The 113168-nt window shown below is 56.1% G+C and carries 114 protein-coding genes, 1 tRNA gene and 2 pseudogenes (2 of these 117 only partly in view); 53 read left to right on the forward strand and 64 right to left on the reverse strand.

What is annotated here, in order from left to right; genetic code table 11:
- Both proB and ACFIO0_RS07265 read left to right on the forward strand, forming a co-directional pair.
- On the forward strand, positions 1-268 hold the end of the coding sequence (gene proB / locus ACFIO0_RS07260; RefSeq protein ID WP_390914684.1) for a glutamate 5-kinase. 839 nt of this gene lie to the left of the window's left edge; only the last 268 of its 1107 coding nucleotides appear in the window; the start codon falls outside the window, past its left edge; its stop codon occupies positions 266-268.
- A gap of 32 nt (positions 269-300) precedes the next feature.
- Entirely contained in the window at positions 301-1566 is a 1266-nt protein-coding gene (locus ACFIO0_RS07265) for a glutamate-5-semialdehyde dehydrogenase (RefSeq protein ID WP_390914685.1), read from the forward strand.
- Here the strand turns inward: ACFIO0_RS07265 and ACFIO0_RS07270 are convergent.
- Positions 1563-2162, reverse strand: coding sequence for a histidine phosphotransferase family protein (locus ACFIO0_RS07270; protein ID WP_390914686.1), 600 nt, complete (start codon positions 2160-2162; stop codon positions 1563-1565). The two genes, ACFIO0_RS07265 and ACFIO0_RS07270, sit on opposite strands and share 4 nt — an antisense overlap.
- A gap of 35 nt (positions 2163-2197) precedes the next feature.
- Here ACFIO0_RS07270 and ACFIO0_RS07275 point away from each other — a divergent pair, with 35 nt between their 5' ends.
- The 7 genes from ACFIO0_RS07275 to ACFIO0_RS07305 all read left to right on the forward strand — a co-directional run bounded on the left by ACFIO0_RS07275 (position 2198) and on the right by ACFIO0_RS07305 (position 8158).
- Entirely contained in the window at positions 2198-2386 is a 189-nt protein-coding gene (locus ACFIO0_RS07275) for a DUF3553 domain-containing protein (protein ID WP_390914687.1), read from the forward strand.
- A gap of 116 nt (positions 2387-2502) precedes the next feature.
- Complete coding sequence (locus tag ACFIO0_RS07280; RefSeq protein WP_390914688.1) at positions 2503-3282, forward strand: GNAT family N-acyltransferase; 780 nt, start codon at positions 2503-2505, stop codon at positions 3280-3282.
- Entirely contained in the window at positions 3279-4106 is an 828-nt protein-coding gene (locus tag ACFIO0_RS07285) for a 1-acyl-sn-glycerol-3-phosphate acyltransferase (RefSeq protein ID WP_390914689.1), read from the forward strand. Before ACFIO0_RS07280 ends, ACFIO0_RS07285 begins: the two co-directional genes overlap by 4 nt.
- A gap of 153 nt (positions 4107-4259) precedes the next feature.
- A complete protein-coding gene (rpsB, locus tag ACFIO0_RS07290) occupies positions 4260-5054 on the forward strand; it encodes a 30S ribosomal protein S2 (protein WP_390914690.1) in 795 nt (264 codons plus the stop codon).
- Between the two features lie 77 nt (positions 5055-5131).
- Complete coding sequence (gene tsf, locus ACFIO0_RS07295; protein ID WP_390914691.1) at positions 5132-6007, forward strand: translation elongation factor Ts; 876 nt, start codon at positions 5132-5134, stop codon at positions 6005-6007.
- A gap of 169 nt (positions 6008-6176) precedes the next feature.
- The gene (locus ACFIO0_RS07300) at positions 6177-6938 is read left to right on the forward strand and encodes an MBL fold metallo-hydrolase (RefSeq protein ID WP_390914692.1); all 762 of its coding nucleotides are present in this window, start codon (positions 6177-6179) and stop codon (positions 6936-6938) included.
- Between the two features lie 392 nt (positions 6939-7330).
- Positions 7331-8158 carry a class II aldolase/adducin family protein gene (locus ACFIO0_RS07305; RefSeq protein ID WP_390914693.1) on the forward strand — a complete coding sequence of 276 codons (828 nt, stop codon included), beginning with the start codon at positions 7331-7333 and terminating at the stop codon, positions 8156-8158.
- Here the strand turns inward: ACFIO0_RS07305 and ACFIO0_RS07310 are convergent.
- The 5 genes from ACFIO0_RS07310 to ACFIO0_RS07330 all read right to left on the reverse strand — a co-directional run bounded on the left by ACFIO0_RS07310 (position 8152) and on the right by ACFIO0_RS07330 (position 11828).
- Positions 8152-9033: an EamA family transporter gene (locus ACFIO0_RS07310; RefSeq protein WP_390914694.1), complete on the reverse strand. Its 882-nt coding sequence runs from the start codon at positions 9031-9033 to the stop codon at positions 8152-8154. The genes ACFIO0_RS07305 and ACFIO0_RS07310 overlap by 7 nt on opposite strands.
- Before the next feature lie 24 nt (positions 9034-9057).
- Positions 9058-9816 carry an autoinducer binding domain-containing protein gene (locus ACFIO0_RS07315; RefSeq protein WP_390914695.1) on the reverse strand — a complete coding sequence of 253 codons (759 nt, stop codon included), beginning with the start codon at positions 9814-9816 and terminating at the stop codon, positions 9058-9060.
- Entirely contained in the window at positions 9813-10256 is a 444-nt protein-coding gene (aroQ, locus tag ACFIO0_RS07320; RefSeq protein ID WP_390914696.1) for a type II 3-dehydroquinate dehydratase, read from the reverse strand. The genes ACFIO0_RS07315 and aroQ overlap by 4 nt, the downstream gene beginning before the upstream one ends.
- 72 nt (positions 10257-10328) lie before the next feature.
- Positions 10329-10811, reverse strand: a complete 483-nt coding sequence (locus ACFIO0_RS07325; RefSeq protein WP_390914697.1) for a MaoC/PaaZ C-terminal domain-containing protein — start codon at positions 10809-10811, stop codon at positions 10329-10331.
- A 12-nt stretch (positions 10812-10823) separates the two neighbouring features.
- The gene (locus tag ACFIO0_RS07330; protein WP_390914698.1) at positions 10824-11828 is read right to left on the reverse strand and encodes a zinc-binding dehydrogenase; all 1005 of its coding nucleotides are present in this window, start codon (positions 11826-11828) and stop codon (positions 10824-10826) included.
- Between the two features lie 44 nt (positions 11829-11872).
- Here ACFIO0_RS07330 and ACFIO0_RS07335 point away from each other — a divergent pair, with 44 nt between their 5' ends.
- The gene (locus tag ACFIO0_RS07335) at positions 11873-12535 is read left to right on the forward strand and encodes a histidine phosphatase family protein (RefSeq protein ID WP_390914699.1); all 663 of its coding nucleotides are present in this window, start codon (positions 11873-11875) and stop codon (positions 12533-12535) included.
- Here the strand turns inward: ACFIO0_RS07335 and ACFIO0_RS07340 are convergent.
- The gene (locus ACFIO0_RS07340; protein ID WP_390914700.1) at positions 12532-13524 is read right to left on the reverse strand and encodes a zinc-binding dehydrogenase; all 993 of its coding nucleotides are present in this window, start codon (positions 13522-13524) and stop codon (positions 12532-12534) included. The two genes, ACFIO0_RS07335 and ACFIO0_RS07340, sit on opposite strands and share 4 nt — an antisense overlap.
- 168 nt (positions 13525-13692) lie before the next feature.
- Here ACFIO0_RS07340 and ACFIO0_RS07345 point away from each other — a divergent pair, with 168 nt between their 5' ends.
- The 14 genes from ACFIO0_RS07345 (at position 13693) to ACFIO0_RS07410 (ending at position 28078) form a co-directional block, all read left to right on the forward strand.
- Positions 13693-14856 carry an acyl-CoA dehydrogenase family protein gene (locus ACFIO0_RS07345; protein ID WP_390914701.1) on the forward strand — a complete coding sequence of 388 codons (1164 nt, stop codon included), beginning with the start codon at positions 13693-13695 and terminating at the stop codon, positions 14854-14856.
- 15 nt (positions 14857-14871) lie between these two features.
- Positions 14872-15987, forward strand: a complete 1116-nt coding sequence (locus tag ACFIO0_RS07350; RefSeq protein ID WP_390914702.1) for an acyl-CoA dehydrogenase family protein — start codon at positions 14872-14874, stop codon at positions 15985-15987.
- Between the two features lie 14 nt (positions 15988-16001).
- Positions 16002-16826: an SDR family NAD(P)-dependent oxidoreductase gene (locus tag ACFIO0_RS07355; protein WP_390914703.1), complete on the forward strand. Its 825-nt coding sequence runs from the start codon at positions 16002-16004 to the stop codon at positions 16824-16826.
- 3 nt (positions 16827-16829) lie between these two features.
- On the forward strand, positions 16830-17747 hold the full coding sequence (locus tag ACFIO0_RS07360; protein WP_390914704.1) for an SDR family NAD(P)-dependent oxidoreductase: 918 nt from the start codon (positions 16830-16832) through the stop codon (positions 17745-17747).
- A gap of 41 nt (positions 17748-17788) precedes the next feature.
- Entirely contained in the window at positions 17789-18985 is a 1197-nt protein-coding gene (locus tag ACFIO0_RS07365) for an acetyl-CoA C-acyltransferase (protein WP_390914705.1), read from the forward strand.
- A gap of 72 nt (positions 18986-19057) precedes the next feature.
- Positions 19058-20050 carry a nitronate monooxygenase gene (locus ACFIO0_RS07370; protein ID WP_390914706.1) on the forward strand — a complete coding sequence of 331 codons (993 nt, stop codon included), beginning with the start codon at positions 19058-19060 and terminating at the stop codon, positions 20048-20050.
- On the forward strand, positions 20050-20700 hold the full coding sequence (locus tag ACFIO0_RS07375) for a histidine phosphatase family protein (protein ID WP_390914707.1): 651 nt from the start codon (positions 20050-20052) through the stop codon (positions 20698-20700). Before ACFIO0_RS07370 ends, ACFIO0_RS07375 begins: the two co-directional genes overlap by 1 nt.
- 12 nt (positions 20701-20712) lie before the next feature.
- Positions 20713-21741, forward strand: a complete 1029-nt coding sequence (locus tag ACFIO0_RS07380) for a phosphotransferase (RefSeq protein WP_390914708.1) — start codon at positions 20713-20715, stop codon at positions 21739-21741.
- Positions 21742-21744: 3 nt separating this feature from the next.
- On the forward strand, positions 21745-22545 hold the full coding sequence (locus ACFIO0_RS07385) for an IclR family transcriptional regulator C-terminal domain-containing protein (protein ID WP_390914709.1): 801 nt from the start codon (positions 21745-21747) through the stop codon (positions 22543-22545).
- Positions 22546-23039: 494 nt separating this feature from the next.
- Positions 23040-24284 (forward strand): ABC transporter substrate-binding protein, encoded by a 1245-nt coding sequence (locus ACFIO0_RS07390; RefSeq protein ID WP_390914710.1) that lies wholly within the window; start codon positions 23040-23042, stop codon positions 24282-24284.
- Positions 24285-24373: 89 nt separating this feature from the next.
- Positions 24374-25330 carry a branched-chain amino acid ABC transporter permease gene (locus tag ACFIO0_RS07395; protein ID WP_390914711.1) on the forward strand — a complete coding sequence of 319 codons (957 nt, stop codon included), beginning with the start codon at positions 24374-24376 and terminating at the stop codon, positions 25328-25330.
- Positions 25327-26622, forward strand: coding sequence for a branched-chain amino acid ABC transporter permease (locus ACFIO0_RS07400; RefSeq protein ID WP_390914712.1), 1296 nt, complete (start codon positions 25327-25329; stop codon positions 26620-26622). The genes ACFIO0_RS07395 and ACFIO0_RS07400 overlap by 4 nt, the downstream gene beginning before the upstream one ends.
- The gene (locus tag ACFIO0_RS07405; protein WP_390914713.1) at positions 26619-27377 is read left to right on the forward strand and encodes an ATP-binding cassette domain-containing protein; all 759 of its coding nucleotides are present in this window, start codon (positions 26619-26621) and stop codon (positions 27375-27377) included. Before ACFIO0_RS07400 ends, ACFIO0_RS07405 begins: the two co-directional genes overlap by 4 nt.
- Positions 27374-28078, forward strand: coding sequence for an ATP-binding cassette domain-containing protein (locus ACFIO0_RS07410; protein ID WP_390915299.1), 705 nt, complete (start codon positions 27374-27376; stop codon positions 28076-28078). The genes ACFIO0_RS07405 and ACFIO0_RS07410 overlap by 4 nt, the downstream gene beginning before the upstream one ends.
- A gap of 15 nt (positions 28079-28093) precedes the next feature.
- On the opposite strand, the gene ACFIO0_RS07415 is transcribed toward ACFIO0_RS07410, so the two are convergent.
- Genes ACFIO0_RS07415 through ACFIO0_RS07425 form a run of 3 tightly spaced genes read right to left on the reverse strand, consistent with a single transcriptional unit; the run spans position 28094 to position 30018 of the window.
- Entirely contained in the window at positions 28094-28690 is a 597-nt protein-coding gene (locus ACFIO0_RS07415) for a DsbA family protein (protein ID WP_390914714.1), read from the reverse strand.
- Positions 28691-29413: an SDR family NAD(P)-dependent oxidoreductase gene (locus ACFIO0_RS07420; RefSeq protein ID WP_390914715.1), complete on the reverse strand. Its 723-nt coding sequence runs from the start codon at positions 29411-29413 to the stop codon at positions 28691-28693.
- Positions 29410-30018 (reverse strand): glutathione S-transferase N-terminal domain-containing protein, encoded by a 609-nt coding sequence (locus ACFIO0_RS07425; protein WP_390914716.1) that lies wholly within the window; start codon positions 30016-30018, stop codon positions 29410-29412. The genes ACFIO0_RS07420 and ACFIO0_RS07425 overlap by 4 nt, the downstream gene beginning before the upstream one ends.
- Before the next feature lie 135 nt (positions 30019-30153).
- On the opposite strand from ACFIO0_RS07425, the gene ACFIO0_RS07430 reads away from it, so the two are divergent.
- From ACFIO0_RS07430 to ACFIO0_RS07445, 4 genes are read left to right on the forward strand one after another with little or no spacing between them, the layout of a single operon-like run.
- Positions 30154-30897 (forward strand): enoyl-CoA hydratase-related protein, encoded by a 744-nt coding sequence (locus tag ACFIO0_RS07430; protein ID WP_390914717.1) that lies wholly within the window; start codon positions 30154-30156, stop codon positions 30895-30897.
- Positions 30898-30901: 4 nt separating this feature from the next.
- Positions 30902-32119: a serine hydrolase gene (locus ACFIO0_RS07435; protein WP_390914718.1), complete on the forward strand. Its 1218-nt coding sequence runs from the start codon at positions 30902-30904 to the stop codon at positions 32117-32119.
- Complete coding sequence (locus ACFIO0_RS07440) at positions 32116-34059, forward strand: acetoacetate--CoA ligase (RefSeq protein ID WP_390914719.1); 1944 nt, start codon at positions 32116-32118, stop codon at positions 34057-34059. Before ACFIO0_RS07435 ends, ACFIO0_RS07440 begins: the two co-directional genes overlap by 4 nt.
- Positions 34056-34925: an acyl-CoA thioesterase domain-containing protein gene (locus ACFIO0_RS07445; RefSeq protein WP_390914720.1), complete on the forward strand. Its 870-nt coding sequence runs from the start codon at positions 34056-34058 to the stop codon at positions 34923-34925. Before ACFIO0_RS07440 ends, ACFIO0_RS07445 begins: the two co-directional genes overlap by 4 nt.
- Here the strand turns inward: ACFIO0_RS07445 and ACFIO0_RS07450 are convergent.
- From ACFIO0_RS07450 to ACFIO0_RS07475, 6 genes are read right to left on the reverse strand one after another with little or no spacing between them, the layout of a single operon-like run.
- Positions 34922-35695: an SDR family NAD(P)-dependent oxidoreductase gene (locus ACFIO0_RS07450; RefSeq protein ID WP_390914721.1), complete on the reverse strand. Its 774-nt coding sequence runs from the start codon at positions 35693-35695 to the stop codon at positions 34922-34924. The genes ACFIO0_RS07445 and ACFIO0_RS07450 overlap by 4 nt on opposite strands.
- Positions 35696-35698: 3 nt before the next feature.
- Complete coding sequence (locus tag ACFIO0_RS07455) at positions 35699-36469, reverse strand: glucose 1-dehydrogenase (protein ID WP_390914722.1); 771 nt, start codon at positions 36467-36469, stop codon at positions 35699-35701.
- Complete coding sequence (locus ACFIO0_RS07460; RefSeq protein ID WP_390915300.1) at positions 36466-37755, reverse strand: acyl-CoA dehydrogenase family protein; 1290 nt, start codon at positions 37753-37755, stop codon at positions 36466-36468. Before ACFIO0_RS07460 ends, ACFIO0_RS07455 begins: the two co-directional genes overlap by 4 nt.
- A 57-nt stretch (positions 37756-37812) precedes the next feature.
- On the reverse strand, positions 37813-38589 hold the full coding sequence (locus ACFIO0_RS07465) for an enoyl-CoA hydratase-related protein (RefSeq protein WP_390914723.1): 777 nt from the start codon (positions 38587-38589) through the stop codon (positions 37813-37815).
- Between the two features lie 3 nt (positions 38590-38592).
- Positions 38593-39894, reverse strand: a complete 1302-nt coding sequence (locus ACFIO0_RS07470) for a 3-hydroxyacyl-CoA dehydrogenase NAD-binding domain-containing protein (RefSeq protein ID WP_390914724.1) — start codon at positions 39892-39894, stop codon at positions 38593-38595.
- A gap of 24 nt (positions 39895-39918) precedes the next feature.
- Entirely contained in the window at positions 39919-41619 is a 1701-nt protein-coding gene (locus ACFIO0_RS07475; RefSeq protein ID WP_390914725.1) for an AMP-binding protein, read from the reverse strand.
- A 529-nt stretch (positions 41620-42148) separates the two neighbouring features.
- On the opposite strand from ACFIO0_RS07475, the gene ACFIO0_RS07480 reads away from it, so the two are divergent.
- Genes ACFIO0_RS07480 through ACFIO0_RS07500 form a run of 5 tightly spaced genes read left to right on the forward strand, consistent with a single transcriptional unit; the run spans position 42149 to position 45741 of the window.
- Complete coding sequence (locus tag ACFIO0_RS07480; RefSeq protein WP_390914726.1) at positions 42149-42754, forward strand: DUF2796 domain-containing protein; 606 nt, start codon at positions 42149-42151, stop codon at positions 42752-42754.
- A gap of 14 nt (positions 42755-42768) precedes the next feature.
- On the forward strand, positions 42769-43470 hold the full coding sequence (locus ACFIO0_RS07485) for an ATP-binding cassette domain-containing protein (protein ID WP_390914727.1): 702 nt from the start codon (positions 42769-42771) through the stop codon (positions 43468-43470).
- The gene (locus tag ACFIO0_RS07490) at positions 43467-44717 is read left to right on the forward strand and encodes an ABC transporter permease (RefSeq protein ID WP_390914728.1); all 1251 of its coding nucleotides are present in this window, start codon (positions 43467-43469) and stop codon (positions 44715-44717) included. The genes ACFIO0_RS07485 and ACFIO0_RS07490 overlap by 4 nt, the downstream gene beginning before the upstream one ends.
- Positions 44718-44734: 17 nt before the next feature.
- Positions 44735-45238 carry a DUF3299 domain-containing protein gene (locus ACFIO0_RS07495; RefSeq protein WP_390914729.1) on the forward strand — a complete coding sequence of 168 codons (504 nt, stop codon included), beginning with the start codon at positions 44735-44737 and terminating at the stop codon, positions 45236-45238.
- Positions 45235-45741 carry a DUF3299 domain-containing protein gene (locus ACFIO0_RS07500; protein ID WP_390914730.1) on the forward strand — a complete coding sequence of 169 codons (507 nt, stop codon included), beginning with the start codon at positions 45235-45237 and terminating at the stop codon, positions 45739-45741. The genes ACFIO0_RS07495 and ACFIO0_RS07500 overlap by 4 nt, the downstream gene beginning before the upstream one ends.
- 649 nt (positions 45742-46390) lie before the next feature.
- Here ACFIO0_RS07500 and ACFIO0_RS07505 read toward each other — a convergent pair.
- Entirely contained in the window at positions 46391-47137 is a 747-nt protein-coding gene (locus ACFIO0_RS07505; protein ID WP_390914731.1) for a VOC family protein, read from the reverse strand.
- A gap of 89 nt (positions 47138-47226) precedes the next feature.
- Positions 47227-47454: a hypothetical protein gene (locus ACFIO0_RS07510; RefSeq protein WP_390914732.1), complete on the reverse strand. Its 228-nt coding sequence runs from the start codon at positions 47452-47454 to the stop codon at positions 47227-47229.
- Between the two features lie 81 nt (positions 47455-47535).
- Between ACFIO0_RS07510 and ACFIO0_RS07515 the strand changes: the two are divergent.
- The 3 genes and pseudogenes from ACFIO0_RS07515 to ACFIO0_RS07525 form a co-directional block, all read left to right on the forward strand.
- Positions 47536-47649: pseudogene (locus ACFIO0_RS07515) on the forward strand (GntR family transcriptional regulator); the annotation flags it as partial.
- A 58-nt stretch (positions 47650-47707) separates the two neighbouring features.
- On the forward strand, positions 47708-47896 hold the full coding sequence (locus ACFIO0_RS07520; protein WP_390915385.1) for a hypothetical protein: 189 nt from the start codon (positions 47708-47710) through the stop codon (positions 47894-47896).
- Between the two features lie 9 nt (positions 47897-47905).
- A complete protein-coding gene (locus tag ACFIO0_RS07525; RefSeq protein WP_390915301.1) occupies positions 47906-48133 on the forward strand; it encodes an FCD domain-containing protein in 228 nt (75 codons plus the stop codon).
- Positions 48134-48252: 119 nt separating this feature from the next.
- Here ACFIO0_RS07525 and ACFIO0_RS07530 read toward each other — a convergent pair whose 3' ends face one another.
- The 4 genes from ACFIO0_RS07530 to ACFIO0_RS07545 are packed head-to-tail and all read right to left on the reverse strand — an operon-like array spanning position 48253 to position 52469.
- Positions 48253-48810, reverse strand: a complete 558-nt coding sequence (locus tag ACFIO0_RS07530; RefSeq protein WP_390914733.1) for an ABC-type transport auxiliary lipoprotein family protein — start codon at positions 48808-48810, stop codon at positions 48253-48255.
- A 1-nt stretch (position 48811) separates the two neighbouring features.
- Positions 48812-51241 (reverse strand): MlaD family protein, encoded by a 2430-nt coding sequence (locus ACFIO0_RS07535; RefSeq protein ID WP_390914734.1) that lies wholly within the window; start codon positions 51239-51241, stop codon positions 48812-48814.
- Positions 51238-51885, reverse strand: coding sequence for a paraquat-inducible protein A (locus ACFIO0_RS07540; RefSeq protein ID WP_390914735.1), 648 nt, complete (start codon positions 51883-51885; stop codon positions 51238-51240). The genes ACFIO0_RS07535 and ACFIO0_RS07540 overlap by 4 nt, the downstream gene beginning before the upstream one ends.
- The gene (locus tag ACFIO0_RS07545; RefSeq protein WP_390914736.1) at positions 51828-52469 is read right to left on the reverse strand and encodes a paraquat-inducible protein A; all 642 of its coding nucleotides are present in this window, start codon (positions 52467-52469) and stop codon (positions 51828-51830) included. Before ACFIO0_RS07545 ends, ACFIO0_RS07540 begins: the two co-directional genes overlap by 58 nt.
- A gap of 211 nt (positions 52470-52680) precedes the next feature.
- Between ACFIO0_RS07545 and ACFIO0_RS07550 the strand changes: the two genes are divergently transcribed.
- Positions 52681-54474 (forward strand): BamA/TamA family outer membrane protein, encoded by a 1794-nt coding sequence (locus ACFIO0_RS07550; RefSeq protein ID WP_390914737.1) that lies wholly within the window; start codon positions 52681-52683, stop codon positions 54472-54474.
- The gene (locus ACFIO0_RS07555) at positions 54471-58409 is read left to right on the forward strand and encodes a translocation/assembly module TamB domain-containing protein (RefSeq protein ID WP_390914738.1); all 3939 of its coding nucleotides are present in this window, start codon (positions 54471-54473) and stop codon (positions 58407-58409) included. The genes ACFIO0_RS07550 and ACFIO0_RS07555 overlap by 4 nt, the downstream gene beginning before the upstream one ends.
- A gap of 10 nt (positions 58410-58419) precedes the next feature.
- Here ACFIO0_RS07555 and phoB read toward each other — a convergent pair whose 3' ends face one another.
- The 11 genes from phoB to ACFIO0_RS07610 form a co-directional block, all read right to left on the reverse strand.
- Positions 58420-59109: a phosphate regulon transcriptional regulator PhoB gene (gene phoB, locus ACFIO0_RS07560; protein WP_390914739.1), complete on the reverse strand. Its 690-nt coding sequence runs from the start codon at positions 59107-59109 to the stop codon at positions 58420-58422.
- A 12-nt stretch (positions 59110-59121) separates the two neighbouring features.
- Positions 59122-59823, reverse strand: a complete 702-nt coding sequence (phoU, locus tag ACFIO0_RS07565; RefSeq protein ID WP_390914740.1) for a phosphate signaling complex protein PhoU — start codon at positions 59821-59823, stop codon at positions 59122-59124.
- A gap of 10 nt (positions 59824-59833) precedes the next feature.
- Positions 59834-60631 carry a phosphate ABC transporter ATP-binding protein PstB gene (pstB, locus tag ACFIO0_RS07570; RefSeq protein WP_390914741.1) on the reverse strand — a complete coding sequence of 266 codons (798 nt, stop codon included), beginning with the start codon at positions 60629-60631 and terminating at the stop codon, positions 59834-59836.
- Between the two features lie 10 nt (positions 60632-60641).
- A complete protein-coding gene (pstA, locus tag ACFIO0_RS07575; protein ID WP_390914742.1) occupies positions 60642-61961 on the reverse strand; it encodes a phosphate ABC transporter permease PstA in 1320 nt (439 codons plus the stop codon).
- An 8-nt stretch (positions 61962-61969) separates the two neighbouring features.
- Positions 61970-63451: a phosphate ABC transporter permease subunit PstC gene (gene pstC, locus ACFIO0_RS07580; RefSeq protein WP_390914743.1), complete on the reverse strand. Its 1482-nt coding sequence runs from the start codon at positions 63449-63451 to the stop codon at positions 61970-61972.
- 83 nt (positions 63452-63534) lie between these two features.
- On the reverse strand, positions 63535-64572 hold the full coding sequence (locus tag ACFIO0_RS07585) for a substrate-binding domain-containing protein (RefSeq protein ID WP_390914744.1): 1038 nt from the start codon (positions 64570-64572) through the stop codon (positions 63535-63537).
- Positions 64573-64709: 137 nt separating this feature from the next.
- The gene (locus ACFIO0_RS07590; RefSeq protein WP_390914745.1) at positions 64710-65753 is read right to left on the reverse strand and encodes an ATP-binding protein; all 1044 of its coding nucleotides are present in this window, start codon (positions 65751-65753) and stop codon (positions 64710-64712) included.
- A gap of 4 nt (positions 65754-65757) precedes the next feature.
- Positions 65758-66942: an aminotransferase class I/II-fold pyridoxal phosphate-dependent enzyme gene (locus tag ACFIO0_RS07595; protein ID WP_390914746.1), complete on the reverse strand. Its 1185-nt coding sequence runs from the start codon at positions 66940-66942 to the stop codon at positions 65758-65760.
- Positions 66943-67467: a DapH/DapD/GlmU-related protein gene (locus tag ACFIO0_RS07600; RefSeq protein WP_390914747.1), complete on the reverse strand. Its 525-nt coding sequence runs from the start codon at positions 67465-67467 to the stop codon at positions 66943-66945. It lies immediately after the preceding gene.
- Entirely contained in the window at positions 67464-68108 is a 645-nt protein-coding gene (gene gmk, locus ACFIO0_RS07605; RefSeq protein WP_390914748.1) for a guanylate kinase, read from the reverse strand. Before gmk ends, ACFIO0_RS07600 begins: the two co-directional genes overlap by 4 nt.
- A 6-nt stretch (positions 68109-68114) precedes the next feature.
- Positions 68115-69005 carry a YicC/YloC family endoribonuclease gene (locus ACFIO0_RS07610; protein ID WP_390914749.1) on the reverse strand — a complete coding sequence of 297 codons (891 nt, stop codon included), beginning with the start codon at positions 69003-69005 and terminating at the stop codon, positions 68115-68117.
- A 265-nt stretch (positions 69006-69270) separates the two neighbouring features.
- Here ACFIO0_RS07610 and ACFIO0_RS07615 point away from each other — a divergent pair, with 265 nt between their 5' ends.
- A complete protein-coding gene (locus tag ACFIO0_RS07615) occupies positions 69271-69951 on the forward strand; it encodes a PAS domain-containing protein (protein WP_390914750.1) in 681 nt (226 codons plus the stop codon).
- 107 nt (positions 69952-70058) lie between these two features.
- On the opposite strand, the gene ACFIO0_RS07620 is transcribed toward ACFIO0_RS07615, so the two are convergent.
- Positions 70059-71426 carry a class II 3-deoxy-7-phosphoheptulonate synthase gene (locus tag ACFIO0_RS07620; protein ID WP_390914751.1) on the reverse strand — a complete coding sequence of 456 codons (1368 nt, stop codon included), beginning with the start codon at positions 71424-71426 and terminating at the stop codon, positions 70059-70061.
- A 232-nt stretch (positions 71427-71658) separates the two neighbouring features.
- On the opposite strand from ACFIO0_RS07620, the gene ACFIO0_RS07625 reads away from it, so the two are divergent.
- The gene (locus tag ACFIO0_RS07625) at positions 71659-72696 is read left to right on the forward strand and encodes a helix-turn-helix domain-containing protein (RefSeq protein ID WP_390914752.1); all 1038 of its coding nucleotides are present in this window, start codon (positions 71659-71661) and stop codon (positions 72694-72696) included.
- Between the two features lie 13 nt (positions 72697-72709).
- On the opposite strand, the gene ACFIO0_RS07630 is transcribed toward ACFIO0_RS07625, so the two are convergent.
- Positions 72710-73810, reverse strand: coding sequence for a PQQ-dependent sugar dehydrogenase (locus ACFIO0_RS07630; RefSeq protein ID WP_390914753.1), 1101 nt, complete (start codon positions 73808-73810; stop codon positions 72710-72712).
- A gap of 156 nt (positions 73811-73966) precedes the next feature.
- Here ACFIO0_RS07630 and ACFIO0_RS07635 point away from each other — a divergent pair, with 156 nt between their 5' ends.
- The 5 genes from ACFIO0_RS07635 (at position 73967) to ACFIO0_RS07655 (ending at position 79533) form a co-directional block, all read left to right on the forward strand.
- The gene (locus ACFIO0_RS07635; RefSeq protein WP_390914754.1) at positions 73967-75166 is read left to right on the forward strand and encodes an ABC transporter substrate-binding protein; all 1200 of its coding nucleotides are present in this window, start codon (positions 73967-73969) and stop codon (positions 75164-75166) included.
- Positions 75167-75283: 117 nt separating this feature from the next.
- On the forward strand, positions 75284-76066 hold the full coding sequence (locus ACFIO0_RS07640) for an ATP-binding cassette domain-containing protein (protein ID WP_390915302.1): 783 nt from the start codon (positions 75284-75286) through the stop codon (positions 76064-76066).
- Positions 76067-76117: 51 nt separating this feature from the next.
- Complete coding sequence (locus ACFIO0_RS07645; protein ID WP_390914755.1) at positions 76118-76831, forward strand: ATP-binding cassette domain-containing protein; 714 nt, start codon at positions 76118-76120, stop codon at positions 76829-76831.
- Between the two features lie 390 nt (positions 76832-77221).
- Positions 77222-78232, forward strand: coding sequence for a branched-chain amino acid ABC transporter permease (locus ACFIO0_RS07650; RefSeq protein ID WP_390914756.1), 1011 nt, complete (start codon positions 77222-77224; stop codon positions 78230-78232).
- Positions 78229-79533: a branched-chain amino acid ABC transporter permease gene (locus ACFIO0_RS07655; RefSeq protein WP_390914757.1), complete on the forward strand. Its 1305-nt coding sequence runs from the start codon at positions 78229-78231 to the stop codon at positions 79531-79533. Before ACFIO0_RS07650 ends, ACFIO0_RS07655 begins: the two co-directional genes overlap by 4 nt.
- Before the next feature lie 51 nt (positions 79534-79584).
- Here ACFIO0_RS07655 and ACFIO0_RS07660 read toward each other — a convergent pair whose 3' ends face one another.
- Together ACFIO0_RS07660 and ACFIO0_RS07665 are read right to left on the reverse strand one after the other, a co-directional pair.
- Positions 79585-79968, reverse strand: coding sequence for an ectoine synthase (locus ACFIO0_RS07660; RefSeq protein ID WP_390914758.1), 384 nt, complete (start codon positions 79966-79968; stop codon positions 79585-79587).
- Positions 79969-79970: 2 nt separating this feature from the next.
- On the reverse strand, positions 79971-81521 hold the full coding sequence (locus ACFIO0_RS07665) for a helicase HerA-like domain-containing protein (RefSeq protein WP_390914759.1): 1551 nt from the start codon (positions 81519-81521) through the stop codon (positions 79971-79973).
- 481 nt (positions 81522-82002) lie between these two features.
- Between ACFIO0_RS07665 and ACFIO0_RS07670 the strand changes: the two genes are divergently transcribed.
- Complete coding sequence (locus ACFIO0_RS07670) at positions 82003-82626, forward strand: invasion associated locus B family protein (protein WP_390914760.1); 624 nt, start codon at positions 82003-82005, stop codon at positions 82624-82626.
- 68 nt (positions 82627-82694) lie between these two features.
- Here the strand turns inward: ACFIO0_RS07670 and ACFIO0_RS07675 are convergent, their stop codons facing one another.
- The 4 genes and pseudogenes from ACFIO0_RS07675 to ACFIO0_RS07690 all read right to left on the reverse strand — a co-directional run bounded on the left by ACFIO0_RS07675 (position 82695) and on the right by ACFIO0_RS07690 (position 86895).
- A complete protein-coding gene (locus ACFIO0_RS07675; RefSeq protein ID WP_390914761.1) occupies positions 82695-83903 on the reverse strand; it encodes a beta-ketoacyl-ACP synthase II in 1209 nt (402 codons plus the stop codon).
- A 5-nt stretch (positions 83904-83908) separates the two neighbouring features.
- Complete coding sequence (locus ACFIO0_RS07680; RefSeq protein WP_390914762.1) at positions 83909-84169, reverse strand: phosphopantetheine-binding protein; 261 nt, start codon at positions 84167-84169, stop codon at positions 83909-83911.
- Between the two features lie 30 nt (positions 84170-84199).
- Positions 84200-85291, reverse strand: coding sequence for a UDP-3-O-(3-hydroxymyristoyl)glucosamine N-acyltransferase (locus tag ACFIO0_RS07685; RefSeq protein WP_390914763.1), 1092 nt, complete (start codon positions 85289-85291; stop codon positions 84200-84202).
- A gap of 30 nt (positions 85292-85321) precedes the next feature.
- A pseudogene (locus ACFIO0_RS07690) lies at positions 85322-86895 on the reverse strand (murein L,D-transpeptidase).
- Between the two features lie 350 nt (positions 86896-87245).
- Between ACFIO0_RS07690 and ACFIO0_RS07695 the strand changes: the two are divergent.
- On the forward strand, positions 87246-87815 hold the full coding sequence (locus ACFIO0_RS07695; RefSeq protein ID WP_390914764.1) for a DUF882 domain-containing protein: 570 nt from the start codon (positions 87246-87248) through the stop codon (positions 87813-87815).
- A 76-nt stretch (positions 87816-87891) separates the two neighbouring features.
- On the opposite strand, the gene ACFIO0_RS07700 is transcribed toward ACFIO0_RS07695, so the two are convergent.
- The 10 genes from ACFIO0_RS07700 to ACFIO0_RS07745 all read right to left on the reverse strand — a co-directional run bounded on the left by ACFIO0_RS07700 (position 87892) and on the right by ACFIO0_RS07745 (position 96374).
- Positions 87892-87968: transfer RNA gene (locus ACFIO0_RS07700), tRNA-Arg, on the reverse strand.
- Between the two features lie 59 nt (positions 87969-88027).
- Positions 88028-89248 (reverse strand): SufS family cysteine desulfurase, encoded by a 1221-nt coding sequence (locus tag ACFIO0_RS07705; RefSeq protein ID WP_390914765.1) that lies wholly within the window; start codon positions 89246-89248, stop codon positions 88028-88030.
- Between the two features lie 2 nt (positions 89249-89250).
- Positions 89251-89859, reverse strand: coding sequence for a YIP1 family protein (locus ACFIO0_RS07710; RefSeq protein WP_390914766.1), 609 nt, complete (start codon positions 89857-89859; stop codon positions 89251-89253).
- Positions 89856-90344 carry a YIP1 family protein gene (locus ACFIO0_RS07715; RefSeq protein WP_390914767.1) on the reverse strand — a complete coding sequence of 163 codons (489 nt, stop codon included), beginning with the start codon at positions 90342-90344 and terminating at the stop codon, positions 89856-89858. The genes ACFIO0_RS07710 and ACFIO0_RS07715 overlap by 4 nt, the downstream gene beginning before the upstream one ends.
- Positions 90344-91624 carry a Fe-S cluster assembly protein SufD gene (sufD, locus tag ACFIO0_RS07720; protein ID WP_390914768.1) on the reverse strand — a complete coding sequence of 427 codons (1281 nt, stop codon included), beginning with the start codon at positions 91622-91624 and terminating at the stop codon, positions 90344-90346. The genes ACFIO0_RS07715 and sufD overlap by 1 nt, the downstream gene beginning before the upstream one ends.
- A complete protein-coding gene (gene sufC, locus ACFIO0_RS07725; protein WP_390914769.1) occupies positions 91624-92379 on the reverse strand; it encodes a Fe-S cluster assembly ATPase SufC in 756 nt (251 codons plus the stop codon). Before sufC ends, sufD begins: the two co-directional genes overlap by 1 nt.
- 18 nt (positions 92380-92397) lie before the next feature.
- Positions 92398-92994: a hypothetical protein gene (locus tag ACFIO0_RS07730; RefSeq protein WP_390914770.1), complete on the reverse strand. Its 597-nt coding sequence runs from the start codon at positions 92992-92994 to the stop codon at positions 92398-92400.
- Between the two features lie 340 nt (positions 92995-93334).
- Positions 93335-94837 carry a Fe-S cluster assembly protein SufB gene (gene sufB, locus ACFIO0_RS07735; RefSeq protein WP_390914771.1) on the reverse strand — a complete coding sequence of 501 codons (1503 nt, stop codon included), beginning with the start codon at positions 94835-94837 and terminating at the stop codon, positions 93335-93337.
- A 28-nt stretch (positions 94838-94865) separates the two neighbouring features.
- Positions 94866-95909: an aminotransferase class V-fold PLP-dependent enzyme gene (locus ACFIO0_RS07740; protein WP_390914772.1), complete on the reverse strand. Its 1044-nt coding sequence runs from the start codon at positions 95907-95909 to the stop codon at positions 94866-94868.
- 6 nt (positions 95910-95915) lie between these two features.
- A complete protein-coding gene (locus ACFIO0_RS07745) occupies positions 95916-96374 on the reverse strand; it encodes an Rrf2 family transcriptional regulator (protein WP_390914773.1) in 459 nt (152 codons plus the stop codon).
- A 219-nt stretch (positions 96375-96593) separates the two neighbouring features.
- Here ACFIO0_RS07745 and ACFIO0_RS07750 point away from each other — a divergent pair, with 219 nt between their 5' ends.
- The 3 genes from ACFIO0_RS07750 to ACFIO0_RS07760 all read left to right on the forward strand — a co-directional run bounded on the left by ACFIO0_RS07750 (position 96594) and on the right by ACFIO0_RS07760 (position 98143).
- Positions 96594-97247 carry an alpha/beta fold hydrolase gene (locus ACFIO0_RS07750; RefSeq protein WP_390914774.1) on the forward strand — a complete coding sequence of 218 codons (654 nt, stop codon included), beginning with the start codon at positions 96594-96596 and terminating at the stop codon, positions 97245-97247.
- Positions 97247-97486 carry a hypothetical protein gene (locus tag ACFIO0_RS07755; RefSeq protein ID WP_390914775.1) on the forward strand — a complete coding sequence of 80 codons (240 nt, stop codon included), beginning with the start codon at positions 97247-97249 and terminating at the stop codon, positions 97484-97486. The genes ACFIO0_RS07750 and ACFIO0_RS07755 overlap by 1 nt, the downstream gene beginning before the upstream one ends.
- 69 nt (positions 97487-97555) lie before the next feature.
- Positions 97556-98143 (forward strand): HD domain-containing protein, encoded by a 588-nt coding sequence (locus tag ACFIO0_RS07760; RefSeq protein WP_390914776.1) that lies wholly within the window; start codon positions 97556-97558, stop codon positions 98141-98143.
- Positions 98144-98150: 7 nt separating this feature from the next.
- Here ACFIO0_RS07760 and ACFIO0_RS07765 read toward each other — a convergent pair whose 3' ends face one another.
- Entirely contained in the window at positions 98151-98357 is a 207-nt protein-coding gene (locus ACFIO0_RS07765; RefSeq protein ID WP_390914777.1) for a DUF6356 family protein, read from the reverse strand.
- Positions 98358-98473: 116 nt separating this feature from the next.
- Between ACFIO0_RS07765 and ACFIO0_RS07770 the strand changes: the two genes are divergently transcribed.
- Positions 98474-98932: an Lrp/AsnC ligand binding domain-containing protein gene (locus ACFIO0_RS07770; RefSeq protein ID WP_390914778.1), complete on the forward strand. Its 459-nt coding sequence runs from the start codon at positions 98474-98476 to the stop codon at positions 98930-98932.
- 116 nt (positions 98933-99048) lie between these two features.
- The gene (gene typA, locus ACFIO0_RS07775; RefSeq protein ID WP_390914779.1) at positions 99049-100866 is read left to right on the forward strand and encodes a translational GTPase TypA; all 1818 of its coding nucleotides are present in this window, start codon (positions 99049-99051) and stop codon (positions 100864-100866) included.
- A 60-nt stretch (positions 100867-100926) separates the two neighbouring features.
- Here the strand turns inward: typA and ACFIO0_RS07780 are convergent, their stop codons facing one another.
- The 6 genes from ACFIO0_RS07780 to ACFIO0_RS07805 all read right to left on the reverse strand — a co-directional run bounded on the left by ACFIO0_RS07780 (position 100927) and on the right by ACFIO0_RS07805 (position 107256).
- Positions 100927-101214, reverse strand: coding sequence for a DUF1330 domain-containing protein (locus ACFIO0_RS07780; protein ID WP_390914780.1), 288 nt, complete (start codon positions 101212-101214; stop codon positions 100927-100929).
- 3 nt (positions 101215-101217) lie between these two features.
- The gene (gene alaS, locus ACFIO0_RS07785; RefSeq protein ID WP_390914781.1) at positions 101218-103875 is read right to left on the reverse strand and encodes an alanine--tRNA ligase; all 2658 of its coding nucleotides are present in this window, start codon (positions 103873-103875) and stop codon (positions 101218-101220) included.
- A gap of 150 nt (positions 103876-104025) precedes the next feature.
- Positions 104026-105108, reverse strand: a complete 1083-nt coding sequence (recA, locus tag ACFIO0_RS07790; protein WP_390914782.1) for a recombinase RecA — start codon at positions 105106-105108, stop codon at positions 104026-104028.
- A 227-nt stretch (positions 105109-105335) separates the two neighbouring features.
- Entirely contained in the window at positions 105336-105677 is a 342-nt protein-coding gene (locus ACFIO0_RS07795; protein ID WP_390915303.1) for a carboxymuconolactone decarboxylase family protein, read from the reverse strand.
- Between the two features lie 27 nt (positions 105678-105704).
- The gene (locus ACFIO0_RS07800; protein ID WP_390915304.1) at positions 105705-106469 is read right to left on the reverse strand and encodes an ABC transporter permease subunit; all 765 of its coding nucleotides are present in this window, start codon (positions 106467-106469) and stop codon (positions 105705-105707) included.
- A gap of 10 nt (positions 106470-106479) precedes the next feature.
- Positions 106480-107256 carry an ATP-binding cassette domain-containing protein gene (locus ACFIO0_RS07805; RefSeq protein WP_390914783.1) on the reverse strand — a complete coding sequence of 259 codons (777 nt, stop codon included), beginning with the start codon at positions 107254-107256 and terminating at the stop codon, positions 106480-106482.
- Between the two features lie 138 nt (positions 107257-107394).
- Here ACFIO0_RS07805 and ACFIO0_RS07810 point away from each other — a divergent pair, with 138 nt between their 5' ends.
- Entirely contained in the window at positions 107395-108165 is a 771-nt protein-coding gene (locus tag ACFIO0_RS07810) for a transporter substrate-binding domain-containing protein (RefSeq protein WP_390914784.1), read from the forward strand.
- A gap of 65 nt (positions 108166-108230) precedes the next feature.
- Here ACFIO0_RS07810 and ACFIO0_RS07815 read toward each other — a convergent pair whose 3' ends face one another.
- The 6 genes in view from ACFIO0_RS07815 to ACFIO0_RS07840 are tightly spaced (each overlapping or abutting the next) and all read right to left on the reverse strand, a layout consistent with a single transcriptional unit that may run on beyond the window.
- Complete coding sequence (locus ACFIO0_RS07815) at positions 108231-110210, reverse strand: thiamine pyrophosphate-dependent enzyme (RefSeq protein WP_390914785.1); 1980 nt, start codon at positions 110208-110210, stop codon at positions 108231-108233.
- Positions 110203-110484: a hypothetical protein gene (locus ACFIO0_RS07820; protein ID WP_390914786.1), complete on the reverse strand. Its 282-nt coding sequence runs from the start codon at positions 110482-110484 to the stop codon at positions 110203-110205. The genes ACFIO0_RS07815 and ACFIO0_RS07820 overlap by 8 nt, the downstream gene beginning before the upstream one ends.
- Positions 110484-111245, reverse strand: coding sequence for a hypothetical protein (locus ACFIO0_RS07825; protein WP_390914787.1), 762 nt, complete (start codon positions 111243-111245; stop codon positions 110484-110486). Before ACFIO0_RS07825 ends, ACFIO0_RS07820 begins: the two co-directional genes overlap by 1 nt.
- The gene (locus ACFIO0_RS07830; RefSeq protein ID WP_390914788.1) at positions 111242-112312 is read right to left on the reverse strand and encodes a Rieske 2Fe-2S domain-containing protein; all 1071 of its coding nucleotides are present in this window, start codon (positions 112310-112312) and stop codon (positions 111242-111244) included. The genes ACFIO0_RS07825 and ACFIO0_RS07830 overlap by 4 nt, the downstream gene beginning before the upstream one ends.
- Entirely contained in the window at positions 112309-112686 is a 378-nt protein-coding gene (locus tag ACFIO0_RS07835; RefSeq protein WP_390914789.1) for a hypothetical protein, read from the reverse strand. The genes ACFIO0_RS07830 and ACFIO0_RS07835 overlap by 4 nt, the downstream gene beginning before the upstream one ends.
- A protein-coding gene (locus ACFIO0_RS07840; RefSeq protein WP_390914790.1) for a glutamate synthase-related protein crosses the window boundary here: on the reverse strand, positions 112683-113168 show its end. The gene runs 1125 nt beyond the window's last position; 486 of the gene's 1611 nt are visible here — the last part of the coding sequence; the start codon falls outside the window, past its right edge; it ends in the stop codon at positions 112683-112685. Before ACFIO0_RS07840 ends, ACFIO0_RS07835 begins: the two co-directional genes overlap by 4 nt.

Consider the following 113168-nt stretch of genomic DNA (forward strand, 5'->3'; position numbering starts at 1 on the left):
ATTGACGCTTGATTCTGGCGCTGCAAAAGCATTGCTTAATGGAAACAGCCTGTTACCGGCAGGAGTTCATGCTGTTTCTGGCGGATTTCAGCGCGGCGACCCTGTGGCGTTGCTTGATCCTGACGGCAACCAATTGGGCCTTGGGTTGTCCCGCTACACCGCCGCTGAGGCGCAAGCGATCAAAGGGCACCAGAGCGCCGAGATTGAATCTCTGCTTGGCTATTCGGGCCGCGCAGCGCTTGTTCACCGCGACGACATGGCGTTGTAATCAAAGACGACGCGTTCAAAGGACACGGATCAATGACTGACACATCTGACATCAAAGCGCTTATGTCTGACATCGGCGCGCGCGCCAAAGCGGCTGCCGCCGAGCTGGGTTTTGCCAGTGCAGAACGCAAACACGCAGCGCTGATCAGTGCTGCGGAAAACGTCTGGAAAGCCCGCAGTGACATCATCGCGGCCAACGTCAAAGATCTGGAATTCGGGCGCGACAAAGGATTGTCTGACGCGATGATGGATCGCCTGATGCTGGACGAAGACCGCATTCAAAGCATCATTGACGGGCTGCGCGCAATCGCAGAACAGCCCGATCCTGTGGGCGAAGTCATTGCGGAATGGACCCAACCATCTGGCTTGCACATCAAACGCGTGCGCACCCCTTTGGGCGTGATTGGCGTGATCTACGAAAGTCGCCCGAATGTGACGGCGGATGCCGGCGCGCTGTGCCTCAAGGCCGGCAATGCGGTTGTGCTGCGGGGCGGCTCCGAAAGCTTTCATTCCTCGCAAGCGATCCATGCCTGTCTGGTTCAAGGGCTGCGCGATGCAGGTTTGCCTGAGGATGCGATCCAATTGGTGCCGACGCGCGACCGCGCTGCCGTGTCCGAAATGCTGACCATGACGGATACAATCGACGTGATTGTGCCGCGCGGTGGCAAAGGTCTGGTGGGTTTGGTGCAGCGCGAGGCCCGCGTGCCGGTGTTTGCGCATCTTGAAGGCATCGTTCACATCTACATCGACCAACATGCGGATCCTGAAAAGGTGCTGCGCGTGGTTTTGAACGCCAAAACGCGACGCACTGGCATTTGCGGATCGGCGGAATGCCTGCTTATTCATCACGCGATTGCCGACACCATCGGTCAAGGCGTCGTGCGCGCATTGATTGATGCCGGGGTCGAAGTGCGCGCGGATGAAACCCTGTCAGCGGTTAAGGGCACGGTGCCTGCCAACACCAATGACTGGGGCACCGAGTATCTGGATATGATCATCGCCGCCAAAGTCGTTACGGACGTTGATGACGCGATTGGGCACATCCGCACCTATGGCTCGCAACACACTGATTGCGTTCTGACCGAAGATCAAACCATCGCGGATCGCTTTATGCAGCGTCTGGACAGCGCGATTTTGATGCACAATGCCTCTACTCAATTCGCCGACGGTGGCGAATTTGGCATGGGTGCCGAAATCGGGATCGCAACGGGCAAAATGCATGCGCGTGGACCGGTCGGGTCCACGCAATTGACCAGTTTCAAGTATCTGGTGACAGGTGATGGTGCGACGCGCAGCTAAAAGCGCAGGAACAAGTCTGTTGGCGTTTCTTCGACGCTGACTTTGCGCCCCAAATCTTGTGCGGATACGGTCAGCAGGGCAAATTGGACCTGTGCGGCTTTTACATCTTGCGGTACATTGCGCCGCTTTAGATCGCCCCAAAGCGTTTCGTCCATGTTGAATTTGTCGCTTTTACCGTGCAGTACCCAGCGCCCGTTTTCACACGTCACTTCGATGCGGCCGCCGTAAGGCATCGCGCTTTCCAGGCATTGGACGGCCAAGAACGCCATGCGCACGGCAGATCGTGCCTGCCCATCAAGGGGGCCCCACGCCACGGTCAGGCGCGTGCCGTCCATAACGTCGTTCAGAATTGACACAACTTCGGCGCGCCCAATGGGTTGCTCGCTAGGGGCACCATAGGCGATGCGGAAAAACCGGATGCGGGCGCTGGCGTTCATCACGCTTTGGCCAATCAGGTCAAATTCAGGCCCATCCAGTTGATTGCCGGACATGCCCAGCAGTTCCAACCCATTGTTGATCGCGCCAATTGGCGATATCAGGTCATGACAAATGCGGCTGCCGATTAATGCTGCGAGGTTAAGATCACTTTGGCCCATAATTTTTATCCGTATTTAGGAACGAGGGGGACGAGATGGAAGATTTGAATGCCATTCTGGCTCCGGGAATGTTGGTGCGTCATCCTGCGTTTGCGCAGTGGGGCGTCGGACAGGTTCAAAGCAATATCGGTGGTCGGGTCACAGTGAATTTTCGGGCCGAAGGTAAGGTTGTTATCGACAGCACGCGGATCGAACTGTTGGCCGTATTTGATGGAGACAATTGATGCCTGAACTTGGTTTCTCAATCGTTAACAAATCAAACTATTTCATAGAAAGTTAACACACCTATAGCGTCTGTAAAGGGGTTGATTTTCCCTTTTAACGGGAAAATTGGAACGGAATGTCTCAAACTCAATCGCAAACATCAGAGCCGCAGTACCGGATTGCTTTGGCGCAAGACGCAGATCAACTGCGTGCAGCGCAACGGTTGCGGTATGATGTTTTTGTTGATGAATTGGGCGGATGTGGACCGCAAATCGACCACGAGGCCCGCCTTGAGTGTGACCGGTTTGACCCGTTTTTTGATCACATGCTGTTGTATGATGACGCCACTGGAGAGGTCGTTGGTGTCTATCGATTGCTGCGTCAGGACGCTGCCAACCAGATCGGGCAGTTCTATTCCGAAGACGAATACGACCTGACACGGCTGCGCCAAACGGGGCGACGCTTGCTAGAGCTGGGCCGCTCGTGCCTGCATCGCGACTATCGTGGTGGCGCGGCGATGCATCACCTCTGGGCCGGGTTGTCCCAATACGTCGCAGAGCACCAGATCGACATCATGTTTGGCGTCGCGAGCTTTCATGGCACGGATCCACAGGCGTTGGCGGCCCCTTTGTCACTGCTGCATCATCGCCACTTGGCACCACCCGAAATACGTCCGCGCGCGCAGCCTGCGGCCTTTCAGAACATGAACCTGATCGCCGAAGCTGACCTTGATCGCCGCACTGCGATGCTGCAAATCCCGGCACTGATCAAAGCGTATCTACGTCTTGGCGGCACTGTGGGCGAGGGGGCGTTTGTCGATCACCGCTTTAACACCACGGACGTTTGTGTGTTGATGGACACCAAGCAGTTGAACGCCCGCCAATCGCGGATTTATGCAAGTGGACCAACACGATGACGACAACTTGGGGCGAAGGGCACGAACCCGAACCGCAACCGATTTCGCTGGCGGGTTGGGTGCGCATCACCCTGCGGGCTGTGGTCATCATCACGCTGATCGTGCTGTGTCTGGCGTTGCTGTTGTTGCTGCGTCTGGTTGAGCGTCCGATCTACGGCCTGCGTCGTCCGATCACGCCGCACATCACGCAGTTTGTTTGCCGCAGTGCGTTGCGCATTTTGCGTTTGCCGCTGCGTGTTCATGGCCAACCTTTGCACGGGCGTGCGGCTGTTGTGGCCAATCATACTTCGTGGTTGGACATTTTTGTGTTGAACGCGTCCAAGCGGATTTTCTTTGTGTCAAAGTCCGAAGTTGCAGGCTGGCCCGGTATTGGTGTGTTAGCCCGCGCAACCGGCACGCTGTTTATCAAACGCGAACGCAGCGAGGCATTGGCCCAAACCAAAATCATGCAAGAGCGGCTGTTGGCTGGACAAAAGCTGCTGTTTTTTCCCGAAGGCACCAGCACCGATGGCATGCAGGTTCTGCCGTTTAAAACCACGCTGTTTGCGTCCTTTATGGCACCGGAACTGCGCGATGTTTTGCAAGTGCAACCGGTAAGCGTGATCTATCACGCGCCGCTTGGCGAGGAACCGCGGTTTTACGGCTGGTGGGGGGACATGTCGTTTGCCTCGCATCTGCTGAGCACACTGGCCTGTGCCAAACGTGGCCGTATCGATATTGTCTATCATCCGGCCCTCAAGGTGGCTGATTTCACCGATCGCAAGGCGCTGGCCAAAGCCTGCGAAGCTGCCGTGCGGGCAGGGCACAGCGCCCACCGCAATTGACGCTTGCGCAGGGGGCAAATGCGTCCTATACGCGCGCTACTTAAACCCGCAGTCGGGGTTGGGCCTTTGAGGGAGAAATCCTTGAACGTCCGCCGGTTGGCACCACACGGTGTCATACCCCCGATGAGGCTAAACCGGAAAGGTAATACCGACATGGCTCTTCCTGAGTTCTCCATGCGCCAACTGCTCGAAGCAGGCGTACACTTTGGTCACCAAACACAACGCTGGAACCCGCGTATGGGCCCGTACATCTACGGCGCACGTAACGGCATCCACATCATGGACCTGACGCAAACAGTTCCAATGCTGGACCAAGCCTTGCAAGTCATCCGTGACACCGTTGCAAAAGGTGGCTCCATTCTTTTTGTTGGCACAAAACGTCAAGCGGCCCAGCCGATTGCCGATGCCGCAGAAAAATGCGCACAATATTACATGAACCACCGCTGGTTGGGTGGCACTTTGACAAACTGGCAAACAGTTTCCAAATCCATCAACCGCCTGAAAAACATCGACGAGCAATCCGAGCGCGGCTTTGACGGCTTTACGAAAAAAGAACGTCTTGGCATGGAACGTGACCAAGGCAAGCTTGAAGCGTCTTTGGGCGGCATCCGCGAAATGGGCGGTCGTCCTGACCTGATTTTCGTAATCGACGTCAAAAAAGAAGCACTGGCCATCGCCGAAGCCAACAAACTGGGTATCCCTGTTGTTGCAATCGTCGACACCAACTGCTCCCCTGATGGCATCGACTACATCATTCCAGGCAACGACGATGCGGCACGCGCAATCGCTTTGTACACAGATTTGGCCGCACGCGCCGCTCTTGACGGCATGTCCGCGCAATTGGGTGCAGCAGGCGTTGATCTGGGTGCCATGGAAGAAGCGCCAGTTGAAGAAGCTGTGGTCGAAGCGCCAGCGGCAGACGCAGCAGAAGCGCCAGCAGCGAGCTAAGTTACACTTGAGGCGGGCATCGGCCAATTTGGTCAAAGCCCGCCTCAGACACACACCCTTTTATCAGGAGAACATTGATGGCTATCACAGCAGCAATGGTAAAAGAACTACGCGACTCCACCGGCGCAGGCATGATGGACGCGAAAAAAGCGTTGACCGAAACAGATGGCGACATGGAAGCCGCTGTTGACTGGTTGCGCACCAAAGGTCTGGCAAAAGCCGCCAAAAAATCTGGTCGTACAGCGGCCGAAGGTCTGGTTGCAGTCAAAGTTGACGGCGGGCGCGGTGTTGCGGTCGAAGTGAACTCTGAAACCGACTTTGTTGGCAAAAACGCCGACTTCCAGAAAATGGTTTCCGGCATTGCCGACGTTGCGGTTTCTGTCGCAGACGTTGACGCACTGAAAGCGGCTGACATGGACGGCAAAACAGTTGAGCAAACTGTAACCGACGCCGTTGCGGTCATCGGCGAAAACATGTCGGTACGCCGCATGTCCGCGCTGACCGGCGATCTGGTTGTGTCCTACGTGCACAACGCAGCCGCACCCGGCATGGGCAAAATCGGCGTTCTGGTCGCAATGACCGGCGGCGACGAAGCATTCGGCAAACAGGTTGCGATGCACATCGCGGCTGTGAACCCGGCCTCTTTGTCCGAAGATGATCTGGACGCGGCTGTTGTCGAAAAAGAGAAAACAGTTCAAATGGATATTGCCCGCGAATCCGGCAAACCAGAAGCTGTGATCGAGAAAATGATCGTTGGCCGTATGAAGAAATACATGGCCGAAGTGACTTTGCTGAACCAATCGTTTGTTGTGAACCCTGACCTGACGGTTGGTGCTGCAGCAAAAGAAGCGGGCGCAACCATCACTGGTTTCGTGCGTCTGGAAGTTGGCGAAGGCATCGAAGTGATCAAAGAAGACTTTGCAGCAGAAGTTGCAAAAGTCGGCCAAGCGTAAGCGCTTGAGCTACTAAAATTTGAAAGGGCGGCACATCACGTGTCGCCTTTTTCGCATTAAAATCGATATTTTTTGATCAATTCGCTAAAAACACGATAATTTTAGTTGGGTCAACGACGAAACGCTCTATCTTGGTCAGTATTGATCGTACCAACAAGGAGCACTTCCAATGATCTCACGACGTCATTTCATCGCCTCATCCACCGCAGCGGTTACGTTTCTGCCGTATGCGGCCATGGCTGCCACTCATTCCGGCAACAGCTTTGCAACCGCATCGGTCACCGTCGAAGTGTTCCCGGTCGCGCATGCGTCATTCGTGATGCCAACGCCAATGGGGGTGATTTACAACGATCCGGTTGGCGATCCGTCAATCTACGCTGATTTTGCACCCGCTGATCTGGTCCTGATCACCCACGCACACGGCGATCATTACAACCAGGACACGCTGAACGCGGTTGTGGGTGAAAACACCAAATTGATCACGAACCAAGCGGTCTTTGATCAACTGCCAGCCGACATGCAAGCCAAGGCGCGCGTAATGGGCAACGGTGACAGCGGCGAAGTGATGGGCATCACGGTTGACGCCATTCCTGCGCACAACCTGACCGAAGAGCGGATGAAATTCCACCCGGTGGGGCGCGACAACGGCTATGTGCTGACGATTGACGGGCTGCGCGTCTACATTTCGGGCGACACCGAGGACGTGCCGGAAATGCGCGCGCTCAAAGATATCGACGTTGCCTTTGTCTGCATGAACTTGCCGTTCACGATGGACATCACAGCTGCGGCCAGTGCGGTTGCTGAATTTGCACCAAAATACGTCTATCCGTACCATTACCGTGGCAAAGACGGTGGCACGCAGGATCCGGCAGAATTCGCCAAACTGATGGGCGATGCGGTCGAGGTCAAAATGGGCGGCTGGTACGGCTAACCATCTGTTGTGAAAAAATAATGGGGTCGCTTTTGCAAACGACCCCATTTCTTTGGGCCAATTTGGCCACGGGGATGAGACGTGGGCCCAATAGATATCACCGGCCTGAGGACAGAATGATCCACCCCAGACCGGATTCGGGTTCAACCGAGGGGTAAGGCTCTGAAAAAGGGCCTGTCTCCCACGTTCCAATGGCCAAAGCCACCACTCACGGAACTAGGATACCATGACCGTTGCGCCTGTTGGCAGCCAGTAAGGGATTCCATACCTTCGCGCTGTACGTGTGCTGATTTCGACGCGCGACGACGCTGCGTCCCGAACGAGGTGTGCATTTGCCCAATCGCTTTGATTGCGCGTAAGCTGACCCCATCACCACAAAACCGGAGACCGCCATGAACGATCAAGCCCCCATGACCATCTCGAACGGGTTCGACATTCCCGACCCGATGGATTTGCCAACGCTCAAAGGCACCGTGTCTGACGCCGAATGGCAGGCGCGTGTTGATCTGGCCGCGACCTACCGGCTGTGCGCGCTGCACGGCTGGACGGATTTGGTGTTCACCCATATTTCTGCGCGCCTACCGGATGAAGACGGGCAAGAGCGGTTTTTGATCAACCCCTACGGCGTGATGTTCGACGAAATGACCGCCTCAAGCCTCGTTAAGATCGATCTGGACGGCAACATTTGCCAAGAGACACCGTATTTCATCAATCCAGCCGGTTTCACGATCCATTCGGCGATCCACATGGCGCGTCATGATGCGGGCTGTGTGATCCATGTGCACACACCCTACGGTGTCGCGGTGTCTGTGCAGAAAAACGGGCTGCGCCGGTACACGCAATTCAGCATGATTGTGAACAACGATCTGGCCTATCACGACTACGAAGGCATCGCGCTGGACCTGGATGAACGCGCGCGCATTGTGAATGACCTCGGCGACAAAAGCCTGCTGATGCTGCGCAATCACGGCACGCTGACGGTTGGCCCCAACTGCGCAATTGCGTTTCTGCGGATGTATTTTCTGGAAAACGCCTGCAAGACGCAGATCTTGGCGCAATCTGTCGGGTCCGAGGATTTGTTAATCGAAGAACCACCGGCCATGGCGGACACAGTTGGCGGGCAGGCGGGGGCGGCATTTACACCCGGTTCTGGTGACAATCTGGTGTGGCCCGGTTTGATGCGCAAGCTAAAGCGTTCGAACCCTGGTCATGATCAGTAATTGGTTTTAACCCGTTCACCGCGAGCGCGCGTTGCCTCGCGGTGAAAGATGTAAAAGGCAGATGCGATGATCACGCAGGCCCCTAAAACGGTGAAGCGGTCCGGCACTTCGTTAAAGAACAAGTAGCCCAGGATACCGGCGTAGATCAGCTTGGAATATTGGATGTTGGCCAGCAGGCTGCTTTCGCCCAAACGCACCGCCGTCACCCCGATCCATTGCGCAGGGGCAGACAGCAACCCGACGCTCATCAACAACAACCAACCGGTCAGATCAGGGGTCTTCCAGAACCACAGCATCGACGTCGCCGCAACGCTGCCGATGACAATCGTCTGATAGGCAAGCAGGGTTGCCGTGCTTTCGGTTTGGGACAAGGTTTTAACGCAGGTAAAGGCGACAGCGGCGCCCAAAGCACCGGCAATCGCGGCCAGCACGCCGATGGATGCCAGCCCTTCGCCGCCCGGTCGCACCACGATCAGAACCCCGATAAAGCCGACGGTGATCGCACCAATGCGGTGGATACCCACGTGTTCGGACAAAAACAGCGCTGCCAAAATGGCCATGAAAAACGTCTGGCTAAAGCCCAGCGTCGTGGCGGTGGTTAGCGGCAGCAGGCTGACGGCCCAAATGCTGCAACTGAGACCGACAAACGCCCCGATCAGGCGCAGCCCATGCAACAGCGGCTGTTTGGTTTTTAAACTTTCGGGAAAATGTCGTTTGATTTGCGGCAAAGTGCTGCTGAGCACGATGGCTTGGCGAAAGAACAACACCTGCAAAACATGGTATTCAACAACGGCGGCTTTGGTCACGGCCCAAGCCAGGCTCATTAGCGCGACGGAAATCAGGGCTAAAAGGGCGGCGCGTGAATTGTCAGACATGCAACGGTGATAACACCTATCTGATCAAGCTTCGAGGATGAACATCTGGTTGGCAAACGCGGCTTTCAGCACCGCTTGGGCTGTGGTTTCAACGGCCAATGCTTCGCGCGCGAGGCGTAGATGCTTTTCCACGGTGGCCGAGGTCAGGCCCATGATGATCGCGATGTCTTGCATGGTTTTACCGTCACCGACCCATTCCAATGCCTCGCGTTGGCGTTTGGTCAGCCCGCGGTTGGGGGCGGAATAAGGCAGGGTCAGAATTTTCAAATGCGCGACGTTGTTCATCAGATGAATGTCACGGCCATGTTCATCCCAGACCGCGTCAATGTCGGCTTGGGTCATGCCACGCTGCGCGGTCAGCGCGATGGCACCTTTGGAACGGGCCGAGACGGATTTAAAGCTGATCGTGTAGCCCGCTTTGACATCCATCGAATAGTTGAAATCCAGCACACGGCGTTCTGCTGCTGTCAGGGTTTTGCTGCGCTGCATTGCCGCCAACATCGCCCAACTGCCAGCCCCTTCGTTTTCCAAGGCCCAGCGGACCATCGGGGCCTGATTGTAGTGGTTTTCGCCAATGAAAACATCGGTGTAGGCGGTGTCGTGATTGGTCAGCAGGATGAAATCTTCGGGGTCGCCCAATGACGTGCTGGACCGGTAACGCGTAAAGCCATAGATGATCCGGTCAAAGCCGTACTCGCCCATTTTCTCTGTGTGCGCTTCCCACAGGGTTTCCATGCTTTGGCAGTTTGAAAGGTAGTGCAAATAGCTGCGGACAGTGTTCATGGTGCGTCTTTCAAATGGCCCAGCATGGCGTCAATTGCCAAACGATAGCCTGCCGCGCCAAAGCCGCAGATGATGCCCACGACCACTTTTGCGATGTAGCTTTGGTGCCGAAATTCTTCGCGCGCGTGGACGTTTGACAGGTGCAGCTCGATCGCGGGAACCTCGACCGAAGCAATCGCATCCATCAGTGCAATTGACGTGTGTGTGTAGGCACCAGCGTTCAGGATGATCCCGTCGTGGGTGCCCTTGGCTGCATGGATCGCGTCGACCAACGCGCCCTCGTGATTGGACTGCAAGAACGTCACTTTGATCCCGAGCGTTTTGGCATAAGACGCGCAATCCGCCTCGACATCGGCGAGGGTCGTGTGTCCGTAAACCTCGGGCTGGCGAGTGCCCAGCAGGTTCAGGTTTGGTCCATTCAGAACGAGGATCGAAGTCATGCTAATTTTCCGGAAGATAAGTTGGCTGATCTTAGCCGCCTCAAACCCGTTCTGTCTAGTTTTTCCAACGCCTTAGCGGTCGTTTGGACCTTCAAACACAGCAAGACCAAGCCAGTCGGCGATCAAAGCGGGGGTTTCAACCCCTTCGATTTCGATCGTCAGGCCGGTTTCACGCAGTAAATCGGTGGCGTTGCGCTGGGTCACGGTTTTCATCACAAACCGCCCACGCAAACGACTGCCCGCCGTGACCGGGGTCAAAAACCGCAGTTTGTTAAAGCCATAATTGATGCCCATGACCTGCCCCGGTGCCATGCTAAAGCAGTCATAAGCAAACCGGCTGGCCAGTGACAGCGTCAGGAAACCGTGGGCAATTGTGCCACCAAACGGCGTTTCTGCGGCTGCGCGTTCAGGGTCGATGTGAATCCATTGGTTGTCGTGGGTGACGTTGGCGAATTGGTCGATCATCGGCTGATCCACGGTGATCCAGTCGGAAACGCCGACTTCTTGACCCATCTGGGCTTCCATCGCGGCTTTTGCAGTTTCGATGTGGGACATGCGTGTGCTCCTTTATAGGTTGTCTGGGCCGACGCGGACCATGCGTTTGCCTTTGTTGTCACCAGCCAGAAGACCGATCAAGGCGGCGGGCGCGTTTTCGAGCCCCTCAACGATGTCTTCGGTGACTTTGATCTGGCCGCTCGCGACCCAAGTTTGCAACGCGCGGATGGCCTTGTTGTCCTCATGGGCGAAATCCATGACGATGAACCCTTCCATGCGCAGGCGTTTAACGACCAAGGCACCGGGCAGGTTACGTGGACCGGTTGGATTGGCGCTGTCGTATTGACTGATCGCGCCGCAACAGGCGATGCGGCCCTTTTCGTTCATCAGCGCAAGGGTGGTTTCCAAAACCGTGCCGCCGACGTTGTCAAAATAAACGTCGATGCCGTTTGGACATTCTGCACGCAGCGCTTTGAACAGCCCTTTTTCGCGGTAATCGACGCAGGCATCAAAGCCTAAGTGTTTGACAACCCATTCACATTTTTCCGCCCCCCCGGCGATACCAACAACGCGACACCCTAGCGCTTTGGCGATTTGGCCGACGTATCCGCCAACAGAACCGGCAGCGGCAGACACGACAACCGTTTCGCCGGCCATGGGTTTGCCAACGCTGATCAACCCATGAAATGCGGTTTTTCCCGCGATGCCAAAGACCGAAATCAGGTTACTCAGGTGATCGACTTTCGGCAGTTTTTGCACCTTGCGGGCAGGGCGGGTGACGTAGTCGGCCCATACGCTTTCTGCGGCCACGATGTCGCCGACGGCGAGGCGGTCAGAGTTCGACACCATGACTTCGCAAATCGAATAGGTCGCCATCACGTCGCCCGCCTTGACCGCGTCGCGGTAGGTCGCGCCCTGCATCCACGACCGGTTTGCCGCATCAATCGACATCAGGATGGTGCGCAGCAGCACTTCACCATCCGCAGGTTCAGGCATTGGTGCGTCTTGCAACGCAAAATGGTCGGTGGTCAGACTGCCTTGGGGCAACTCGGCCACGATGACTTGACGATTGGTCATGGTTGGATTTCCTTGTTAGGTGTTGGAAAAATGAGGGAATTGAGATGACAAAAGAGTATCGCCAACCGGTTTACGCGCCACCCGCCGGATCGGCCGACATGTTGTTGATCCGTCACGGTGAAAGCATGCCAGCGATTGCCGGTCAGGATTTTCCGATGAAGGACGGCCACGGCGATCCGCGTTTGCATCCGCAGGGGGAACGGCAAGCGGTAGCTGTCGGTGATCGATTGAAAAATGACGCGTTTGCAAAGCTTTACGTGACGTCGTTGATCCGAACCCATCAGACGGCGGCCCCCTTGGCCGGGCACCTTAACATGACGCCGGAGGTCGAATCCGACCTGCGCGAGGTGCATTTGGGCGACTGGGACGGCGGTTTGTACCGCATCAAAGCGTCTGAAGGGCATCCAGCGTTTGACCGCATGCGCAAGACCGGTGAGTGGGGCGAAATCCCGGGTGCTGAAACCACGGCCCAGTTCAAAGGCCGTGTCGAAGCGGGCCTGCGCCGGATCGCGGCGGCCCACACCGACGAGCGTGTCGCGGTGTTTGTGCATGGCGGCGTGATTGCGGCCGCCATGTCGATCGCCACGGGCTGCGGTCCGTTCGCCTTTGGGGGGGCGGCAAACGGATCGATCAGCCGGATTGTGGTCACGGGCGATCATATCGCAGTGCGTGGGTTTAACGACATCAGCCATCTTGAAGGGCTCTAGACCGTCAAGGCAACTTTGCCCAAAACTTTGCGATCTGATATGTATTCCAGTGCCTTACCGGCCTCTGTTAATGGGAACGTGGCGGTGATGCGCGGCTTGATCTGACCCGCGGAATACATCGCGAACAGGTCTGCCATGTTTTCAAGATGTCCCTTTGGATCGACCATCGTCGAGGCCCCCCAAAACACGCCGACAATCTGGCAGGATTTCAACAACGTCAGGTTCAGCGGGATAGATGGGATGCCTGCAGGGAAACCAACAACGAGGAACCGACCGGCCCAGGCCATAGACCGCACAACCGGTTCGGAATAGGCACCACCAACCGCGTCATAAGCGACATTAACACCACCTGGACCTGCGATTTTCTTGATCTGGCCCGAGAATTCTTTTTGCGCTGCACGGTCCATTTCACGTGGATAGATGATCGTCTCATCCGCACCTAAATCTTTGCAAAATTGGGCTTTTCCCTCTGAGGATACCGCTGCGATAACACGAGCGCCCGCAGCCTTGCCCAGCTCAATTGCAGCCGCACCAACGCCGCCCGCAGCCCCAAGGATCAACAGCGTTTCACCTGCTTGAATGTTAGCACGATCTTTCAGCGCGTGGTGCGACGTGCCGTAGGTCAGCACCAGACACGAGGCATCCTCGAACGACATATCGTCAGGGATTTTCAGGCAGCGCGCCGCACCGGTACACACATGGGTGGCAAACCCGCCAAAACCGGTCATCGCGATCACACGGTCGCCGACAGCATAGTCCGTGACACCGTCGCCAATCGCCTCGACCACACCGGCGACTTCGCCACCCGGCGCAAACGGGCGCGGCGGTTTCAGCTGGTACAGATCCTGAATGATCAGCGTGTCGGGAAAGTTCACACCCGCGGCTTTGACCCCAATCAACACCTCGCCTTTGGACGGCGTTGGCGTGTCCATCTCGGTCCATTCCAAAGTTTCGGGTCCACCGACGGCGGTGCTGAGCATGGCTTTCATTGTGATCTCTCCCCTGATCTATTGTGACGCAACGGCATGGGCGCGAAGCGTCTTGTCAGTGGCAATTGTGCCTGCGACACATGTAGGGTGTAAATGCGAAATACGTTTTTGCTGTGCGGAACGTAACGGCAGACTGCAAAAACGATCCATCGGCGGGGAGGCCACAAAATGAACTCAACAGATTTGGACACATTCCGCGCCGAGACGCGCGCATGGCTTGAGGCGAATTGCCCGACCGAAATGCGCGATGGCGTGCGCAACGAGGAAACGATTTGCTGGGGCGGGCGCAACTGGGAATTTATCTCGGATGCGCAGCGCGACTGGTTGAACGTTATGGCGGCCAAAGGTTGGACAGTTCCGACGTGGCCGGTTGAATATGGCGGTGCTGGAATGGACCGTGCGCACGACAAAATCCTGAGCGAAGAATTGGTGCGCCTGAAGGCCCGTTTGCCGTTGCAAAGCTTTGGCATCTGGATGCTCGGACCCGCCTTGTTGGCGTTCGGGTCACACGAACAAAAACTACAATATTTACCGCCAATTGCGCGTGGTGAAGTGCGTTGGTGTCAAGGCTATTCAGAACCCGGCGCTGGTTCGGATTTGGCAAGTGTACAGACCAAAGCGGACAGCGACGGCGATGATTACATCGTAAATGGTCAAAAAGTATGGACATCTTACGCGGACAAAGCTGACTGTATTTTTGCGCTTGTTCGCACAGATCGTGACGCCAAAAAACACCTTGGAATTTCCTTTCTGTTGATCGACATGGACAGCAAGGGCGTCAGTACTAAACCGATCCGCCTGATCTCTGGCTCGTCGCCGTTTTGCGAGACATTCTTTGATGATGTGCGGGTGCCAAAAACGAATGTTGTCGGCACGGAACACCGTGGTTGGGATGTCGCCAAGCACTTGTTGACGCACGAGCGCGAGATGATTTCTGGTGGTGGCGCGGGCCTTTTGGGGTCGCGGGCACTGGGTGCGATTTTGGAAGAAACGGGCGGCAAAATGGATGCATCGACCCGCGCCGAGGCGCTGATTTGCGAAGTCGATGCGCTGGCAATTGGCCTGACGCTCGAGCGGTACAAAGATCAAGCCGAGGCAGGCGGTGGTGTCGGTGACGCATCGGCCATGTTGAAATACCAAGGCACTGAATTGAACAAACGCCGCCACGAGTTGCTGATGTCTGCGGGCGGTTCCGAGGCGTTGACGTGGGACGGCACGCATGACGGTTTGGCGGCGGACTGGTTGCGCACCAAGGCCAATTCGATCGAAGGTGGGACATCAGAAGTGATGTTGTCCATCGTGTCGCGTCGCATTTTAGGATTGCCAGGTTAGGGCGGGGATAAGAACATGAGCACACTTTTGATGTCTGAAGACGAAACAATGTTGCAGGACGCCGCGCGTGGTTTTCTGGATGGCGCAGCGCCAGTGTCACATTTGCGCGGCCTGCGTGATGCAGGCGAAACGCACGACGCGAAACTGTGGGCCGACATGGCCGCAATGGGCTGGACGGGCGTTTTGGTGCCTGAGGACGCAGGCGGGTCCGATATGGGCCATGCAGCGGCTGGTATATTGGCAAATGAAATGGGCAAAACGCTGGTGACCTCGCCGTTTTTGTCGACTGCCGTGATTGCCGCGACCGCCTTACGTCAGGTTGCGTCTGATCGGGCGACGGCGGCGTTGGCCCAGATCGCCGAGGGCAAGGTGATTTATGCTTTGGCCGTCGATGAGGGCCACAAGCACGCGCCAGAAAACACGCAATTACAAGCGGTTGCGGACGGTAATGGATTTAGACTAACGGGCTCAAAAGGGTTTGTTGTCGATGGGTCAAACGCAGATCGTTTGTTGGTTTTGGCGCAATCGGACACGGGGTTAACCTTGTTTGATGTGCCCGCGGATCGTGACGGGATCACCCGCGCAGCGTCGGCGATGATTGATGCGCGTGATGCGGCGTCAGTCGATTTCGCGGATGTGCAGGCCACCGGTGATGACGTGGTTGGTACGGTTGGCGATGCGATGACTGTTCTGCGTCCAGCACTAGAGGCAGGTCAGGCCGCTTTGGCCGCTGAAATGGCCGGCTTGGCAGCTGGCGCGTTTGAAATGACGGTCGGCTATCTGAAAGAACGCAAGCAATTCGGGATCGAAATCGGCCGTTTCCAAGCGTTGCAACACCGTGCCGCACATTTGTGGTGCGAAAGCGAAGTCACCGCGTCTGCTGTGCGCAACGCGGGCCGGATGTTGGATGAGGATGCTGACAATGCTACTATGGCCGTGTCTTTGGCCAAGGCGCGCGCGACGTCTACCGCAAAGCTGGCTGTGATCGAAGGCGTGCAAATGCACGGCGGGATCGGCATGACCGACGCGTTTGACATGGGCTTTTTCATGAAACGCGCCCGTGTTGCTGCCGAGTGGCTGGGCGACTACGGATACCACGCCGAGCGCGTTGCCGCTGCGCGCGGGTTTTGAAGAAAGGTTTAAGAATGACACCTAACGAATTGTTTTCATTGCATGGCAAGGTGGCGTTGGTCACCGGTGGTGCGACCGGAATTGGCCGCATGGCCGCCACTGGGTTGATGCAGGCAGGCGCCACTGTCTATATCGCATCGCGCAAGGCGGACGCGTGTATCGCTGTCGCCGCAGAGCTGAACGCGATGAGTGGACCGGGCGAGGTCATCGGTTTTGCCGGTGACGTCAGCAGCGCAGATGGCGTGGCAGCATTGACCGCTGAAATCACGTCTCGCACCGACAAATTGCACATCTTGATGAACAACGCCGGTGTCACGTGGGGCGCGCCGTTGGGGGCGTTTCCGTTTGAGGCATGGGCCAAGGTGCAAGGTGTAAACAACGCCGGTCTGTTCCATTTGACCCAGTCGTTGCTGCCGATGTTGATTGCGACCGCGACGCCGGACGATCCGGCGCGCGTGGTCAATGTGGGGTCGGTCATGGGTGATGCAGCCTTGGGTGACGGCGCGTACAGCTATGCCGCGTCAAAGGCTGCGGTGCACCAGATCACCAAGATCATGGCCAAGGAATTGGCGGGCCACCACGTCACCGTGAACGCGCTTGCGCCAGGGCCGTTCGTGTCCAAAATGACTGCATTTGCCACAGCAGATGAAGGCATGCGCGAGAAAGTTGGCCACGACGTGCCGTTGGGCCGTGTCGGCCGCGACGAGGACATCGCAGGCTGCATGCAATTCTTGTGCGGCAAGGGCGGCAGTTTTTTAACCGGTGCGATTTTACCGGTGTCGGGCGGCATTCAAGTCATGTCAGGACCCAACCTGTTTCGCGCCGCGTTGGAGGGATAGCAGATGATCCGTTTTGACGATCAGGTCGCAATTGTCACCGGTGCCGGAGTAGGCCTTGGGCGCTGTCATGCGCTGGGGTTGGCGGCACGCGGCGCGAAGGTTGTGATCAACGATTTGGGTGTCAGCACGCAGGGTACATCCACTGGATCAGATGCCGCGCAATCGGTTGTGGCAGAGATCATAGCGATGGGCGGGCAGGCGATGGCGCATGGCGCTGATGTGTCTGATGCCGACCAAGTTGCTGATATGGTTTCCAAAACAATGGAACGCTTTGGCCGGATCGACATTTTGGTCAACAACGCCGGCATCTTGCTGGACAAGACGTTTGCCAAAATGACCATGGCCGATTTTCGCAAAGTGATCGACGTGCATCTGATTGGTTCAGCCAATTGCGCCCACGCCGTCTGGCCGATTATGCGCGAACAGAAATACGGGCGCATCGTGCTGACGTCGTCGGGTTCGGGGCTTTATGGCAACTTTGGTCAGTCCAACTACGGGGCGGCCAAGGCGGCGATGATGGGCCTGATGAACGTCCTGCATATCGAGGGTGCGCGCGACGATATTCGCGTCAACACGCTTGCGCCTACCGCGGCCACACGCATGACCGAAGAATTGCTACCGCCCGAAGCGTTGGAGGTTCTGAAACCGGAAACCATCACGCCGGGGTTGCTGTATTTGGTGTCCAAAGACGCGCCCTCTAAAACCATTCTGAGTGCCGGGGCAGGGACGTTTGCCCAGACCCGCGTGTATGAAACCCAAGGCGTGTTGATCGATGGCGACATCACCCCCGAAGCGATCGCCGCACACTGGGAACAGATCACCGACCCAACCAATCAAGAAGAGATGCAAGACGCGTTCTCGCAGACCCGGAAATACGCCAAACGTGCCGCTGAGGCGCGCAACATTAATCTGGACTGGTAACGCCGGTTCGCTCGTTAAAAACAATCAAAGGAATACATCCCATGCGTGACGCAGTCATCGTTTCAACCGCCCGCACCCCAATTGGCAAAGCTTATCGTGGGGCGTTTAACGCGACCACGCCGCAAGCATTGGCAGCGCATGCCATCGAAAATGCAGTTGCACGCGCAGGTATTGACGGTTCTGAAATCAGCGACGTTGTTTTGGGGGCGGCGTTGCAGCAGGGCCATTCCGGTGGCAACATCGCCCGCCAAGCGGCCATTCGTGCAGGCCTGCCAGTGACGGTTGCGGGCATGTCACTGGATCGTCAATGCGCCTCAGGTATGATGGCGATTGCGACTGCGGCCAAGCAGGTCGTGATGGATGGCATGGACGTTGTGATTGGCGGCGGTGTCGAAAGCATTTCCATGGTGCAAACCCAAGAAATGCGTGTGGGTGCAGATGGTTGGTTGAAAAAGAACAAGCCCGAAATCTACATGACGATGCTGGAAACCGCCGAGAACGTGGCTGAGCGTTTCAACATTTCGCGCGAGCAGCAAGACGCATACGCCGCGCAATCCCAAGAGCGCACGCATCAAGCCCAAGAAGCCGGCAAGTTCGATGATGAAATCGTCGCGATGACCACCACGATGATGATCCAGAACAAAGAAACCAAGGAAATCACCAGCCACGAGGTGACTTTGGGCAAAGACGAAGGCAACCGTCCGGGCACCTCTGCCGAGAGCCTCGCAGGTCTGAAACCTGTGTTCGCAAACGGCATGAACCTGGCTGAGGGCAAATTCATCACGGCGGGCAACGCGTCGCAATTGTCTGATGGCGCCTCGGCTGCGGTGGTCATGGAGGCATCCGTAGCTGAGAAAAAAGGCCTTGAGCCTTTGGGCCGCTACGTCGGTGTGATGGCCGCAGGCTGCGAGCCGGACGAAATGGGCATCGGCCCGATCTACGCCGTGCCAAAACTGCTTGAGGCGCATGGTTTGAAAATGGACGACATCGGTCTGTGGGAATTGAACGAAGCCTTCGCGAGCCAAGTTCTGGCCTCGCGCGATCACCTCGGGATCCCTGATGAAATCCTGAACGTGAACGGCGGCGCGATATCCATCGGTCACCCCTACGGCATGTCGGGTGCGCGCATGGTTGGCCACGCGTTAATCGAAGGCAAACGCCGCGGTGCGAAATACGTGGTCTGCACCATGTGCATCGGCGGTGGCATGGGCGGCGCGGGTCTGTTCGAAGTCCTGTAAACCTTGTTTGCGAACAAAAGAGGCGGGTTCGGTGCCCGCCTCAACATTTCCTCCCTTGATAAGGTTTCATTTATGCCGCGTGACGACTCTCATTTGCCAAAGGCTTTGCAAGGGCTGCGGGTGCCCATGGTGGCCTCGCCGTTGTTCATCATTTCGGTGCCAGAACTGGTGATCGCGCAGTGCAAGGCGGGCATTGTCGGATCATTCCCGGCGCTGAATGCACGTGAAGGCGAGGGCGAACATCCTTTGCTCGACACGTGGTTGACGCAAATCAAAGAAGAGTTGGATCGCTACAATCAGGCCAACCCTGACACGCCGGCAGCACCCTATGCCGTTAACCAAATTGTGCATCGCTCAAACGCGCGGCTGGAACGGGATTTGGACATTTGCGTGAAACACGAAGTACCGATCTGGATCACCTCGCTGGGTGCGCGCGTCGACGTGAACGAGGCTGCACATTCTTGCGGCGGGATCACCTTGCATGACGTGATCAACAACCGTTTTGCCAAGAAAGCGATTGAAAAGGGGGCTGACGGTTTGGTCGCTGTCGCCGCTGGTGCCGGTGGGCACGCGGGGCAACAATCGCCGTTCGCATTGGTGCGTGAAATCCGCGAATGGTTTGACGGGCCGCTGCTGTTGTCCGGTGCGATTGCCACAGGTGAATCGCTGCTGGCCGCGCGCGCGATGGGGGCCGATTTAGGTTATACAGGCACGCCGTTTATTGCGACGGACGAAGCCAACGCACAACAAGAATACAAAGACATGATCGTTGATTCCGGTGCCGATGACATCGTCTATTCATCTTTGTTTACAGGGGTTTGGGGCAACTACCTGCGCGGCTCGGTTGAGGCTGCGGGGATGGATCCTGACAATTTGCCTGAGGCGGACAGCAAATCGATGGATTTCGGTAGCGGTTCCAGCAAACCCAAAGCGTGGAAAACAATCTGGGGCTCTGGCCAAGGCATTGGCGCTGTAAAATCCGTCGGACCCGCAGCAAAAATCGTCGAACGCATGGGGGCTGAATACAAGGCTGCCGGGGCCAAATTGGCTGCGGAATTTAGCTGATGGCAGAGCTGATCGTTGTGCGTCACGGGCAGGCGGCTTTTGGGCAGGCAAATTATGACCAACTGTCTGACGTGGGGCATCAACAGGCCAAACTGGCGGGGCAAGCACTGGCCGAAATGGGCTGGGTGCCGGACCGGATTATCACCGGTACGCTAGAACGACAGCGCGACACGATGACCTCGATGGGGTTCGATCAAACCCGCGAAGAACACAGCGGTTTTAACGAATATGACTTTCACGACCTGCTGCACGCGCGCTTTGATGGGGCTGTGCCTGATCTGGTTTTGGGCGATCGTAAAACCCATTTTCGAACGTTGCGCGAAACGGTTTTGGAATGGCAGGACGGCGGTTTAGCAAAGGCCGCGGAATCGTGGGTTGATTTTGAAAACCGAACTGCTGCTGCGCTAAAATTCGCGATCGAAACCGACGCGCGCCGCGTTTTGGTTGTGTCGTCTGGCGGGGTGATCGGGCAGTTGGTTGCCTCGACCGTGTCGGCACCGGCGCGGATGATGATGGAGCTGAACCTGCAAGTGAAAAATGCGTCCATCACCAAATTTATCTTTTCCAAGAACCGCGTTTTTCTGCAAGGGTTCAACGCAACACCGCATTTGGATGCCACAGACACCGCGCATCTGATGACCTACAGCTGATCGGAGCCAGCCATGAGCGATACACAAACACTCGATCTGGATGTTGTAGGGGCATATTTGTCTGAAAATTTGCCTGGATTTGAAGGCCCGATTGAGCTGACAAAGTTCCAAACCGGCCAATCAAATCCGACGTTTTTACTGGCAACGCCCAGCCACAATTACGTGCTGCGCCGCAAACCACCGGGGCAATTGTTGAAATCTGCCCATGCGGTGGATCGTGAATTTCGCGTGCAAAAGGCGCTGTTCGACACCGATGTGCCGGTGTCTCAGATGCATCTTTTGTGCGAAGACGCGAGCGTTATTGGTTCTGATTTCTACATCATGGATCACGTTGATGGTCGCAATTTCAACGAGCCGACCTTGGATGATCTTACCAAGGCAGATCGCGGGGCGGTAACGGCTGACATGAACCGGGTTTTGGCCGCGCTGCATGACGTCGATATCGACGCGGTTGGCCTGTCTGACTATGGCCCGCCCGGCAACTACTATGAACGCCAAATCGGGCGTTGGACCAAGCAATACCGCGCCGCAGAAACCGTTGACGTGCCTGCGATGAACAAGCTGATCGATGCGATGGCCGCGAATGTTCCGGCCGAAGACGGGCAGCGTACGCTGGTGCATGGTGACTACCGCATCGACAATATGATGTTTGAGCGTGAAGGTACAAATTGCCTCGCCGTTCTGGATTGGGAACTGTCGACCATCGGGCACCCTTATGCGGATCTGGCCGCCGTTATCATGCAATGGCAAATGCCGGCAGGTGGCGAAGGTCGTGGGATGGGCGGCGTTGATCGTGCAGCCATGGGCCTGCCGTCTGATCAGGATTTTGTGGCCGAATATTGCCAACGTCGCGGCATCAAAGGCATTGATAACTTTGGATTCTATGTGGCGTTCTGCTTTTTCCGTATGACCGGAATTATCCAAGGCGTGCTTAAACGCGCACTGGATGGCAACGCGTCAAACCCGGAACGCGCGATCCAGATGGGGCAGTATGTTCCGGTGTTTGCGAACCACGGGCTCAAGGCGCTGGAGCATGGTTAACTCATGAACGATATCGACCTCACAGGCGCTGCGGCGGATGATGAAAAAGATCGTAACTTCATCACGGCGCTGGCGCGTGGGCTGGATTTGTTGCGCTGTTTCAAAATGGGTGAGGTCGCTCTGACCAATCAGGATTTTGCGCAACGCACCGGGTTGCCGAAACCAACAGTGTCGCGGCTAACACATACGCTTTGTGTGCTGGAATATTTGATTTTGGATGCGCGCACCGGAACGTATCATCTGGGGCCGGGGGTTTTGAAGCTTGGCTTTGGCGTGTTGGCAGGCATGGACATGGGGGACCGGGCACGGGATGTGATGCGCGCGCTTAGTCGTGGTCCGAACACCTATATCACCGTGGCTTTGGGCGAGCGGCATCAATCGGACGTGGTTTATGTCGGTGTTGAACGTTCGTTGGAAAACGTGTCGCTGTCTCTGTCAGTCGGGGCCCGCTTGCCGGTGTTTCATTCGGCGATTGGGCGTGCGATTTTGGTTGGCATGCGCGAAGACGACCGCGACGCAATTTTTGCGGATGCTGCACGCGACGACAAAGACGGCGACACCACACGACGTCGCGAATTTGCAACCGCATTGGCGGAATACGAAAGCGTCGGCTATTGCTCTAGTTGGGGGGAATGGCGCGCGGATGTGAACGGCATCGCAGTGCCTGTGCAATCCCTCGGCGGCAGTCGCGTGTTTGGATTAAACGTTGGCGGCCCGTCATTTCACGTCAAGAAAAAGCAACTGGTCGGCACATATGCCAAGCTGTTGATTGACGCGGCCCAAAGCATTTCAGCGCGGTCCTAGGCGTCTTAAATCCGGTGGTCTTGCAGAACACTTTTGCAGTGAGAGGAATCGCTTGATCAAACGAAACGCAATTTCGCTACGCGGATTAGGAAGACGTCGCGTCGCTGAAAATGCCCTTGCGTCACTTTTTTCCATTTTTAAAGGTCGATGTAATCATTTGCGGCGCGGGAATGGTTTGCGTACGCTTGGTGACACTGGCGGTTATCAGTTGCATTCACGAGGTATGCGTTAATTTTTGAATTTTATATTTAACAATTTCAATCACCTGATGATCATACTTAATGTCAATACCTGCAAAAATGCTCTGAGGTACTCGTTATGAGTGCTGGCAACAAGTGCCTAAAAAGTGATCGTTTCGCCTTGATAACAGGCGATGTTGATCGCGACCCTTATGCTTGACTTATATCCCATCTGTGCGAGCCTGCTCAACATACCGACACCACTGCAAATGTACTTTGAGACATGTCGGAAAGATGTTCTAGGGAGGAACAAATATGCGTAAATCCATGAAGCTCGGCTTGGGCGCTGTACTGGCACTGACTGTCAGCTCTGCCGCTGTCACCGCCGACACAATCAAAGTTGCCTTTATCGATCCACTGTCTGGCCCGTTTGCCAGCACCGGCACCAACGGTCTGCACCAATTTGAATTCGCGGCCGACTACATGATCAACCAAAACGGTGGCGTCCTTGAGGGCGACATGTTCGAAGTTGTTGGTTTCGACAACAAGATCAGCCCGAAAGAGTCGCTGATCCAGCTGCAAGTCGCAATTGACCAAGGCATCCGTTTCATCGCGCAAGGCAACTCTTCTGGTGTTGCGAACGCGATCACCGAAGCGGTCAACAAGCACAACAAACGCAACCCTGACGACCGCGTTCTGTTCTTGAACTACGCAGCGGTTGATCCAGCCCTGACAAACGACAAGTGCAACTTCTGGCACTTCCGCTTTGACGCCAACGCCGACATCAAAATGGACGCGCTGACAGACGTTATGGCAGCGGACGAGAGCATCAAAAAAGTCTACGTTATCGGTCAGGACTATTCCTTTGGTAAGGCTGTTGCGGCGGCTGCGGTTGCAAACCTGACGGCCAAACGCCCTGACATCGAAATCGTCGGCAACGAATTGCACCCGATCGGCAAAGTAAAAGACTTTACCCCGTATTCACGCAAAATCGTTGCCTCCGGCGCGGACGCTGTGATCACTGGCAACTGGGGCTCCGACATGTTGGGTCTTGGCAAATCCGTGATTGAAAACGGCTATACTGGCCCGATTTACACGTATTATGCGGCTGGCTCCGGTATCACCGGTGCATTTGGCGAAACCGGCAAAGGCGTGATCCGTCTGGTTGGCGAAGGTCAAATCAACCCGCCAGTGTCTGACGCGGCAAGCGACTACTACAACGCGTTCAAGGTGAAATTCCCGGACGGCAACGTTGACCAGCCGCGCATTTCCAACGTGATCGGTATGTTGGCACAAGCCATCAATGCAGCCGGCACCGCGGATGATGTTGTTGCAATCGCAACGGCACTTGAGGGCATGGAATACGACGGCATCTTCGGCTCCAAGATCTTTATGCGTCCGAACGATCACCAAGCGATCCAGGATGTTCACATCTCGGCGCACACAAACGAAGGTGTGACATTCACGTATGACGGATCTGACTACGGCACAGTCACTGAAACAACAGTTTCAATGGCCGCCATGGACAGCACGTCAACCTGCGACATGCAGCGCCCATAAGGGATCGCTCATACGCGCCTGTCCCGCTGATGCGGGGCGGGCGTTTCTAACTTTACCACCGAAACATCGCCAAAAATCTTGGGGGACAGATGGAACTCGTACTCGTCAATCTAATCGACGGGCTGGTGACTGGACTGCTGTTGTTTATGCTTTCCGCCGGCCTGACGCTGATTTTCTCCATGATGGGCGTTTTGAACTTCGCTCATGCCAGCTTTTACATGCTTGGGGCGTATTTCGCCTTTCAGATCAGCCTTGCGCTGGGGTTCTGGATGGGGCTGCTGATCGCGCCGATCATTGTTGGTGTCCTTGGGGCAGGGGTTGAGCGATACGGGCTACGCCGTGTGCATCAATACGGTCACGTGCCCGAGCTGATCTTTACCTTTGGCCTCGCGCTGCTGATCGAAGAACTGGTGCAGTTCCTCTGGGGTAAGAACCAGATGGCCTACAATATTCCGGATGTGCTGAATTTCACAGCCTTCGCAATCGCGGGCAATTCCATTCCTGCATACAAGATTTTCATGATCTTCATCTCGGTCGCGATCTTTATCGGGCTGTTGTATGTGCTGACGCGCACCCGTGTCGGCATGATCATCCAAGCTGCGTTGAACTATCCCAAAACGGTTGAGGCCTTGGGCCACAATGTACCACTGATTTTCATGGGCGTCTTTGGGGTTGGCACAGCGCTGGCCGGTGTCGCCGGAGTGATCGCGGGGCCAGTGCTGGGCACGTTCCCGGGCATGGCATTTGTGCTGGGATCTATTGTGTTTGTGACAATCGTGATCGGTGGCCTTGGATCACTTTGGGGCGCCTTGGTCGCGTCACTGCTGATTGGCTGGATCACGACATTTGCCAAATCCTACAACCTGGCCATGTCCGACGTTCTGAACGCGATCGGCATTGCCACACCGGAAAACCTTGCCGATAATGTTTTCAGAGACCTCTGGACCGTCACAAGCCCGCAAATCGCGGATATTTTGCCCTACATCCTGATGGTCCTGATCCTGATTTTCCGCCCTTACGGCCTATTGGGGAACCGTGACGCATGAGCGATACAGCTAAAACAACCGCTTCACCGCTGCGCGCAGGGGCAATGTCCCTGACGCTGGGCCCTTGGATCGTGGCCGCCTTGCTGCTGCTGGTCTTGCCGTTCATTTTTGACAACAATTCGTCGATCACGATCATGAACCAAATGTGGATCACCGTGATTTTTGCCTTGGCATACAACATGTTGCTGGGCCAAGGCGGGATGCTATCCTTTGGGCACGCGGTCTACATGGGCATGGGCGGGTTCTTGTGCATGCACGTGATGAACTACGTCGAAGACTTTGGCATCGCGCTGCCGCTACCCGTTCTGCCGCTGTTTGGTGGTTTGTTCGGGATGGGTTTTGCCATGCTGATCGGTGCCATTTCGACCAGTGGGGCAGGCACGCGGTTTGCCATGATTTCGCTTGGCATTGGCGAACTGGTCGCGGCCTGTTCGGTTATCATCGTTGCGTTTTTCGGCGGCGAAGAAGGCATCTCGGGCGATCGCACCTACGGCCTGCCATTCTTCGGCATCGAGTTCCTGAAACAGATCGAAGTCTACTATCTGATTTCATTCTGGCTGATGTTGTCGGCCGCCCTGATGTACCTGTTCTCGCGCACGCCCGTCGGTCGCATGGCAAACGCTGTGCGTGACAATCCAGAGCGCGCGCAGTTCTTGGGTTATTCATCTCGTTGGGTCCGGTTCTACAGCTTTATGGCATCCGGTTTCTTCTGCGGGATTGCGGGTGGCCTGTTCGCCATTAACTACGAAATCCTGACCGAAGAAAACCTGAACACCTCGTCATCCGGCATCATCCTTTTGGTAACCTTTTTGGGCGGCGTCGGCTTCTTTTTCGGGCCGATCATCGGGGCAATCGCCTTCACGCTTTTGCAGACAGTTCTGTCGCTCGAAACCGAGCTTTGGGCGTTCTACGCCGGGGCGTTGTTCCTTGCCACAGTGATGTATTTCCCCGGCGGTTTAGCGGGGTTGATCATGATGCACGTGCCCGCCTTCAAGTTCGGAAACGCAGGAAAACTTGTGATGCCCTACGTCAAAACCTTGATCCCGGGGCTGATTACGGTGCTTGGCATCGCGGCCTTGGTCGAGATGATCTTTCACTATCGCCACGCGTCTGTGGGCGATGATGAAATGACGATCTTTTGGACGACGTTTGACAGCCACGCGGTAGTGCCTTGGGTCATCGTGACCGTCATCACAGCCATCGCATTCTACATCACAAAAACCACAGCCCCGGACCTGAAAGAAGCATGGGGCGATGCCAACACACCACCAACGACAGGAGGTGACGCATGAGCGCTGCACTTGAACTCAGCGGGCTGACCAAAAGTTTTGGCAAAGCCGAGATTATCCGCGGCGTTGACCTGTCGATCGGCAAAGGTGAACGGCATGCCATCATCGGGCCAAACGGGGCGGGGAAATCGACGCTGTTCAACTTGATCACAGGTCGTTTTGCGCAAACTGCTGGTACGATTTCGCTGCATGGTCACAATCTGGCGGGGCTTGAGCCGTATCAGATTAACCGCATGGGGCTGTCGCGCTCGTTCCAGATCACCAATATTTTCCCTGCGATGACTGTTTTTGAAAACGTGCGGTGTTCGCTGTTGTGGTCGATGGGGTACAAATATTCGTTCTGGAATTTGGTGTCGCGGTCCAAAGCGTTGACCGAAGGTGCTGAGCAGATCCTAGAGCAAATTAACCTTACGGCACGGCGCAATCTGCCGGCTGGTGTGCTGTCGTACGCCGAACAGCGTGCGCTGGAAATCGGGATCACCATCGCCGGTGGTGCCGACGTCATCATGTTGGACGAACCGACCGCTGGCATGAGCCATTCCGAAACAGATTACATCGTTGAGCTGATCCGCAAAGTCACCGAAAACAAAACCCTGATCATGGTCGAACACGACATGGGCGTGGTGTTTGGACTGGCTGATTACATCTCAGTTTTGGTCTACGGCGAAATCATCGCAACGGGACGCCCCGAAGAGGTGCGCGGCAACGCTAAGGTCCAAGAAGCCTACCTGGGCGAAGCATTGGAGGATGAACACTGATGCTAGAAGTCACTGATCTACATGCCTATTACGGCAAATCCCACATCCTTCAGGGTGTAAATCTGAACGTGCAAGAGGGCGAAATCGTAGCGCTGCTGGGCCGCAATGGCGTGGGCCGTTCGACCACCTGCAAGGCGATCATGGGCGAAGTGCCACCACAAGGGTCGGTCAAGTTTCGTGGTCAGGAAATCGCTGGTAAAAAGGCCTTTGAGATTGCCAATCTGGGGCTTGGATATGTTCCTGAGAACCGCGATATCTTTCCCGGTTTGACCACGCGCCAAAATCTGATTTTAGGAATGAAGCCCGGTCAAAAGGCGGGCACGGGGCGTTGGACGATGGAAAACATGTTCGACATGTTCTCGAATCTGAAGGAACGCGCGGACGTCGAAGCATCCGTGATGTCCGGCGGCGAGCAACAGATGTTAACCATGTGCCGCACGTTGATGGGTGACCCTGAATTGGTCATGATCGATGAACCGACAGAAGGGCTATCGCCGCAAATGGTGAAACGCGTCGCTGATGTTTTGCAGGAAATCGCAAAGCGCGGTGTTGCCACGTTACTGGTCGAACAAAAGCTATCGATCGCTATGGATATCGCGGATCGCGTTTATGTCATGGGCCACGGGCAGGTGCAGTTCGAGGGCACACCGGACGAGCTGCGCGGACGTGACGATGTGCGCAAAGAGTGGCTCGAAGTATAGGGTTGGTTTGGGCCGTTACTGGCCCAAACGCCATTCTAGATCGCTGAGGGAATCCTTGCCGTAAAACATCTCGTCCCCGATGAACATTGCGGGTGACCCATAGATGCCACGCGCAACGGCAGCAGCGGTAACATCGGCTAAATTTGATTTTATATCAGCGTCTTGCGACGCGTTCATAATGTCCCTTGTCGGCAAATCGGCAGCATCCAGCACGTCGGTGATGACAGCGATATCCGCCAACGCCTTGCCCTGCACCCACATCGCATCAAATATGGCGTCTATGTATTTGCTTTCCCAAGGTTTTCCTTGTGCAAACACAGCCGCGCGCATCAGGTTTAGCGAATTCACAGGGAAATGCGGGTTGAACAAAAACGGCGTCTGGTGCCGTTCAAGAAAGCGCGCCATTTCAACACGCATATAATCAACCTTGCCCGGGATATCTTTGAAGGCCAGCATCGGGGCTTGGTTGTTGGTGGATTTGAACACACCGCCCAGCAGGATCGGTTTCGAAATGACCTGCGCGTCATAACGTGCTGTGATTGTTGGCAAAACCTTGTGCACCAAATAGGCGTTAGGGCTGCTGAAATCGTAGTAAAACTCAACGTCGCGCATCTAGAAAGTCTCCTTAAAGGGGCGAATGTCCATTTCGAACGTCCACGCGTCTTTGGGTTGATGATACAGCTGCCAATAGGTTTCGGCGACCGACGTTGGATCTAACAGATCACCGTCCTGAACCCCTTGACCGGCTTTGGCCTTAAGATCACGCACCCAAGCTGTATCGACACCTGCATCAATCACCAAGTGGGCAACGTGAATGCCCAACGGCCCAAGTTCGCGCGCCATCGATTGCGCCAGCGCCTTGAGCCCGTGTTTCGCGGATGCAAACGCTGCGAACCCAGACGCGCCGCGCATGCTAGCTGTCGCACCGGTGAAAAAGATCGCGCCATTGCCGCGTGGCACCATAACGTTTGCTGCGGCTTGCCCGGTTAGAAATCCGCCAAAACACGCCATTTCCCAGACCTTGCGGAACACCCGCGCTGTGGTTTCGCGGATGCCAAAGCGCACGTTGCCGCCGACGTTATAGATCACCAAATCCAGAGGTCCGATGTCGCGTTCGATTGTTGCAAACACCAGTGCGATGTCATCTTCGTCGCGTGCGTCCAGATGAAAGCCGTGGGCGACGCCACCTGCGGCTTTGATCTCGGCCTCTAGTGGCGCCAGTTTTGCGCCGTTCCGCCGGCCCAGACAGACCGTAAAACCACCCTGTGCAAAGCGTTTTGCAATCGCAGCGCCGATGTAATCACCGGCACCCACGATCAGGATTGTTCCGCTCATAGTGCGTGCGCCTTTTGAAAGGCAGGGCGCGCAATCAGGCGATCCGCATAGGCGTTTAGGTTGGGCAGATTATCGAGGTAGTCGCCAAACCGGCTGATGCCAGTGATGTTATGACCCAGCATGATATCCGCGCCTGAAAAGTCGCCTGCCAGAAATTTGCGCCCCTGCATATGGGTTTCCACGGTTGTTAACATCTGACCCAACAGCTTTTGGGCGCGCTTGACATTGACCTCATTGCGCCGCTCTGGCGGCAGGATCACGGTCTCGACAATGATCGTGTTAATCGGGGGCATCATCATGCCTTCGCTATAGTGAAGCCATTGTAAATAAGCCGGAAAATCATCGGAACCCACATCAGGCCGCATGCGTCCACCTGCATGCCGCGCAAGGATGTATTCCACAATTGCGCCGCTTTCAAAGATGGTCACATCGCCGTCAACCAACACAGGAACACGGCCGTTTGGGTGCACTTTTAGAAACGATTCTTGGCGCATTTCCTTGTCGCCCAGCGTAAAGCGGATCAGTTCGTAATCCAGCCCGAGTTCTTCTAGCAGCCACGCAATCCGCACCGCACGTGTGTTGGGGGCAAAGTAGAGTTTCAGCATCAGCGCATCCTTGTGTTTGTCATAGGCTAGGGCGCGAAAATCGCTGCGTCAAACAGACAGTTGCGTCACGGTTTGTGCTTTGAATTGCTGCGATGTGCGGTCACACTTGTGGTGCAATCGTCACAGGAGTTGAACATGGCTGACAGCAGTTGGATCACGCGGATTAACCACGAAAACGGTGTTGTCGAGCTGAGCTTGAACAGCCCGCCGGTCAATGCGCTGACGCCTGAGGCATTGATCGGCTACCGCGATGTGTTTCTTGATCTAGGGGCGGATGATGCCGTGCGGGCAATCGTTTTGTCCAGCCCGCTCAAAGTGTTGTCCGCAGGGCTGAACCTAAAGGCAGCGCAGGGGTTTGATCAAGCTGAACAACGCGCAATTGTTGACGGTTTGAACCAAGGGTTTCTCGCGCAGTATGCCTGCCCAAAACCGGTGATTTGTGCCGCCGCAGGCGCTGCGATTGCAGGTGGGTTTTTCTTTGTGCTGGCCAGTGATCATCGGATCGCCAGCCCTAATGCCCAATTTGGGCTGGCAGAGGTGCGGGTCGGCGTTGATTTTCCCGTTGGACCTTTCGAAATCGCGCGGGCGACTTTGTCTACCAATGACTTGCGCCGTTTGATTTTGCGCGGCCAACCGATTGGCGCCGACGACGCCTTGGCCGCAGGGATCGTCGACAAAATCGTGCCGCGTGAGGATGTCTTAAGCGAGGCGCTAAAAGATGCCGCTGAATTTGGCGCATTGCCGTCCATCGCCTACGCATCGATCAAGCATCAGATCAGAGGCGAGGTAATCGCCAAAATCAAGGCTGCGACGGCTGACGCACCAGCGGCTTGGTTCAACACCCAAACCCGCGCCGCAATGCAAAAGATGTTGGGGTAAGAATATGGCACGGTTGGATAAATCAAAACTATCGCGGATTGCGACCTGGATGCAGCACTACGTGGATGAGCGTCGGTTTGCGGGCGCGTCCGTGCTGATCAATCAAGGCGGACAAGAGGTGTATTTTCACGCCACCGGCCTGCGGGATGTGCAAGATGAATTGCCGTTCGAACGCGATACTGTGGCGCGTATTTATTCGATGACCAAACCAGTCACCTCTGTCGCATTGATGATGTTGGTGGAACGTGGATTGCTGCATTTGGACGCGCCGTTGTCGCGGTTCATCCCTGAGTTTTCGGAATGCCGCGCGCTGATCCCGAATGCCAGCGACATCACACAAACTGAACCTTGCGCCTGTCCAACGCTGCATCAATTGCTAACGCACACCTCCGGTCTTAGCTATCCGTTTAACCCCGGCGTGCTGGGCAAAGCGATGATGGAGGAGGACCTGGTTTTCAAATGTGATCAAGGCCCGCTCGCTGATTTATGTCGTTCGCTCGCGGCCTATCCGCTGGCGTTTCATCCGGGGCAGCGGTGGGAATATTCGGTCGGTATTGATGTGATCGGTCGCGTGATCGAAGTCGTGACAGGCCAGACTTTGGAACAGGCGTTACAAGACATGATCTTGGGTCCACTTGGCATGGGGGAAACCGCGTTTTCACTGCCCAAACAAGCACATGGCCGCTTTGCGTCGCTCTACACACCGTTGGCTGGCAGCGCGATGGATTTGAATGCAGCCCAAACCGGGAGCGAGACTTTGCGCTGTGTCGATCGCACGACAGGTTCGCCGTTTTTAGAGGCCAACATGCATTCCGGCGGCGGTGGATTGGTCGGTACGATCGATGACTACATGAAGTTCACCGAGATGCTACGCGGTGGCGGCGCGCTAGGTGATGTGCGCCTGCTGTCTGCGTCGACGATGTCGTTTATGATGCGCAACCATTTGGCCGGCGACATCGCGTCCATGGGCCCAAGCAGCTTTGCCGAGCAACCGATGGATGGCATGGGGTTCGGCATCGGCGGGGCGGTTGTACTGGATCCGGCCCTTGCCCGATGTCCGGGGTCTGTGGGCGATTTCAGCTGGGGTGGCATGGCCTCAACCTTCTTTTGGGTTGATCCGGTGTATGACATTTCGGTGGTGTTTTTCACGCAGTTGTCGCCATCATCATCCTACCCCGCGCGCCCTGAACTAAAGGCGATCCTGCACGGTGCCCTGACATGAGCGCACCAGTTTTGTGGGAACCCACGGCGGATAGATATGCGGCATCAACCATGGCCGCGTTCGAACGATTTTTAGATGAGGATCGTGACCTGACATTCTCTGATTACAACGAAATGTGGAACTGGAGCGTCACTGATTTAGATGGATTTTGGTCAGCTATCTGGTCGTTTTTCAACATTCAATCCTCAACGCCGTACACAGAAATATTGGGCAACCGCGACATGCCCGGTGCGGCGTGGTGCGCGGGTGCGCATTTGAATTACGCAGGTCAAACCCTGTCTCACGCTACGGATCGCGCCGATGACATTGCAATCGTTGTGCAGTCAGAAACCTTTGGGCGCAGTGAACTGACGTGGGGTGAATTGGCCCAACAGGTTGCTAATACCGCCGCGCATTTTCGCGCCCAAGGGGTCGTCAAAGGTGACCGGGTTGTCGCGATTTTGCCCAACACGCAGACCGCGCTGATCGCGTTTTTGGCCAGTGCCAGCATCGGCGCAATTTGGTCGCTGTGCGCCCCTGACATGGGGCACGTCGCAATTTTGGATCGGTTCAAACAGATCGAACCCAAGGTGCTGATCGCACAAGACGGTTATGTGCACGCGGGCAAACACATCGACCGCAGCGAAGTCGTTTCGCAGATCGCAAATGGCCTGCCCAGCGTGACGCACCGCTTGATGGTGCCGGTTAGTCAATCGCTGCCGGACGGGTGGTCCGCTTGGTCCGACGCGATCACAGGTGACCATGTTCCAGACTTTGCCCAAGTGCCGTTCGATCACCCGCTTTGGATCGTCTACAGTTCTGGCACCACGGGCAACCCCAAACCGATTGTGCACGGGCACGGCGGCATCATTCTAGAGGCGGCGAAACAGTCGCTGCACCATGATTTGGGTGCCAAGGATCGCTTTGCATGGATGACGTCGTCGGGCTGGATCATGTGGAACGCGCAGTGGATGGCGTTGGGGCAGGGCGCGCGTGTGGCCATGTTCGACGGCGCGCCGCACTACCCCGACATGGGCGTGATCTGGCGGTTTGTCGCCGACGAAGGGCTGACATATTTCGGCGCAGGTGCTGCCTTTTTCTCAGGCTGTCTCAAGGCTGGGATTACACCGCGCGATGATGTGGATTTAGGCGCCTTACGTTCGCTTGGATCAACCGGATCGCCACTGTCCTCTGATGCGTATGACTGGGTTTATACGCAGGTCAAACAGGACGTGTGGCTGGCCCCGATTTCAGGCGGTACCGATCTGGCCGGTGCTTTTGTGCTTGGGCATCCGGGCATGGCTGTGCGCGCTGGCGAAATGCAATGTCGCGCGCTTGGCAATGCGGTTCATGCGTTTGACGAGGCGGGACATCCGCTGATCGGGCAGGTCGGTGAATTGGTTTGCACACAACCGCTGCCCTCAATGCCGCTGTTCTTTTGGGGCGACGAAGACGGGTCGCGTTTGCACGACAGTTACTACGACACGTACCCCGGAATTTGGCGGCACGGCGACTGGATCGAGATAAAGGAAGACGGATCATCGGTGATCTACGGGCGTTCTGATGCGACGATCAATCGCAAAGGATTGCGCATGGGGTCCGCCGAAATTTATCAGGCAGTAGAAGGGCTTGACGTGGTTTTAGACAGCTTGGTCGTTGATCTGGAATTCTTGGGTCGTGACAGTTTTATGCCGCTGTTTGTCGTGACCAAAGCCCCGCTAACTGACGCAATCAAAGAACAGATCAATCAAGCCATCCGCACCTCGGTTTCTGCGCGGTTTATCCCGAATGAAATCATCGAAGTCACCGAGATTCCGCGCACGCTGTCGGGTAAAAAGCTTGAAGTTCCGGTGAAAAAGCTGCTTTTGGGCGGTGACCCTAGCAAAGTGGTCAATCGCGACTCGATGGCCAATCCGGACAGTTTCGATTTCTTTATGGCTTACGCGAAAGGGCGGGCATGAGCGACGCACATGACATTCTGCTGAATCTCCTTGAGGTCGAACGCCTTGAGGTCGATCTGTTTCGCGGTCTTGGCAATGGCGGCGAAACGCCAACGCGCATTTTTGGCGGGCAGGTGATCGCGCAGGCTTTGGCCGCTGCCTATCAAACAGTTGATGAACGCCTGTGCCACAGTTTGCATGCGTATTTTATCCGACCGGGCGATCCGAAAATTCCGGTGATCTATCAGGTGGATCGCGCGCGGGATGGCGGTAGTTTCACAACACGTCGCGTAATTGCTGTGCAGCACGGCAAGCAAATTTTGAACATGTCCTGTTCGTTTCACGTTGACGAGGACGGGTGGGAACACCAACATCCGATGCCGGACGCCGATGGGCCTGACGGGCTAAAAGACCGCACGGAATTGCAGGATGAAATCGTCGATCGCATTCCCGAAAAATTCCGCAAGGAATTTCTGCGCCAACGCCCGATTGACATTCGCGAAGTCGCCCCGCGTGATTTCTTTGAGCCAACGAAAATGGACGACGTGAACCACCTGTGGTTCCGTATGTCTGCTGCCGCTGGATCCAGCCCACAAATGCAGCATTGCCTGCTGGCGTATGCGTCTGACATGAACCTGCTTGGGTCATCCTTGCGTCCGCACGGCGTGACGTGGGTCAAAGGCGAGGTGATGATGGCCAGCCTTGACCACGCCATGTGGTTTCACGCGCCTGCGCAATTTCAGGACTGGCATTTGTACACGATGGACAGCCCCTGGAGCGGTGGTGCGCGTGGTTTCAATCGTGGCGCAATTTATGACCGCCACGGTACGTTGATCGCCTCGACCGCCCAAGAAGGGCTGATCAGGCCGCTAAAACCACGCGATTAGGCGTCAAACCCGCCGTATTTGCGGTTTAGCTTGCGCATACCCCCGATCCAACGGTCGTAGTTTTCGGTCTTGGCGCGCATGTAGCCAATGACTTCGGGGTGCGGCAGAACAAGGAATGTTTCGGCGCGAATGGTGTGCACGCAAGCCTCGGCCACGGGCTCAGGCTCCATCATGCCGTCAATCGCAGCGACGTGATCCTCGTGGCCTTTGGTCATTTCGGTGCGCACCGCTTGGGGGCACAGAACCGACACTTTGATCCCTTGATCGCCGTAAGTCATCGCCATCCATTCCGCCAAACCCACCGCGGCATGTTTTGTGACGCCGTAGGGCGCGCTGCCAACTTGGTTCAGCAGCCCTGCCGCCGACGACGTATTCAACAAATAGCCACCGCCGCGTTCAGACATCAGCGGCACCAAATGGCGCGCAGCCCAGACGTGGCTCATGACGTTGATGTCCCAGATGCGTTGCCAGTCGTCGTTGCCAACCTCGACGCCGCCCGCGACCGAGATACCGGCGTTTGAACAGAATAGGTCGATGGGGCCAATGTTCGCCTCGACGTGGTCGATCATTGCGGTGATTTCGGATTCAACAGCAACATCAACGGTATAGGCGTGTCCGTTCATGTCGTTTGCCGTGACTTTGGCACCCACAGCATCGCGGTCCACACAAATGACGGCCTTGGCACCCTCGGCTGCGTAGCGGATGCACATGGCTTTGCCGATACCGCTGGCAGCACCGGTAACGACGATGATTTTATCCTTGAGTTCCATAGGTTACGCCCACATGCTAGAGCCGCCACAGACGGTTAACGCCTGTCCGGTCATGTATTTGCTGGCATCAGAACCAAGGTAAACGGCAAGGCCCGCAAAATCCTCTGGTTCGCCTAAACGGCGCAACGGGATGCCCTTGGAATATTTTTCCTCGACGCCCGGTTTGTCCCACAATTCGCGGGCAAAATCGGTTTTAACCAACCCCGGGCAGATCGCGTTGAACCGGATGCCTTGCGGGCCGAATTCCATCGCCAGATTGCGCACCAAACCGATCAGCGCCAGTTTGGACATCCCGTAAGTGCCAAGGCTGTCTGACGCTTTGAACGCGCCGATGGACGAGGTGAACATCATCGATCCGTTGCCCTTGGCGGCCATGTCGGGTGCGACCATTTTGGCAAGCCACAGGTTGGATTGCACGTTTGCGTTCATCGTGCGTTCGTAGGCTTCGTCCGAGATGCCGGCGATCGGGCCAAAATACGGGTTCACACCGGCGTTGCCGACCACAATATCGATGGGTCCGGCGATTTCGTGGGTCTTGTCCACCAGCGCTTGCAGCGAATCCTTGTGCACAATGTTGGCCGCGACGCCATAAGCGCGCGTTGCCCCGACAGCCGCGTTGATTTCCGCCGCAGCCGCATCCAGATCGTCTTGCGTGCGGGCCGAAATCACCACGGTTGCGCCTTGTTCAGCGAGCCCCTTGGCCATCTCGAACCCCATGCCTTTGGACGCGCCGGTTAACAGCGCGACCTTGCCAGTCAGGTCAAACATTTTCATCCGCGCACACCTGCTGAACCAAGGGCCTTGTTTTGGGATTTGGCCGCATCCTGACGCGAATTGCTGTCTTTGAAGGTCTGGACTTCGTGACGGGCGATGACGTGGTGGTGTACCTCATCGGGGCCATCTGCGTAGCGCAGTGTGCGTTGTTGGGCGTACATTTGCGACAGCGGCGACCATTGGCTGATGCCTGTCGCGCCGTGGACTTGCATGGCCTGATCAATGATATCGCAGACCTGCTCAGGCACTTTGGCTTTGATCATCGACACCCAAATGCGGGCCTCTTTGTTGCCTAGAACGTCCATCGCTTTGGCGGCTTTCAGAACCAACAGGCGCATGGATTCGATTTCGATTTTGGCGCGCGAAATCGTCTCCATGTTCTTGCCCAAATCAACGATCTTTTTGCCAAAGGCGACACGGTTCAGACCACGATCAATCATCAGATCAAGCGCCTTTTCGGCCTGCCCAATAGAGCGCATGCAGTGGTGGATGCGGCCAGGTCCAAGACGCACTTGGCTGATCTCGAAACCACGGCCTTCGCCCCACAGAATATTCTCTTCTGGCACGCGGACATTGTCGAATTTAATGTGCATGTGACCGTGTGGTGCATCATCGTGGCCAAAGACATGCATTGGTCCCAGGATTTCGACACCGGGTGTATCAATCGGCACAAGGATCTGGGATTGCTGGCGGAATGCCTCTGCGTCTGGCGAGGTTTTTACCATAACAATCATGATCTTACAGCGCGGGTCACCGGCACCGGAAATGTAGTATTTTTCACCGTTCATGACCCACTCGCCGTTTTCCAGCACCGCTGTCATGCCGATGTTCTTGGCATCCGACGAGGCACGGTCCGGTTCAGTCATCGCAAAAGCAGACCGGATTTTACCGGCCAAAAGCGGCTTGAGCCATTCGTCTTTTTGCGCTTGGGTGCCGATGCGTTCCAGCACTTCCATGTTGCCGGTGTCAGGCGCGGAACAGTTTAGCGTTTCCGAGGCGAGTGAATTTTTGCCCAACTCGGCCGCGATGTAGGCGTAGTCAAGGTTTGCCAGCCCTTCGCCGGTTTCAGCGTTGGGTAAAAAGAAGTTCCACAACCCGCTGTCGCGCGCCTTTTGCTTGGCGGTTTCCAGCAATTCCAGCTGACCGGGTGCATACGACCAACGGTCCGCGCGGCCTTCACCCAGACGGTGGTATTCTTCGGAAATCGGATCGACGTTTTCACGAATGTGTTTGATGACCGCAGCCAGCAGTGGCTTGGCCTTTTCGGACATTTCGAGGTTGTTCATTTCGAGTGGTTCGGACATGTGGTGGCTCCTGATATTAGCGTCAGCCCAAAGGGCAGGTTATTTGTTCACCCAGTTGGGTTTGCGTTTTTCAACAAAGGCGGTGACGCCTTCGCGGTGATCCTCGGTTTTCATCAAATCGCCCAAGACTTCGTAGGAATAGGCAAGGCTGTCATCCAGCCCTTCGGCTTTGTTCAACGCGTTCAAAACACGTTTGGTGGCGCGCACAGACGACGGACATTGTGCGGCGATGTTTTGCGCCAAATCCATGGCGGTTTTCATCAGATCAGCGGCAGGCACGACCGCATTTAAAATGCCATAGCCTTCGGCTTCAGCCGCAGACATGTTGCGCCCTGTGAACAACAATTCGTTGGCTTTGGTCCGTGACATGAACCGTGACAGGCGCTGGACGCCGCCGGTGGCTGCAAAGAACCCAACCTTGACCTCGGGCAGGGCGAATGTCGCGGTGTCTGCGGCAAGGATCATGTCGCACGACAGCGCCGTTTCAAACCCGCCGCCCATGGCAAATCCGTTGACAGCTGCGATGATCGGCTTGTCCAGATCAAAGCGTTTGGACAGGCCTGCGAACCCGGTATCAGGTACGGTTCCACCCTTGCCAGAGGCCGAGTATTTCAGGTCGTTGCCCGCGCTAAAGGCCTTGGGGCCGGCACCGGTTAAGATCGCCACCCAAAGGTCTGAATTGTCACGAAAATCATTCCAGATCGCATCCATTTCCATGTGCATCGGCGGGTGCACGCAGTTGTACACATCGGGGCGGTTCATGGTGACAATCAGCACATTGCCTTGCACCTCGGTGGTGACGAATTCATTGGCCATATCTTAGGTTCCTTTTGCGGTGATCAGGCCACCGGTGTCGATTTCTGTAAACTTGCCGCCCGATGCTGCCAGCTTGCGCAGCGTGTCGGCCGGGGCAAAGGCAGGATCATCCGCGCCAAGGCGTTCCATCGTGTCCAGCACGGCCTGCGCGCCCACCATGTCGCCGTACAAAATCGGGCCGCCTTTGTCGGGTGGAAAGCCATAGCCATTCAGCCAGACCACATCGATATCCGAGGGGCGCTGCGCCTTGTTTTCCTCGAGAATTTTCACCGCCTCGTTGATCATCGGATGGATGCAAATATCGATGATCTGTTGGCGGTCCATCGTGGTGGGCTCGGCACCCGTGATATCGCGAATAATGCCAGCTGTGACGTCAGACGGAACGGGACGGCGATTTTCGTCGTAGTCATAAAACCCCGCTTTGGTTTTTTGCCCGCGACGATCCAGTTCGCACAAAGCGTCGCGGATCGGATTGTCGGTTGTGGCCCCCTTGGACCAGCCGATATCAAGACCGGCAAGGTCCGACATTTGAAATGGCCCCATTTTGAAGCCAATACTGTTTAATGCGGCGTCCACATCCCACGGCATCACACCCTGATAGACCAATTTACCGGCTTGGATTTGGCGGGCAAACAAGATGCGATTGCCGACAAAACCCGGACAAACCCCAACCAGCGTCGCAATCTTGTTGATGCGTTTGGCAAGGTCCATCGAGGTCGCAACCACATCATCAGCGGTGTGTTCAGCGCGCACAATTTCCAACAACTTCATTACGTTAGCCGGTGAGAAGAAATGTAACCCGATCACATCTTGTGGGCGTCCGGTGTGCGATGCGATTTCGTCAATGTCGAGTGCAGAGGTGTTCGTCGCCAAAATTGCACCTTGCTTCATCACGCGCCCGAGTTCCGTGAAAATAGTTTTCTTGAGGTCCATGTTTTCAAACACAGCCTCAATCACCAGATCGCATTCCGCCAGTTCGGAAACCGCCAAAGATCCGTGAAAACGGGCCATCCGTGCTTCGACTTCGTCTTGGGGAAAGCGGCCTTTGTCGCAGGAGCGTTGGTAGTTGCCGCGCACGACGGCGAGGCCGCGATCAAGCGCGTCTTGTTTGGTTTCTACGATGCGCACATCGATGCCGGCGGTTGCGAAATTCATCGCAATGCCGCCACCCATGGTGCCCGCGCCGATGATGCCAACGGACTTGATGTCACGCAACGGGGTGGTTGGATCAAGGCCCGCGACCTCCCAGGCTTTGTGTCCGGAGGCGGCGATGTAGTCGCCAATTTCGGTTTGTGTCATGCTCATGCGGGGTCTTTCAGGTGATGTTTTTCAGGTGATGTTTTTCAGGCACGCCGTTTGCAAAACACGGCGATCGATTTTGTCTGTGGCACCACGGGGCAGGGGATCGGTTTGGAACCAAATGTGCTGTGGAATTTTGAACTTGGCGATGTGGTCAAGCAAATAGGTTTGGATGTCTTCGGCCGTGGCTTTGGTTCCTGATTTCAGCTGCACACCAGCACCGACAACTTCGCCCAATCGCTCGTGCGGAACCGAAAATGCGCAGGCCTCTGCAACGGCGGGATGACGGTGAAGTGCGCCCTCAACGTCCAGACAAGCGATGTTTTCTCCGCCGCGAATGATGATGTTTTTCTTGCGATCGACGATGGTGATGAACCCATCTTGGTCGATGAAGCCTAAATCACCAGTTTTTAACCAACCGTCTTGAAAAACCTCGGCTGTCGCATCGGGTTTGTTGAGGTAACACCGCATGTTACAGGGGCTTTTTATAGTGATTTCACCCACGTCACCTTGGGGTACTTGGTTACCGTCGTCGTCCAGAAACTTGAGATCCTGAAGCGGTGGGTAAAGTTTGCCAGCGGCACCGGGGCGCGCTGAGTAATCAGCACCTAACATGCCAATTCCGATGGCATTGGTTTCGGTCATGCCCCAGCCGGTTGCGACCTCGGCGTTGGGAAACAGTTCTTCGAGTTCGGCAACTTGGGCGGCAGGGCGTTTTGCGCCACCTGATCCAAGGAAATCAAGGGTCTCCAGCCGTTCATTCATGTCACGCGCAGCAACCATGAGATCGGCAGATTGCGTTGGCACGCCCAGGAACCGGGTAATTTTCTCGTCACGGATAATTTCTACGGCGCGGGTCGCGTCCCATTTCGGCATAACGGCGATTTTGGCACCCGCAGCGATGGACAACAGAAACATCGGATGGGTGGCTGTGACGTGAAACAGCGGCGTTACGATCAAAACCGACGGGCGCGGGGCAGGGTTGTTTGGGTCGGGTTCTGCGTCGGCGACCATCGGGGCCATGACGGCTTGGATTAACCACGACATAACTGCGTTGATCGCGCCGCGGTGGGTTTGCACAACGCCTTTGGGATGGCCGGTGGTGCCCGAAGAATACATGATCGCAAAATCATCGTCAGGCGCGATAACAACGTCTGGTATCGCACTGTTTTTATTTGTGTTATTAAGTTTTGTATAGCTGTGTTCGGCGATCGCTTCGCCGTCGCGCACGCCGACCAAAGTCAATTGCAAATCATCCTGCAAAGGCTGCATTCGTTTGATCCGGTCACCATCGCCAAACACCAGCTTTGCACCGCTGTCGCTGAGCGCGTAGTCCAGTTCGGCTGTCGTCCACCAAGCATTCACAAACACGGTGACGGCACCCACGGATGCAATCGCCATCGTCATAATCATCAGTTCGGGACAGTTGCGCATCGCAATGCCAACAGGCGTGCCATTGGTGACGTCAAATTGGTCACGCAGCACATGCGCCATGCGGTTCACGTCGGCGCAGAATTCATCAAACGTCCAACGCTCGTCTTCGAACACCAGATATTCTAGCGCGCCGTCATTGTGTTGCGGGCGGCTGCCATGCAGCATTGCAGCAATATGAGGCGGGGCGTTTTCAAAGACGCGATAGGACACACCGCGAATGTTTTGTTCCACGACCTTGAACGCAGGATTTTCGGACGTCACATGCGCCAACGCCTGTTCGGGTGTTAGGCCGATCATTGCTGGCGACCTGTCGTGATCCGCTGCGCGCGGCGGTGTGCTGATTGCATTTGATCTCTCCCTGACGGCGCAAAAAACGATGACCGCAGTCGGTCTTGGGTCGCGCCGCTAAACAAGATGCTAAGCTGGAAATCTCTGACTGCCAATACCGCAGAACGGAACGTCATTTCGCAAAATGAGGCTTTGCGCGGGTTTGCGTGACGTCGGGTGCTATTGTGATCCGCCAATTTTAATGGGTTTGCGGAGATATTGCTTTGGTAATGCAGCGCGTTGTCACTGACTTGGCAAGTACCAAAAGCGAGGGGTGTTAACGCTTAACGACGACGGGCAGGGAGCGAGCATTTGCCGATGAAGCAAGCAATCAACAATAGTTGTTGTGAATTGTTATGATATACAATAACAAAACTTCAATTGTTCAGGAAAACACCAATGCTCCACTTTCCCTAAAACGTCCCGCCACATCGTTGAAAATGATGGACGATGTGCTGGTTTGCGATCTTGTCCCACTCTGTCCTTTAGGAAAACACTTATGAAACTGCTTTCTCTTCTGACCCTTTCTGCCATGGCCGCCACACCCGTTTTTGCCCAAGAAACCCGCCAGCTTGACGCCCATGAACATGGGGTTGCACAGCTCGACATTGCGATGGACGGGCAGCAGATTGCGATGGAACTGCATGCGCCGGGGGCCGATATTGTTGGTTTTGAATATGCGGCAGAAAGCGCCGATGACCGCGCGGCTGTTGATAGCGCCGTTGCTGCACTTGCGCGTCCATTGGATCTGTTTGTGCTGCCGGATGCTGCCGGATGTAGTGTCGTTCAGGCCGCCGCCGGGTTGGAAAGCGAAGAGGACCATGACGGCGAGGCCGAAGATCATGATGAGCACGCCAAAGACGATCATGACGACCATAATGACGATCACGACGATCATGAAGAGCAAGCCGGTCACACAGAATTTCACGCGGAATACTTGCTGACGTGTACTGATCCGAACGCTGCGACCGACATTACTTTTGCCTTCTTCGACGCGTTCCCGAATGCGCTAGAGGTCGAAGTGCAACTGATCTCGGACACAGGTGCGAAGTCGTTTGAGGTCGAGCGTGATACACCAACCCTTGATCTGCGCGGCATGTTCTAGGACAGTTGTGATCAATGACTGAGACTGATCCGATCCTGCATTTTGAGGACGTTCGTTACCGCTGGCCGGGGCGGGCGTCTTTTGGCTTGAACATCCCCGATCTGAGAGTGGCGCGGTCCGAGACCGTGCTGCTGCTTGGGGAAAGTGGCGCTGGCAAGTCGACGTTGCTGTCGCTGATTTGCGGCACGGTTCTGGCAGAGTCCGGTCGCGTCTTGGTGGCGGGTCAAAACATCGCGGCGCTGTCAGCGGGCAGGCGTGATCGGTTTCGGGCTGAACAAATAGGGCTTATCTTTCAACAGTTTAACTTGCTGCCATTTGCGAGTGTGCAGGACAACATTCTGCTGCCGCTGCGGTTCGCCCCAAATCGGCGAAAACTGGTGACGGATATGCCCGCCGAGGCCAAGCGGCTTTGCATCGATCTGGGGTTGCCACAGGATGTGCTGAGCGCCAAAGCGGGTGCTCTTAGCGTCGGTCAACAACAGCGCGTCGCGGCGGCCCGCGCATTGATCGGCACACCGCCGATGATCATCGCAGATGAGCCGACATCGTCACTGGACGCCGCCACCCAAGCGACTTTCCTAGAGCTTTTGTTCGCGCAATCACGCGCGCATGGCACAACGCTGCTGATGGTCAGTCACGACGCCCGCTTGTCCAGTCAGTTTGACCGGGTCATTCACATGGCAGACATCGCCAAAACCGATCGGGAACGCGCATGATCCTCCGCCTTGCTCTGGGATCTCTGATCGCCCGTGCGTTAACGGTCAGCATGACAATCCTCGCGATTGCCTTGTCGGTCGCGCTGTTTCTTGGCGTCGAAAAAATTCGGACGGGCGCCAAGGCCAGCTTTGCGGATACGATTTCCGGCACTGACCTGATCGTTGGCGCACGTTCCGGGTCGGTTCAGCTGTTGCTGTATTCGGTGTTTCGGATCGGTAATGCGACCAACAACCTGACATGGCAAAGCTATCAGGACATCGCCGCACGCCCGCAAGTGGATTGGATCGTGCCGATTTCGCTCGGCGACAGTCACCGCCAATTTCGGGTGATGGGCACAACACCGGCGTTTTTTGAACGCTACAAATATCGATCCGGCCAATCGCTTGCGGTGCAGGACGGGGCGATCATGGACGATCTGTTTGATACGGTGCTCGGGGCGGATGTGGCGGCGACGCTTGGTTACGGAATTGGTGACCCGATTGTGGTTTCACATGGTTTGGCCTCGTTTTCGCAGCACAAAGACCAGCCGTTTCGCGTCTCTGGCATCCTTGAGAAAACCGGAACGCCGGTGGATCGCACCGTCATCGTCAGCCTGCGCGCCATCGAAGCAATCCATGTCGATTGGCAAAGCGGGGCGCAAAGGCCGGGCCAGTCCACGCCTGCCGATGTCATCCGGAATATGGATCTCGAACCGCAAGCAGTGTCCGCGGCCCTTGTCGGCGTCAAAAGCCGTTTGCAAGTGTTCGGCTTGCAGCGGTCGATCAATGAATACCCTCAGGAACCCTTGTTGGCGATCCTACCCGGCGTGGCGTTGCAAGAGCTGTGGCAAATCGTGGGCATCGCAGAAACCGCGTTAATCGCCGTGTCGGCAATGGTGGTTGTGACCGCATTGATCGGCATGATGGCGACCATTTTTTCCAGCCTGAATGAACGTCGCCGCGAGATGGCGATCTTTCGGGCTATGGGCGCGCGTCCTCGGGTGGTTTTAGCGCTGCTGGTGCTTGAGGCGATGCTGATGGCGGCCCTTGGTGCGATCCTTGGACTTGCATTTTTGTACGTTGGTTTGTTGATCGGCCAACCGATGATCGACCGCGCCTTTGGCCTGTGGTTGCCGATAGAACCTGTGACACTGCGCGAAATATGGGTTCTGGCGGGTGTCGTCGTCGCTGGCGCAATTGTGAGCATGGTTCCCGCACTCCGTGCCTACCGCATGTCGCTTGCTGATGGTATGATGGTCAAAATTTAAGGAGAAAGGTTGATAAAATGCACCTATCGCGTCGCAAACTGATCACCACCGCTGCCGCCAGCGCTGTCCTCCCGACAACGGGCTTCGCCAAGAGCGCCAAGACCATCACATGGGATGATTTGATCCCGCCCGGATTGCCGTATTCCGAGATCATCGCAGAGGGCGAAATGGACGTGCGCAATGACATTTGGAAACCCGTTTTTGACGCCAATGCCACCAAGCTGAACACAGCGCTTGATGGTGCCTACATCAAGATGCCGGGCTACATTATTCCCATCGATCTATCGACCAATGGCGTGACCAGTTTTGTGTTGGTGCCGTATGTCGGGGCCTGTATTCACACGCCGCCGCCGCCACCAAACCAACTGGTTTTTGTAACGACCAAAACGCCTTGGCCCAGCACTGATCTTTGGGAAGCGGTCTGGGTGACCGGCCTGATGCAGCACGAACTGCAATCGAGGGAACTTGCTGATACCGGCTATCGGTTACGGGCTGACGAAATGGAGGTTTACACGCAGTGAACCCTGACATTTTACGCCGAACTCTGCTTACAAGCATAGGCGCTTTTGCGATTGCGCCAGGACTGGCACGGGCCGAAGATTACATTGATCTGAACTGGACCGATCTGGTTCCAGAAGGGCAGGTTGCGCTTCCGCCAGTGATCCAGGATCTCATTCAGCACGAAGAAACCTCTCTCACCAGCCAACAGCCGGCCTCTAGTGGCGTGCGCAACGACTGGAATGGTCAAATCGTCCGCTTGCCCGGTTTCATCGTGCCAATCGATTACACAGGAACGAGCGTCACAGCGTTCATTTTGGTGCCGTTTGTCGGCGCTTGCGTTCATGTTCCACCACCACCTGCGAACCAGTTGGTTTTCGTAACGACACAAGAGCCGTATGAAAGCACCGGACTGTACGAGCCCGTCAACGTGATCGGAATGTTCGGGGCGGCGTCCATGTCGACACAGCTTGCGCAGATCGGCTACGCATTGTCCGCTGACCGGATTGAGCCGTACCGATCATAGTGCGGGTGTGCGCGATATCTGAACCGCGACTACTATTGCTTTAGACACCGCACGTCAAAGTAGCGCGCACCGGTTACATATCAAACTACGCATAATCCATATTATGTTAAATTTAGATCAACCCACATTACACTGCTGACCGTGAGTACAAAACCTTTAACTTGGGTCCGTAATGATTTAATATCACTAGATATTTGGTAAGTACGTTAGTGTGCTGCGTCTTCCTTTCTAAGACAAAAGAACAGCGTTTGGGATACCGTTTTCAAAGTGATATGCTCCAATTGGCCCTAATTCCAACTGCAGTTTACGATTGTCTCTAAGGGCATCAATTTCACATCAACCGATCACTCTCTCAAAAACTAACGACCATATCTTCGCAATCTTATTCAAAACCCGAACGTGGTCTACTGGTTCCATCGTCAAGATTAGAACGCCGTCGGCAGGCCTAAAACATCCTTTGTCAATCCGGTGTCCGGAAGGCTGACGAGCAAATGGGACAGATATCTGATCTCGACACACCCTGCCCGGTCATGTGACGTCAGCCCACGTGGTGGGTTTGAAACATCAGGGCGGACTTAAGCAGCAGGCAAAGCCGTATCGCGAAACGTCATTTCCCGTGATTTCTAATGTGTGTTGTGCGCAACCTGTTCTATTTTGTCCCTATTACACCCAACCGAGGGCAGTAGGTTTCAGCCTTTGCTGAACTGATTGTCAGGCCGCCATAGCCACAATTCTCTTGGGCCGAAAACGTCACTGCCGATAGATCATGAACATGCTGGATTTCCAAAACGGAGTAAGGTCGTTGGTATAGCCACGGGCGGTTTTCGATCGCCTTGAGATCAGGATTTGGTGGGTTTTCATTGGTGAATGCATAGAAATACAGCGTAAAACCATAAGGTTCGACCGTTTGCACAGACAGCTGGGTCATGCCCCAGCGCAGGATTTCCGGCTCGATGAGCGAAATATCTGCCGTTCTTAAGGTGACAAGATTCAGACACGGCCCGCCGCCCAGTTGGCTAGTATCGTGCGATCCATCCGGGCGATCACCCTTAAACCAATGCTCAATCAGCTCGACGGTAAAACCTTCGGGATCAGTGACATGGGCCAAATACCCGATGTCGCGGAACTGTTTGGGGTCTGTGCATGTAACACCCGCGCTTTGGAGCTGGTCGCAGGCGAGCTCGATGTTGGGCACCGACAACGCGATCTTCCAGTAGATGTCAGATGGCTGCGGCGTATAAGGTCCAGCAGTTTTGACGAACTTGATTGCAATCTCGTTTTGCGAAAATCCAACCCGCCCGTCCCCTTGATCGGACATGCCCAGAACGTCACAATAGAACTTTCGTTGCGCGCGCGGGTCGATGACGCGCAGGGTGAGAGTGTCCAATTTCGCCATTGAGATGGTCCCTTTGTGAACTGCAGCAAATCTGCCAAACCAGACAGCCGCCCGTCGCAGGATACGACCGGCGGCTGCTGCAATATTGCTTACTTGATCGCAATAATGTCAAAGTTCTTTATGTTGGCAACGACGCCGTCATCCCGGCCTCCCTCAACAAGCACGGAGGATTTCGCGTTCAGCAACCCTGCTATTTTTACGGTAAAGCGCGCTTTGTGGGCCGTTTCATCGACGAATACATCAAAGATCGCCAGCGTGTTTTCCGGCGAAGGCAGCGGGCTGACGCAGCCGGATTCCATGACAGAGGGCCTCTTCATTTTGAAAAACGAACATACGCAAACTTGGTCAATCTACGAACAGATCCGGCGCGATGTCATGAACGGCACGCTTGAGGCGGTATGAAATTGAAAACGCGGTATCTGGCCGAACGCTTTGACGTGGGCCTCAGCCCGATCCGCGAAGCATTGAGCCGATTGTCGTCAGAAGGTTGGGTTGTGCAAAGCGATCGGCGGGGTTTTTCGGTTGCTCCTGTCACGATTGATGAGCTGTGGAATTTACACCGCGCACTGCATGTTGAAGGAAGTTGGTCTGCGCGAATCCATCGAACACGGTTACATCGCATGGGAAGAAAAGGTGCTGCTCAGCTATATCCGCATTTCGCGGCTGCAACGTCCGGGCGACACGACTGCCGCTGCTGAAATCGAAACATGGAACGTGCAACACCGTGCGTCCCACATGGGTCTGATTGCGGCGTGTTGATCCCAGCGAATTGTCAGCTACTGCGAGCAACTGTTTGATGAAATTGAACGTTACCGCCGCTTGGGTCTGAAGGTTAGAACTGATCGCGGCTATGTCTCGGACGAGCACCGGGAAATCGCAGATACGGCCGTCGCCCGTGACGCAACACTGGCTGTCCGGCTGCTAAATGCCCACTTCACGCGTATCGTGGAACAGGTCGATCAGGCCATCCGAAACAAGATGTCCGAGAACAAATAGGCTGGATGTCAAAGAGGTCCGAAAGCTAGGAAAATTCGTCGCGCCTTAGCCTTGGAAACCGCGAACGCTATCGTCGATAGGTCGCTAAATCTGGGGAATGAAACCGGACATAATTTAAATCACAAGCCATCTTTGGCGATGACCCGGGCCAGTTGCATGATGATCCGGCCACGGGCTGCTGCAATTGCGCTTGGGCCGGCTTCGAGATCAAAGGCCTCTGTCAGTCGAAAGAACCCTGATCGATCACGCTGCCCCTCGTAGGATGCGACAAAATACTGACCCGACGCACGAAAGGTTCCACCGGCACTGGCCAGCAGTTCTTCGATGCGCACATCCAAACGCGCTTGGGCCGGGTCCTCGAACGGCCAAGGTTCGGCGGCGATCCGAGCGCCTGTCAGCTCGGCCAAGTTCCGGCTTAGCTCTAGTGACACGGCGCGCACCGGAACATCCGCCCACAACACCCCCGCAGAGCTGGACAACGCCCCATCAAGCCCTTGAATGTGGATCTCTTCGGCTGCCGCGTAGGATGGCAAGGACACGTCGCGCACCTCGACCGAGCGCACAGAGGTTCTGATTTTGTCACCCGTCGCGGGCATCGACACCGGATACAGCTTTGCGGGCGCTGAACACGCGCTCAGGAACGCGACGGCGGCGATAAGGAGGATGTGCAGTTTCATATCAACGTCCTAGCAAAAGTGAATTGGGATTGCGCTGGATGGTGCGTGCCAATGCGGTGATCGCATCCGCGGCTTTTTGAATGTCGCGCATGGCGTCGCGCGCACTGCGGTTTACGTCCGACGTGCCATCATAGCTTTGAAGCGTGGTGTTCGCCTGCGCCAAAACCGTGTTCAGACGCGCCACTAAGGCCGGCAAGCTTTCGGTTGAGGTGGCCACCGCGTCAGCGGCATTGCTGACGGACGCCAACGCGCGGTTGGTGTTTTCGATTGCACCACCTGCGCGCAGTTCCGCCAAGGTTGCGCGAACTTCGTCCAAAGCTGCAGACAACGTCGCGGGCAATTGTGCCGTGTCGTCTGATGCGATCAGCGTTTCGGCGGCGGCCAAGACGTCGTTGGCGGATTGCACCAATCCTTCGACGTCCAAACCGTTTGCTTTTGCGGCCAGTGCATCAAACTGTTCGATCAGCGCAGGAATACCTGCCACAGCACTGTCGGCGTTGGTGGCGGCGCGGGCTGCCGCATCAAGTGCGGTGTTCAGTTTCGTGATGACTTGTTGGGTTTCCAGATCAGTCAACAGCGTTTCGATCTTGGCCAAAGTCGCATTCATCCGCACCGGAATTTGTTGTGTTTCATCCGCCCCCACAAGGCTGCGCACGTCTGCGATCAATGTCGTCAGGTCTTCGTTTGACACAAACGCATTTGCAGATGTCACCAGCGTGTTAGCGTTGCCCAAGACGGCCTCGACGTCCAATGCTTCGGCTTTGGCGGCGACAGATTCCAACCGTGAAATCAGATCAGGAACGCCAGCGATGGCGGTGTCAAATCCATCTGCCGTGGTGCTGGCCGCTTGCAGGGTTTCGCCAATCTTTCGGATGGTCTGTTCGGTAACCACTTGGGCAAACACCGTTTCCATCTGGGTGATCGCGCTGCTGATTTGCGCCAATGTGTCGCTGATTTGTGTAGGCAATTCCTGAGTTTCAGGTGCCCCGACCAACCCGCGCACATCGCCGATCAAATCACGCACCTGCCCCGGCGTTGCGCGCAAAGCATCGTCTGAAACCAACGCGTTGGTCGATTTCATCACGTCGATGACACTGGCCATCAGTTCTTCGATGGGCAGGTTGTTGATGCGGGTAAAAACGCCCTCGGCGGTGGACCCAACGTCGCTGATCGCACTTTCGGTGACGGGAATAATCGGGAACGGGTTGCCGTTGAGAATGCTGGCGGATGGCGCGTTTGGCTGCTTAAGCAGCTCGACCTTTAGCCCACCGGTCAGGATGCTGGCAGAAGCAAGGCGCGCGCGCAGCCCGTCTTGGACTTGTTCGCGCAGGAACGTCAGCGCATTTTCTGGTGTGGCTTCAGTGGCCAAGCCCAACCGCGCAGGCTGGATCGAAATCGACGTGTTCAGTCGCACCCGAGAATCGCCAAAGATCGTGCGATCCACAACACCGGTCAGATTGGTGATTTCGCCGATTTTCAAGCCTTTGAGTTCAACAGGCGCACCAACGGCCAAGCCAGCAATGTTCTCCGAAAAGATCACCGTCAATTCTAGCGTTTCGACGTCTGACGCGTTGAACACACTTGCACGGGCCGAGGCCTCGCCGCTGAACACCTCGAACACGTGGCCATCGCGCACAATATCGCCGCCTGAGATGATCGTATCAAAGGTCAAACCGCCAGACAGCAAGGCGGCGATCGATTTGAAATCAACCTCGGCGCCTGACGGACCAACACTGAATTCAAACCCCGATACGTCCCAAAAACGGGTGTTTTCAGACAGCAGATTGCGGTGTTTTTCGTAGATGATCGCCTCGGCCACAGCAAAGCTGCCGTTTGCCGCAATGCGCGCCTGCCCGATCCGGCCAACTTCGATGCCGCGAAACAGGATCGGCGCGTTGTCGCTCAGGGCGGTTCGCAGGCCCGAGCGCAGCGTGATTTGCAAGCCGCCATGCCCCGGCCGGATCAGTGGAACCTGATTCAGGCCTTGGTAGTTGCTGACGCTGTCACCGGCTTTGCCGTCCCACGACCCTTCGATGAAGACACCGCTCAGAACCGTGTCGAGCCCCGTGATGCCTTGGGTTGTGACCTCTGGGCGCACGACCCAAAACTGCGCAGATCCATCGACAAAAGGTGCGATGTCTTTGCTGAGCCGCACCTGAACCAAAACCTGATCCAGCGTTTCGGAAAATTTGACCTTTTCCACCTTGCCGACGGTCACATCGCGGTACCGTAATTCGGTCTGCCCTGCCGCGACCCCTGCCCCGTTGTCAAAAGCGATTTCGATCAGCGGCCCGCGACTGGAATACGATTGCCACGCAACGGCCAGCGCAATGATCAAGGCCACAATCGGAATGATCCAGACAATCGACAACTGGGACCGCCACGACTGCGCCGTGCTTTCGATTTGGACGTGCGGCGGTTGGTCGGTCATGAACGAGCGTCCCCAGAGATGTCATAAATCATACGCGGATCAAAGCTTTGGGCTGAGAGCATCGCGAAAATGACCGAAAGTGCGAAGAACAGGCTGGCAGGCCCGGGATTGATTGCAGCGAGTGAGTTTAACTGCACCAACGACGATAGGATCGCAACGACAAACACGTCGATCATGGACCAGCGACCGATGTATTCGACGATCTCTAGCATGCGGTGACGTTGGTGATTGCCAACTTTGGGGCCCTTGTTTTGCACGCTTAGCGCCAGAAACGCGACGGCCATGAATTTGCCCACAGGGATCAACACGCTGGCGATCAGAATGATGGCCGCGATCCCGAAAGCGTGGTGGTGGATCAGCTCGACTGCGCCACCGACAATCGTGTCTTCCTGGGTTTGAAACAGCGTGCGGGTGCGCAACATCGGGTACATGTTTGCGGGGATGTAGCAGATCAGCCCGACGATCCAGAATGCCCAAACCCGTTGCAGGCTTTTGTCACGACGCGCCGATAGCTTTGCGCCGCAGCGCGCACATTGCGTGGTGCCGCTGGGCCAGACTTTGGTGCAGCGCCGGCAAGCGAGAACACCTAGGTCCTGCGCACGAGGCGGTCTGAGTTGGGATCCAACGCGTTCCATACTGTCCATCTACACATAAACCGGTCCTGAACGACCACCAAAATTACCAAGGCTGCGAACATGTAAAACGCAGGCCCCATCGCGATATCCGCCAGATCCGCGACTTTGATCAAGGCCACCGCGCACCCCAGCGCAAAAATTTCAGCCATCGACCAAGGGCGCAGCGCCTCGGACAGGCGGAATGCTTGCATGGCGTGACGCGCAGGCGGGCGATCACGCACCATCGGGATCAAAACATACAGCACCAACAGCACGCGCGTGAGCGGCACGACCATAATCAGCGCCGCAGTGCACAGCGCCAAAACCACCAACGGCCCACCCTGAAATGCCAAAGCCGCATCAAGGATCGACACAGCGTTGGTGTTGCCGGCCGCCTTGATCGTCAAAAACGGAAACCACGCGGCTGCAATGATCAAAATCATCACCGCAATCGACACCGCGATGATCTGCAGACCGGCCTTTTTGCGCGGCGCGATCAGCACTGTGTGACACTGCGTACAAACCGCCCGTTCGCCGTGGCTGGGCCGCGTGATTTGATACACAGCATCGCATTGCGGACACACAATAAGGTGGTCATGATCCAGCGATGGCATAGGGCTGGTGGAAAGTGGCGGGTTTTCGCTCATGGTGCGACGATATCAGCGTGATCAAACATGTACAAACGCCATCCGGCTTGGACGGCTGTTCGTTCACAGTATTTTACGGTTACAAAGGGGCGCTTCATCTGGCATGAGACTCGAAAAAATGGATGGTTTACCCAAGTAAGAGGTCGACAGCGTTATGCTGCAAAGGTGCACAGTTTCGATGAAATTGGCGGTCGGTGGATTTGCGGCGGCGTTGGGCGCGGTCAGCGTGGCACCAAACATGACATCTGCGGCAAATCTGCAATGGGAAGGACGCGCGCCTGACACAGATCTGAGCGCGGCACTCGATGCAGCATCACTGCTGAACGCCCTGCCCCAAGATGCCTCGGCCCAAGACGTTCTGGTCGCCGCACAAGCTGATTATGCCCGCCTGATTTCGGCGTTTTATAGCGCTGGGTTTTTCGGACCAACGATCAGCATCACAATTGACGGACGCGAAGCCGCCAGTATTCCGCCGGTATCGCCACCCTCGGTCGTGTCGCAAGTCGTGATCCGCACCACGTCGGGCCCGCAATTCGTGTTTGGCAAAGCCGAAATCGCGCCACTTGCCGCACGCACCGAAATGCCCGCAGGCTTTGCAAAAGGCGCGCCCGCTGGCACCGACATTCTGCGCGGCGCCGTGACCACCAGCGTCGATGCTTGGCGCAATGCCGGCCACGCCAAGGCACAACCTGTTGCCCAAGACATTTCTGCCGATCACCCGAACGCGCAGCTAAACGCATCCGTCACATTGGATCCGGGCCCACGATTGACCTTTGGCGACCTGCTGGTGGACTCCAAAAGCACCGTTTCAGACGAACGGATCGCCGAAATTGCAGGCCTGCCCACAGGCAGTGTTTACAGCCCCCAAGAGTTGCGGCGCGTCACCACCCGCCTGCGACGCACGGGCACTTTTGGCACGGTATCTTTGACTGAATCAGACACCATTGGTCCCAACGAAACGCTTGATATCACGGCACAAATCACGGACCAAACGCCGCGTCGCTTTGGGTTCGGGGCCGAAATTTCATCCCTCGAAGGGCTCGGCGTTTCTGCCTATTGGATGCATCGGAATTTCCTCGGCGGGGCTGAGCGGCTTCGCATTGAGGGTGAAATCGAAGGCATCGGTGGTGAAAGTGGTGGCACTGATTATCGATTGTCTGCGCGCTTTGATCGCCCCGCAACGTTCAACGAAGACACCAATTTTTACGCCGTTGCAGAAATTGAGCGCCAAGACGAGGTGTTGTATGAGCTCGACACGGCCTCGATTGAAATCGGGATCAAACGGTTTGCCACGGAAAAGCGGGAATATACCTTTGGGATTGGCATTGAAACCGCCCACTCTGTCGATGCTTTTGGCACTCGGGATTACACGATCTTTACGCTGCCAGTGGGCGTTCAATTTGACTACCGCGACGACACGCTGGACGCCAAAAAAGGCTATTACGCCAACATCAGCGCGACGCCGTTTCTGAGCATCGAAGGGGCGGGCAACGGGCTGCGCACCTACGCCGATCTGCGCGCGTTTTACACGATTGAAACCGCCCGCCCCCTGACGTTTGCGCTGCGTGGGCAATTGGGGTCGGTTGCGGGTGTGTCGCAGGCCTTGGCCCCCACCGATTTCCTGTTTTATTCCGGCGGCGGCGGCACAGTGCGAGGACAATCGTACCAATCGCTTTCGGTTGATTTGGGCGGCGGCAATCTGGTCGGCGGACGCTCGTTTATCGGCCTCTCGAGCGAACTGCGGCTCGAGGCAACTGACACCATCGGTTTGGTCGGGTTCTACGACATCGGCTACATCGGCAGCGAGTCGTTTCCCAACGGCACCGACGGCGATTGGCACAGCGGCGCGGGCGTGGGTCTGCGCTATGCCACAGGAATTGGCCCCATCCGGCTGGACGTCGCGGTGCCTGTATCCGGGCCCGACACCAGCTCTGATTTGCAGATTTACATCGGCATAGGACAATCGTTTTGAAACGCCTTTTTGCCATATTTTTCTGCCTGATCGCTTTGGTCGCGCCCGTGTTGGCCCAAGACGACGACAAAGGTTATCTGACCCGTCTGTTGCAAGACAACCTAAGCGGTGCGGGGCGCGATGTGCAGATCGAAGGGCTAACTGGCAGCCTGAGTTCGCAAGCACGCATTGCCAAAATCACCATCGCGGACAGCGACGGCATCTGGCTGGAACTGGGCGATATCGTTCTGGAATGGAACCGGTCCGCCTTGCTGCTTGGTCGCGTCGATGTGAAACAACTGACAGCCGCCACGCTGAACATGCCCCGCCTGCCGGTGTCTGAGGCTGGCAGCGGCGTTCCGTCACCCGAAGCGACGCCATTCAAGCTGCCGGAATTGCCCGTGTCCATCGACATCGAAAATCTGGCGCTTGAAAAGATCACTTTGGGTGCACCAGTGCTGGGCACCGATCTGGAACTAAAGACCCAAGCCGCGATACGTCTGGGCGGTGGATCGGGCACAGCTAAGGTTGTGGCGACGCGTTTGTCCGGTACGCGCGGAACGTTCAGGATCGATGCGGGTTTTGACAACGCCACCAACAACATCCTGCTGGACCTTGATCTAAAAGAAGACACCGGCGGGTTGATTTCGGGGTTGTTGAACCTGCCCCAAAACCCGTCCTTGTCGCTGATTTTGAACGGTGAAGGGACGCTGGATGATTTCAACGCCGATCTGCAACTGGCAACGGACGATACCGAGCGGTTGGCGGGCAACATCACGCTGCTTGCTCAGGTGGACGCTGAGACACCGGGTCGCGAAATCAAAGCTGACATCGCCGGTGACATTACCGCCCTTTTTGCCCCGCAATACCGTGACTTTTTTGGAGAAGACGTCGCGCTGCGGTTTGACGCAATTCGTGCGGACAGTGGTGCGCTCGATATCGCGGCCCTGGATCTGGTCACTCAAAAGGCCCGTATGACCGGCTCGGCCCGTCTGAATGCGGAAAACTGGCCGACTTTTATTGATATCGAAGGGCGCATTGCCGACACGCTGGGCGGCCCTGTGTTGCTACCGGCAGCGGGTGTGGAAACCTACATTGACGCTGCCGATTTGAACGTGAAATTCGACGCCGCTCAAAGCGATTCCTGGAGCGCGGAATTTGATGTCACCAAACTGAACCGTTCGGATATTTCAATTGCACGCACGAACCTGACAGCGATTGGGACGCTTACGCCCAGCAACGGCGGGCTGGGTCAGGTCAATGCCGATATCACAGCGCAGGTCGACGGGATCGGCGGCTTGCAAGACGCGGTGGCCCAAGCGGTGGGTGACGCGGTCAATCTGACAACCCGCGTGGAATATGCCAAGCAAAGCCCGCTCCAGATTTCCCAGCTGGTGTTGCAAGGTGCAGACTATGCACTGCGCGGAGAGGCGGTGATTGACACGCTGTCGACCGGCTTTGAAACCGATTTGCAGACGGCTTTGGTTGCGCAGGATTTATCCCGCTTTTCGGCGATCTCGGGTCAGGCGTTGGACGGCGCTGCTGATGTGAACATCAGTGGTCAAATTGCGCCTTTAGCAGGTCGTTTTGATCTGGCAATCAAAGGAACAGGAACAGAATTGCGCGTTGGTCAGGCGCAGGCTGATGCGGTTTTGCAAGGCGTCACACAGCTTGATATCAAAGCGGCGCGGGACGAGACCGGAACCCGCCTGGACCGGCTGAACATTGTTAATCCGAACATTGAATTGAATGCAGATGCGAACCTGCGTACTGACGCCGCAGTGGTGAATTACGACGCAACTTTGCGCGAAACGTCACTGATCGCCGAAGGCGTCACTGGCCCCCTCAGCGCCAAAGGACGTGCCACCCAAACAGGGGCACTCTGGAACGTCGATACTACAGCACGTTTGATCGCGGGCGACACCACTGTTGTGACAGGTCAAGCCGTGATCGACACGGCCAGCGCAGATTTGGACACGCAGGTTGATCTGGTCGTTGACGCCAAGAACCTCAGTCGGTTTTCCAAACTTGCCGCACGTGAATTGGGTGGTGCTGCACGCGTCAACGTGACTGGTACTGTCGCTGCAAAATCCCAAGATTTTGATCTGACAGTGGCCGGTGAAACCGTGAACCTGCGCACTGGTATTGACCAAGCAAACGCGATTTTGCGAGGCACGACGACGCTGGATAGCAAGGCCGTTCGCAGTGGGGAAACCTTGTCGCTCGAACGTTTGAGCGTCGAAAACGCTAATCTGCGTCTGGCTGCGAACGGAGAATTGCGCGCGGATCAAGCGGCGGTTCAATACGACGTAAATATCCGTGATGCGTCGGTTCTCAGCAGCGCTGTAACAGGGTCGCTGGTGTCAAACGGACGCGCAACAATGGCAGACGATGTGTGGTCGGTGGATGCCAGCGCGCGTGGTCCTTTCGGGGCCAGCGCCGATGTGTCAGGGATCGCCACGGGGCCGCGCACAAATCTGGCCATCGCCGCACGCATCCCGAATGTCAACGTTTTTGTCCCAGAGTTAAGGGGCCCATTAGCGTTGGATGGAACATTGCGCAAACCCGGCGCGGCCTACCAGATCGACGCAACCGCCAGCGGCGTTTCGGGCACACGCGCGCGCATCAACGGCACGATTTCTGACACCGGCCGTCCGAACATCAACGTCGCAGGCACCGTGCCCTTGGGGTTGGCCGCGCCGTTCATCCGCCCGCGCAGCATCCAAGGCCAAGCGGCGTTCGATCTGATGCTAAACGGCGGCTTTGGCCTGCCGAACCTGTCAGGACAGATTTCAACCAATGCCGCACGTCTTAGCGCCCCGACGTTGCAAATCGCATTGGAAAACATTGCAACAACTGTTCGCCTGGCCAACAGCCGCGCAAATATTGAGGCCACCGGTGCCGTCAGTTCCGGTGGCGGCGTGCAAGCCAGTGGAACGGTTGATCTGACGGGACGCATGCTTGCCGATCTAAAAATTGCGCTGAATTCGGTCACTTTGGTTGATCCGGCGCTTTACAAAACGACCGTCTCGGGCGGGTTGGCCTTGCGGGGTCCACTGACGGGTGATGCGCAGATCGGTGGTGATTTGGCCATCGGCGAAACGGTTGTGAACGTCCCCTCTTCAGGGTTTTCAAGCCTCAGCGACATTCCGAACATCACCCATATTCGCCCGCCTCAATCCGTGGTGCGCAGTCAGAAACGCGCGGGTTTGCTACGCCAAGACGAAAGCGCAACCGCGACGTCCTCTAGCAGTGCCGGCGGTTTTGGTTTGAACATCAACATCTCGGCCCCTTCGCGGATTTTTGTACGCGGGCGTGGCTTGGATGCTGAATTGGGCGGGCAACTGCGGCTAAGCGGAACCACCAACGACATCATTTCGGCGGGCCGTTTTACGCTGGTGCGCGGGCGCCTTTCAATCTTGCAACAACGCTTTGATCTGGACGAAGGGTCAATCGTGATGCAGGGCGATCTGGTGCCCTACATCCGTTTTGTTGCGACCACTGAAACCAGTTCAGGCACGGCCAGTGTGGTCATCGATGGCCCTGCGGATGATCCCACAATCAGTTTTGAATCATCCCCCGAAGCCCCCCAAGACGAAGTTCTCGCCCAGATCATTTTGGGCCGTGACCTAAGCCAGATTTCGGCGTTCCAAGCGCTGCAACTTGCCAATGCTGTTGCCGTTCTGGCGGGGCGACAAGACAATGGCATCATCACGAAACTGCTCAGTGGATTTGGATTGGACGACCTGGATTTGTCCACGGACAGCACTGGCAACACGTCGGTGCGCGCAGGCAAATACATCTCTGAAAAAGTCTACACCGACGTCACTGTCGGGTCGCAAGGTGACAGCGAAATTTCGATCAACATCGATCTTACGCCAAACGTCACCGCCAAAGGCAGCACCGCGTCGGATGGCAACACCGGCATCGGGATTTTCTTTGAAAAAGACTACTGAACGGCGAATGTCAGCCTAAGCTGTATCCCGACCCGCGTACTGTTCTGATCGGATCGCTGCCGTCAAATTGGGTCAGCGCCTTGCGTAAACGCCCGACGTGCACATCGACCGTTCGGGTGTCGACGTAAATATCACGCCCCCAAACACGGTCCAGCAGCAGCTCGCGGCTCCAGACCCGGCCTGGTTTTTCCATGAACGTGCTTAACAAGCGGAACTCGGTTGGGCCCAGTTTCAATTCGGTGTCGCCGCGCGTCACACGGTGGCTTTCGGCGTCCAAAACGATGTCTTGATATTCGACCCGCTGACCCACGGTTGACGGGCGCACACGGCGCAAATGGCTGCGTACCCGCGCCATCAATTCCAGCACGGAATAAGGTTTGATCACGTAGTCATCGGCACCGGTTTCAAGACCACGCACGCGGTCAACCTCTTCTGATCGCGCCGACAACATGATTACTGGAATGGCGCGCGTTTCAGGGCGGATTTTCAGGCGCCTGCACACTTCGATCCCGCTGAGGTGCGGCATCATCCAGTCCAGAACGATCACGTCGGGTTTGTCTTCTTCGACCAGCAGCAATGCTTCTTCGCCGTTCTCTGCGCGGCTGACAGCAAACCCTTCGGCCTCAAGATTGTAGGCCAACACTTCGCGCTGTGCCGGTTCGTCTTCGACCACTAAAACACGGGGTTGTGAAACTGACATGGCCCTGATCTCCTAAGCCTTGGTTGACGTTGTGTCAGATTTTGTGCGCGCCTCTTCCGGTTTTTCACCGGTCACCAGATAGACGGTTTGCTCGGCGATTGCAGTGACGTGATCGCCCATGCGTTCCACGTTTTTGCCAATGAAATGCAAATGCATGCAGGCGGTGATGTTGCGTGGATCTTCCATCATGAATGTCAAAAGTTCACGGAACAGCGTGTTGTACATCTGGTCCACATCGCTGTCGCGTTCGATCACATCCCGGGCGATCTCGGCGTCGCGATTGACGTAGGCATCAAGCGCGTCTTTCAACATTGCCCCGACTTCTTTTGCCATGCGGCGCAGGCTGGCGGCAGAGCCACTGACCGGATCCATTTGCGCCAAAACACCCGTGCGCTTGGCCATGTTTTTTGCGTAATCACCGATGCGTTCGAGATTGCCGCTGATTTTCATCACGCTCAGCACCAGACGCAAATCGCCGGCTGTGGGCGAGCGCAGCGCGATCAGCCGCGCGGCCTGTTCGTTTATGGATTCCTCTAGGGCGTCGATCACCTTGTCGGCGGCGCGCACTTGTTCGGCACGTTCAATGTCGCGGCTTTCGAGCGAAATAGCGCCCTCGACGATGGCCTCTTCGACCAGCCCGCCCATTTTCATAATCTGCGCCTGAATGTCTTCTAGGTCGCGGTCAAACGCGGATGCGATGTGGTTTTCTGTCATATCGTTCTCCCTACCCGATCCGGCCAGTGATATAGCTTTCGGTGCGCGGGTCTGTTGGGTTGGTAAAAATCGCGGCCGTCTCGCCGTATTCTACAAGATTGCCGAGGTGAAAGAACGCGGTTTTTTGACTGACCCGCGCGGCCTGTTGCATCGAGTGTGTGACGATTACGACGGCGTAGTTTTCACGCAGCTCGTCGATCAACTCTTCGACTTGGGCAGTGGCGATGGGATCAAGGGCTGAGCAAGGCTCATCCATCAGCAACACTTCGGGTTCGGTCGCAATTGCGCGCGCGATGCACAGGCGTTGTTGTTGTCCGCCTGACAATCCGGTGCCGGGGGCATCAAGGCGATCTTTGACCTCTTCCCAGATCGCGGCGCGGCGCAAAGCGCTTTCGACAATGATGTTCAAATCCGCTTTGTTTTGCGCCAAACCGTGAATGCGTGGACCGTAGGCCACGTTGTCAAAGATCGATTTCGGAAACGGATTGGGTTTTTGAAATACCATCCCGACCTTGGCGCGCAGTTGCACCGGATCAACACGGCGGTCGTAAATGTCTTCGCCGTCGATCAGAATATCACCCTCTACGCGGCAAATATCGATCGTGTCGTTCATCCGGTTGATACACCGCAAAAACGTCGATTTGCCACAACCCGACGGGCCGATAAACGCGGTCACGGTGTTGGCTTCGATCTCGACGTTGACGTCTTTGATGGCGTGGTTGTCGCCGTAGTAAACCTGCACGTTGCGGGCGGCGATTTTGACGTTTGCTGTGTCCACGACGTTCTCCTGAGTGTTCAAATCTTTCATGTCGCAATCCCTACCAGCGGCGTTCAAAGCGGCGGCGCAACAGCACCGCAATGGTGTTCATGGTGACCAAAAACACCAACAAAATAATGATGCCACCCCACGCGCGTTCGTAAAATGCAGGGTCCGCGCGTTTGGCCCATTCGTAGATTTGCGCGGGCATGGCAGAGTTCGGCGACATCAAACCAGCCGCGATGCTGTCGGGCGGGTTTGAGGCGATAAAACCAACCATTCCGATCAACAACAGCGGTGCAGTTTCACCCAATGCCTGGGCTAGGCCAATGATCGTACCGGTCAAAATGCCCGGCGCTGCCAGTGGTAAGACATGGTGAAATACCGACTGCATTTTTGATGCACCAACGCCCAAAGCGGCATCACGAATACTCGGTGGCACCGATTTCAACGAGGCCCGCGTCGAGATGATAATGGTCGGCAATGTCATCAGTGTCAGAACCAAACCACCGACCAAAGGCGCAGAATTCGGCAGGTGCATGTAGTTGATGAACACGGCCAGCCCCAAGATCCCGAACACGATAGATGGCACCGCGGCGAGGTTGGAAATATTTACCTCGATGATGTCCGTGATCCAGTTTTTCGGGGCGAATTCCTCAAGGTAGATGGACGCGGCGACACCGATTGGCAAGGCCAGCGCCAACACCACCAGCATCATGAACAAAGATCCGATCATCGACGTGCCCATGCCTGCTGCTTCGGGCCGCTGGTCTGACGCGTCTGATCCCGTGATAAAGGTCAGGTTAAACCGTTTTTGCAACGATCCATCCGTGATCAACTGATCGACAAAGTCCAACTGTTCGACGGAAATATTCTTGTCGTTGCCGATGCTGTCACGGCTGACGCGGCCCTTTAGAAATCCATCAACCCGTGACGAGGCGAGAAATTCGAATTCAACCGTTTCCCCGATTTGGTCGGGGTTGGCCAAGACAAAATTGCGCAAGTCAGCGGGCGCACTCTTTGACAAAATTCCAGCCATGGCCTTGGTTTTTAACGTCGTGTCCAATCCGGTCTTTGTGACCTTTTGTTCGAACGCGGACTTCAGCAAAGGCGCGTAGCCAAAGGTCGATACTTTTTTCAGATCCGCCAGATCGCGATTACCGTTTTTATCCAGCTTGCTTTCCAGCAGCGTGACTTCAAGCGTCACAAATGTCTGCTGAAAGGCACCGGCCCCACGGCTGACAATGTTGAACACCAAAATGCACAGCATCAGCAGGCCAATGGCAATGGCGATCATGCCGTAGCTCTTGAACCGCGCCTCGGCGGCGTTGCGTTTTTTGGTGCGCCTGTCTTGGACCAACAGCGATGATTTAGGGCTCATGAGATCGCTCAATCGTACTGCTCCCGATATTTGCGCACAATGACCAGCGCGATAATGTTAAGCCCCAAGGTCAGCACAAACAGCGTCAGGCCCAAGGCAAATGCGACCAGCGTTTCGGGGCTGGCAAAGTCGGTATCGCCGGTCAATTGGCTGACGATACGGGTGGTGATTGTGGTCATCGCCTCGAGCGGGTTGCCGCTGAATTTGGCGATGGCCCCTGCCCCCAAAACCACGATCATGGTTTCGCCAATGGCGCGCGATGCGGCCAACAAAATGGCGCCGACAATGCCCGGTAACGCGGCTGGCAACACCACTTGGCGGATGGTTTCGGACTGTGTCGCACCAAGGCCATACGACCCGTCACGCAAGGATTGCGGCACCGCATTGATGATGTCATCGGACAAGGACGACACGAACGGGATCAGCATGATGCCCATCACCAGGCCAGCGGTCAAAACGGCTGTTGCGCCGCTCATCCATTCAACGCCCAGCAGCCCGTCTTCGCCGCGCCCAAAGATGTTCACCAACATTGGCCCCACAGTCAGCAGCGCAAACAAACCGTACACAATTGTCGGAATCCCCGCGAGGATCTCGATCAGAGGTTTCGCAGCCGAGCGCACCTTGGCCCCCGCATATTCACTGAGGTAAATCGCAGCGAACAGGCCGATCGGCACGGCCACAGCCAGCGCGATAGCCGAGATGTACAGCGTGCCCCAGAGCAGCGGCAGGATCGACAAATCGCTGTTACCACGAAAATTCGGGGCCCATTTTGGCCCAAAGAAAAAGTCGGTCCACGGGTGCAGGCGGAAGAAATTGATTGATTCAAACAGCATTGAAAACACGATGCCAACGGTGGTCAAAACCGCCAGCGATGCGGCCAAAATCAGCAATGCCAAAATACCGCGTTCGACGGTGTTGCGCGCGCGAAAATCAGGTTTGGAAATGGCCACTGAAATCGCAAAACCGATCAGGGCCAGCGCCAAAGTGATGCCAATCATCCAGAACCGGCCTGAGCTCGATTGCTGGCGGTAGACTTGCGCAGCACTCAGGACTTCGGGTTTCACGACTGACCCAAGCGCGACGCCAACAGCGGCCAATGCCGCCCGCACATCGGTTGTGGTTGTGTCCAGCGCCAAGGCGGCTTCGCGCGTCATTTCGCCAGACCGGATTACGATGTCCAAACCGTTGGCCACGCGGCGCACGTCGCTCATGACCAACCCAACCGAAGACCCTTCGGCGATCACACTGTCAGGGATCAATTTAACCACAGCGGTTTCGATCATCATCGGTTGCGCAAGCAGCCAAATCACCAGCACCCCAAGGGCCGGCACACCGGTGAACATCGCAGCATTGGTGCCGTAATACGTCGGCAATGAATGCAGCTTGCGACGATCGCCACCAGCGCCCGCCAAGGCACGATTGCGCGCCACGCTGTAGGCCAAAACCGTCAGCGCGAGGATCACAAGAATTACGATGGTGGTGGTGCCCATAGTCGTGGCTTTCGCTGAAGTGCGTCGTTCAAAAAGTCACGCGGGGGGCCGCCAATTCTGACCGCCCCCCGCGTGGTGATGTTTTAGGAACCGGAGTTCATGACCGCCTCGTCAGCGACATTGGTTTGAGTTTTTTCGAGCTCAGGATCGGCGACCAAACCGTATTCGGCCAACGGACCGTCTGGACCGGCGATTTCCTCAGCAACAAAGAACTCAGCGAATTCTTTCAGCCCCGGGATCACGCCGATGTGCGCCTTTTTCACGTAGAAAAACAACGGGCGTGATACGGGGTATTCGCCGGTCGAAATGCTCTCGGTTGAGGGCACAACATCTGACATCGTTGCGACTTGCAGCTTGTCTGTGTTGTTTTCGTAAAACGCCAGACCGAACACGCCGATGCCGTCTTTGTTGCTTTCAATCCGCGCTAGCGTTTCGGTGTAATCGCCGTCGATGTCGACCGATTTGCCGTCCGTGCGCAAACCGATGCAGGCTTTTTCAGCTGCCTTTTTGTCGCCACTCGCTGCCTTGAGCGCGTCGAATGCGCCAGTTGCTTCGCAGCCCTCAAGGATCACTTTGTCCTCGAACACTTCGCGGGTGCCGTGTTTGGTGCCGGGCACAAAGGCCTGGATCGGCTGGTCGGGAAAGGACGCGTTGACCTGGTTCCAGTTGGTATTCGGATTGGCGACCATCTGGCCGTCGACCAAGATCGTGTCGGACAGGGCAAGGTACCAATCCGTCGGTGTGAACGCGAATGCCTCGCCTGCGATGTCAGAGGCAAAGACGATGCCGTCATATCCGATGCGCACTTCGATGATGTCGGTGACACCGTTGGCCGCACACACTTCGATTTCGCCGGATTTGATTTGGCGCGATGCGTTGGCCACGTCGATGGTGTTTTCGCCCACGCCTTCGCAAAAGCGTTTGAGGCCTGCAGATGATCCGCCCGATTCCACAACCGGCGTCGGGAAATCAAAGTTTTCGCCAAACGCTTCGGCCACGATCGAGGCGTAGGGCAAAACGGTAGATGATCCGGCGACTTGGACTTGATCGCGGGCGGCGGCGGCTGTGGCGGTTACGGCAGCAATCGCCAGCGCAGAAGTTGAGAGTTTTACGAGTGACATGCGTGTCTCCGTGTAAGGTCTATGCGATCACCCCCATGGCGATCTTGCCGCAGATCTAGGGGGCAGTTGCATAGCTTTTGTGACACCTGTGTAACAGTTTGATGACAAGACCACGGATAGGTCGCATTTTTCGCGATTTACGCAGAAATTGGCAGAACCACAGCAAAGGTCGATCCGGCACCTTTGACGCTGCTGATCTTGAGGCGCCCGCGATGCCGGTTCACGATGTGTTTGGTGATCGCAAGGCCAAGCCCCGTGCCGCCCAATGCGCGACTGCGATGATCATCGACGCGGTAAAACCGTTCGGTCAGACGGGGCAAATGGACCTCGTCTATGCCATCGCCGTAATCTGTAATCTGGATCAGGGCGCAAGGACCACGTGCAAAAGCCTCGCGTTTCAGCCGTTTTAGCGACACGGTCACACGCCCACCACTGCTGCCGTATTTGATCGCGTTGCCGATCAGATTGGTGAACACCTGGCGCAGTTGATCGGCGTCGCCTGCGATGATCAGCTCTGAGTCTGAAAAATCCGTTTCAATGTTGACGCCCGCCGCATCAGCAACCGGTTTGATCGAATGAATGGTCGACAGTAACACCGCATCGACGCAGACGTTGTCTGTCGGGCGCACGCGCTCATCGCTTTCCACTTGGCTTAGCGACAACAGATCGCCGACCAGCCGGTTCATCCGTTCCGCTTCGCTCTGCATGATGCCCAAGAACCGGTCGTGCGCGGGCGCGTCGTTTTTCGCAGGCCCTCTGAGCGTCTCGATAAACCCCATCAATGCGGTCAGCGGCGTACGCAATTCATGGCTGACGTTGGCGACAAAATCGCGGCGCATCTGGCTGGTTTGGGTCACATGCGTGATGTCCTCAAAACACAGGATGACCACTGTGTCGCCGGCGTCCACAACAGCGCGGCAGCTGACAGAAAACAACGTTTCTTGGCCAATATCGGTGTGCACGTACCGCGTGGTGCGATTTTCGCCATCTGCTTGCGTGGCTTCGATGCTGTGCAAAATGTCGGGCTGGCGCAGCATCGCGATGTAGCTGCGCTCAATGATTTGATCACCCAACAGCGCGCGCGCATCTGCGTTCGCCGCGATAATCCGGTCATCCAGATCGATAGCAAGGCCGGGCAACGGCAGCGCATTCAGAAGAGACTGAAAACCGGCGTTGCCCAACGGTTTATCCTTGGCTGGCAGCGACTGCCGCCGTGAAAACATCACACAGCGTTTTGGGGTCTTCCAGGCCAACCGAGATGCGAAAGAACCCTTCGCTCATGCCAAGCTCGGCGCGTTTTGCCTCGGTTAGGGCGCGGTGCGATGATGACGCAGGGTGCGAAATGGTCGTGCCGACGTCGCCCAAGGTTGGCGCGAAATTCAGCCCCTCAGCGGCGCGGGTAAAGGCGTTTGCAGACTTGCGCCCGCCCACCATTTCAAAGCTGACCATGTTGCAGAACTGTCCGTTCAACAGGGCGGCTGCACGGGCGTGATCGGGGTGGTCATCACGGGATGGGTACAGCACACGTTTGACGCCATCCAGTCCCGCCAAATGATCGGCCAGCGTCGCTGCAGTGCTCTGGGCACGATCAAAACGCAGCTCGAACGATAGCAAGCCACGCTCTGCCAACCAGCAATCAAACGGGCTGGGCGACATGCCTGTGGTGACGCAGAACACCCGCATCCGGTCGGCCAGTTCCTGGGTATTTGCAGCAACATAGCCCAGCATCACGTCCGAATGGCCCGCCAGCAGTTTGGTGATCGAATGGATCACAATGTCAGCGCCGGCATCGAACGCTTTGAACGCGCGCGGCGTGGTGAATGTGTTGTCGACGACCAGCAAGACGCCGGTTTCTTTGGCAAGGGCGGCAAGGCCTGTGATGTCGGCCACACGCAGGGTCGGGTTCGACACGACCTCGACCAAAATCATCGTGGTTTCAGGGCGGATCGCGGCGCGCACAGCCGCCACATCACAGGGGTCAACCATCGAAGTGGTGATGCCAAGGCGCGGCAAATCTTCGGACATCAGGCGCAGGGACCGACCGTACAACTGGTTGCCGCCAATCACGTGGTCACCCGCCTTGGTCAAGCCCAGCAAAACCGCGGACACAGCCGCCATGCCGCTAGAGGTCACAACGCCCGGAAATGGCGCGTCTTCCAGCTTGTCGATCAAGCCGCCAAGGACATCTGCGTTCGGGTGGCCCTCGCGCGAGTAGGTGTAGCCCTGCAGATCGCCATCGTATTGCTGATCCAGCATGTCGGGCGTGTCCGAGGCGTAGACCACAGACATCGACAACGGTGTCACAACCGGGCGGCTGGCGCTGGCGGGCAGCGGCACAGGGCGCATGATGGATGGTTTTTCGTTCTTCATTTAGCCAACAACTTTCATCTGATCGCGGAAACGGCGCATGTTATCTTGGTAGTGCAAGGCTGAGCCCTCGAGCATTTTGATGGCTTGGTCATCCAATTGACGCACGACTTTGCCCGGTGCGCCCATGACCAACGACCCGTCCGGAACTTCCTTGCCTTCGGTGATCAACGCCCCTGCCCCGATCAAACAATTCTTGCCGATCCTGGCACCGTTCAGAATGGTCGCACCCATCCCGATCAAGGAATTGTCGCCAATGGTACAGCCGTGCAGCATGACTTTGTGGCCGATGGTGCAGTTGGTGCCGATGCGCAAAGGATAGCCTTTGTCGATGTGCATCACGCAGTTTTCCTGCACGTTTGACCCAGCCCCGATGCGGATTTCTTCGTGATCAGCGCGGATCGTGGCCCCGAACCAAACCGAGGCACCCGCCTCTAGTACAACTTTGCCAATCAGGTTGGCGTCCGGTGCGACCCATGTGTCGGCGTGCATTTGCGGCGTGTCATCGCCAAGGGCGTAAATGGTCATGGTGTGTCCTCGAATTGAGTTTGCAGGGCGCGCACGTGATCGGTCAAATGCGGTTGCTGGCTGCGGCGCAGGCGCGTGGCACTGATGATCGTCTTCAGCTGCTCTTCGGTTCGATCAAGATCGTCGTTCACCAGCACAAAATCGTAACCGCCCCAGTGGCTGATTTCATCCCAGCTTTTCTCCATCCGGCGCGCAATGGTTTCCGGATCATCCTGACCACGGTTTTCCAGACGGCGACGCAGTTCAGTGATCGAAGGCGGCAGCAGGAAAATCGACAAAGTGTGCGGACCCAAGGCCGAGTTGGTGATTTGCTGCGCGCCTTGCCAGTCGATGTCAAACAGCACGTCGCGGCCCCGATCGATGGTTTTTTGCACCGGCCCTTTGGGGGAGCCGTAGAAATTGCCAAAGACGTGGGCGTGCTCCAGCATTTCGCCGCTCGACACCATCGATTTGAAATCGGCTTCTTCGGTGAAATGGTAATCTTTGCCGTCGATTTCCCCGACGCGCGGGTTGCGGGTGGTCGCGGACACGGAAAAGCTCAGCTCGGGATCCCACGTTCGCAATCGTTTGGCCAGCGTACTTTTGCCCGCACCCGAAGGCGAAGACAGGATGATCAACAAACCACGACGATCGATACTCATTTCCGGTTACTCCACATTCTGGACCTGTTCGCGCATCTGGTCGATCAGCGCCTTCAGCGCCAGGCCGACGCGCGTCAGATCGGTGTTTTGTGCTTTGGAACACAAGGTGTTGGCCTCGCGGTTGAATTCTTGCATCAAGAAATCCAGCTTACGACCCACAGCCCCCCCCGCCGCCAGCAAATCGCGGGCCGCGGTGACATGGGCCCCAAGGCGGTCGATTTCTTCGGTCACGTCGGATTTCACCGCCAGCAAGGCAAGCTCTTGGGCGATGCGTTGTTCGTCCACACCGTCGACGTTGTCCATCACGTTGGCGATATTGCGGCGCAGGTTTGCGGTGACTTCAGGCAGACGGGCCAGCGCGATGGTGGCGGCCTCGGCGGTCAGTGTTTCGATCTCAGACAATTGCGCATGCATGACAGCGTCCAGCGCGGCACCCTCGCTTTGGCGCATTTGGTCAAAGGATTGGATGACCGTTGCGGATTGCGCGATCAGGGCGGCGGCCAGCGGTTTGGTGTCTTGGTCAGCGGTTGTTTGATCCAGAACGCCGCGCATCGCTGCGATGTCAGATGCTTTGGACGGGGCCAAAGACACGCCGCGATCCATCGCGTGTTCCTCGATCTCGGCCATGGCCGTCAGAATCGATGCCAGCATGTCGGTGTTCACGCTGAGCTGTCCGGTGCTGTCTTCGCGCATCACCCGCAACGACAGCGTGACATTGCCGCGCGCGGCCACTGCTGCCAGTGATTTGCGCAGATCGACCTCAAGCCCGTCGATCCAGTCGGGCACCCGCAGGCGCAGATCCAAACCCTTGCCGTTGACGCTGCGCAATTCCCAGCTCCAACTGTAAACATCATGCGCGCCTGTGGCCGAGGCAAAGCCGGTCATCGATTTGATCATATTGAGCACCCTAACAAAGTGGATGCTTTGCATTACGGCCATTCGCGCAGGTGGGGCAACCCCCTAGGCCCGCCGCGCACCTTCCGAAATCAGCCATGTGACGTCCCGCAACTGTTAACCATTTGTTAAGATTATGCACAATTTTCGGCATCTTCACGCTATTAAGCCCTCATCAACCAATAAGTCCTGAGTTGATAGAATTTTTATGGCATAAGGAGGTGAGAGACCGCGTATGGACAACCCAATTGATCGGAACATCTTGGCCATGAACGATTTCAGAGCAGACAGCGGCTACGGAGCCATTGCGCAGGTCGAATCCTATTGGGAAGGTCTGCGTGGCAATCGGCTGTTGCCTAAACGGTCGGAAATTGATCCGCGCGGCATCGAAATGGCACTGGAATACAGCTTTGTTTTGGAACGTATTGCGCCGGGCATGGCGCGGTTGCGCATTGCGGGCAGCCACTTGGGTGATTTGATGGGGATGGAAGTGCGCGGCATGCCACTGACCTCGTTCATCGCGCCCTCTGGTCGACGTGCGCTTGGCGACACTCTGGAAGACGTGTTCCAGCGCCCCGCGATTTGCGAACTGGAACTGATCGGCGAATCCGGTTTTGGAAAACCTGACCTTGAGGCACGGATGCTGTTGTTGCCGCTCAAAAGCGATTTGGGTGACGTCAGCCGCGTGCTGGGCTGTCTGGTGTCCAAAGGTGACATGGGGCGAAAACCGCGCCGGTTCGAAATTGCCAAAACAACGATGCGCGCCATCGAAGCGCCAGCAACGACCCCAAAACCCGTGCATGTGGTCGAGGCCGAAAAACTGGGCAATCAGATTGCAGGCCTTGCCGAAGACGCCGCACTGTTTAAGCCACGTGCCAAATCAAGCACGCCGCAGCGGACGTCGCGCGCTGATGTTCCGTATTTGCGACTGGTCAAAAACGACGATTGATCCGAGCGCGTTGCCTGCCCGTTTTGGGTGACGGCCCAGAAATCATCCCATAAAAAAGGGCGCTTGTTTACCGCAAGCGCCCTTTTTCGTTGATGTGTTAGGTCAGCCTAGCCCGCTTTGACGTGCTGCGCGCTGCGGCGGCCTGACAATTCCTCGGCCACTAGAAACGCCAATTCCAGCGATTGGCTGGCGTTCAAGCGTGGGTCGCAAGCCGTGTGGTAGCGATCTGACAGGTCTTCGTCGCTGACGGCCCGTACACCACCGGTGCATTCGGTTACGTCTTGCCCGGTCATCTCGAAATGCACGCCACCAGGGATCGTGCCCTCGGCATCATGGATCGCAAAGAAATCACGCACTTCGCGCAACACTGATTCAAACGGACGGGTTTTATAGCCCGAAGACGATTTGATCGTGTTGCCGTGCATCGGATCACAGGTCCAAAGCACGTTTGCGCCCTCTTCTTTTACGGCCTTGATCAAACGCGGCATGTGTTCGCCCACGTTGCCCGCGCCAAAGCGGTTGATCAGCGTGAGGCGCCCTGCTTCGTTTTCAGGATTCAATTTTTCCATCAACACCTTGAGGTCATCCGCAGTGGTCGTCGGACCACATTTCAGACCAATCGGGTTTTGAACCCCACGGGCGAATTCAACATGCGCACCGTCTGGCTGACGGGTGCGATCGCCGATCCAGATCATGTGCGCAGATCCGGCCAACCACTTGCCGGTGGTCGAATCAACGCGTGTCAGCGCCTCTTCGTATTCCAACAGCAGCGATTCATGGCTGGTGTAGAATTCTACGGTCGAGAATTCATGCGTCGTTTCACTGGTGATGCCAGCGGCGTTCATGAAATCCATCGTGTCCTGGATACGATCTGCGATCTGCTGGTACTTTTCGACTTCGTATTGATCGCTAAAGCCCAAGGTCCACGAGTGCACGCGGTTCATGTCGGCAAAGCCACCGGTCGAAAACGCGCGCAACAAGTTCAACGTTGCAGCGGCCTGGGTGTAGGCGCGCAGCATTTTCTTTGGATTCGGAATGCGGGCTTCGGGGGTGAAGGCCAGTTCGTTGATGATGTCACCGCGGTAGCTGGGCAATTCCACCCCATCGATGGTTTCAGTGTCGGCACTGCGTGGTTTGGCGAATTGCCCCGCCATACGACCCACTTTGATCACCGGTACTTTGGCACCGTATGTCAGCACCATCGCCATTTGCAGCATCACTTTGAAGGTGTCGCGAATGCCGTCTGAATCGAACTGGTCAAAGCTTTCGGCGCAATCGCCGCCTTGCAACAAAAACGCCTCGCCGCGCGATGCAGCGGCCAGATGCGCCTTTAAACGACGGGCTTCGCCTGCAAAAACCAACAACGGATAGGTGCTCAGCTGGGCTTCAACTGCCGCCAAAGAGGCCGCGTCGGTATAATCGGGCATCTGAATCCGCGGTTTCTTGCGCCAATCCGATTTGTTCCAATTGCTCATCTGTCTTCTCCGTTTTTGGCCCGGGGTTGGGCCCGATGATAGATCATGTATTCGACCACAGGTTCGGTCGCCATGAGGGATGCACTATATAAAACTGCGCCCCAAGGTACCATATCTCTTTTAAGTGCTCTTGACGCAAGGCAGAGAGCATGACCAAGGTCACTTATTCTGCCTTGACGGCAGCCACGCTGAGCCTTTTGTTGACTGGCTCCTCGATACAGGAAAAGCCGCGATGTCAAATCCGCGCACGCCGTTCGGTTCAGGCAGATCTTCGGGTACACCCCAAACCGGCGCCAAAACGTCACAAGACAAGCCCAAGCGCTTTGTGTTTGTGCTGCTCGATAACTTCACATTGCTGTGCTTTTCGGCTGCTTTAGAAAGCCTGCGCATTGCCAACCGTATGGCCGCAAGCCCGGTCTATGAATGGCGGGTGATTGGCGAGGGCGGCGAATTCGTGCAATGCTCTGCCGGCGCTTGGTTCAAGCTGGACGGTGATCTGGATGAATTGACGCGCGATGACACCGTCATGATCTGTGGCGGCATCGATGTTCAGTCGTCGACCACCAAACGGTTGCTGAACTGGCTGCGCCGCGAGGCCCGCAAAGGCGTGACGATGGCAGGTCTGTGTACGGCCGCCTACACGCTGGCTAAGGCCGGATTGCTGGATGGTAAAAAGGCGACGATCCACTGGGAAAATCAGGACAGCTTTGCCGAGGAATTTCTTGAGGTCGAACTGACAAAATCCGTATTTACGGTTGATGGCACCCGCATGACCACGGCCGGTGGCACGTCGTCGATCGATTTGATGCTGAAACTGATTGCCGACCATCAGGGCGAAGAGCTGGCGAATTCTGTTGCTGACCAGCTGATTTATTCGTCTATCCGCACGGATCAAGACACCCAGCGATTGTCTGTACCCACCCGTATCGGTGTGCGCCATCCAAAGCTGTCACAGGTCATCCAGATCATGGAAGGCAACATCGAAGAGCCGATCAGCCCTTCGATTTTGGCCAAAGATGTGGGCATGTCCACGCGCCAGCTTGAACGGTTGTTTCGCCGCTACCTGAACCGTTCGCCCAAACGTTATTACATGGAATTGCGCCTGCAAAAAGCGCGCAACCTGCTGATGCAAACGGATATGAGCGTGATCAACGTGGCCCTTGCCTGCGGTTTTGCCTCGCCGTCGCATTTTTCGAAATGCTACCGCGCGCATTACGACACGACACCCTACCGCGAACGGGGATCGCATGCAGGACGCCTGTCAATTTAGATCGCCTGTCGATCTAGGGCGCACGGCTAATCCGGTACAGAACGCCGTCACCGGCACTCAGAAACCAAATGGAACCATCCGCAGCTTGTTGAATATCGCGCACGCGGTTGGTGTGTTCGGACTGCAAACGTTCAACTTCGCGCACAGCGCCGTCCGTGGGCGTTAGCCTGCTGATCAGATCAAACTTGAGGCTACCGACCAGAATGTCGCCCTGCCATTCCGGAAACATCTGCCCCGTGTAGACCAGCAACCCAGAGGGCGCGATGGACGGATCCCAATAATGCAGCGGTTGTAGCATGCCATCTTTTGCCGTGCCCTCGCCGATTTTGCCGCCAGAATAATGCACGCCGTAGCTGATCACCGGCCAGCCGTAATTCGCGCCTTTGACGATCTGGTTCACCTCGTCGCCGCCCTTGGCACCGTGTTCCGCAGTCCACAGCGTGCCCGCGGCATCCAACCCGGCACCTTGCGGATTACGGTGGCCAAATGAATAGATCTCAGGTGCTACGCCAGTTACGCCCAAAAACGGGTTGTCTGCCGGAACCGACCCGTCGCGGTTGATGCGCACGATTGATCCGTTGTGATTGCTGCGATCTTGGGCCGACGGACGATTGCCGCGATCACCAAGTGTCACAAACAACGTGCCGTCCAACGCCTCGACCACTCGTGATCCGAAATGGCGCCCTGTTTCCCCAACCGGCGCGCTTTCGAACAGGTCAACGACGTTCTCTAGCGTTGATCCATCATCGCTAAGCCGGGCGCGGGCCAGTGTGGTGCCGCTGCCTTGAGGCTGTTCTTTGGCGTAGGTCAAAAACAGCGCGCGGGTGTGGGCAAAATCGCGCGCCAAAGTGATGTCGAGCAAACCACCCTGCCCGTCCGTTGCAACAGCTGGCACATTTTGCACCTCGATCCGTTGATTTGACGTCACCAGGATCAGCGCGCCGTCGCGCAGTGTGATCAGGATATCACCGTTGGGCAACTCGGCAAAACCCCACGGCGTATCAAGGTCTTGGACGATCGGTGCGACCTGAAATTTGCCGAGCGATGTTTCCATGGCAACCGTTTGGGATGCGATTCCCGTCGCGGCAATTATCAAGGCGATTTGTTTGAACATGTTCTGCTCCCGTGGGTTCAATAAGGAAATAGTGCATGTTTTGGTTCAAACCAGAGGACAAACGACCAACAAACCCCGATTTATTCCACTTTTCTTTTATTCTGCTCCGCCGTAGTCTGCCCGTCAGGACATAAGATCCGATAAGGGAGAACTATCATGAAAAAACTACTTACAGCCACAGCGGCCACAGCTCTGATGGCAGGCACTGCATTTGCGGGCGGCCACGGCAAAGAGGTCAAAATCGGCGTAATCCTGGGCTTTACCGGTCCGATTGAATCGCTGACACCCAGCATGGCAGACGGCGCCGAATTGGCGATGAAAGAAGTCACAGACAGCGGCCTGTTGCTGGACGCGGCAAACGTGATTTCGGTGCGTGCGGATTCAACATGCGTCGACGCCGGTGCTGCAACAGCAGCTGCTGAACGTCTTGTAACGGCCGAAAAAATCGACGGCATCATGGGCGCTGACTGCTCTGGTGTAACTGGCGCGATCCTGTCCAACGTGGCAGTCGCAAACGGCGTGGTTATGGTGTCACCATCCGCCACATCCCCTGGCCTGTCACACGCCAACAACGAAGACGAAGGCTTGTTCTTCCGCACGGCCCCATCCGACGCCCGCCAAGGTGTTGTGATGACCGAAGTGCTGATGGAAGAAGGCCTGAAGTCCGTTGCTGTGACCTACACAAACAACGACTACGGCAAGGGTTTGGCAGATGCCTTCCAAGCGGCATTTGAAGCTGCTGGCGGCACAGTCACAATCTCGGCCGCGCACGAAGACGGCAAAGCAGATTATTCTGCTGAAGTCGGCGCATTGGCATCTGCTGGTGGCGAACGTTTGGTTGTTGCAGGCTACGTTGACCAAGGTGGTTCCGGCATCGTTCGCGCCGCACTGGATTCTGGCGCGTTTGACACGTTCCACTTTCCAGACGGCATGATCTCGGCCAAATTGGACGAGAACTTTGGATCCGAAATCGACGGCTCCACAGGTCAGCACCCGGGCACAGACAGCGACGGCGCTGGCAAATTCGTAGAATTGGTAAACGGTGCATTTGATGCAACATCCCCGTTCACACCAGAAGCCTATGACGCCGCCGCTTTGATCATGCTGGCCATGCAAGCCGCAGATTCCAAAGACAGCGCTGACTACAAGCTGAAAATCATGGACGTTGCGAACGCACCGGGCGAAAAAATCTTGCCGGGTGAATTGGCCAAAGGCCTGCAAATCCTGCGTGATGGCGGCGACATCGACTATGAAGGCGCGACAGCGGTTGAATTGATCGGTTCCGGCGAGTCTGCGGGCAACTACCGTCAGATCGTCGTCAAAGATGGCGCAACCACAACGGTTAAGTACCGCTAAGGTTTACGTCTAAAAATTTGAACAGCCCGAGGGAAACCTTGGGCTGTTTCAATGAGATACGTCCCGCAGTTAATGCGGCAAGCTGCGCAAAGCAGCATACAATCGGGGGAATTGCTGATGATCGTCGTTAAGGACGTTCACAAAAGCTTTGGCGGCTTTAAAGCTGTCGATGGCGCAAGCCTGTCTATCGCTGAGCGGTCGATTACAGGGCTGATTGGTCCAAACGGGGCCGGAAAAACCACATTGTTTAACGTGATCGCCGGAGTCCTGCCTCCCACGTCAGGATCCGTGACGATGGCAGGTGAGGATATCACCGGCCTGCCCCCGCATGAGTTGTTTCACAAGGGACTGCTGCGCACCTTCCAGATCGCACACGAGTTTAGCTCGATGACGTGCCGCGAGAACCTGATGATGGTTCCCGGTGGTCAATCGGGTGAAACACTGTGGAACACGTGGTTCGGTCGCAAACGCATCGCGGATGAAGAACGCGCCTTGGCTGCTAAGGCAGATGAGGTTCTGGAGTTCCTGACGGTCGAACACCTTGCCGATCACAAAGCTGGCCAAGTGTCGGGCGGTCAGAAAAAGCTGCTGGAACTGGGTCGCACCATGATGGTGGATGCCAAGATCGTGTTCCTGGACGAAGTTGGCGCGGGCGTGAACCGCACCCTGCTGAACACCATTGGCGATGCGATCCTGCGTCTGAACCAAGAGCGTGATTACACGTTTGTTGTTATTGAACACGACATGGATTTCATCGGCCGCATTTGTGATCCGGTGATTTGTATGGCTGAGGGCAAGGTTTTGGCCGAAGGCACCTTGGACGAAATCAAAGCCAACGAACAAGTGATCGAGGCCTATTTGGGCACGGGTCTCAAGAACAAAGAACAGGTGGGCGCGTGATGTGGGCCTTTGAATTTGAGTATTTTGGATCAGAACAAACTGGGGCGCGATATGAGTGAACCGTTTCTGATTGGCGACACGATGACCGGTGGCTATGGCGCGGGTCCTGATATCTTGCATGACTGCACGATTGCGGTGAACAAAGGCGAGATTGCTGTGATTGTTGGCCCGAATGGGGCTGGTAAATCAACTGCGATGAAGGCTGTTTTTGGCATGCTGGATGTGCGGTCCGGTGCGGTGCGTTTGGATGGTGAGGATATCACCACGCTTTCGCCGCAGGACCGTGTTGTGAAGGGCATGGGCTTTGTGCCGCAGACCTCGAATATCTTTACGTCGATGACGGTTGAGGAGAACCTTGAGATGGGTGCGTTTATTCGGCGCGATGATATTTCCGACACAATGGCGCAGATTTACGATTTGTTCCCGATCCTGAAAGAAAAGCGCAATCAGGCGGCGGGTGAACTGTCTGGCGGGCAGCGTCAGCAAGTGGCAGTGGGGCGTGCGTTGATGACCCAGCCCAAGGTTTTGATGCTGGATGAACCGACGGCGGGTGTGTCACCCATCGTAATGGACGAGCTGTTTGACCGTATTATTGAGGTTGCCCGCACAGGCATCCCGATTTTGATGGTCGAACAAAACGCCCGACAAGCGCTGGAGATTGCCGACAAAGGTTATGTTCTGGTGCAGGGACGCAATGCGTTTACCGGGACGGGCAAGGAATTGCTGGCCGATCCCGAAGTGCGCAAATCGTTTTTGGGGGGATGAGGAGATGAATACTTTACGAACCTTTCCACTTATTCTGCTTCTACTCCTTTCACCAATCTTGGCGTCAGCGCAAACTTCCTCGTTTGTCTGCAAATTCGATACAGAGTGTTCTCAAGATACAGGCTGTCTAGGTAAAGAAATGTCGTTCACTTTCTTCATAGAAGACACCGGAAATGCGTTCGTGCAAGGCAATCTCAATCTTATAAAGGTAATTCCGATAAGTGGGGATAGTGCTCTATCGTTTGTTGAGCCGCTGACAACGGGTTCAATCCAATCAACGACTATTTCGAACAACGGACAAGCAGTCCATTCCAGACATACCACTATTCTTGGCGAATTTGCTGTTTCGCAATGGCACGGAAAATGTACTTTCTTTGAAGGTAAATCATAATGGACTTCCTAAACGCCCTTGTGGCCTTTGCAAACTTCGTCTTTATCCCTGCAACCGCTTACGGGGCGCAATTGGCCCTCGGTGCCCTTGGGGTGACGCTGATCTACGGCATCTTGCGCTTCTCGAACTTTGCGCATGGGGATACCATGGCGTTTGGGGCGATGGTCACGATCCTGTTTACGTGGTTGTTCCAGTCGTGGGGCATATCGTTGGGCCCGCTTCCGACTGCGCTGCTCGCCCTGCCCTTTGGTATCCTTGGCTGTATGGCGTTGGTCCTGTTCACCGACCGTGTGGTGTACAAGTTCTACCGCGAACAAAAGGCCAAGCCGGTGATCCTGGTGATCGTCAGCTTGGGCGTCATGTTCATCATGAATGGCCTTGTGCGGTTCATCATCGGGCCAAATGACCAGCGGTTTGCAGACGGCGAACGGTTCATCATTTCTGTACGCGAATTCAAGGCGTTGACGGGCCTAAAAGAAGGACTCGCGTTCAAGACAACCCAAGGCATTACCATCGTAACGGCCATCATTGTGGTGATCGCGTTGTTCTGGTTTTTGAACCGCACCCGCACCGGAAAGTCCATGCGCGCCTATTCGGACAACGAAGATCTGGCGCTGCTGTCGGGCATCAACCCTGAGAAGGTCGTGATGATCACATGGCTGATTGTGGCGGCCTTGGCGACCATCGCAGGCACGCTTTATGGCCTCGATAAATCGTTCAAACCGTTCATCTACTTGCAACTGCTTTTGCCGGTGTTCGCATCAGCAATTGTCGGCGGTCTTGGCAGCCCTGTGGGCGCAATCGCCGGGGGTTTTGTCATCGCGTTTTCCGAGGTGATGATCACCTACGCGTGGAAAAAAGTCGCAACCTACGTGGTGCCCGAAGCTTGGGCACCAGACAGTCTCGTGCAGTTGCTGTCCACCGATTATAAATTCGCGGTCAGCTTCGTTATTCTAATCATCGTCCTGTTGTTCCGCCCAACAGGTCTGTTCGCGGGGAAATCGGTATGACGGATACAAATCGCAATATCCTGTATTTTGTACTGGTCGGTTTACTGATCATTTCGACGGGGTTTCTGTACAGCTGGAACACTGCTTTGTTTGTCCTGAATTTCGGGCTCATCAGCGCGGTCATGTCGCTGGGTGTGAACCTGCAGTGGGGCTTTGCCGGATTGTTTAACGTCGGCATCATGGGGTTTGTCGCCCTTGGTGGTTTGGCCACTGTTCTTGTGTCGATGCCGGCAACGCCCGGCGCTTGGAGCGCGGGTGGCGTCGGTGTCATGGGCGGTTTGCTGATGGGCGCTGCGACGGTTGTTGCCGCGGTGGTTTTGTATGCAAAAATGCAGGCAGGACGCATGCGCGGCTTGGCTATTTTTGCACTGCTGGTCGTTGGGTTCTTTGTCTATCGTTCAGTGTTTGATCCAGCGGTTGCGCGTATCGAAGCGGTCGATCCCGCGTTTCTCGGGTATTTGGGCGGTCTGAACCTGCCTGTTGTTGTTGCGTGGCCTGTTGGCGGATTGCTCGCGGCTGCGGTGGCTTGGATGATCGGTAAAACGGCCCTTGGTTTGCGTTCGGATTATCTGGCAATCGCGACGCTGGGCATTTCTGAAATCATCATTGCCGTGATGAAAAACGAAGACTGGATGGCACGCGGCGTGAAAAACGTGGTTGGCCTGCCGCGCCCTGCCCCCTACGAGATCGATTTGCAAAACGATGCAGGCTTTGTCGAAACCGCAGCCAGCTTTGGTCTTGATCCCGTCACCGCATCAACCTTGTGGGTCAAAATGATCTACGCGGGCCTGTTCAGTGTTGTGTTGATCGTGCTGTTTATCCTTGCACAACGCGCCTTGCACAGCCCGTGGGGTCGCATGATGCGCGCCATTCGCGACAATGAATTCGCAGCCGAAGCGATGGGCAAACACGTCACCTCCCGTCACCTGCAAGTCTTTGTTTTGGGCAGTGCAGTGTGTGGGATTGCGGGCGCGATGATGACCACGCTGGACGGTCAGTTGACACCGGGCACGTACCAACCGCTGCGCTTTACCTTTCTGATCTGGGTGATGGTGATTGTTGGCGGGTCCGGCAACAATCTGGGCGCGGTTTTGGGTGGTTTCCTGATCTGGTGGCTGTGGGTCATGGTTGAACCGATGGGCAACGCGCTGATGTATTACGTGACTTATTTCATGCCCGATGGCAGCGGCCTGAAGGAACATTTGCTCGATAGCACAGCACACATGCGGTTGCTGACGATGGGGCTGGTTCTGCTGCTGGTGCTCAGGTTCAGTCCGCGGGGCTTGATCCCTGAGAAGTAAACCCAAATCGGCGCCCCGCAAGGAGGCGCCGTTTTTCACTGTCTGCTTGGGTTACGCAGAATAGCTGCCGTCTGCTCCGTGGACCTCATCACCAGTGAGGGCCGGATTAAAGACAGAGATCAACAGCATGTCTTCATCGCCCATAACACGCAGCGTGTGGCGGTCGTTTTGATCCAGCGCGTACAGGGTGCCGGCCTCGATCACGTGATCCGCACCCGTCGCCAAATCCGTGACAACCCCGCGCCCTGAAATGCAGTAGCACGCCTCAAGGTGGTGTTTGTATTCCAGCGTCATCGACGCACCGGCCGTGATCCATGTCTCGTTCAGAGAAAAGCCCATGCGTTCGGTTTTGGTCAGCATCCGCAGACTGCGCCACCCCGGACCAGAGGCATCACGCGGCCCGCCTTGCAGGTCTGATTTGCGTTGAATAATCATGCCTAACGCCCTCGGAACAGGCCACCAAGGATGCCGCGTACGATACGTTTTCCTGTGGTCCCTTTAAGTTCTTTGATCACGACCGACGCGATGGCCCCGCCGAACCCCTCGCTGGTGCGTTTGCGGGTGGCGCGCGATGTGGATCGTGTCACGCGCGTGCCTTCAAACCGGCGTCCTGCGTTGAATTCGCGCAATGCCGGTTGGGTTTCAGCCTCGGCAATATCCTCGGCCTTTTCCGCCTCAGCGGCGGCGTCCTGTGCCCGTTTGGTCAGGATTTCAAACGCAGACGTGCGATCCAGCGTTTCATCGTATTTGCCGGACATGTCGGAGGCGGCCAAGATCGCTTTGCGCTCTGCTTTGGTGATCGGCCCCAGTTGCGATGACGGTGGACGGATCAACGTGCGCTCGACAATGCCCGGCACGCCTTTCTTTTGCAGCATCGAAGTCACGGCCTCGCCGACGCCGACCTCGCGAATGGCTTCTTCGGTCGAAAAGCGTGGGTTTTCGCGGTAGGTTTCCGCCGCCATGCGCAATTCTTTGCGGTCTTTGGCGGTGAATGCGCGCAAAGCGTGCTGGAAACGGTTGCCCAACTGCCCAAGGATGTCGTCGGGCACATCTGCCGGATTTTGGGTGATGAAATAGACGCCCACACCTTTGGAGCGGATCAGGCGCGCGACTTGTTCGACCTTGTTCACCAAGGCCTTGGGCGCGTCATCAAACAACAGGTGCGCTTCGTCGAAAAAGAACACGAGCTTGGGTTTGTCAGGGTCGCCAACTTCGGGCAGCACCTCGAACAGCTCGGACAGCAGCCACAGCAAAAACGTGGCGTACAGCCCCGGCGAACCCATCAGTTTGTCTGCCGCCAGCAGGTTGATCACACCACGCCCGTCGGCATCTGTGCGCATCAAATCAGCCAGCTCAAGCGCCGGTTCGCCAAACAGATTGGTGCCGCCCTGGTTTTCCAAGACCAGCAAACGGCGCTGGATCGCCCCGATGGATGCGGATGACACGTTGCCGTAACGCAGTGATAACGCCTTGGCGTTTTGACCAATCCAGACCAGCAGCGCCTGAAGGTCCTTGAGGTCCAACAGCGGCAGCCCGTCTTCATCCGCAAGGCGGAACGCGATGTTCACGATGCCCTCTTGGGCCTCTGACAATTCCAGCAAACGTGACAACAACAATGGCCCCATTTCGGCAACCGTGGTGCGCACAGGGTGGCCTTGATCTCCGAACAGGTCCCAAAACGTAACGGGAAACGCATCGTAGGTGTAATCGTCGAACCCGATAATCCCAGCCCGCTTCATGAACGCGTCATGCAGTTTATGATCGGGGCTGCCGGATTTCGCGAGGCCCGAAAGGTCGCCTTTGACGTCCGATAAAAACACCGGCACTCCCGCGTTCGAAAACCCTTCGGCCAAGATTTGCAGCGTGACGGTTTTGCCCGTACCGGTTGCGCCCGCAATCAAACCATGCCGGTTTGCGTACTTCAGGCTTAGCCCTTGTTGGACGCCATACTCAGGCCCGCCGCCGCCAATAAAAATCTCGGATGTCATACACGTTTACCTTTTGGTCATCTCTTTATTCGCCCCGACCATACAAACTTAACCTTTGGGGGCCATAGTTATATTTGTCTTGTGCCTACATGTCCTTGGCACCTGACACTTCCTCCCTGTCAGACTGGCCGTGCCTTAGGGTACGGCCCTTTTTTACCATCGGGTAAAAGCCGCGAATTTGACGCATAAGTTACAATTTTTATGTTGACCCTGCGCGTTTGGTTACGTAACTTCTCCTCAATAATAAGTCGGCCAGTCCGACGGGGAGACGACATTGGGAAAGAGAGCTGAAAAAGCTCTCTTTTTCTATTTCTGGCACATGATAGGCCGCGCTGATCGGCAAATTGTGACGCCCTGTCGTAAATCATCAAAATGACACGCAAAAATTTGCTCATCCGCGCCAGAAAGTCGCGAGTTCCCCACTGACACTCGCAATCCGGCGTGATAATCAGGACAAAATATAAAAAGTGGTGGACCAAAAATGATGACTTTCCGCAAAACAACTTTGTTCAGTGCAGCCTTGCTGCTGGCAACCTCGGGCATGGCGTTTGCCCAGGAAACAGCAAAACCAGAAGAAGGCACATCTGAGGGCACGGCATCGCAAGTTGAATCGCAGCTGAGCCTTGGTGAAGACGCAAACAAAGACCCGAATTTGGGCCAACCTTATACGCTTGAGGAAATCGGCGATTGGGAAATGCGGTGCATCAAAACCGAAGCCGAAGAAGATCCCTGCCAGTTGTACCAGCTGATGGACGACGGCGAAGGCGTTCCGGTCGCAGAATTCACGATGTTTCGCCTGCCTGAAGGCGGCAAAGCCATCGCGGGTGCGACTGTCGTTGTCCCGTTGGAAACAGCGCTTCCGAACCAGTTGACCATCACAGTTGATGGCGGGTCTGCCCGTCGCTATCCTTTCGCATTCTGCAATCCGGTTGGTTGCTATGCCCGCATCGGTTTGACAGCGGCGGATGTGGCTGTGTTCAAAAAAGGATCCAAAGCCACGATCACAATCGTACCTGCCTTGGCACCGGATCAAAAAGTTAATCTGAACCTGTCGTTGACAGGCTTTACAGCTGGATTTGAAAAGTCATCGATCATTCAGCAATAAGACACTGAAAACTTATGCATTCCGAAAGTGCCTTGCAGAAATGTGAGGCACTTTTTTCGTACTGGGCCTTAGATTTTGCGCAAGGCCAACACGGCGTTCATGCCACCAAAAGCAAAGGCGTTGGATAAAACCAGATCGACCGACGCATCGCGTGCCTCGTTTGGTACAACGTCCAGGGCGCATTCAGGGTCCGGTTCTTCGTAGCCGATTGTGGGCGCAATGACCCCGTCACGCAGGGCCATGATGCAGGCCAACAGTTCAACCGCACCCGTGCCGCCGATCAGATGCCCGTGCATGGATTTCGTCGAAGAGATCATCAACTGATCCGCGTGTGGTCCAAACACATCCGCCACTGCCGCGCATTCGGTCTTGTCGTTCGCCGCTGTGCCGGTGCCGTGCGCGTTGATATAGCCGACTTGATCAGGGTTCACGCCAGCATCTGCAAGCGCGCCTGCCATCGCTCGCGCAGCGCCATTTTTGGACGGCATCACGATGTCTGCAGCATCTGAGGACATGGCGAACCCTGCGACTTCGCACAGGATCTCAGCACCACGGGCACGCGCATGTTCATATTCTTCAAAGACAAAGATGCCGGCACCCTCGCCCTGCACCATGCCGTTGCGGTTGGCGGAAAACGGGCGGCAGGCGTCTTTGGACATGACCCGCAGACCTTCCCACGCCTTGACGCCGCCAAAGCACAGCATCGATTCAGACCCACCCGTCAGCATTGCAGGTGCCATGCCCGAGCGCACCATTTGAAACGCTTGCGCCATGGCGTGATTGGACGACGCGCAGGCGGTCGAGACGGTGAACGACGGCCCCTTGAGGTTGTATTCCATGCTGACGTGACTGGCAGCGGCATTGTTCATCAGCTTTGGTACGACAAACGGGTGCACGCGGTTTTTGCCCTCTTCGTAGACGGCGCGGTAATTGTCATCCCACGTGCTGACACCGCCGCCTGCGGTGCCCAGAACCACGCCGGATTTGGCTGCGGTTTCACCACTGAAGATGATGCCGGATTGCGCGATCGCCTCGGCCGCAGCTGCCAGCGTAAACTGGGTGTAGCGATCATACAGCGACATTTGCTGACGGTTGTAGCGCCCTTCGGCCTCAAACCCGCGCACCTGACCACCGATCTGGATCGACAAGCGCTCAACATCACGGAACTCCAACGGGCCAATACCACAACGCCCTTCGCGCATTGCCTCCATCGTCGCGGCCACCGAATGGCCAAGCGCGTTGATGGTGCCGGCACCTGTGATGACCACCCGTTTCATCTGCGTCAGGCCGCCTGTTCTTTCACGAGGCGCTCAATGCCTTGGATAATTTTGGCCACTGACGTGATGTCAAAGTCGCTGTTGGATGGCGCGTTGGCGTTGAACGGGATGGTGATGTCGAATTCTTCTTCGATGGCGAAAATGCTTTCGACCAAGCCAAGGCTGTCGATCCCGATGTCCTCAAGCGAATTGTCCAAAGAGACATCGGACGTTTCGAGCATGGCTTGCTCGGCGATGATTTTGACCACTTTGTCGGCAACGCTCATGTTTTCACCTTTTGTGCTGTTGGTGGTGATCTAGTCGTTGGGCGCGTCTTTTGAAACAGGATTTTTCAAACCTGCGACATCACGGAACAATCTTGGCAACCGGCGCAACAGCTTGTAGAGCTCTATTTGTTTGTCCATCTGGATCGCCGGATACCCTAACATGACACGGCCCGCAGGCACGTTTGACAGCACTTTGGTCGCACCACCCGTGATCACCCGATCACCCACAAAGATGTTGTCGCTGATCCCCGTCATGCCACCCAAGACCACGTTATTGCCCACACGTGACGATCCTGCGACAGCCACGTGACCGCAAATCAGACAGTCGTTGCCAATGACGACGTTGTGGCCAATCTGCGAATTGTTGTCGAATTTGCAGCCATTGCCGATCTTGGTGTCGCGGATAGTGCCATTGTCGATTGTTGTGGTGGAACCGACTTCGACATCGTCACCAATCACCACGGCCCCGAGCGAATGAATACGCGTCCAGGGCTGCGCTTTGGTTTCTTGCTGATCGCCAAGGCTTTCACGCGCCGCTTCGATCCCAGAGCGTTCTGCGGTCACAAAGCTGAACCCGTCGCCGCCAATCCGTGCGCCCGGCTGTGCGATGAACCGATCACCAATGCGTACACGCGCGCCGATGCTGACATGTTCGCGCAAGAACGCGTTTGCACCCAGAACCGCGTCCGCGCCAACATAGCACTGCGGACCAATCACGCTGCCCGCACCAATCTGCGCACCAGCTGCAATCACAGCCAAAGGACCAACAGATACATCAGCGCCAAGGATCGCTGCCGGATCAATCACGGCACTGGGGTGAAGCCCCGCGCTATACCCCTGCCCGCGATCCATCATGGTCGTGAGACCGGACATCGTGAAACGCGGTCGTTTAGAGACAATGACGGCCTCTAGCCCCATCGCCTGCCAGTCTGCCCCGTCCCAGACCATGGCTGCGCGGGCTTTGCCTGCCGTCAGGTCCGCCGCATATTTTGGGTCCATCGCCAATGCCAAATCATCGGGTCCGGCACTTGCGGGTTCCTGTACAGAGGCGATCAAAAGATCAACGGCGCCAAAGGCTTCTGCCCCTAGCGCCGCTGCGATGTCTTTGATGGAATGGTTCATGTCAAATCCCCGAAACGTTCGGGAATTGGATTACCCTTGAACGGCGCGCAATGCCACCCCTGCCTTTTGCAAGGCATTCCAGATGCGCGCGTCTCTGCCATAGACATCACGACGATATTGCGTGTGACCTTTGGCGGTTGTGAACGCTGTGCGGTAGATGATGTGCACGGGAACCGGGTTTTTTAGATTGACCTGTTGTTCCTTGCCAGTTGCCAACTTCGCTTGGAAAAGCCTTTTGGATCACTGGTTTGCTTGGCCAACAAGGCGTAGGCAAAATCGAAGGGATCGGCCAGACGAACGCACCCGTGGCTGTAGGCACGGCTTTCGCGTCCGAACAGGTTCTTGGCTGGCGTGTCGTGCAGGTAGATGTTGTAGCGGTTCGGGAAGATGAATTTCACCAGCCCCAGCGCGTTGCCTTTTGAAGGCGGTTGACGCATCGCAAACGGGAACGTCTTTTCGGTGTACTGGGCGAAATTCACGTTGGCGCGGTTCACTTTGCGCCCTTTGTTGTCGGTGATTTCGATGTGACGTACAGCGTTGCGGTTGGCCTTAAGTGCGGGCAGGTATTCTTTGGTCACGATAGAACGCGGCACATACCAGCTCGGGTTGATGACCATGTATTCCATCACGTCCGAGAATTCCGGCGTTGGGCGATCAGCTTTGTTTGCGCCCACAACCGAGCGCGTCTGGAACGTGACTTTGCCGTTGTCGATAATCTTGGCTGTAAAGTCAGGAATGTTCACCAGAATGTGGCGTTTGCCGCGTTCCTGATTGACCCAGCGTTCACGCTCCATCCCGACAATGATCGACTGCATACGTGACTGAACACCGACGTTGATTTCTGCAACAGTGCCCGGACCGGCCACACCGTCTGCGGCCAAACCATGGGCCAGCTGGAACTGCTGAATACCTGATTTCATCGTCTCGTCATAGGTTTGCGAAGATGTGCGCTTCATAAAGCCCATGGCGATCAAGCGGTTGCGCATTGCAACAACAGACGCACCGGATTGGCCGGGTTTCAGCGACTTTGACGGCACTTTTGCGCCCCAGCCACCTTTGGCCAACAGGCGTTCCATGCGCAGCTTTTCTTTCATCAACGCATTGTATTCCATGGTTTTTGGCGCAAGCGCCTTAAAGAAACCGGCGGGTGACGATTTAGAGAAGTTGACCAAATAGGACGTGCGATCACGGTACGGAACCTGACGCACGATGGCGGCGTCAACACGGCTCGGGATCAAAACACCGGTTTGCAAATCACGCGAGTATTGCAAGAATGCCCGGCTCATTTCGACCTCAAGCTGACCACGTTCACGTGGGCCCTTGGCGGCTTTCATTTTGGCTTGCAGTCCGCCAGCATCGTAGCGTGCGGCTGGCAGGCCGTGCACCGAGGCTTGGGACAACGCTTTGATCAAGGCGACGCGACGGCTACGTTCACGCCCCGTGCGTCCGACCCATATGCTTTTGTAGCCGTTTGCCTGATAAAAGGCCGCGATATCTTTGTCGCGTGCCGCGGCTTCGGCCACGGATTGTTTGAATGCAGTGACCTGTGCAACAGCGGGTTTTGCCATGCTGAACAAGGACAATGCCAAAAGCGACATCGCCATAAATAGTGAAAATCGGTAAGCGCGCAGCGTCATATCTTCCCCCAATCGAAAAATGTCCGCGAAGTTTATGCGGTCGGTTGTGATTTATGCCCGTCAGCTTGTCTATTCACATTTACACCTAAGCCACCAGAAAGCTGGTCCCTGAGGCCTACGTGCACCGACAAATGCAGCATTTGACGACACTGACATCATTTGCGCAAAAAATCGCCTAAAACTGTTGATATATTTAGGGGGAAAGATTCAGTACTTGGTTCACGATTCGCTTTATGTAATACATCAGGGGCATCTGGGGACGAGATGAAACACTGTGTAACATCGCAGTACAGGCGAACGGGACGGCACGTTAAGACATGACAATTGGTGAATCATCGGGTTTGACCCGTCGTGCGCTTCTGGGCGCATTTGCAGCGACTACAGTTGCCGCAGCTCCGACAATCTCTGGTGCAGCCGGTATTTTACGCGGCGCAGGCGATATTCGCCGCATTCGCATGTTCTCGGGTCGCACCGGTGAACGCATCGACATGATCTACTGGATCGAAGGTAAATACATCAAAGACGCAGTCAAAGAAGTAAACTACTTTATGCGCGACTGGCGCACCGATGGTGTCAAAACCATGGATTTGCGCACGGTTGACGTTATGGCCGCCGCCCACAACCTGATGGATGTCCACGAACCGTACATGTTGCTGTCCGGCTATCGCAGCCCAAAGACCAACGCGATGCTACGTTCACGTTCGTCCGGTGTTGCCAAGAATTCACTGCACATGAAAGGCCAAGCGGCCGATCTGCGTTTGTCTACCCGTTCGGTTGGTCAAATGGCGCGCGCGGCATCTGCTTGCCGCGGTGGCGGTGTTGGCCGGTATTCCGGATCCAACTTTGTGCACATGGATTGCGGCGTTGTCCGGTCTTGGGGCAGCTAAAACCAACCGACATTGCTGATAGAAATGCAGGCGTCTTTCGAGACGCCTTTTTTCGTGCTGTCGTAAAATTGGATGGTGGTGGTCCCAGCTGGATTTGAACCAGCGACCCCTCGCTTCGGAGGCGAGTACTCTATCCAGCTGAGCTATGGGACCATATGGGTTTGGTATAGCTTTGGCGTATCGTGGCTGCAATTGCTAATTGCGCAGCCATTTCACGCAAACAGATCATGGGCCAGTTCCAAGGCCTCAATCCAGATGTCGATTTCGTTTGTCGTGTTGTACATCGCAAAAGACGCACGGCAGGTGGCGTTCAAACCAAGGTGTTCCATCAAAGGACCGGTACAATGTTGACCCGCCCGCACCGCGACACCCTTTTTATCAAGAATGGTCGAGATATCATGGGCATGCCCTGCCCCATCCATCGTAAAGCTGAAAATCGCACCTTTGTCCGGCGTGGTGCCTTGCACTTGGATCCAGTTTAACCCGTTCAATTTCGCGACAGCATAATCGCGCAAGCTGTCCTCGTGGGCGGCAATCGCGTCTAGCCCGTGGCCCATCATGTAATCGATGCCGACGCCCATCCCGATCATTTGCACGATCCCTGGTGTGCCTGCCTCGAACATCATCGGGGCATCGTTATAGACAACGCCATCCTTTGACACTTCACGGATCATGTCGCCGCCACCAATGAACGGGCGCATTTCAGCCATGCGTTCGGATTTGACGTGGATCGCGCCGGATCCTGACGGCCCGTACAATTTATGACCGGTGATGGCGTAGAAATCAGCGTCGATATCCTGAACGTCAACCGGCATGTGCACGGCGGCTTGTGATCCATCGACTAACACAGCGACGCCTTTGGCATGGGCACCGGCGCAGATCGTTTTCACGTCAACTTTGGTGCCCAACACGTTGGACATGTGGGTCACAGCGATCAATTTGGTGCGCGGCGTGATCGCATCCAGAACCGCTTGCGGATCAAGCGCACCGGTCGCGTCCACGTCTACCCATTTCAGCACCACGCCTTGGCGTTCGCGCAGAAAATGCCAAGGCACGATGTTTGCGTGATGCTCCATCACGCTCAGGATGATCTCGTCACCAGCTTGCATGCGCGGCATGGCCCAACCGTAGGCGACCATATTGATGCCTTCGGTGGTGCCCGAATTAAAGATGATTTCGTCTTCGGATTTCGCGCTTAGAAACGTCGCGACTTTGCCGCGAACTGCCTCGTAGTTGTCCGTCGCAAGGTTCGACAGGAAATGCAGGCCACGATGCACATTCGCGTATTCTTCGGCGTAAGCACGCGTGATCGCGTCAATCACCACCTGCGGTTTTTGCGCCGAGGCACCGTTGTCTAAATAGACCAACGGCTTGCCGTTAACTTTGCGTGACAGGATTGGAAAATCTGCCCGAATCTTGCTGACGTCGTACATTTTCAAAGCCCCATGGTCGCCAGGCCTGTTACCGCGAGGAACAAGCTAAGCCCAAAAATAAAGCCAAACATCACAATCAGTAAAAGACCGATTGTTTTGAGGTTCGAGCCAAGATTGGCCCCTTGGTTGATGAAATTCACGGTGATCCAAAGGCTGACAACAGCCACGACCAACCCGTAAAGGGACGCAACTGGCGGCGAAACGATCAGTAAAATCACAGCGCCGGCCTGCGCAACAAGGCGCAATGCTTGCATCCAAACAAAGGCCGATAGCATGTCGCCCAAACTGCCCGTGCCGCCCATCACCGTACCGACCCAATGCAGCAGATGGATCATCAAAACCATGCCACCTGCCGAGAATACAAACACCAGAATAGGGCTGCTCAGGAACGCAGGTAACGCCAAACCGGTTTCGGAAAATTCCGGCGGCGGCGGTGGGGTCAAGGCGCTTGAAACCCAGAACAACATCGCGTTCAGCGCACAGGCCAAAACCAGCAGCGTCCACAGCACTTCGCGCGGCGTGCGCAGGTCAATCACATGACGCGCAGCCTCGGCAGGGTTTTGCAACGACAGCGCAATCAGTTGCCCGACAGGCATCGTACCAACATTCATAATGCAACACCTTCTGCCGCGCGCATACCCGCAATCCAGAACCACAACACATTGATAAGCCACAACAAAGCAACCAGTTGCAACGCGCTGCTTTCCCCCATGAAGGCTGCTGTTAATCCCAACAACAACGTCATGGGTGCACTGGCCAAAAGCGCCCAGAACATCGACAGGCGTATGCCGTATCCAGTGATCGGTCGTCCGGCCAATCGCGCCAATCCATGGATCAACGCGGCAAACGCGTACAGCACCAATGGCACAATAAAGATCCACAAGAACGCCGACCAATACATGCGCGCCATCAGTGGCACATCCGTGTTCAAGTGCGCCTCGCGGGATTGATAGGGCGCTTGTGCGACGAAAAACACGATGCACGCAAAGATCAAAATGTTAAGCGCGAACGCTTCGCGCCGCCCCTGCCCCAACAACCGTGTCACCACACGGCCGGGCCCGCGATAGCTGGCCTTGATGTCGCTCGTGACTGACATTAGCTGCGCCGCCGCTCCAACCACGATTGCAGCAATGCATTGATGTCTTCGCGCAGGTCTTCGTCTTCGATTTCCTCGACCGCTTCGGCCAAGAACGACAACGTCAGCAGATCCGTTGCGACCGCAGCTGGCACACCGCGAGAGCGCAGATAAAACAGTGCCGTTTCATCAATCGCACCGGACGTAGACCCGTGCGAACAAATCACGTCGTCCGCGTAAATCTCAAGCTCGGGTTTGGCGAGGAACTGGCTGTCTTCGTCCAAAAGCAAGGACTGACTGATCTGGTAGCCGTCGGTTTTCTGTGCTCCGGCTTTCACCAGAATCTTGCCTTGGAAAACACCGGTTGCGCCATTGCGCAGCACCTTTTTGAACACCTGACGGCTTTCGCAATTCACCGCGTCATGGGTGACAAAAACTGTGTCATCGTGGTGAAAATCACCGTCGCCGACACATGCGCCACCGACAGTCGCCTTGGCGTCATCCCCGGTCAGTTCGATCACACATTCGTTGCGCGTCATCACACCATTGGCGGTCAGAGTGAACGATTTGAACGTCGATTCCGTACCCAAACGTGCAAAGACATGCGTCACAGCGCGGCGTTCGTGATCACGCCCTTGGGCGCGAATGTGGTGGAATGCAGCGCCGTCGGCAATGTCGACTTCCATCACTTTGTTGAAACGCGCCGCCGCCGGACCTGTTTCCAAAACGGTCAGGTTTGCACCTGCGTCCAGCTTGATCACATTGTGCAACATGACGTCTGACGTTTCGGATTTGTGCAGGTAAATCAGGTTGATAGGCTTGGATGCTAAACCAGTTACATGGATCAAAACACCATCGCTTGCAAAGGCAGTGTTCAACGTGGCCAGCGGTCGTGCAACCGGATTTTGGCCACGCGCCTCGAGCACACCATAAAGGTCACGCGCCCAATGAATGTCAGCGTCGGCAGTCGCCAAACGTTCAATCGTAACGCCGGTCAGGGTCAGATCGTCAGACGCGTCAGCATCAAAAACACCGTCCACAAAGACGATCTTTAAACGGTCGACATCATCAAACAAGGCCCCTTCGGCGTTGTGGAACAGTGCCGCAGGAACAGCCACAGCCTGCGTCAGCGTGTCCGGGCGGGTGTATTTCCAGTATTCATCGCGGCGCACCGGCAATCCGGCGGCCTGCACGCGCATCAACGCGTATTTGCGCGCCGCCTCGGACCAACCGTCAACGGGCATGGTCAAACCAGCAAGCCGTGCGTCCAACGCCGATGTTGTTTCAGCAACAGCCGCCATTACGCCACCTCTGCCAGAATGTCGGCGTAGCCGTTGTTTTCAACTTCGATGGCCAGCTCGGGACCACCCGTTTTCACAATACGACCTTCGGCCATGATGTGCACAACGTCCGGTTTGATGTGGTCCAAAAGGCGCTGATAGTGCGTGATCACAAGGAAACTACGACCTTCATCGCGCAGCGCATTCACGCCTTCAGAGACCAGTTTCATCGCATCAACGTCCAGACCGGAATCGGTTTCATCGAGGACGCACATCTTTGGTTCCAGCATCGCCATTTGCAGGATTTCGTTGCGTTTCTTTTCGCCGCCGGAAAAACCAACGTTGACAGGACGTTTCAGCATGTCCGCATCGATTTTCAACGTTTTGGCTTTGGCGCGGACGACTTTCAGGAATTCGGCGGCGCTCATTTCATCTTCACCGCGCGCTTTGCGTTGCGCGTTAACGGCTGTGCGCAGGAACGTCATGTTGCCCACACCCGGGATTTCGACGGGGTACTGAAAGGCCAGGAAAAGGCCCGCAGCCGCGCGTTCTTCGGGTTCGATATCCAGCAGATCAACATCACCCAAATGCGCCGTGCCGCTGGTCACTTCGTAGCCGCCACGTCCGGACAGAACGTAGGACAAAGTCGACTTGCCGGAGCCGTTTGGCCCCATAATCGCGTGGACTTGCCCCGCGCCAACCTCGAGGTTTACGCCTTTCAGGATTTGCTTTTCTTCTTCTTCAAGTTTGACGTGTAGGTCTTTGATATTCAGCATTTTTACCTCGTTGGCCCATCAGGGGCGCAGCATGTATTTCATGATTTCAAGCAAGCGATTCACGGGGAAAGCTTGCGGTGTCAGTTCAAACGCAGCCATGCGGCCGGTCAGTGTCGGGGCACCAAGGAACTCTTCGACTTGGTGCAGTTTTGCGCGTTTAGCGTAGTCATCGAACAACAGGGTCACGGGCCGCGTGATGCTAAAGGCAGTGGCCAGCGCGCAGCCGATCCGGAACCGCCCGTCGACCAGCACCACATCGGGGTGTTTGAACCCGTCCATCGACCAAACCGCCAGAGGATAGTCGGCAAAGCGTCTCCAGCCGCGATCGTCCTTGGGGTGGCCCCATTCTTTGGTAGGTCCGATGTCCGCATACAGCATATCGACATGGGATGTTTCGTGCGCCGGATTGCCCTCAAACCACGCCATCATCATGCGCCACCAGCTTTTGTCGGATTCAACGGACGTCACGTGCTTGTTCGCCATTTCACCGGCCAAAACAGTAGACCCGCCAGAGCCGTATTCGAGGATCACGTTCGCACGCGCATAGGTCTGGCGCAGCAATGTGGCCTCAGCCTCCGGCATTGTCAGTTTTGGTTTGGTGAGCGTGCTGGTCATTTTGGCAACCATGCTTTTGTGGCTTGGAATTTGACCAATTCACGTTCTTTGATCAGCGCCTTTTCAGAACGCTTGCGTGCCGCGATGCGGGCATCACGTTTGACAGCCATGCGATTACCTACAATCGAAATTGCGAGGCCGATAGACACCGCGCTAATGATTGTCAGAAGAAACTTCCACTTGGCAGAAATCCACGACACTTCAACAACATTAAACAGAATGAACCCAAGAATGAGAACAATAAAGCTTACCAACGCCCCGATTGGTGCCCTTGATTGCTGTGCCCCAATCGTCTTAGCAAAATGCTGTTCTGTATGACTGTCTGAGTGGCTCATGCGCCTTAACCCACCGACCCTTCCAACGAAATCGCAACCAGCGCCTGTGCTTCCATCGCAAATTCCATCGGCAATGCTTGCAGCACGTCCTTGCAGAACCCGTTGACGACCAAGGCGACTGCCTCTTCTTCGTCCATCCCGCGCGAGCGGCAATAGAACAGCTGATCGTCGTCGACTTTTGAGGTTGTCGCCTCGTGCTCAACGCGGCTGGAGTTGTTTTTGACCTCGATATAGGGGACCGTGTGCGCCCCGCATTTGTCACCAATCAGCAAACTGTCGCACTGCGTATAGTTGCGCGATTCCTTGGCTTTGGGGTGCATCGACACCAAGCCGCGGTAAGTGTTTTGCGCTTTGCCGGCCGAAATCCCTTTGGACACGATGCGCGATTTGGTGCGCTTGCCCAGATGGATCATTTTGGTGCCGGTGTCGGCCTGCTGCATGTTGTTGGCGATGGCGATGGAGTAGAATTCGCCCTGTGAATCGTCGCCGCGCAGAACGCAGGACGGGTATTTCCACGTCACGGCTGATCCGGTTTCGACTTGGGTCCACATGACTTTTGAACGGTCGCCACGGCAGTCCGCACGCTTGGTCACAAAGTTGTAAATGCCGCCTTTGCCGTCCTCGTCGCCGGGGTACCAGTTTTGAACGGTCGAGTATTTGATCTCGGCATCGTCCAGCAAAACCAGTTCGACCACGGCGGCGTGCAATTGTGCAACGTCGCGTTGCGGTGCGGTGCAGCCCTCAAGGTAGGACACGTAGGAATCTTTGTCAGCGATGATCAGTGTGCGTTCGAACTGGCCGGTGTTTTCCGCGTTGATGCGGAAATACGTCGACAGTTCCATCGGGCAGCGCGTGCCCGGCGGGATGTAAACAAACGAGCCATCTGAAAACACAGCGGAATTCAGCGTCGCGTAGTAGTTGTCGGACACCGGAACAACCGTGCCGAGATACTTTTTCACCAACTCTGGGTGCTCTTTGATCGCCTCTGAGATCGAGCAGAAGATCACGCCGGCTTTTAGCAATTCCGCTTGGAATGTGGTGCCGACAGACACGCTATCAAACACAGCATCTACAGCAACACGGCGTTCGCCTTCTGGGGCTTCGACGCCAGCCAACAAGGCTTGTTCCTTTAGCGGAATACCAAGTTTCTTGTATGTTTCCAAAAGCTTGGGATCAACTTCATCCAACGACTTTGGTTTCACTTCCATCGATTTTGGGCGGGCATAGTAATACTGGTCCTGAAAATCGATTTTAGGATAATCGACCATCGCCCAGTCAGGTTCTGTCAGGGTCAACCAACGGCGATACGCTTCAAGGCGCCATTCCAGCATCCATTCCGGTTCTTCGTTTTTGGACGAGATCAGGCGCACAATGTCCTCGGACAGACCTTTGGGCGCGTATTCCATTTCGATCTCGGTTTCCCAACCGTATTTATACGCACCGCCAACTTCGGCCACCGCATCTACGGTGTCCTGATCGACGCCATCTTTCACGACAACATTGTCCATGTTTTTCCCTCTCATCAGCGCGCAGCGTTCAAGCCGCCCGCGCCTCGTGTTTCTTTAGTTTTTGCGCCCACACATCGGCAAAGCGCAAAACGTCATCTTGTGCGGTCTCAAGCCCCAGCGACACGCGGATCGCACATGCGGCCTGATCCGCGTCGTATCCCATCGCCAACAGCACGCGGCTGGCCTTGACCTTGCCTGACGAACAGGCCGATCCCGCAGAAACCGCAAAACCCGACAGATCCATCTGCATCACCTGCGTCTCGCCTTTCCACCCCGGCGTCAGAATGCACGAGGTGTTTGGCAAACGCGCCGCATCATACCCGACAAAAATAGTCTTCTTTGACGCAGCCTCAAGTGCCTTTTCTAGAATATTTCTAAGTTGCGCAACCCGTTCCCAACGCCCATTCGCTACATCTTGGGCTGCGGCCTGTGCAGCAGCGCCAAATCCAGCCATTCCGATGATGTTTTCGGTGCCAGACCGGCGCCCCATTTCCTGACCGCCACCTTTGATCATCGCCGGCACGTCTTGGCCGCGGCGCAGAACCAACGCACCGATGCCTTTGGGGCCACCCAATTTATGCGCCGAAATCAGACCCATGCGTACGCCAGAGCCAATGAAATCCAGCGGCAGTTTGCCAAACCCTTGGGTCATGTCGCAGACGGCCAAACCGGCGGGTACATTTTGCAAAACACCGGTTTCCGAATTGGCGAACTGCACCGCACTTTGGTCTGGCGCATCGATGATGACGGATCCGTTTGCGTCCATGGCCAGTCTCTCGGCTGTCACGGCACCTACCGCGTCATGTTCAATGCCAGCGCTAAACAATTCACGGCCCGCACAGGCCAATGCCGCCGCTTCGGTCGCGCCTGAGGTGAACACAATGTCCGCCCCCTCAGCGCCCATCGCGTCAGACACCTGACGACGCGCGTTTTCCATCAAGGATTTCGCCGCACGCCCTTCAGCATGCACAGACGACGGGTTGCCCAAGACATCCATCGCCGCAATCATTGCCGCGCGGGCCTCGGCCCTCAGCGGTGTTGTTGCGTTATGATCCAGATAGGTCCGGTTCATGGTTGCTTATCCGTCGACTATATCAAACAGGTTGGGTACTGCGGGGCACGGCACCAATTCGTTGGCGATCACATCTGACAGGCGGGTTTGGTGCAAGAACACATAGACGTGGGCACTTAACCCCTCCCACAAGCGGTTGGTCAGTGATTGCGCGCGCGACCCAGATGCCCCACCCGAGGCACCTGCCCCCTTGTGCATGGCATCGACCGTCTCATCCACAGCGCCCAGAATATCTACGACCCGAATTTCAGAAGCAGGCCGCGCCAAACGGTATCCACCGCCGGGTCCACGCACAGACGTCACCAATTGCTCTCGGCGCAGTTTGACAAACAACTGTTCCAGATAGGGCAACGAAATATCCTGACGTTCAGCGATGTCGCCAAGGCTCACCAGCTTGTCACCCGGCTGCAAGGCAATGTCGGACAGTGCGACCATCGCGTAGCGCCCCTTGGTTGATAGTTTCATCGCCGTCTCCCTTATATTGCAGGATCTGCCGCACCAATTGATTGACCTCTGCTGCACAACATCATACATCCTCTCGGACGCGGATGTTCCGCTGCATTCGCCATTTAGAACCGTTCTAAAGTGTCTTATAGATTTCGTCAAGAATTCACATAGACCAGGAACGCGTCAAAATAGAACGCGCACTTAAACGCGCATAGAACAGACAAAGTAAGGACGCTCATGCCTGAGGTCATTTTTCCTGGTCCAGAAGGCCGCCTTGAAGGTCGTTATCACCCGCAAAAAGAACGCGATGCACCGATTGCGATCATTTTGCACCCGCATCCGCAGTTTGGCGGCACGATGAACCACAAGGTTGTGCACTCGATGCACTACGCTTTTTACAACATGGGCTTCACTGTGTTGCGGTTTAACTTTCGCGGTGTTGGTCGCTCGCAAGGCGAATACGATCAGGGCATTGGCGAATTGTCTGATGCTGCCTCGGCACTCGATTATTTGCAGTCGATGAACAACAACTCCAAGCACTGCTGGGTTGCAGGCTTTTCGTTTGGCGCATGGATTGGCATGCAACTGTTGATGCGCCGGCCTGAAATCACCGGTTTCATCTCGGCCTCGCCGCCCGCAAACATGTACGACTTTTCATTCCTCGCACCTTGCCCTGCGTCCGGTTTGATTATCAACGGCACTGCTGACCGCGTAGCACCACCCGCGGACACCACAACGTTGGTCAACAAACTGCACGAGCAAAAAGGCATCACCATCACGCACACCGAAGTTGAAGGGGCCGGTCACTTTTTTGAAGAACCGCACCTTGATACGCTGATGGATCACACGACGACTTATGTGAAACGCCGCCTGACCGAGACGTCACGCTAATGGCTGACCTCGCCGTCATCGAAATGGCCAACAAACTGGCCGAAGAATGCCTCGCCGTGCAAAAAGAGACCGGCGAGGACCGTTTGTTTATGCAAGTCGGTGACGTGTTGGGGGCATCCTCTCAAACCCTCGAAGAAGCATTCCTGACAGCAATCCGAACCCGAATGGCCGAAATTCAAGGTCGAACATTTTTGGCAAAACGATTGCAAGCCCACCGCGCGGCCCAAACGCCTGAGTGATCTTTGCGTTCAGGCGCGCGCTCCAAGGGCGGTGAAACCCGCGTTCTGACCTGATTGAAAATACTCAAAATGACCCAACGACTTGATCAACAAATCGCGTTTTTGAACGAGGCCGACAAACTTAAAACCATTCTGCGGGCCACGACTTTGTGTGATGGATCGCGCGCTGAAAACAGCGGCGAACATTCATGGCACCTGACGCTGTACGCTCTGGTGTTGGCGGATCATGCAGGCGGTGGCGTCGACATCAACCGCGTCATAAAAATGCTGATCCTGCACGATCTGGTGGAAATCGACGCCGGCGACAATCCTATCTTTGACGATATCGACCTGGCCGCCATGCACGCTGCTGAACAAATTGCTGCGGATCGCATCTTTGGTCTGCTGCCGGTCGATCTGCGGGACGATCTGCGAAACACTTGGGAAGAATTCGAGGCCGCACAAACGCCGGACGCGCAATTCGCCAAATCGTTGGACCGCTTTCAACCGCCCATGCAGAACCTGGCCTCTGGTGGTGGCAGCTGGACTGATTACAACGTCAGCCAAGAGATGATCGCGGCGCGCGTTGGCTCAAAGATCAACGTCGGCGCGCCAAACCTGTGGGTCTACGCCAAGACCAAAATTGCGACGTTCTTCGAAAGCCATGCAACCAAATAAAAGTCCCCTAGTGACCGCGCCCGTGCAAACGTTCGTGCATCTGGGTGATCATCTTGCTGGCAGTTTTCTCAAACAAACACGGGATAATTGCGTGCACCAGCGCTGCCAGCCCTGCCCCCAGTAACTTGAACGCAAAACCCCCCGCAAACACAGCGTGCTCTACGTAATTCTCGTCGACGGACCGTGGGTGGTTTAGAAAGATGCGGTTGATCATTTTGGGCTCCCTAGGGCTGGTTTGGTCCAGAATAGATCGCTTGCAGGGTGAAAGGCTCCCAAATCGCACCTTATTTCAGGCTTTCGTGTGGATAATTTCCACTGTATTGATTGGTTATGGAAACACTTGATGTATTCGATCGTAAAATCCTTGGCGAATTGCAACGTGATGCGGCGCAATCGCTGGATCACTTGGGCGAAACCGTTGGCCTGTCACGCAATGCCTGTTGGCGCCGGATCAAAGCGCTTGAGGGCGCGGGTGTCCTGACCGCGCGTGTCGCGCTGGTGAACCCGAAAACGGTGGGCTTGGGTCTGATGGTGTTCATGCAAATCCGCACCGGCAGCCATGATCCTGATTGGCAGGCCCAGTTCAGCCGCGCCGCCCACGCCATTCCCGGTATCCTGAGCGTGTACCGCATGACCGGTGATCTGGATTATCTGATCCGTGCGCGTGTCGCAGACATGGCCGATTATGACCGTTTGTACCAACAGCTGATCACCCGCCTGCCTGTGGCAGATATTTCCGCCAGTTTCGTGATGGAAGAGATCAAAGACAGTACCGCCCTGCCGCTTTGATGCCTCACGCTGCGCTTGCGGCATATTCCCCCTAGCAATCTGCGCAATGGCAGGGTATGCGCGCCTGAAACCGGTTTGAGGCTCCTGTTAGCGGCCTCCTTACAAGAGGCAAGAATATGGACCTTCGCAATATTGCGATCATCGCGCACGTTGACCACGGCAAAACCACATTGGTGGATGAGCTGCTGAAACAATCCGGCACCTACCGTGAAAACCAAGCGACCACCGAACGCGCAATGGACAGCAATGATCTGGAACGCGAACGCGGTATCACGATTTTTGCCAAGCCGACGTCGGTTGAGTGGAACGGCACGCGCATCAACATCGTTGACACCCCGGGTCACGCTGACTTTGGCGGCGAAGTTGAACGCATTTTGTCCATGGTTGACGGTGTTGTTTTACTGGTTGATGCGGCCGAAGGCCCGATGCCACAGACTAAATTCGTGACCTCCAAAGCGTTGAAACTGGGCCTGAAGCCTATCGTTGTGATCAACAAAGTCGACAAACCAGACGGCGAACCAGACCGCGCGCTGGATGAATGTTTCGATCTGTTCGCCAACCTGGACGCAACAGACGAGCAGCTAGATTTCCCACACATGTACGCCTCTGGCCGCTCTGGCTGGGCCGACATGGAACTGGACGGACCGCGCAAAGATCTGAGCGCCTTGTTCGAATTGATCCTAAAGCACGTCCCCGCTCCGGCACAAATCGCAGACAAAGACAAACCGTTCACAATGCTGGCGACGACATTGGGCGGTGACCCGTTCTTGGGTCGCTTGCTGACAGGCCGCGTCGAATCCGGCACGTTGAAAGCCGGCCAAACGATCAAAGCGATGTCACGTGACGGCACCTTGATCGAAAACTTCCGCGCTACCAAAATCCTCGCCTTCCGCGGCTTGGATCAAACCGGCATCGACCTGGCCGAAGCGGGCGATATCGTTTCCATCGCAGGCATGACCAAAGCAACAGTTGCTGACACATTGGCAGAGCAATCTGTTGTCGACGCGATCCCGGCGCAGCCGATCGATCCGCCGACCATCACGGTGACTTTCGGCATCAACGACTCGCCTTTGGCTGGTCGTGACGGCAAAAAAGTACAGTCACGCGTCATTCGTGATCGCCTGATGAAAGAAGCTGAATCCAACGTTGCGATCAAAGTGACCGATTCAGCGGGCGGCGATTCATTCGAGGTCGCTGGTCGCGGCGAATTGCAGATGGGCGTATTGATCGAAAACATGCGCCGCGAAGGGTTTGAGCTGTCGATCTCGCGTCCACAGGTTCTGTTCCAAGACATCGACGGTGTCCGCCACGAGCCCATCGAAGAAGCCACAATCGACGTGGATGACGAATATTCCGGTGCGGTTATCGAAAAAATCACTGGCGTGCGCAAAGGTGAATTGGTCGAAATGCGCCCTGCTGGTGCCGGCAAAACCCGCATCATTGCGCATGTGCCGTCCCGTGGCTTGATCGGGTATCACGGTGAATTCCTGACCGACACACGCGGCACAGGCGTGATCAACCGCGTATTCCACGGCTGGACACCGCACAAAGGCAAGATCCCGGGCCGTCGCGCTGGTGTTCTGATTTCCATGGAAAACGGTGTGTCTGTGTCCTTTGCTTTGTTCAAACTTGAAGACCGCGGTCGCTTCTTTATCGGCGCGCAGGCTGACGTTTACCAAGGCATGATCATCGGTGAACACAACCGCGAAAACGATCTCGAAGTGAACCCGTTGAAAGGCAAACAGCTGACCAACGTACGTGCGTCCGGTACGGACGAAGCGGTGCGTCTGACAACGCCGATCACCCACTCGTTAGAAGAGGCGATTGCCTACATCGACGATGATGAATTGGTCGAAGTCACGCCAAACGCGATCCGTTTGCGCAAGCGGTTCTTGGACACGCACGAGCGTAAGCGGATGTCTAAAACCAAGTAAGTTTGGGTTTCGCAACACAGAATTAAAAAAGGGCGCTCCGGTTGGATGCGCCCTTTTTCGTTATTTTGATGTTTCGATAATCATCAACTCGCGTTCTGATGCCCCGCGCGCGTGTTCAAGCGCGGCTTGGTACGCGTCCGAGTGATAGCATTTCTCGGCCGTTTCCACGTCAGGAAACCGCGCCACCACATTGCGAGGGCGCTCTTTGCCCTCAAGCTGTACGAAACGTCCACCGCGCGCGATGAATTCGCCGCCGTGCTCTGCGATGGCGACTGTCGCACCCGCTGCGTATTTTTTATACGCCTCTTCATCCGTGACCGTGACGTGTGCGATCCAAAGTGCGCCCATGTTTTATCCTTCCAATACGGCGCGTGCCGCTTTGATTGCCGCATCAGAATTTGATGCATCTTTTGCCCCGCCTTGGGCCATGTCTGGGCGACCACCGCCGCCTTTGCCACCTAGTTCAGCAACGGCCGCTTTGACCAGATCAACCGCGCTGACGGTGTCGGTTTTGTCTTTGGTCACGCCGGCTGCAACAGCAACTTTGCCGTCCGCATCCGCGATCAGCAACACTGCGCCTGATCCCAGTCGGGTTTTGTGTTCGTCCATCAAGGCCGGCAAATCCTTGCCCGTGACACCGTTCAACACTTGCGCGAAAAACTTGGTGCCGTTGATGTCTTCGGCCTCGGCTGGGGCCGCAGCCCCGCCAGACATTGCCAGCTCACGACGCAATTGCGCGACTTCGTTGGACAGAGATTTGCGTTCGTCCAGCAAGGCCTTGACCCGTGCGGGAACGTCAGCGGCGCCGGTTTTCAACTCGGCTGCGGCGTCCGCCAACAGCTGATCCTGATCGCGCAAATAGGCAATCGCGTCGGCCCCTGTCAGCGCCTCGATCCGGCGCACACCTGAACTGCTGGCACCGTCAGACAGCAATGCGAACGCACCAATGTCACCGGTTTGGCGCACGTGCGTGCCGCCGCACAATTCCAACGAATACGTGTTGCCGTCCGTGCCCTTGCCAGAGCCGTCTTCGACGCCCATCGACACCACGCGCACTTCGTCGCCGTATTTTTCACCAAACAACGCCTGCGCACCCAATGCGCGAGCGTCATCTGGGGTCATGATCCGGGTTTCCACGGCGGTGTTTTGGCGAATATAGGCGTTTACCTCGGCCTCGACGTTGCGCTGTTCTTGGACGCTCAGCGCTTGGTTGTGGCTGAAATCAAAGCGCAGGCGGTCGGCCGCGTTCAACGATCCACGCTGTGCGACATGATCCCCAAGCGCATTTCGCAACGCTTCGTGCAGCAGGTGCGTGACCGAGTGGTTGGCCCGAATGGCAGTCCGGCGTGCGCCATCAACATTAAGAACAGCAGCTTGTGCATTGGAAATGCTGCCACTTTCAACCGTTGCAATGTGAATGAAAACATCCGCAGATTTGCGGGTGTCTGTCACACGCGCCACACCTGTGTCTGTTTTGATCAACCCGGTGTCGCCCACCTGACCACCGCTTTCTGCGTAGAATGGCGTTTGGTTCAGCGCGATTTGAACAGTCTCTCCGGTTGCAGCCGTCTCGACCGCTTGTCTATCTTGGACCAGCGCAACAATTTTGCCTTCGGCGTTTTCAGTCTCGTAACCCAAGAAATCGGTCACGCCGTTTTTGTCAGCAACATCGAACCAAACGGTCGCGGTTGCAGCTTCGCCTGATCCAGACCACGCAGCCCGCGCTTTGGCTTTTTGTGCGGCCATGGCGGTGTCAAAGCCGTCTGTGTCAACGCTGCGGCCTTTTTCACGCAAGGCGTCTTGGGTCAAATCCAACGGAAAACCGTAGGTGTCGTACAGTTTGAACGCAGATGCGCCGGGCAATTCAGCGCCGTCAGGCAATGCGATCAGTTCGTCGTCCAGCAATTTCAGACCACGATCCAACGTTTGGCGGAAACGGGTTTCTTCTTGCAGCAACGTCTGCTCGATCATGCTTTGGGCTTGGCCCAATTCGGGATAGGCCGCGCCCATTTGGCCCACAAGCGCAGGCACCAAACGGTGCATGAGCGGGTCTTTGACGCCCAGCAAATGCGCGTGCCGCATCGCGCGGCGCATGATCCGGCGCAGCACATAACCGCGCCCGTCATTGGCTGGCATCACGCCGTCCGCCATCAGAAACGAGGTCGAACGCAAATGATCCGCAATCACCCGGTGGTGGGTTTTATGGGGGCCATCCGGATCGGAACTGGTCGCATTCGCGCTTGCCTCGATCAAGGCGCGCATCATGTCGGTGGAATAGTTGTCGTTGGTGCCTTGCAACAAAGCCGCAACGCGTTCCAGCCCCATGCCGGTGTCGATGCTTTGGGCCTTTAGGTCCTTGCGGGTGCCATCCTCGAACTGTTCGTACTGCATGAACACGAGGTTCCAAATTTCGACAAAGCGGTCGCCGTCCTCGTCCGGTGAACCGGGAGGACCACCCCAGATGTGATCGCCGTGATCATAGAAAATTTCGGTGCAAGGACCACACGGGCCAGTCGGACCAGCGGACCAAAAATTATCGTCTGTGGCGATGCGAATGATGCGATCGTCAGACAATCCGGCGTGTTTTTTCCAGATTTGCACAGCTTCTTCGTCGGTGTGATAGACGGTGACCAGCAGTTTTGACGCATCGATGCCGAACCCCTTGGTCAGCAGGTCCCATGCCAACGGAATAGCGTCTTCTTTGAAGTAGTCGCCAAAGGAAAAGTTCCCTAGCATTTCGAAAAACGTGTGGTGGCGTGCGGTGTAGCCGACGTTGTCCAGATCGTTGTGTTTACCACCGGCACGCACACATTTCTGCGAAGTGGTCGCGCGGGTGTAATCGCGCGTTTCGACACCGGTGAAAAGGTTTTTGAACTGCACCATGCCGGCGGCTGTGAACATCAGCGTCGGATCATTGCGCGGCACCAGCGGGCTGGAGGCAACAATCGTGTGATCGTTGCCTTCAAAGTAATTCAGAAAGGTCGAGCGGATATCATTAAGCGTTGGCATATCAATGCGCCTTTTGGGCAAGTTTTGCGGTTACTTTTGAAATAGCCCGTGGCCCCGCGACTGTCCACAGTATGTGACATTGCTGCGCCAAAACGAAACGAGGCGCTTCCTTTTGGAAACGCCCCGATCAAATCACAATGTCAGCAAAGCTTACTTTTCGATGATATCGCCATCATCGGTTTTTTGTTCGTCCTTTGGCATGTCGAAATCAAGCCCGTGCGCGGCCCGGATCTTGTCTTCGATTTCCAGCGCGATGCGCGGATTTTCCTTGAGAAAGATCTTGGAGTTTTCACGCCCCTGCCCAACCCGTTCGTCGCCGTAGCTGAACCATGCGCCGGACTTGTCGACGATGCCGGCTTTGACACCCAAGTCCAGCAATTCGCCGGTTTTTGAGATACCTTCGCCGTACATGATGTCGAATTCGACCTGCTTGAAAGGGGCGGCCACTTTGTTTTTCACAACTTTGACGCGTGTGGCGTTGCCGACAACTTCGTCACGGTCTTTCAACGCGCCAATGCGGCGAATGTCCAAGCGCACGGACGAGTAGAATTTCAACGCGTTGCCGCCTGTCGTCGTTTCGGGCGAGCCAAACATAACGCCAATTTTCATGCGGATTTGGTTGATGAAAATGACGGTACATTGGGTGCGACTGATAGAGCCGGTCAATTTACGCATCGCTTGGGACATCAGGCGCGCTTGCACCCCAACAGAGCTGTCGCCCATGTCGCCCTCAAGTTCGGATTTTGGCGTCAAGGCTGCAACCGAATCGACCACCACCATGTTGACCGCGCCAGAGCGCACCAACGTGTCGGTAATTTCCAAGGCTTGCTCGCCTGTGTCAGGTTGCGAGATCAACAATTCATCAATGTCGACGCCCAATTTCTTGGCGTAAGCCGGATCCAGCGCGTGTTCTGCATCAACGAAGGCACAGACGCCACCGGCCTTTTGCTGTTCTGCCAAACAATGCAGCGTCAGCGTGGTTTTACCTGATGATTCAGGGCCATAAATCTCGACGATGCGCCCCATCGGGATGCCACCGATACCCAGCGCGATATCCAGACCCAACGATCCAGTCGAGCTGGATTGAATGTCTTGAATGGCACCCTCGGCACCCAGTTTCATGATCGAACCTTTGCCAAACTGGCGTTCGATTTGAGCCAACGCGCTATCAAGCGCCTTTTGCTTATCTGCTGATTTCTTATCGGTCATGTTCAAAAGATCTGCCGTTGCCATTGCTGTTCATCCCTTAGTGTCACACCCATGATGTGGCGGCAATGCATGCATCACCTATATCTGGACCCACATCACTGAGTCGTGCGGTTATGTTCCACCTATGTTCTTATGCGTACAAAAGAAGAACATTTCAATCAAATTGTTCCGATCAGGGATTTTTATTGATTCCTGATCGGTTGACTGACGCTACTGGGACTGTGGTTAACAGGATCTAAACGCAGGCAAGTTTAGTCATCACTGGAAAACGCATCATAGGCCTCGAGTGCCTTGGCGCTGTAGGCGAATGACGGCCCGCCACCCATGTAGGTCGCCATGGCGAGGGCTTCTGTGAACTCTTCGCGCGTGGCTCTTAAACGCACCAAAGACCGCACGTGAAACCCGATGCAACTGTCACAGCGGGTGGCGATCGCGATGCCCAATGCGATAAACTCTTTGGTTTTCTCGCTCAGTGCACCCTCTGCCTTGGCCGCCTGCCCCATTTGTCCAAACCCTTTGACGGTTTGCGGAATCTCCTTGGATAGGGTCCCGATGTTGGCTTCGGTTTCGCCGATGAATTTCTTCCAGTCCATGTTCTTCTTGTCCATGTGTCGTGTCCTTTATTGGCGTTCATCCGATCCCATGCGCCGTTCCAGCCAGCGCACGCCCGCACTGATGATCAGCACAAGGATCAGATATTCAACGATTAACAACGTGTAGATTTCAAGCGGGCGGTATTCCGTTACCACCAGTTCATTGGCGCGCCGCGTCAGTTCCTGCATGCCGATGACCGAGGCAAAGGCGCTCATCTTGACGATGTAGATGAACTGGTTGGCAAGGGGCGGCAAAATGCGGCGGATCGCTTGGGGTAAAATCACGTAGCGCATGGTTTGCGCGTAATTCAGACCAACGGTTTGCGCCGCCTCTTTTTGCCCCTTCGCAATCGACTGGATGCCGGATCGATAAATTTCGGCTGTGAACGCACTGTCCGAAATCGCGAGCGTTATGATCGCCCCCCAGAACGGATCAATCGGAATGTTCAAACCCATCGATTTGAACACAATCGGCAGACCGTAAAACACCCAGAACAACATTGGCAGCAACGGGATGGCGCGGACAAATTCAACGTAGATACGGTTGATAATGCGCAGCCAACGACGGCTCGATTGCCCGGGCAAGGCGACGACCAACCCAAGTACAATCGAGATCGACGCGGCGATGACCGAAATCAGAATGGTTTGCCCCATGCCCGAGATCAGGAATTTAACGTTGATCCAGCCGCCTTTGGTGGTCGGGTCAATGACGTACCAGCCCCACGTGACGTTTGATGATGCGCAACTGGACAAGACCAGCAGCAGCGACAGGGCGACAAAAGTTCTCTTCATCATGCGCCCCTTAGTGCTGCAAAATTTGGCTAAGGAACGTCCGGCAGCGTTCGGTTTTCGGGTTCGCAAAAAAGTCCTCAGGCGCTGCTTGCTCGACGATCTCGCCTTGGTCCATGAACACCATTTTGTCGGCGACCTTGCGGGCAAACCCCATCTCGTGGGTGACGACAACCATGGTGATGCCGTCATTTGCCAATTCAACCATCACGTCCAAAACTTCGGAAATCATTTCAGGATCAAGCGCCGAAGTCGGTTCATCGAACAGGAGCACTTTGGGTTCCATGCACAATGATCGTGCGATGGCGACGCGCTGTTGCTGCCCACCTGACAATTGCGCGGGCATTTTGTCGCCCTGTTCGGGAATACGCACACGGTCCAGATAGTGACGGGCCCGTTCCACCGCGTCTTTGCGCGACATGCCGCGGGCTTTCATCGGGCCAAGGATCAGGTTTTCCAACACGCTCAGATGCGGGAACAAATTGAACTGCTGAAACACCATGCCGACCTCGCCTTGGATCGAGGCGATGGATTTAGCGTCATTGGTCAGCTCGACCCCGTCCAGATGGATCGTGCCGCTCTGGTGTTCTTCTAGTCGATTGATGCAACGCACCACGGTTGATTTGCCCGATCCCGACGGGCCACAAATCACCACTTTTTCGCCAGCACCAACCGTCAGATTGATGTCTTTCAGGACATGGAATTTGTCGAACCATTTGTTCACGTCGATCAGTTCGATAACGGTCGCAGCGGTGGTTCCGGCCGCTATTTCGGGCTCAGTCTGGGGCATGAGCCCTCCTGACGGACTAGTGTGGCGATGGGTTTTGGCAAGGATTTAATCTTTTTTAGTTTATTTGAACTCCGTTGATTTTCAAGCCACTATGCGAGGCAAGACCGGAATTTTAGATACGACTAACAGGAGACGACAATGAAGACACTCTTAAAAGCAGCGGCGATTGCAGCCTTTGGATTCGCACTGTCCGGTGCAGCCCACGCGCAATCTGCGTTGAACGACATTCTTAGCTCTGGCGTGCTCAAGGTCGGCACAACCGGCGACTGGAACCCGATGTCCGTGCGTGACCCCGCAACCAACAGCTACAAAGGTTTTGACATCGACATCATGACCGAACTGGCAACAGATCTGGGCGTCGAAGTTGAATTCGTGCCAACAGACTGGAAAACTTTGGTCAACGGCGTGGTCGCAGGCCAGTACCACATCACCGGCTCTGCCTCGATTTCACCAGCGCGCATGAAAGCAGCCGGTTTTTCGGAAAGCTACATCTCGGTTGAGATCATGCCGTTCACCACTGCCGAAAACGCCGGCAAATTCGCCAGCCACGAAGACATCAACCAACCGGGCGTCAAAGTTGCGACAACCCTTGGTACGACGTTCGAAAAGCTGGTGCGCGAATGGTATCCAAACGCAGACATCAAAGTGGTCGAAGCCCCCGCACGCGGCTACCAAGAAGTGCTCGCAGGGCGCGCAGATGTGTTCATCACGTCCAACATCGAAGGGTCGACCTTGGCCACAAAACACGGCGTAGTTGCCGTTGAAGGTGCCGCGGCGCGCGCGCCGACCCCAATCGCAATGTTGCTGCCACAAACCGATCAAGTCTGGATCAACTACGTGAACAACTGGGTCAAAGTGAAACAAGCCAAGGGTTTCTTTGAGGCCAACAAAGCCAAGTGGGGCCTGTAAGCCCTACGCCTTAAGATATCGCGACAGGCAGCATGTTTGCCTGTCGCACAAGACCGCGATTGCCATCACACCAGATCGGCATCGGTCATGATTTCAACAAGGGCTGGGCCGTTGTGATCCAGTGCTGCTTTGATGGCCGCTTCGATTTCGCTTGGGTCAGTGACTTTGGCTCCGTGCCCGCCGCACAGTCGGGCAAAGGCCGCAAAACCGGGATTTTGCAGATTGGTTTCCCAGACCGGCCATTCACCTGATTTTTGCTCTTTCGAGATTTTACCAAGCTCGCCGTTGTGCAACAGGATATGGGTGATATCCATGCCGTATTTGACGGCCGTGGTGAATTCCATCGGATATTGACCAAAGCCGCCATCACCGGAAATCGACACAACTTTGCAACCCTGTAGGTCCGCTTTGTCTTGGGTCGCCGCCCATGCGCCCATGGCTGCAGGCAAGCCAAAACCGATGGATCCCAGATAGCCCGACATCAACACCCGCTGCGTGCCTTTTGTTTCCAAATACCGCCCGAAGGAATAGGTGTTGTTGCCCACATCGACGGCAAAAATCGTGTTGTCTGGCACCAACCGGCCCAGTGCTTCGAAAATCGCAAAAGAATGGATGCCTTTGCCGAGGTTTTCCTGCAAGCGGGTTTGCTTTTCACGCCGCCAGATGTCCCAACGCCCGGCCAGTTCAGTGATCTGATCCTGCGCCTCCGCGTTTGCGCAATCTGTGCGCGATACCGCCTCGCAAAACGCGCCAACATCGCCCCAGACCGGCAAGGTGACGGGGTGAAATTTGCCCAGCTGCATGCGCTCATGGTCGACCTGAATGGTGGGTTTGCCCGCGTTGATTCCGGTGTGGTTGGAAAAACTGGTGCCAAGCGCGATGATCAAATCCGTCTCGTTCATGAACCAGCTGGCGATGGGCGTACCGGAGCGCCCCAGAACACCGCCCGCATTCGGGTGGCTGTCAGGGATCAACCCTTTGGCCTTGAACGTCGTCACAACCGGCGCGCCCAACGCTTCGGCCAAAGCAGCAACATCCTCGCGGTGCGGATAGGCCCCGTGGCCAACAACGATGATCGGACGTTTGGCCCCTTTGATCATCGCGGCGGCCTTGTCGATCTCGCTTTGCGCGGGCAGCACCGGCGCATGTGTGACACGGCCTTCAGGCTGACCTGCGGCCTGATCCGACGGGTTCGTCTGAACGTCATCAGGGAAAATCAGATGCGCAACGTTCTGTTCGACAATCGCGGTTTTGCAGGCCAGTGACGCGAGTTCAGCGTGGTTTGAACTGCCCAGAACCGGTTGGGAAAACGACGTGACGGCGGCAAAAGCAGACAGCAGATCGATGTCCTGAAATGCCCCCGGGCCCATCACTTGGGTCTGGACCTGACCGGTCAATGCGAGCACGGGCGCGCGGTCAACCTTGGCGTCCCAAAGGCCGGTCAGCAGGTTCGTTGCCCCCGGCCCCGCGATGGTCAAACATGCCGCCGGTGTGCCCGTCAGCTTACCGTAGGCCGAGGCTGCAAAGGCCGCAGCCCCTTCGTGGCGAATACCGTAATAGCGCATTTTGCCGTCACCAACAGCAAGGCGGATCGCATCCGACAGACCAAGGTTTGAATGCCCAACCATGCCGAAAACCGATTGCACACCCCAATTGGCCAGCGTGTCGACCATCACGTCGGTCACGGTGCGGGTGTGGGGTGGTTCGGCCTCGATCCCGACAAATATTTCGCCGTCCCGAATATCGACAGGATAGGTGTCCTGCCCGCTGTCTTCGTGACCACCGGGCGGTTTTCCGGTCAGCGGATCAAAGTCCCATCCATGCCAAGGGCAGCGGATCCAGCATTTGTTATCAACGCCCTTTTCAATCGACCCTTCGCCCAATGGCCCGCGTTGGTGCGGACAATGGTTGTTCATCGCCGCCCACTGACCGTCAAAATGCACAAGACAAATGGACGTGGTGCGCGCGGTCACGGTTTTCACACGGCCTTCGGGCAAATCATCGACGTGCCCAACGCTGATCCAATCGAGAGTGTGTTCAGTCATGGCTGTCTCCTGCATCAGGTTTTGTCGGTATCCGGTCGTATAGTTTTTGCGCCCATGTCAGCATCAAAAAACAAGCAATGGCCCAAATGAGCAGCTCGAACGGGGCGGCATCCGTGCCGCGCAACCAGCGTCCGATCAGCCCGCCTTGGGGGCGTAATGTTTCGATACCAAACAGCCCCGATCGCGGCCACAGCGACAAAAACCAGAAGCGTGACAGGTAAAACAAAATCGCGGTCAGGGCTGCGACAAGGGCCATGGTGACAATCCGGCGCATCAGTTCAAAACCTCCAGCGTTTCGGGGTCCATTCTGAGAACCAAAAGATCGCCACGACGCTCGACGTCCCCTTCGATCGAAATAAACTGGGCGACGTGATCATACGCGGATTTCGGCAGCGGCCCGCCGTCAGGTCCTGTGATCAACAAGAATTCAGATCCCGCAACTGCTTGGCTGGACACAAAAACCGGTGGCACGCCACCGATCAGGCACAGGTTTGCGCAGGCTTTATGCGCCAGGCCGCGCCCCGGGCGCATCGCACCTGCAAGGCATTTCCCGTCACAGATTTCGCCCGCCAGTTTCCAGCGGCCCAACGGTTCGCTGGTTTGGGTTGGCGCTGTGCCCTCAACGGCTGAAATGCCCTGTTGGCCACCGCGCAGCTGCAACATGTTCAAATCACCACGTTCCAGCACGACGCCGGACACTTTGGCCAATTTGCCGGCCAGCGGAATGGCGCGCTGATCGACGCTGCCTTTGCCTTGGCCGGCCAACATCAGGGTTGTGCCCGCCTTGATCCGATCATTTCCGGCTGTCACGCGCACCAACGGATAGGGCGTCAATTCGATCACGCCGGTCACCGTTTGACGGCCGTAGTCGAACCTGAACGCGCCCTCGCCCGGGTCGTCTTGGGCGACGCCAAAGGTCAGGCCCACAGCCGCAAACACGACAACAAACAAGACGCTGACCCCCAGCAGAAACCGGCGCAACAGGCGCGGTACGGGCAAGTAGCCAACAAAAAACGGTGCTTTCTTGGTGCTCATGTTTTTGCCTCCGGTTGGGGATGAAGCGGCGACGGGACCGGATCAACAGGCGTGCCCGGCGGGTTCGCTGCAGGGTCAACCTGCACGGTTGTACCGGTCAGGCGCAAATTGTAGGTCGGAACCATTTCGGTGAAGGGTGCCGGCGATTGCCCGTTGCGCACGTTGTACTGAAATCCGTGCCACGGACAGGTCACCAAACACCGGATAACTTTGCCTTCGCCCAAGGGGCCATTTTGGTGTGCACAGGCATTTGAAATTGCGCTCAGCTGGCCCTCCATCAGGAACACCGCGACGCGTTCGTTGTTTGGCAGCAGTTTGATTTTGGCAAAGCCTTCGGTCATGTCGGCGACGTCACACACGTCGATCCAGTCGGCGGGCTGCGCAGCAATGGCGTGATCTTTGCGCCGCTCGTGCAGGGCCGCCAGAAAATGCAGGATGCCAACGGCCGCAGCACCCCCGATGAACAGCACGGTGAACGCGTGTTTTTGCTGGTCCTGTAGGATGCCCAAACTGACATGCGCCACCACCGACAAATATGCCGGATAGATCAGATAGTGGATGCGTTTCCAGACCGGCGGACTAAGGAACTTCATCCAGAAATCATGGCTGGTCGCCGATAGAATGATCAAAACTACCAGTGCGAAAATTCCAAATATTTCAAAGGGAAAGCCCGACAACTGGCCGTAGCTGGTGTTTGCGAACAACAACGCTTCGTATTTGTTGGACATCGAAAAGGCGAAATACCAATCCAGAATATAGGAGGCATGCGTGATCGCCACAAAGACCGTCATCACCCCGAAATGACGTCTGTTGTACAACAACGGCAAGAACCGCGTATCCAGGCGGGCAAGCGGACCGATACACAAGATCACCGTCAGCATCAAAAACGCACAGGCCCCAAAGGCGCGGGCGTTGTGGACTTGGGGGTTGATCGCGCGCTCGTACCCCAAAATGCCGGGTGACGCGTTCAGGAAAACATACAGGAAAATCGCGACGCCAATCAGCATGATCGCATCGTAGCGCCATTTGTTTTTGTTCCACTGAACGGGCAGATATTTGACGCTCATTGGGTCACCTCCTGTGGGGCGGACAGTTGGACAGGGGCAATGTCGGCGGGCCATGTTTGACGCAGATTTAGCCCTGTCAGAATGATCAGCGCGATGCCAATTGGCAGGATCATCCCAACGGCAAAATGGGCTTTGCGCGGTGGTTCATAGCGACGTTCCCACGCCTCGGAATTGGTTTCATAAATGTACCAACGCCACAGAACCAGCGGCCAGATCACCAGAACCCCGGGGATCAAAAGTGGGCGGAAAATATACGCGCCCCGAGCGTCCTCGTCGATGCGGTCCATGCCGATGGTCAGGAAAATGGCCGCAACAATCGCACCGATGCTGGCCCAGATGCGCAGGCCCATCAAAATTGCTTCTGCTTGGTTCACGCGACACCTCCGAACGTGACACCGGACAAATCAGCCATCTCACGTTTCCACGTGGTCAGATCTGCGTGGTTGAATTTCGACAAATGGTCATGGCCGCATGCCCGCGCCATCACCTGCATCAATTCTGTCGATGCCCCAAAAAAATTCGCCAGTTGCTGGGCCGAGCGGTCAACCAACAGGCGGCTGACCAGATGCGGTTTTTGCGTCGCGATCCCAACAGGGCAATTGTTGGTGTGACAGGCGCGCATCGCCAGACAGCCAATCGCCTGCATGGCCGAATTGGACAGCGCAATCGCATCCGCCCCCAAGGCCATCGCTTTGATAAAATCAGCTGGCGTGCGCAGCCCACCGGTGATCACCAGTGAAATATCATGACGATCTAGCCTGTCCAGATGCGCGCGTGCCCGCGCCAAAGCCGGGATCGTCGGCACCGAAATATTATCGCGGAAAATAACCGGAGCCGCCCCCGTGCCACCGCCGCG

The sequence above is a fragment of the Pseudosulfitobacter sp. SM2401 genome (genome assembly GCF_042932805.1).
In the GTDB taxonomy this organism is placed as follows: Bacteria; Pseudomonadota; Alphaproteobacteria; order Rhodobacterales; family Rhodobacteraceae; genus Ascidiaceihabitans.

Bases quoted from the DNA above. Each gene is read 5' to 3' on its own strand.
- ACFIO0_RS07265 (WP_390914685.1), top strand. From the start codon at position 301: ATGACTGACACATCTGACATCAAAGCGCTTATGTCTGACATCGGCGCG.
- ACFIO0_RS07270 (WP_390914686.1), bottom strand. From the start codon at position 2,162: ATGGGCCAAAGTGATCTTAACCTCGCAGCATTAATCGGCAGCCGCATT.
- ACFIO0_RS07275 (WP_390914687.1), top strand. From the start codon at position 2,198: ATGGAAGATTTGAATGCCATTCTGGCTCCGGGAATGTTGGTGCGTCAT.
- ACFIO0_RS07280 (WP_390914688.1), top strand. From the start codon at position 2,503: ATGTCTCAAACTCAATCGCAAACATCAGAGCCGCAGTACCGGATTGCT.
- ACFIO0_RS07285 (WP_390914689.1), top strand. From the start codon at position 3,279: ATGACGACAACTTGGGGCGAAGGGCACGAACCCGAACCGCAACCGATT.
- rpsB (WP_390914690.1), top strand. From the start codon at position 4,260: ATGGCTCTTCCTGAGTTCTCCATGCGCCAACTGCTCGAAGCAGGCGTA.
- tsf (WP_390914691.1), top strand. From the start codon at position 5,132: ATGGCTATCACAGCAGCAATGGTAAAAGAACTACGCGACTCCACCGGC.
- ACFIO0_RS07300 (WP_390914692.1), top strand. From the start codon at position 6,177: ATGATCTCACGACGTCATTTCATCGCCTCATCCACCGCAGCGGTTACG.
- ACFIO0_RS07305 (WP_390914693.1), top strand. From the start codon at position 7,331: ATGAACGATCAAGCCCCCATGACCATCTCGAACGGGTTCGACATTCCC.
- ACFIO0_RS07310 (WP_390914694.1), bottom strand. From the start codon at position 9,033: ATGTCTGACAATTCACGCGCCGCCCTTTTAGCCCTGATTTCCGTCGCG.
- ACFIO0_RS07315 (WP_390914695.1), bottom strand. From the start codon at position 9,816: ATGAACACTGTCCGCAGCTATTTGCACTACCTTTCAAACTGCCAAAGC.
- aroQ (WP_390914696.1), bottom strand. From the start codon at position 10,256: ATGACTTCGATCCTCGTTCTGAATGGACCAAACCTGAACCTGCTGGGC.
- ACFIO0_RS07325 (WP_390914697.1), bottom strand. From the start codon at position 10,811: ATGTCCCACATCGAAACTGCAAAAGCCGCGATGGAAGCCCAGATGGGT.
- ACFIO0_RS07330 (WP_390914698.1), bottom strand. From the start codon at position 11,828: ATGACCAATCGTCAAGTCATCGTGGCCGAGTTGCCCCAAGGCAGTCTG.
- ACFIO0_RS07335 (WP_390914699.1), top strand. From the start codon at position 11,873: ATGACAAAAGAGTATCGCCAACCGGTTTACGCGCCACCCGCCGGATCG.
- ACFIO0_RS07340 (WP_390914700.1), bottom strand. From the start codon at position 13,524: ATGAAAGCCATGCTCAGCACCGCCGTCGGTGGACCCGAAACTTTGGAA.
- ACFIO0_RS07345 (WP_390914701.1), top strand. From the start codon at position 13,693: ATGAACTCAACAGATTTGGACACATTCCGCGCCGAGACGCGCGCATGG.
- ACFIO0_RS07350 (WP_390914702.1), top strand. From the start codon at position 14,872: ATGAGCACACTTTTGATGTCTGAAGACGAAACAATGTTGCAGGACGCC.
- ACFIO0_RS07355 (WP_390914703.1), top strand. From the start codon at position 16,002: ATGACACCTAACGAATTGTTTTCATTGCATGGCAAGGTGGCGTTGGTC.
- ACFIO0_RS07360 (WP_390914704.1), top strand. From the start codon at position 16,830: ATGATCCGTTTTGACGATCAGGTCGCAATTGTCACCGGTGCCGGAGTA.
- ACFIO0_RS07365 (WP_390914705.1), top strand. From the start codon at position 17,789: ATGCGTGACGCAGTCATCGTTTCAACCGCCCGCACCCCAATTGGCAAA.
- ACFIO0_RS07370 (WP_390914706.1), top strand. From the start codon at position 19,058: ATGCCGCGTGACGACTCTCATTTGCCAAAGGCTTTGCAAGGGCTGCGG.
- ACFIO0_RS07375 (WP_390914707.1), top strand. From the start codon at position 20,050: ATGGCAGAGCTGATCGTTGTGCGTCACGGGCAGGCGGCTTTTGGGCAG.
- ACFIO0_RS07380 (WP_390914708.1), top strand. From the start codon at position 20,713: ATGAGCGATACACAAACACTCGATCTGGATGTTGTAGGGGCATATTTG.
- ACFIO0_RS07385 (WP_390914709.1), top strand. From the start codon at position 21,745: ATGAACGATATCGACCTCACAGGCGCTGCGGCGGATGATGAAAAAGAT.
- ACFIO0_RS07390 (WP_390914710.1), top strand. From the start codon at position 23,040: ATGCGTAAATCCATGAAGCTCGGCTTGGGCGCTGTACTGGCACTGACT.
- ACFIO0_RS07395 (WP_390914711.1), top strand. From the start codon at position 24,374: ATGGAACTCGTACTCGTCAATCTAATCGACGGGCTGGTGACTGGACTG.
- ACFIO0_RS07400 (WP_390914712.1), top strand. From the start codon at position 25,327: ATGAGCGATACAGCTAAAACAACCGCTTCACCGCTGCGCGCAGGGGCA.
- ACFIO0_RS07405 (WP_390914713.1), top strand. From the start codon at position 26,619: ATGAGCGCTGCACTTGAACTCAGCGGGCTGACCAAAAGTTTTGGCAAA.
- ACFIO0_RS07415 (WP_390914714.1), bottom strand. From the start codon at position 28,690: ATGCGCGACGTTGAGTTTTACTACGATTTCAGCAGCCCTAACGCCTAT.
- ACFIO0_RS07420 (WP_390914715.1), bottom strand. From the start codon at position 29,413: ATGAGCGGAACAATCCTGATCGTGGGTGCCGGTGATTACATCGGCGCT.
- ACFIO0_RS07425 (WP_390914716.1), bottom strand. From the start codon at position 30,018: ATGCTGAAACTCTACTTTGCCCCCAACACACGTGCGGTGCGGATTGCG.
- ACFIO0_RS07430 (WP_390914717.1), top strand. From the start codon at position 30,154: ATGGCTGACAGCAGTTGGATCACGCGGATTAACCACGAAAACGGTGTT.
- ACFIO0_RS07435 (WP_390914718.1), top strand. From the start codon at position 30,902: ATGGCACGGTTGGATAAATCAAAACTATCGCGGATTGCGACCTGGATG.
- ACFIO0_RS07440 (WP_390914719.1), top strand. From the start codon at position 32,116: ATGAGCGCACCAGTTTTGTGGGAACCCACGGCGGATAGATATGCGGCA.
- ACFIO0_RS07445 (WP_390914720.1), top strand. From the start codon at position 34,056: ATGAGCGACGCACATGACATTCTGCTGAATCTCCTTGAGGTCGAACGC.
- ACFIO0_RS07450 (WP_390914721.1), bottom strand. From the start codon at position 35,695: ATGGAACTCAAGGATAAAATCATCGTCGTTACCGGTGCTGCCAGCGGT.
- ACFIO0_RS07455 (WP_390914722.1), bottom strand. From the start codon at position 36,469: ATGAAAATGTTTGACCTGACTGGCAAGGTCGCGCTGTTAACCGGCGCG.
- ACFIO0_RS07460 (WP_390915300.1), bottom strand. From the start codon at position 37,755: ATGAACAACCTCGAAATGTCCGAAAAGGCCAAGCCACTGCTGGCTGCG.
- ACFIO0_RS07465 (WP_390914723.1), bottom strand. From the start codon at position 38,589: ATGGCCAATGAATTCGTCACCACCGAGGTGCAAGGCAATGTGCTGATT.
- ACFIO0_RS07470 (WP_390914724.1), bottom strand. From the start codon at position 39,894: ATGAGCATGACACAAACCGAAATTGGCGACTACATCGCCGCCTCCGGA.
- ACFIO0_RS07475 (WP_390914725.1), bottom strand. From the start codon at position 41,619: ATGATCGGCCTAACACCCGAACAGGCGTTGGCGCATGTGACGTCCGAA.
- ACFIO0_RS07480 (WP_390914726.1), top strand. From the start codon at position 42,149: ATGAAACTGCTTTCTCTTCTGACCCTTTCTGCCATGGCCGCCACACCC.
- ACFIO0_RS07485 (WP_390914727.1), top strand. From the start codon at position 42,769: ATGACTGAGACTGATCCGATCCTGCATTTTGAGGACGTTCGTTACCGC.
- ACFIO0_RS07490 (WP_390914728.1), top strand. From the start codon at position 43,467: ATGATCCTCCGCCTTGCTCTGGGATCTCTGATCGCCCGTGCGTTAACG.
- ACFIO0_RS07495 (WP_390914729.1), top strand. From the start codon at position 44,735: ATGCACCTATCGCGTCGCAAACTGATCACCACCGCTGCCGCCAGCGCT.
- ACFIO0_RS07505 (WP_390914731.1), bottom strand. From the start codon at position 47,137: ATGGCGAAATTGGACACTCTCACCCTGCGCGTCATCGACCCGCGCGCG.
- ACFIO0_RS07510 (WP_390914732.1), bottom strand. From the start codon at position 47,454: ATGAAGAGGCCCTCTGTCATGGAATCCGGCTGCGTCAGCCCGCTGCCT.
- ACFIO0_RS07520 (WP_390915385.1), top strand. From the start codon at position 47,708: ATGTTGAAGGAAGTTGGTCTGCGCGAATCCATCGAACACGGTTACATC.
- ACFIO0_RS07530 (WP_390914733.1), bottom strand. From the start codon at position 48,810: ATGAAACTGCACATCCTCCTTATCGCCGCCGTCGCGTTCCTGAGCGCG.
- ACFIO0_RS07535 (WP_390914734.1), bottom strand. From the start codon at position 51,241: ATGACCGACCAACCGCCGCACGTCCAAATCGAAAGCACGGCGCAGTCG.
- ACFIO0_RS07540 (WP_390914735.1), bottom strand. From the start codon at position 51,885: ATGGACAGTATGGAACGCGTTGGATCCCAACTCAGACCGCCTCGTGCG.
- ACFIO0_RS07545 (WP_390914736.1), bottom strand. From the start codon at position 52,469: ATGCCATCGCTGGATCATGACCACCTTATTGTGTGTCCGCAATGCGAT.
- ACFIO0_RS07550 (WP_390914737.1), top strand. From the start codon at position 52,681: ATGAAATTGGCGGTCGGTGGATTTGCGGCGGCGTTGGGCGCGGTCAGC.
- phoB (WP_390914739.1), bottom strand. From the start codon at position 59,109: ATGTCAGTTTCACAACCCCGTGTTTTAGTGGTCGAAGACGAACCGGCA.
- phoU (WP_390914740.1), bottom strand. From the start codon at position 59,823: ATGACAGAAAACCACATCGCATCCGCGTTTGACCGCGACCTAGAAGAC.
- pstB (WP_390914741.1), bottom strand. From the start codon at position 60,631: ATGAAAGATTTGAACACTCAGGAGAACGTCGTGGACACAGCAAACGTC.
- pstA (WP_390914742.1), bottom strand. From the start codon at position 61,961: ATGAGCCCTAAATCATCGCTGTTGGTCCAAGACAGGCGCACCAAAAAA.
- pstC (WP_390914743.1), bottom strand. From the start codon at position 63,451: ATGGGCACCACCACCATCGTAATTCTTGTGATCCTCGCGCTGACGGTT.
- ACFIO0_RS07585 (WP_390914744.1), bottom strand. From the start codon at position 64,572: ATGTCACTCGTAAAACTCTCAACTTCTGCGCTGGCGATTGCTGCCGTA.
- ACFIO0_RS07595 (WP_390914746.1), bottom strand. From the start codon at position 66,942: ATGAAGAACGAAAAACCATCCATCATGCGCCCTGTGCCGCTGCCCGCC.
- ACFIO0_RS07600 (WP_390914747.1), bottom strand. From the start codon at position 67,467: ATGACCATTTACGCCCTTGGCGATGACACGCCGCAAATGCACGCCGAC.
- gmk (WP_390914748.1), bottom strand. From the start codon at position 68,108: ATGAGTATCGATCGTCGTGGTTTGTTGATCATCCTGTCTTCGCCTTCG.
- ACFIO0_RS07610 (WP_390914749.1), bottom strand. From the start codon at position 69,005: ATGATCAAATCGATGACCGGCTTTGCCTCGGCCACAGGCGCGCATGAT.
- ACFIO0_RS07615 (WP_390914750.1), top strand. From the start codon at position 69,271: ATGAACGATTTCAGAGCAGACAGCGGCTACGGAGCCATTGCGCAGGTC.
- ACFIO0_RS07620 (WP_390914751.1), bottom strand. From the start codon at position 71,426: ATGAGCAATTGGAACAAATCGGATTGGCGCAAGAAACCGCGGATTCAG.
- ACFIO0_RS07625 (WP_390914752.1), top strand. From the start codon at position 71,659: ATGTCAAATCCGCGCACGCCGTTCGGTTCAGGCAGATCTTCGGGTACA.
- ACFIO0_RS07630 (WP_390914753.1), bottom strand. From the start codon at position 73,810: ATGTTCAAACAAATCGCCTTGATAATTGCCGCGACGGGAATCGCATCC.
- ACFIO0_RS07635 (WP_390914754.1), top strand. From the start codon at position 73,967: ATGAAAAAACTACTTACAGCCACAGCGGCCACAGCTCTGATGGCAGGC.
- ACFIO0_RS07640 (WP_390915302.1), top strand. From the start codon at position 75,284: ATGATCGTCGTTAAGGACGTTCACAAAAGCTTTGGCGGCTTTAAAGCT.
- ACFIO0_RS07645 (WP_390914755.1), top strand. From the start codon at position 76,118: ATGAGTGAACCGTTTCTGATTGGCGACACGATGACCGGTGGCTATGGC.
- ACFIO0_RS07650 (WP_390914756.1), top strand. From the start codon at position 77,222: ATGGACTTCCTAAACGCCCTTGTGGCCTTTGCAAACTTCGTCTTTATC.
- ACFIO0_RS07655 (WP_390914757.1), top strand. From the start codon at position 78,229: ATGACGGATACAAATCGCAATATCCTGTATTTTGTACTGGTCGGTTTA.
- ACFIO0_RS07660 (WP_390914758.1), bottom strand. From the start codon at position 79,968: ATGATTATTCAACGCAAATCAGACCTGCAAGGCGGGCCGCGTGATGCC.
- ACFIO0_RS07665 (WP_390914759.1), bottom strand. From the start codon at position 81,521: ATGACATCCGAGATTTTTATTGGCGGCGGCGGGCCTGAGTATGGCGTC.
- ACFIO0_RS07670 (WP_390914760.1), top strand. From the start codon at position 82,003: ATGATGACTTTCCGCAAAACAACTTTGTTCAGTGCAGCCTTGCTGCTG.
- ACFIO0_RS07675 (WP_390914761.1), bottom strand. From the start codon at position 83,903: ATGAAACGGGTGGTCATCACAGGTGCCGGCACCATCAACGCGCTTGGC.
- ACFIO0_RS07680 (WP_390914762.1), bottom strand. From the start codon at position 84,169: ATGAGCGTTGCCGACAAAGTGGTCAAAATCATCGCCGAGCAAGCCATG.
- ACFIO0_RS07685 (WP_390914763.1), bottom strand. From the start codon at position 85,291: ATGAACCATTCCATCAAAGACATCGCAGCGGCGCTAGGGGCAGAAGCC.
- ACFIO0_RS07695 (WP_390914764.1), top strand. From the start codon at position 87,246: ATGACAATTGGTGAATCATCGGGTTTGACCCGTCGTGCGCTTCTGGGC.
- ACFIO0_RS07705 (WP_390914765.1), bottom strand. From the start codon at position 89,248: ATGTACGACGTCAGCAAGATTCGGGCAGATTTTCCAATCCTGTCACGC.
- ACFIO0_RS07710 (WP_390914766.1), bottom strand. From the start codon at position 89,859: ATGAATGTTGGTACGATGCCTGTCGGGCAACTGATTGCGCTGTCGTTG.
- ACFIO0_RS07715 (WP_390914767.1), bottom strand. From the start codon at position 90,344: ATGTCAGTCACGAGCGACATCAAGGCCAGCTATCGCGGGCCCGGCCGT.
- sufD (WP_390914768.1), bottom strand. From the start codon at position 91,624: ATGGCGGCTGTTGCTGAAACAACATCGGCGTTGGACGCACGGCTTGCT.
- sufC (WP_390914769.1), bottom strand. From the start codon at position 92,379: ATGCTGAATATCAAAGACCTACACGTCAAACTTGAAGAAGAAGAAAAG.
- ACFIO0_RS07730 (WP_390914770.1), bottom strand. From the start codon at position 92,994: ATGACCAGCACGCTCACCAAACCAAAACTGACAATGCCGGAGGCTGAG.
- sufB (WP_390914771.1), bottom strand. From the start codon at position 94,837: ATGGACAATGTTGTCGTGAAAGATGGCGTCGATCAGGACACCGTAGAT.
- ACFIO0_RS07740 (WP_390914772.1), bottom strand. From the start codon at position 95,909: ATGAACCGGACCTATCTGGATCATAACGCAACAACACCGCTGAGGGCC.
- ACFIO0_RS07745 (WP_390914773.1), bottom strand. From the start codon at position 96,374: ATGAAACTATCAACCAAGGGGCGCTACGCGATGGTCGCACTGTCCGAC.
- ACFIO0_RS07750 (WP_390914774.1), top strand. From the start codon at position 96,594: ATGCCTGAGGTCATTTTTCCTGGTCCAGAAGGCCGCCTTGAAGGTCGT.
- ACFIO0_RS07755 (WP_390914775.1), top strand. From the start codon at position 97,247: ATGGCTGACCTCGCCGTCATCGAAATGGCCAACAAACTGGCCGAAGAA.
- ACFIO0_RS07760 (WP_390914776.1), top strand. From the start codon at position 97,556: ATGACCCAACGACTTGATCAACAAATCGCGTTTTTGAACGAGGCCGAC.
- ACFIO0_RS07765 (WP_390914777.1), bottom strand. From the start codon at position 98,357: ATGATCAACCGCATCTTTCTAAACCACCCACGGTCCGTCGACGAGAAT.
- ACFIO0_RS07770 (WP_390914778.1), top strand. From the start codon at position 98,474: ATGGAAACACTTGATGTATTCGATCGTAAAATCCTTGGCGAATTGCAA.
- typA (WP_390914779.1), top strand. From the start codon at position 99,049: ATGGACCTTCGCAATATTGCGATCATCGCGCACGTTGACCACGGCAAA.
- ACFIO0_RS07780 (WP_390914780.1), bottom strand. From the start codon at position 101,214: ATGGGCGCACTTTGGATCGCACACGTCACGGTCACGGATGAAGAGGCG.
- alaS (WP_390914781.1), bottom strand. From the start codon at position 103,875: ATGCCAACGCTTAATGATATCCGCTCGACCTTTCTGAATTACTTTGAA.
- recA (WP_390914782.1), bottom strand. From the start codon at position 105,108: ATGGCAACGGCAGATCTTTTGAACATGACCGATAAGAAATCAGCAGAT.
- ACFIO0_RS07795 (WP_390915303.1), bottom strand. From the start codon at position 105,677: ATGGACTGGAAGAAATTCATCGGCGAAACCGAAGCCAACATCGGGACC.
- ACFIO0_RS07800 (WP_390915304.1), bottom strand. From the start codon at position 106,469: ATGAAGAGAACTTTTGTCGCCCTGTCGCTGCTGCTGGTCTTGTCCAGT.
- ACFIO0_RS07805 (WP_390914783.1), bottom strand. From the start codon at position 107,256: ATGCCCCAGACTGAGCCCGAAATAGCGGCCGGAACCACCGCTGCGACC.
- ACFIO0_RS07810 (WP_390914784.1), top strand. From the start codon at position 107,395: ATGAAGACACTCTTAAAAGCAGCGGCGATTGCAGCCTTTGGATTCGCA.
- ACFIO0_RS07815 (WP_390914785.1), bottom strand. From the start codon at position 110,210: ATGACTGAACACACTCTCGATTGGATCAGCGTTGGGCACGTCGATGAT.
- ACFIO0_RS07820 (WP_390914786.1), bottom strand. From the start codon at position 110,484: ATGCGCCGGATTGTCACCATGGCCCTTGTCGCAGCCCTGACCGCGATT.
- ACFIO0_RS07825 (WP_390914787.1), bottom strand. From the start codon at position 111,245: ATGAGCACCAAGAAAGCACCGTTTTTTGTTGGCTACTTGCCCGTACCG.
- ACFIO0_RS07830 (WP_390914788.1), bottom strand. From the start codon at position 112,312: ATGAGCGTCAAATATCTGCCCGTTCAGTGGAACAAAAACAAATGGCGC.